Origin of the sequence: Paramesorhizobium deserti (genome assembly GCF_001558695.1) — a bacterium.
GTDB lineage: Bacteria > Pseudomonadota > Alphaproteobacteria > Rhizobiales > Rhizobiaceae > Paramesorhizobium > Paramesorhizobium deserti.
Genome location: NZ_LNTU01000039.1, coordinates 1 through 115,343, shown reverse-complemented (window position 1 = coordinate 115,343; position 115,343 = coordinate 1). Strand labels below are relative to the sequence as shown.

Genomic DNA, 115,343 nt, shown 5'->3' with positions numbered 1-115,343 from the left:
TGGAAAGCACACCGCCAACGAAATCGGCCGAACCGGTTTCCTCCCGCACCTGGTCGGCATCGAGTATGGTCAGGCTGTTGTCTGCGAACATCTTCCGCGCCGTCTCCGCTTCGGCGGCAAGCCGGGACTGGGCGAGGTCGTTGTGGGCGCAGCGCAGATTGCCGGTGCGGACAAAGCCGGCATCGGCCATGTTCAGTTCTTCCACATTCCGCTCGACCCGGTCCATCGCCTCATGGCCGATGCGGTGCATGCGGCGGGCGATTTCGAGATCATGGCGCCGGGCAATGTCGCTTAGAGAGACACGGAATTTCGTGGAGACGACTCCGCCATTGCGGCCGGAAGCGCCCCAGCCGATCCCGGCTGCTTCGAGCACGACGGGATGCAGGCCGCGCTCGATTGCGCGCAATGCTGCGGAGAGGCCGGTATACCCGCCGCCGATGATGGCAATGTCCGCCTTAAGCGCGCTCAAAAGCGCAACCGGGCGCGGCGCGAGCGAGGCAGTGTCCCGCCAGAGCGATTGGGGATGGGCCGAATCTGGCATGGGCCATACCTTTCCTTCCGGCCTATTCACGCTCGACGGCATCGGCAAGTTCGCCGAGCGTGGCGAAATGGAAATCCGGCTCCGTCACCTCACCGGGATGGGGCGATCCACCGAAGCCTTCCTGGTTCATGCGGCGCTGGATCCAGCAGACGGAATAGCCGAGCGACCGTGCCACGCCGATATCGTGATACTGGCTCTGCGCCACGTGCAGGATCTCGTCCTGCCTGAAGCCGAAGGCGGACTGGCGGCCGAGATTATAGGAGAAAAAGCGCGGATCGGGTTTCGGGAATTGCGCCTCGTCGACGGTGACGGAGTCGTGAAACGGCCAGCCGAGCGTATGCGCGTAAGCCGTGAAGGCCACCCGGTCGGCATTGGTCATGGCAACAAGCCGGAAGCGACGGCGGAGCCGGTCGAGCGCTTCGGCGGAATCGTCGAAGGCCGGCCATTGCAGGACGGACGCTTGGAACGCATCTGCCGCGCCGTCGGTGGCGGTAAGTCCAAGTTCGTGCGCGACATACAGATAGACGTCGCGCATGACCTGGCTGGAGCGTCCGGGGAACTTCTCCCTGCCGGCCAGGTAGGGTGCGAAGATATCGTCGTCCGTCAATTTTGCCGCCGCCGGCCCGCCGATCGACCGGAAGGCATCGAGAATGCCTGTCTCGAAATCGATGAGCGTTCCGACCACGTCGAATGTCAGAACCTTGAAACGCTTGAAGGACATCCGGCCTGCCTTTCTCTTTCAACGAAATCAGCTTCCGAACCGTGGAAGCACGCATTCAGTGAACAGGAGCGGGCAGAGTGCCGCAATTCCACAAATGGTAATCGGGGAGGTTACATTTTGTAATGGCAAGGCTTCGCCACCTGCTTCCCTCCTTGAATGCGCTCGTCACCTTCGAAGCAGCGGTGCGCTGCGGCACATTTGCCCGCGCCGCGAAGGAGCTTTGCGTGACCGGTCCCGCCGTCAGCCGGACGATCGGACGGCTCGAGGCGCATCTGGGCATCGCCCTGTTCCGCCGGACGAGTGCCGGCGCCGTTCTGACGGAGGAAGGAAGTGCGCTTTTTTCCGGAATTTCGGCGAGCTTCAATGAAATCGAGAAGACATTGTTGCGGGTGCGGCAGCCACAGCGCTCAGGCATTCAAACGGTCGTTCTGTCGGCCTCGTCGGCTTTCGCGACGCATTGGTTCATGCCCCGGCTGGCGGATTTCCAGGAAAAATTCCCGAAGGTCGATATCCGCTTCCAGCTTATCAGTGGGCCACTCAGCGGATCTGTCGATGGCGTCGATATCGCCATGCGCTTCGATCACGGCAGCGGGCCTCGCCATGTGGCTCGCGCCGTCATGCCTGAATTGTTGGTGCCGATCCGCGCTCCTCACTTCCGTGGTGCGGATGCTCCCGCCGGCGCCTTCCTGCCGGCTGTCGACCGCATCATCAATCTCAGCAATGCGGAACCGGACTGGTCGGGCCTGTTTTCCGATGACAGGGCTGAGAGAAAGCCTGGCGGCCTGCAGTTTTCCGACTATACGGTCGTCGTTCAGGCGGCATTACTCGGGCAGGGGGTCGCGCTCGGCTGGCTCAATGTCGTGTCCTACCTTCTGGCGCGCGGTGAACTCGTGCCGGTCGGCCCGGTCATGAAAACCGGCCGGACGTGCGAGTTGGTCACCGCGCGCAATCCGGAAATGCCGGTCGTTTTCGACATCTGCAGCTGGATGGAGACTGAATTTATTGCCGATATGAAGCGTATCGACGCGCAATATCCGGACCTCGCACTTGCTTCCGTCAAGGATGCTGTCGGTCGTCGCTAGGCTTGCCGCTTGGACCGGCCAGGATTGGCGCGAATAGCCGACACTCCGGTGCACCGGCAAGGCTTTATCCCGCAAGTGCCTGAAAGGGCCGGATCATCGCTCACACCATCTCGGACAAGACGAAAATAGTGAGAAACCCGGCCGCGACGGAGATTGCAGCGGATTCCTCATAGTGATGTTCCTCTGCTTCCGGGACAAGATCTGTCACGGTGAGATAGAACATACCTCCAGCGCCGGAGGCAAGCAGGAAGCCGAGTACGTTCTCGGGCAAACCGCGGAAAAGAAACCATCCGGCTAAAGCGGAACCAAATACTGAGATCCCGATCAGACCAGTCCATTTCATGACAGGCCAGGCGTAGTGCGCCCTCTCTTCCTCACGTAGCAATTCGCCGATGCTGAGCGCCTCTACGATATTGTCGATTGCGATCGCCAGACCGGTGATGAGTGCCACTGTCGGATCGATGACCGAGCTGACGCCAATGGTAAGGCCTTCAATTAGCTCCTCGGCGCTGGTGGCGCCGGCAAGCACCGTCACCTTGCCCCCGCGTGGTGTGCGACGCTTGTGATAACCCTTTACCCATTTTTTCTGCGAGGCTTCCGCACCGCCCATCGCGCCGCGATTGACATGGAGATCGAGCGCTTAGACCAGGGCGAAGCCGAGGCGGAAACCGGCTGTTGCGGTGAGGAGTGTCGATTGCTCCAGCGCTTTCGGCATCATCTCGAAGGCGAAGGTGCCCATCAGTACGCCGGCATAGCCCACGAAGATGGAGAGTAGCAGTGTCGTCGGCTGGAGCAGGATCGCGATGACGGCTCCCAGCAGGGAAGCTAATGCCGCGCCGGCGGCGGTCGCGAGAACAAGCACCAACTGGTTGTCCATGCCTGCAGATCCTTCATCGTGAGATGAAGTTAATGCGTCGCTCAGGGATTGATTGCCGAACCTGCCGCAAATGGCTTCGGGACCGGCGGCTCCCCGTCGGCACAATGATATGATCTTGATGGGGTATCGGCCGCGGACGGCGTTCTACCCCCGCAACTGCCCACGATGGTGGGCTAGCTCGGTCCTTCCGTTCCGACCGGGCGAGGATGAGATGTATTCCAGCGACATCCGGATGAGTTCCGGCAGGTTTCGCGCTCCGAGCTTCGCTTTGAGCTGCGAGCATGCGTTCACGACGGTCTTGTAGCTCACGCCCAGATTGTCGGCGATCTCGCTGTAGGACTTTCCCTCAGCTAGCAGGGCAAGCACCTGCAATTCGCGCGGTGTCACATCGGCAGGCACATTGCTGCGGTTGCGGCTCTCCAGTAGTACCACCTGAACCGCAAGGTCGTGGTTTAGGTATGGCTTGCCGCGGCGCACGGTCTCAAAGGCTTCGAGCATGTCTTCCGGCAGGCTATCCTTGAGCAGGTATCCTGTCGCGCCGGCCTCGAACGCACGACTGACGATTACGGGATCGCCGTGCATGCTGAACACCAGGATCGGAAGCCGGCTGTCCTGTTGGCGCATCCGCCTTATCAGGTCAAGGCCGCCGAGCCCCTGACCCTGCATGGCAAGATCGACGATGACTACGTCGGGCTGCTCACGGCGGTACAGCCGATATCCCGCGATGACGCTTCTGGCTTCGAATATCTTGCCGATGCCTATATCCTCCAGAAGATGCCGACAACCTTCCAGAACGATGGAGTGGTCATCGATGATCAGGACGCATGTCATATCCGACCTCGCGCCTGTTGATCCGGACCAGTGATGAACTGCCGCTGTTCTTCCAGGGGCAGGGAGATGTCGAGGAGAGTACCTCCGCCGGGTGGATTGGTGATGGCGAAACTGCCGCCAATGGCGCGCACCCGTTCCTCTATGCCGGTCAGGCCGAAGCCGGCCGGCGTCCCAGGCGCGATGCCGCGTCCGTTATCCCGGATCATGCAGCGTAACTCGTTAGCGGCAGCCGGAGCAGGGTCATTGGCGCCTGGACGCGTCTGCTCGATGAGCTTGATTTCCACATGCTTCGCCTGTGCGTGCTGAATGGCGTTGGTGATGCCTTCCTGCATGCATCTATAGACTGTGAGATCAATACAATCCCCATAGCTCCGGGCCAGGTGAGATGTTTCGATCGAGAAATTGCAGGAAGCGCCATGTCGTTCAAAATCAGCCAGAAGGCCGGCTATCACATCGGCTAGCGGGGCATTGCCCAGTGCCATCGGGCGAAGCCGCCTGAGAAGATCGCGGTTCATGGTGCGGATCTTATCGGTGATTTCGCTCAGTTCGTCTATGCGCTTCCGGATCTTGTCGGCGACCTCGCCGGGCAGGTCGGCCGAGAGTCTTTTCAGGGAGGCAACCTTGGAGCGGATGCCGAACACACAGGGTCCCAGTTCGTCGTGCAACTCCATGGCCACCTGACGGCGTTCGTCGTCCTGGATGGTCACCAATCGGCGATTGATTCTCGCATTATCGGCATTGGCGGCTGCAAGGTGGTCGGCCAGTGCGTTGAAGCGATCGACGATCTGTTGGAGTTCCTGCACTTTAGGGCGCGCCAGATGGCCACGAAGATGTCCTCTCTCCAGTTCGCGCAGTCCCCGCGAGACGTCGACCAGCGGATGAAGTATACGGCCGAGGGCGAAATAGAGTGTCGCGATTACCGCGAGATTGAGAATTATCGCTACGATCGCCAGATCCGTGACGTCCTGCCAGACCTCGGCCACTTCGTCCGACGCTTCGCCGACCAGGACAACCAGCCCGAGACGGTGGTTGCCGGACACGATCGGAACTTCGCGGCGTAGACCCTCAACCTTGATAAGAGCCGAGAACCAGTGCGGAACCTCACTCTCCTCTTCCGACTCATCAATGTTGGCGGCGGCCGGCAGTGAAGAAACCAGATTGCCCTCATTATCGAGGACCTGGATGCGAACGTGCCTGAGATTGCTGATCTGCAGGAGACCCTCAGCGGCAGGAAGACGATTGCCGGCCTGAACAAGGTGTTCGACGCTGCCACGGACGAAACGTTCCGCCACTTCCATCGATGCCGCGATCTCTATCTCGGTCGCTCGCTGCGCGTTGTAGATAACGGTGATCGCGGCGGCGATTCCGGCTGCGAGATTGATCAGGAGGAAGGTTGCGAGAAGCTGCCACCGAATGGAGCGATCATTCCAGAGCCAGCGCGTTAGGCGGCCGGATATCGTTTCGGTTGCTGCTGAAAATCCCCGCACGGCAGGGGCCAGTGTGCCGATTTCGTGTTTCATGGTGAGCTCTGCCATCCTCCTCCGGTTAGATCAGCGCAGCGTTTTTCCCTCTGGCCGCTGTATGAGACGCAGGCCTTCCTCTCGACTGGCGCCGTTTGCACGGGCATTGAAATAATGTTGGGCCGTTTCGCCGAAGCCGCGTCCCTTGTCATCGGCGCCCGCCTCGGTGAGGCCCTTGATCACCTGGCGCGCATTTTCGTCGATACCCCGGTCAGCGAGCATCTCCTCCAGCTGCACGGCCCGATTTGCTATCATGCGTGGCGTCTCGGTGTAGCGTCGCTCGGCGCGCGCGAGGAGATCACGAAAGGCTTCAACGTCGGGGGCCGAGGGCGCCAGATCGGTCCCAGCCTCGCGGCTCGCCAGCCAAAGCTCGGGCGTCGTCGGCTCGTTGAGGTCGAGCCAGCGCTTCTGCGAAATCGTCCTCCCTTCATTCGCCTGGACCGCCGGGCGCAGCGCCTCTTCGCTTTCCGGCTCTTCCTCGCATGCCGCGAGCGTCAGCGTGAGCGCTAGCGTGAACGCCAATTGAAGCCGGGCCGCCAATATCATGCACATCGTCCGATTTCCCGTCGTCACCCGTCCAGGCTTCGGCCACCAGGATCGACGTGACGCGACTTGACCTCACAAGAAAATCCATAGGTGGAACATTTATAATAGCCAGACCGCACGTGGTAATCTACGGCATCTTTGCTTGCCAGAAGTTCCCTTCCATTGGGATATTTTGCTGCCACTACAAAGGGTGAAGTTGCCAGAAAGTCCGCTGCCTTTTTGCAAGCATGTCTAATGACAGTCGTTTGAAGTGTAAGTAGGCTTTTCTTGTTTCTGGCTTCACAGGGCCTCATCGTTTTAAGGGAGCGATGATCGCCTTTCGGAGGCTAAGTGAGGTGGGCAGTAATATGGTGCCCGCTGCTCGCCTGGCTAGGTCGTGACACGCTGTCGGAAATGCTTCCCATAAAATGAATCTACTGCAGCCTCCCGCTGACAAGCGGGGTGTTTCAAAGGTCATGAGCCTCGGGAGGATTTCAATGCGTGCACCTCTGGCAGTTCCACCTTTCTAGGATTTGCGACCGCGGTGTTGCTATCGGCAGCAGCTCGGCGGACTGGAACGCAATGTTGAACTGCGGAAACCCTATCGGATTCAACGGCATAACTGCTCCGGTTATTCAGTAACCCAGCCGGAAAGCCAAAAATTGATGCACGGGCGGCAGCCCGGAAACGGGAGGAAAATTCATGAATTCGTTATTCACATCGGTATCGGCGGTGGCCTTGGCCTCTGTAGTGGTCGCCAGCGTCCAGTTCGGCGGAGCGCGGCCGTCGAACGCGAATGACAGGCTGGTCGAGCTGTCGCAGAATGAGCAAAACTGGGTGATGCCGGGCAAGAACTACAGCCAGGACCACTACAGCAAGCTCAATCAGGTCAACAAATCCAACGTGCGCGATCTGAAGGCTGCATGGTCCTTCTCGACCGGTGTGCTGCATGGCCATGAGGGTGCGCCTCTCGTCGTGGACGGCAAGATGTACGTCCACGGCGCGTTTCCAAACTCGACCTTTGCGTTGGACCTGAACAATCCCGGCAAAATCCTGTGGCACCATAAGCCGAAACAGGATCCGCTGGCGCGTGCGGTTGCTTGCTGCGATGTCGTGAACCGTGGTCTCGCCTATTGGCCGGGCGACGGGACGGTGCCGCCTCTCATCCTGAAGACGCAACTTGACGGGCATATTGTCGCTCTCAATGCGGAAACCGGTGCTGAATACTGGAAGCTGGAGAACTCCGACATCAAGGTCGGTTCCACGCTGACCATCGCGCCCTTCGTCGTGAAGGACATGGTGCTGGTCGGCTCCTCAGGCGCCGAGCTCGGCGTGCGCGGTTATCTCACCGCCTATGACGTCAAGACCGGCGAGCAGAAATGGCGCGCCTATGCCACCGGCTCCGATCGGGATGTGCTCATCGGCGACGATTTCAATGCGAGCAATCCTCATTACGGCCAGAAGGGTCTTGGGCTCGAGACCTGGGAAGGCGACGCCTGGAAGATCGGCGGCGGCACCAACTGGGGCTGGTATGCCTACGATCCGGAGACCGACATGGTCTATTACGGCACTGGCAACCCGGCGCCGTGGAACGAAACGATGCGGCCCGGCGACAACAAATGGACCATGACGATCATGGCGCGCGATGTCGATACCGGTGAGGCCAAGTTCGGCTACCAGAAGACCCCGCATGACGAATGGGATTATGCCGGCGTCAACGTCATCATGCTGAGCGAGCAGGAGGACAAGAGCGGCAAGATGCGCAAGCTGCTCACCCATCCCGACCGCAACGGCATCGTCTATACGCTTGATCGCGAAAATGGCGAGCTGATCTCCGCCGACAAGATCGACGATACGGTAAACGTCTTCACCCATGTCGATCTCAAGACCGGCTTGCCGGTTCGCGATCCCGAATATGCGACCCGCATGGATCACATGTCACGCGACATCTGCCCCTCCGCGATGGGCTACCACAATCAGGGCCACGATTCCTACGATCCCGAGCGCAAGCTCTTCTTCATGGGGATCAACCACATCTGCATGGACTGGGAGCCGTTCATGCTGCCCTATCGCGCGGGACAGTTCTTCGTGGGCGCGACGCTGAACATGTATCCCGGCCCGAAGGGCGACCGCCAGGGTTACGAGGGCCTTGGCCAGATCAAGGCCTACAACGCCATCACCGGGGAGTTCAAATGGGACAAGATGGAGCGCTTCGCGGTCTGGGGCGGAACCCTTGCCACCGCCGGAGATCTCGTCTTCTACGGGACGCTCGATGGCTTCATCAAGGCACGCGACAGCGATACCGGCGAATTGCTCTGGAAGTTCAAGCTTCCCTCGGGCGTGATCGGCAACCCGATGACGTATGAGCACAACGGCACCCAGTATGTCGCCGTCATGTACGGTGTCGGCGGATGGCCGGGCGTTGGGCTGGTGTTCGACCTGCAGGACCCTACAGCCGGACTTGGCGCGGTCGGGGCCTTCAAGAACCTGCAGCATTATACGCAGATGGGCGGTGGCGTGATGGTCTTCTCGCTCGATGGGAAAAGCCCCTACAACGACCTCACTGTCGGCGAATATGCGCCCTGAGTGAACACGGGTGGCGCTCGACCGGTCCCGGACGCCGCTCTCATTCTTCGCCGTTGTCGGCGTGATCCCTAGCGCCGACGTTCCCTCGGCGGAAGTCGGACACCCGCGCCACACGCACGCGGGTGTCCGCGCCACGATCCGCAAGAACCGTAAAAGCGCTCCGGGAACGGGGCTTTGGGAGGAAACAATCATGAACAGTATTGAAAGGGACCGCGTGTCGGTCTCTCCGGCGATATCCAGGCGATATCGATCGAAATCGTTGCGGGGCGCCGCAGGATTAGCGATCTGCGCTGTCTTGTCGACGGGACTTGCCTCGGCGGCAGGTACGGTCAAGGGTACCGTGGCGACGGATCTGAAGGCGCCTGACGGGGTTCTTCGCATTTGCGTCTCGACGAAAGGAGCGCCTTACACGATCAAGGACGGCAGCGGTTTCGAAAATCGCATCGCGGTGGCTATCGCCGGTGCGATGGGCCGCCAGCCGGAATTCGTCTGGACCGACAAGCCCTCGATCTTTCTCGTCCGCGACTTCCTCGACAAGGGTGCTTGCGACGTTGTGATGGGCGTCGATGACGGTGATCCGCGCGTACTTACGACCAGTCCTTATTACCGGACGGGTTATGTCTTCGTTACGCGAACCGACAGCGAATTGGAGATCGACAACTGGTCGGACGAGGATCTGCGCAAGGTCAAGACGATCGGCTACCAGTTCCATTCTCCTGCCGAGGTGATGCTGAAGCAGACCGGTCTCTACGAAGACAATCTGATCTACCAGTATTCCTTGGTGAACTTCACCGATCGCCGCAATCAGTACACGCAAGTCAGTGGCGAAAGGCTTGTTTCGGAAGTGGCGAACGGGACCGCCGATGCCGCGGTGGCATTCGCCCCCGATGTGGCGCGCTACGTCAAGAATTCCTCGACGCCGTTGACCATGAAGGTCGTCAACCAGAACGGCCTGACCAAAAGCGGAGAGCTTATACCGCAGCAATTCGACCAGTCGATCGCCGTGCGCAAGGGCGATACCGAACTGCGCGCCGAGATCGATGCGGCATTGCAGAAGGTGCGGCCGCAGATCGAAGCCATTCTCAAGGAAGAGGGAATCCCGCTCCTGCAGCCAAATACGTAGCTGCCCGCGCAAGCAGTGGGGGTCATTAAGCAGCAGGTTCTGGAAAAACGGACGGGTAGATAGAGCAGGATGAAACGGAAAACAGTCGCTTGGATTCTCCTTGGTGCGCTTGCCAGTGTGGGAGGTGCCTGGGGCGCCCATGCAGCGCTCACCTTCAACAATACGGTTACCGGCGAGGTATTGAACCTTGACGACGCGCTGGAGGAAGGACGCGACACGGAAGCGGTCAAGACGTTCCTCGAAACCGGGATCAATCCCTATAATGAAAACCCCGCCTGCTTGCCGAAGGGCGAGGAGATTTTCCTGACAGCCTGCTCCGGCTGTCACGGACATCTCGGGGAAGGCAAGCTCGGGCCGGGTCTCAACGACGATTACTGGACCTATCCGAAGAACGAAACGGACAAGGGTCTCTTCGAGACGATTTATGGCGGCGCGCAAGGCCAGATGGGACCTCAATACAGCGCGCTTACGCTGGACGAGATGCTGCTTGTCATGGCCTGGACGCGCCACCTCTACAAGGATGATCCAAAGAAGGCGAAGTGGCTCAACGAGGAACAGCGCAAGGTATTCAAGCCGTATTCCGCCGACCGGAAGAAACCGACGGACATCGCGGCTACGGGCGAATGTAGTCCGATGCCCAATTGAATCAGCGACATCACGCCGGCGACAGGCGTTGATGACAAGGTGATGGAAACGAGAGAGGAGAACAGAGATGTCTATTTCCAAGCGGGTCAATCGAGCGATTATCACCTCGGCGGGGGCGTCCGCGCTGGCGCTCATCGCGTCGTCGGCGGGAGCTTATGACGGCACCAACTGCAAGGCTCCGGGCAATTGCTGGGAACCGAAGCCCGGTTATCCGGCTGTTATCGCCGGTTCGAAATATGATCCGAAGCATGATCCGATGGAGCTGAACAAGCAGCAAGAATCCATCAAGGCCATGGAGGAGCGCAATCAGAAACGGGTAGAGCATTTCAAGAAGACGGGGCAGTTCGTCTACGACGTCAGCGAAATTCCTGCTCAGTGAAAACATGCCACTCCTCCTGGTTGCGCCAGAGACCGGCACCATGGTGCTTGACCAGGAGGCCAGCGGGGCATCGCCGCGTATCGAATGGGAAGGCGGGGAAATACCTCCGCACTGTCCATTCGGTCGTGTCGTCTTGAGCGTAACCATGAAGTGGTAAAACCAATATGCATTTGGCACGCGACGTGGATACGACGCTGAGCGATGCGCGGGGCTGCGCCCAAGCCCTCCAGCAGGAAATAGCAAAGGTCATTCTCGGGCAGGAGCGGGTTATCCGGTTACTGACCATTGCCACCTTCGCCCGCGGGCACGTCCTGCTGGAGGGTGATGTCGGCGTCGGCAAGACCACGCTTCTGCGTGCCCTGGCGAGAGCCATAGGCGGCCAGTTCCAGCGCGTCGAGGGCACAGTGGACCTGATGCCCGGCGATCTCATTTATCACGCGCATCTCACCGAGTCGGGAAAGCCGCGGATTGATCCCGGACCGCTCCTGGCGGGGGGCAATGATCTTTCCGTCTTCTTTTTCAACGAAATCAATCGCGCGCGGCCGCAGGTCCATTCATTGCTGCTGCGCCTCATGGCGGAGCGCAGCATTACGGCCTATGATCGGGAGTTCAAGTTCCCCTTTCTCCAGGTATTCGCCGACCGCAACAAAGTCGAGCGGGAAGAGACATTCGAGCTCCCCGCCGCCGCGCGCGACCGCTTTTTCATGGAAATCGAGGTGCCGATGCCCGTCGGAGAGGAAGACCGGCGGCGGTTGATTTTCGATCCACGTTTCCATGACATCGATGCGTTGGTCGCGGAGGTGCGTGAAGGGGTTGTTGACTTCAAGGAACTCCCCATCGTCGCCCGCGCGATCCAGGTTGGCATCAGGTCGAGCGAGGCGCTGGAGGCCTACACGGTGGCGCTGTGGGAGGCCGTTCGCAGGCCGAACCGACACGGCATCGAAATTGAAGGCGTCGATACGAATCGTCTCGTGCTTGGCGGTGCAAGTCCGCGCGGCGTCTCTTTCCTCGTGCGCGCAGCACGTGTGCGGGCGTGGCTCGAGGGCCGCGACATGGTGGTTCCCGAGGATCTGCGGGATGTTTTCAACGAAGTGATGGCCCACCGGATCTTTCTTGATCCGGTCTACGAGTTCCGGCGCGAGCCCATCGTGCGCGCGCTGTGCCGGGCGGTGTTCGACAAGGTGGCCGCACCATGAGCGGACGCGTCGTGACCTTGCCGCCCCTGTCGACGATCCCCTACAGGCTGGGCTGGCGACCGAGCAGCGTGCATCCGGGCGCGCACCGCGGTTCCGGAGAAGGAGGCAGTGGCGAGTTCCGGCGTCATGTGCCGCTGCTCCGGCATCCCGATCCCAGACGCATCGATTTCCGCAGGACTTTTCAGGATCCGATGGGCGAGGTGCAGGTGCGTCAGTTCGCCCCGCGCAGCGCGATCACGCTGGTCGCTCTTGTGGATCTTTCGGGCTCGATGGGGTTCGAGGGCCATGTCCGGCGCATGCCTGTTGTAGCGGAGCTTTGCGCCACACTGGCCCTGTCGGCTTACAAGACGGGCGACCGTTTCAGCCTGATCGGTTGCGATTCATCGGTTCGGGAAGATGTTCTAATCCCGCCGGCGCGTCGGCGTGGCCTTGAGGTCGAGGTCTTCGATCGGCTGGTCCACGCCAGACCAGGTGGTGCAAGCGTGCGGGGGCTGGCCGAGACCGCGGGCTGGCTCCCCACGCAGCGCAGCCTTGTCTTTCTGATCTCTGATTTCCTGTTTTCCATTGAGCAACTGAAAGGCGTGCTCGACGCATTGTGGCGGCATGACGTCGTGCCGGTTGTCATCCGCGATGCTGGCGAGGACGAGGATCTTCCTGCCTGGGGACTTGTCGAGCTGCAGGATCTCGAAACCGGCCGTCGCCGGCTCACGATCATGCGTCCGGCCGTGCGGGACCAATGGTGCAACGCCCGCAAGGACCGTCTTGTCCAACTCGACCGGCTGTTCAGCGCGCGTGGTCATCTTCCGGTTCATCTTGTCGACCGGTTCGATCCGGACAAATTGACCGAAAGTCTGGTCGGAGGATGAGCGCCATGCCGGTCCGCCTCTTCCTGGCCCTGCTTGCGATGTTCGTCACGGGGGAAGCCGCAGGGCAGGTGCGTGCGATCGAGGTTCTGGGCCCACGGCCCTTCGGTTATTTCATCGGCGACGTTATCCGTCTCCAGGTCGATGTGGTCTTGGATGAGCCGTTCACGCTGCAAGCAGGCTCCTTGCCGAGGCCGCGACCCGTCACCTATTGGCTCGACCTGAAAACGGTCGCGGTGGACGACAGGGGAATCAATGGCGGTCTGCACCGCTATCGCCTCGCGCTGGATTACCAGATCTTCTATGCGCCGCTCGAACCAAGGGAACTCGCGATACCCGGATTTTCCGTCACCGCGACGGATGGAGCACATCGGGTCGAGGCCAATGTGCCGGCTTGGAGCTTTCTGATGTCGCCGTTGCGCGAGATCATGCCTCGCGGGACCGGAGACCCCGTCTATCTTCGCAACGATACCGGCCCCATGATACTCCCGGTCCGAAGGTGGCTTTCGCTCGCAATCGCCTCCGGCATTGCCTCGGTGCTGCTGCTTGGCCTTCTCGCCTATAATCGTGCATGGTGGCCCTTTTCCACGCGCCGCAAGCGCCCGTTCGTGCAAGCCGTTCGCGCAGCCCGGCGGGCGTTCAGGAGCGGATCGGGAGCAGAGGCTTATCGCGCCGGTCTTCTTTGCCTGCACCGCGCCTTCGATGCGACCGCGGGGCGGGCGGTGCTCGCCGATGACCTGTCTTCCTTCCTGAAAACGGCACCAGCGTTCCGGCCGCTCGAGCCTGAGATCGGCCGCTTCTTCCAGGCGTCGAGGCGCGCCTTCTTCGGTGCTGACGCCAGGGGCGCCGAGGCTGATCTGCCGCGGACGGTGCTCATTGACCTCGGCGCCCGTCTTGCCGAAGCGGAAAGGGGATTGTCGTGAATTTTACCGTCGACACGCCGGCCGTGCTGTTGCTCCTGCCGCTCGCGCTCCTGCCATTCGCGGCGACGGTGCTCTCCATCTCCAGCTATCCTTCACTGGCTTCTATTCCCCACGATCGGCTTTCCCTTGTGATGGATATCGGATTGCGCATCGCCGGCGCTCTGGCAATCACCATGATCATTTTCGGTCTTGCCGGTCTCCACAGACGGGAGCAACTCGTCGAGCGGGTGGGCAAGGGAGCGAACATCGTGCTTCTTTTCGACCGATCGAGCAGCATGGACAATTCCTTCGCCAATCGTCTGCCGAGCGGCGGCGAGGTCTCGAAATCAGCGGCCGCAAGGCGGCTCATTTCGGATTTTGTCGCGCGCCGGCCACACGACCGCATCGGGGTGGCGGCTTTTTCGACCTCGCCCATGCCTGTCCTACCACTCACCCAGCATCATGATACGGTCAGAGCGGCAGTCGCCGCGATTGACCGGCCGGGTCTGGCCAAGACGGATGTCGGCCGCGGCCTCGTGCTCGCGATGACCATGTTCAATGAGAATACCGCTGATGCCTCGCGTGCGGTTGTTCTCGTTTCTGACGGCGCTGCGGTTATAGATCGGCAGGTGCAGGCCACATTACGCAGCATAGCCGCCCGCATGCCGCTCAATCTCTACTGGCTGTTCCTGCGGACCAAGGGCAGCCGCGGTATCTTCGATCCACCCGATCCGAGGCAGCCGGACATGCCGCAGACCAACCCTGAACGCCATCTCCACCTTTTCCTGTCCACTCTTGGTGTTCCCTATCGTGCCTTCGAAGCAGGTTCGCCGCGGGCCGTCGAGCAGGCGATCGCCGAAATCGACAGGCAGGAGATGCGGCCCCTCCTTTATTTCGAGCGTATGCCCCGCCGCGATCTCTCGCACCTTTGTTATTCAGCCGCTGCTGTGTCCGTCGCGCTGCTCGCGCTGGCCAAGCTTGCCGAGCGCGGCCTGACGGGCCGGTCTCGGGCGACGTACCGGCCGGCGCTCACATTGGCTTCGGGAGGCAAGCGTGGTTGATCTTTCCTCCCTTTTTCATCATTCCGGGAACAGATGGGCTGGCGTTCCCTTGCTGTCTGTGGAACGTCTGAAAAGTATCCTGCTGGTGAATACGCTGGTGGTCGCTTTTGCCGCCTTTACCGTTTCGGGCTGGCTAGCCTTTTCGGCATGGAACGACAATCGCGTGATTTCGGGTCTTGCCACCGGGCGGGATATCGCCGTCGGCGACAGGGCGCGACCGGAGATATTGCTCGCCCGCGGGCAATTCCTGATGCGGCGGGGGCGTCTCGATGAGGCGCAGGCGCTCGTGCCGGCGGTCAGGATAAGCGGCGACCGACGGGTTCTTGCAGCGATCCAGTACGACCTCGCCAATGCGCGGCTGCGAACAGCCTTGCGCCTCATCGAGGACATGAAGATCGACCAGGCAATCCCGCTCATCAATCTGGCCAAGGACGGCTATCGTGCAGCGCTTTCGGTTCGTCCGGATCTTTGGGATGCCCGTTACAATCTGGATGTCGCCATGCGTCTGGTGCGGGACTTTCCGGAAATCCAGCCAAGTTCCGAAGAGCCGCCGCAGGAAACGCCGGAGAAATTATGGACCGATCTTCCCGGCTTGCCGAAGGGGTTGCCATGATGCCCCGCGCCGTCAGGGACTTCCGCTTCATCCTGCTCATCGCCGCCTTTGTCGCGCTCTGTATCGCGCTGGCGAGACCGAGCTGGACGATGCAGCGCGCAGCATATGACCTTCTCCTTGTCGTCGATGTCACCGGCAGCATGAACGCGCGTGACTATGTGCTGGACGGCAGCCCGGCGCCTCGCCTCGACGCGGTCAAGAGAACATTGCGCGATTTGATCGCACAGCTGCCATGCCGCTCGCGCGTCGGGCTCGGCATCTTCACCGAACGCCGCAGCTTCCTCCTGTTTGAGCCGGTCGAACTTTGCGACAATTATCCTGTGGCTGAGGCGGCAATTGGCTCGCTCGAATGGCGCATGGCATGGGAAGGCGACAGTCGCATCGCCTCCGGTCTGAACAGCGCGTTGGAGATCGCGCGCAGCCTGGACGCTGATCTCGTTTTCTTGACCGACGGTCATGAAGCGCCACCGCTCTCCGCCTCGGGCCCACCGCCTTTCGAAGGAAAAGCCGGCGAGGTGAGGGGGCTTCTTATTGGTGTGGGGGGAAATGCCCTCGTGCCGATCCCGAAATTCGACGATATGGGCCGGGAGACCGGTTTCTTCGCCATGGCTGACGTACCACAGGAGAACAGGATGGGCCTGCCGCCGGCCGATGCATCGAGCCGTCCAGGCTGGCATCCCCGCAACGCCCCTTTTGGTGGAGAGGCTCCAACAGGCAACGAGCATCTCACCTCGGTGCGGGAGGAGTATCTTCAGACGCTGGCGCGCCGGGCAGGGCTTGATTATGTCCGCCTGGAAGATGCCTCCCGGCTCGACGCGGCGGTGGCGCAAAGCGCCTCTCCGCGCATGATCGGGACCACGGCCGACCTCAGCCCCATCCCGGCCGCCATTGCCCTGGCGGCACTTCTTGCCAGCTATGGCGCCCTGCCGATCTTCCGTCTTCGTCAGCCGCGCCCTGGTTCATCTCATTCCAGAAACGAAAGGATGGCTCAATGAGACAATTGCTCGCCGCGCTGTTTATCGCAATCGGAACATCATTTGCCTTCGCGCATGGTCCGACACCGCAGAAGGTGGAGGAGAAGGTCACCATTGCCGCGTCTCCGGAAGCCATCTGGGCCGTCATCGGCGACTTCGCGAATCTCGCGGCGTGGCACCCTCTCGTAGTGAACTGCACTGGAACGGGCGGCAATGGCGCCGGAGCGGAACGCTCGATCGAGCTGAAGGACGGCGGCCGGATCGCCGAGGGCCTTGATGAGTATGACGCTGCCGGACACGCCTATTCCTATCGCCTCGCCAAGGAGAATGTGGAGGCGCTTCCGGTAAGCTCCTACTCGGCGACACTTTCTGTCCGTTCAGAGGGGGGAAGCAGCGAAGTCGTCTGGAAAGCCAGCTTCTACCGCGCCGATACGGGCAATTACCCCGCCGAGGGTCGGGATGACGCCGCTGCAACCGAAGCAATGAAGGCGTTCTTCCGCGCCGGGCTCGACAACCTGGAACAACTGACGGAGGCGCGCCAATGACCGGTGCGCCTTAAAGAACGAGACGCCCGTTTGGCTCCTCCCGTTAATTTACGTATATCGAAATTAAATTTGACGCGTGGAAAGTTTTATGATTGGTATGCCGGCGTCGGCTGGCCAAGGGCCCGCCTGCCGGATCGTCGTAGCGTTGGGCTCCATCGAACATTCGGGAGGAATTCGTGACCTTTTCTCGTATCTTGAAGCCGCTGCTCGCATCCGCGGCGCTCTCTCTCATGACCATTGCCGCCCAGGCGGAGGGCATCGGCGCCTCGCTTCTGACCCAGCAGCATCCGTTCTATAACGAGCTGGCCAAGGCCATCACCGAAGAGGCTAAGGCCAAGGACGTTCCGCTCGAAATCTCGATCGCCAATCAGGATTTGAACAAGCAACTCGCTGACGTGGAGGATTTCATCGTCAAGGGCATCGATGTGCTGATCATCTCGCCGGTCGACAGCAAGGGCGCGGTCGCCGCAATCAAGCGGGCGGAAGCCGCCGGCATCAAGGTCATCACCGTCGACGTGCCGGTCGAGGGCGCGGAGGTGACCTCCTATATCGGCACCGACAATTATGCCGGCGGCGTCAAGGCTGGCGAGCTGATGGCCGCGGAACTTGGCAACAAGGGCAATGTCGCGATCATCGATTATCCGACTGTTCAGTCGGTCGTGAACCGCGTCAAGGGCTTCAAGGAGGCCATCGCCAAGCACCCGGAGATGAAGATCGTCGCGGTGCAGACCGGCATCACCCGCGCCGAGGCGCTTTCGGCGGCGCAGAACATGCTGCAGGCCAACCCTGACATCAACGGCATCTTCGGTTTCGGCGACGACGCCGCGCTTGCCGCCGCCGTTGCGGTGAAATCGGCCGGTCTCTCCGGCAAGGTCAAGGTCATCGGCTTCGACGGCATGCCGGAGGCGATCGCCGCCGTGGACAACGATCCCGACATGGTCGGCGTCATCCAGCAATTCCCGGATCAGATGGGCAAGCTCGCCGTCGATACGGCGGTGAAGGTGATGGCCGGTGATGAAGTTCCGGCTGACCAGCCGATCATTCCCGGCGTTTATACGAAGAAGAAGTAATCCTTCTTGAGGCGGATAGCAGGGGTGTGTGGCCTTTATACCCCCCTCTGCCCTGCCGGACATCTCCCCCTCAAGGGGGAGATTGGCTGATACATCCCGCTGCTGCCCATCCTTCAACGCCTGCGATTGATGCCGGGCATTAATGGAGGCGCCCCCCCTTGAGGGGGAGATGCCCGGCAGAGGGGGTGTTTCGGACGGACGTAAGGACACCACGATGGCTTCTTCCGATATCATCCTCGATATCCGCGATGTCACCAAATCCTTCGGGCCGGTGACGGCGCTGAAATCCATGCAATTGCAGGTCCGGCGGGGGAGGGTTCATACCATCCTCGGCGAGAACGGGGCCGGCAAGTCGACGCTGATGAAGATCCTCGCCGGGGTCTATCAGCCCACATCCGGCAGCATCGTACTCGACGGTACGCCCTATGCGCCAGCCGATCCGCAGGAGGCGGCACGGGCGGGGCTGACGATCGTCTTTCAGGAACTCAGTCTCTGCAACAATTTGACGGTGGCCGAAAATATCCTCGCGACGCGGGAACCGGCGACGGCGGGTTTCATCAACGACCGGGCGCTGGTGGCGAAGGCGGCGGCGCTCGTCGGTGAACTCCACCTGCCGGTGGATGTGACGCAACAGGTCGGCGATCTCTCCGTTGCCCAGCGCCAGCTCGTGGAAATCGCCAAGGGGCTCAGCATCGAGGCGAAGGTGGTGATCCTGGACGAGCCTACCTCCTCCTTAAGCGACAGCGAGGCGGAAATCCTTTTCGGTATCATCGAAAAGCTGAAACGTCGGGGCGTCGCTGTCATCTATATCTCGCATCGCATGGAGGAAATCATGCGCCTCAGCGACGACATCACGGTCGTACGCGATGGAAGCTATATCGCCACCCGCGAGAGCCAGGACACAACCATCGAGGAACTGATCGCGCTGATGGTCGGGCGCGACATGAACGAGATTTACCCCGCCCGCGACGTTGCCGTACCGGCGGGTACGCCGGTTCTCGAAGTGAAGGGCCTTTCGCGCGACAGTGAGTTCGAGAATATCTCCTTCGATGTGCGGGCAGGTGAAATCCTCGGCTTCTTCGGGCTTGTCGGCTCCGGCCGGTCGGAGGTTATGAACACGCTGTTCGGCATCAAGCGCGCGTCGGCAGGCCATGTCGCCATCGATGGTGCGGCTGTTGCGATTGCATCCCCCGCAGACGCTATCGTCAAGGGCATCGCCTTCGTCACAGAGAACCGTAAGGAGGAGGGGCTGGTGCTGAGCCACAGTGTTTCCTCTAACATCTCCATGGTGGGGTTGAAGAAATTCTCCAATCTGTTCGGCTTTCTGCGCCAGGGCAGGGAGCGCGAGGCGGCGAACGACGAAGTCGCGCGGCTGGCGATCAAGACGGCTTCGCTTGAGACCCAGGCGGGCGCTCTTTCCGGCGGCAACCAGCAGAAGATCGTGCTGGCGAAGTGGCTGCTCACGCGCCCGAAAATCCTCATCCTCGATGAGCCGACGCGCGGCGTCGATGTCGGCGCGAAATTCGAGATCTACAAGATCATCCGCAAGCTCGCCGCCGAAGGCACGGCCATCCTGCTCATCTCCTCGGAACTGCCTGAAGTGATCGGCATGAGCGACCGCATCGCCGTCATGCATGAGGGTCGGCTCAGCGCCACGCTTTCGGGCACGGACCGCACGCCGGAGAAAATCATGACATTCGCAACGGGTTCCACATCATGAGCAACACAAATGCTGCAAACGCCGCGATGATGAGAGCGATGAAGCAATATGGCGGCATTCTCCTGTCGCTCGCGATGCTCTGCGTCATCTTTTCCGTGGTCAATCCCCGCTTCATGTCGGTGGCGAATTTCCTGAACGTGCTACAGCAGGTGTCGGTTATCGCCATCGCCGCATTCGGCATGACCTGGGTGATCCTGCTCGGCGAGATCGACCTCTCCATCGGCTCGATCATCGCCGTTGCCGGAATGGTGGGCGCGCAGTGCTTCGTCTTCGGGCTCGGCTTTGCCCCGGCCATCGCGCTGACGCTTCTGACCGGCGCGGTTCTCGGCCTGATCAACGGCACGCTGACGGCCAAGCTGATGCTCCCGTCCTTCATCGTGACGGTGGCCACGATGGGCATCTATCGCGGGCTGGTCAGCCTGCCGACCAATGGCGCGCCTGAGATGATCACCGACCCGAACTGGACGGCCATCGGCACGGACAATTTTCTTGGCGTCCCGATCATCATCTGGATCGTCGCTGTGCTGTTCCTCTTCAATCACATCCTGCTCAGCAAGACGATCTTCGGGCGGAGGGCATATCTCACCGGCGGCAACCGCGAGGCGGCGCTCTACTCGGGCATCAAGGTGGACCGGCTGAAGATCACCATTTTCATGATCTCAGGCATCATGGCGGCCATCAGCGGCATTCTGCTTTCCTCGCGGTTGTTCTCGGCCCAGACCAATGCCGGGGTGAGCTATGAGCTTGACGCCATCGCCGCCGCCGTACTGGGCGGTACGAGCCTCGCCGGCGGCGTCGGCACCATGGTCGGCACGCTGATCGGCGCGCTCATCATCGGCGTCATGAACAACGGCATGAACATGCTCTCGGTGCCGTATTTCTATCAGCTCATCGTCAAGGGCCTCGTGATCCTTGTCGCCGTTTGGCTGGATGTGCGCTCCAAGCGGGCAAAGCAATAATCAGAACAGGCAATCCATATCCATGTCGAAAATTCTCGCTATCGGCGAAGTGCTCGTCGAGATCGTCGCCACGGAGCGCGGCAATGGCTTTCGCGAACCGGTGCCTCTGATCGGACCTTTTCCTTCCGGCGCACCGGCCATCTTCATCGACCAGGTCGGCAAGCTCGGACAGGATTGTGCGATCATCTCGCGTGTGGGCGACGACGATTTCGGTCATGTCAATCTTGACCGGTTGAAGCGCGACGGCGTCGATATCTCAGGCATCGAGATCGTACCGCAGGGTACGACGGGCAGCGCCTTCGTCCGCTATCGCGAGGATGGCAGCCGGGCTTTTGTCTTCAACATCCGTCACAGCGCCTGCGGCACGATTGAATTGTCACCGGACGCATTGGGGCTCATTGACACCTGCACGCATCTACATGTCATGGGATCGGCGCTCTACGCGCCGAGCATCGTCACCAGCATCCTGACGGCGGTGAAGCGCATCAAGGGACGTGGTGGGACCGTGTCGTTCGACCCGAATATCCGCCCGGAAATACTCGACAGCCCCGGCATGCGCGACGCGCTGAAAACAGTGCTCGCCCAGACCGATCTGTTCCTACCGAGCGGGGCGGAGCTGATGCTCTTTACTGAGGCAAGGACGGAAGAGGCGGCGGTGGCGGAGCTGCTTGCTACCGGCATCAGGGCGATCGTCGTCAAGCGCGGCGCCTCCGGCGCCAGCTATTTCGACCCCGAAACGAGCCTTACGCTCCCTGGTTTCAAGGTCGAGGAAGTGGACCCGACCGGTGCAGGCGACTGTTTCGGCGCGACATTCGTCACCTTCTGGCTCGCAGGCAGCGACCCGCGCGAGGCGCTCGCCTATGCCAATGCGTCCGGAGCGCGCGCGGTCACCATGGTCGGCCCCATGGAGGGCGCCTCGACCCGCGCGGAACTCGACGCGCTCATCGCATCCCAGAGGAGTTGAAGCATGGCAGCAAATCACCTTTCCGATATCGCCCAATGGCGCGTGGGTCCGGGGATGCGTGGCATTCCATCTGTCTGCTCGGCGCATCCGGTGGTGATCGAAGCATCCATGCTTGCCGCGCTGAAGCGAGACACGCATCTCCTCATCGAGGCGACCTGCAACCAGGTCAACCAGGATGGCGGCTATACCGGCATGACGCCGGCGGATTTTCGCCGTTTTGTAGAGCGCATCGCGGCCAAGACAGGGTTTCCAATGGAAAAGCTGATCCTCGGCGGCGATCATCTCGGTCCAAATCCATGGAAGCATATGCTGGCAGACGAAGCCATGGCAAAGGCTGGGGTGATGATCCGCGCCTATGCCGAAGCCGGTTTCACCAAGCTGCATCTCGACACCAGCATGGGCTGCGCGGGCGAACCCATAGCGCTTCCTGATGCGATTACGGCGGAGCGCGCCGCGAGCCTCGCGGCGGTGGCGGAAAAGGCCGTACCGGCCGGTACGGTGAAGCCCGTCTATATTATCGGCACCGAGGTTCCGATTCCCGGCGGCGCGATGGAGGAGCTCGACGTGCTCGAGGTCACCAGGCCGGAGGCGGCGCTTGCGACGGTTGAGGTGCATCGCAGGGCTTTCGAGGCAGCCGGCGTGGGTGATGCCTTCCCGCGCGTTGTCGGCGCTGTGGTTCAGCCGGGTGTGGAGTTCGGCAACCACAATGTGATTGCCTACGAGCCGGAAAAGGCGAAAGCTTTGAGTTCTACGCTCGACCGGCTTCCGGGCCTCGTCTTCGAGGCGCATTCCACTGACTATCAGACGCGCGAAGCCCTGCGCACCCTTGTCAGTGACGGCTTCGCTATTCTCAAGGTCGGGCCGGGGCTGACCTTCGCGCTGCGCGAGGCATTCTACGGGCTCGATGAAATCGCGGAGTTCCTGTTTCCGGGAAAACGCAAGGAGACCTTGCGGGCCACGATGGAGCGGGTGCTGACGGAGGAGCCGAAGAACTGGGAGAAATATTACCACGGTTCTCCGGGCGAGCAGCGCCTGCAGCGTCATTTCAGCTATAGCGACCGCATCCGGTACTATTGGCCCAACGCTCGGGTAACGACGGCGGTGGACGAGTTGTTCGGGCTGCTGAGCGGCGTGGCGATCCCCGAAACGCTCATCAGCCAGTATCTCGCGGGCCTGTACCTGGCGGTACGGGAGGGTAGGGCGAAACCGACTGCGGATGGAGTGGTGCTCGCCGCTGTCGACAAGGTGCTGGAGGATTATTTCGAGGCTTGTCGGGGGTAGGGTGCTTTATTTTCGGGGGGAATCGCTTTGAAATGCCCCTCTGCCCTGCCGGGCATCTCCCCCTCAAGGGGGGAGATTACGCCTTCCTAAACGATCGGCACCAATCTCAGACGTTGAAGGATAAGGCCAATGCGCCGCGTCAGCCAATCTCCCCCCTTGAGGGGGAGATGCCCGGCAGGGCAGAGGGGGTGCTGAAGTGCACCGACAGCCAAAAGGAACTGGAACTTGACCGACAAACCGATCAGGACGATGGAAGATTTTTCCGAGTATGTCGGGCTGTCGCGTCCCACCGTCTCGAAATATTTCAACGATCCGGGTTCGGTGCGTCGCAAGACGCGCGAGCGGATCGAGGCGGCGATCAAGGATTCGGGCTTCCGGCCGAATATCTTCGCGGTCAATCTCAACCGCCGCCGCACCAATATTCTCGGCATCATCGTGCCGAATTCCACCGATCCGTTCTATATGGCGCTGACGCGGCGGGTGGAGCTGATCGCCAACGAGGCGGGGTTTCTTGCCTTCGTGCTCTCCTCGGACGGTAACCCGCAGATCGAGGAGCGCGCCATCGAGACCTTCAAATCGATGAATGTTGCGGGCGCCATCATCGCGCCGCTCGGCGCCCAATCCCATCACGAAAAGCTCCTCTCGCTCGGCGCATCGATACCGCTCATCTATGTCGACTCGCCGCTCAACGAGACCTCTCCTTTCGTCGGAACCAACAATCGCCAGAGCTTCCATCTCATCGTCGACTATCTCTGCCGCTCCGGCGAGCCGCCTTGCTATCTCGGCATGCCGCCGGTCAATACCAATGCCACGACGCGTGAGCTCGCCTATGTCGAAGCGATGCAGCGGCTGAAGATGGAGCCAGTGGTCCTGCCGATCGAGAAAGTGGAAACCTGGGATTTCGAAAAATTCGGCTATGACGAAATGCTGAAATTCCTCAAAAATGGAAAGAAATTGCCGACCAATACGGTGCTTTGCGCCAATGATCGCGTGGCTTTCGGCGCGATTTCCGCCGCTTATCACGCCGGGCTGAAGATCGGCCGCGATGCCGATTGCGATCTAAGAATCGCCGGCCATGACGACCATCCGCTGTCGCGCTATGCCTGCCCGCCGATCACCACGGTGGCGCAGAACTATAACGAGATCGGCAGGCTTGCGATGGCGCTCCTCATGCATAAGCTGGGCGAGAGCTCGCATGCGACAGCGCCCCTGCCTGCCGGCGAACGCATCCTGCTCAATGCCGAGATCATGTTGCGCGAATCCGCGTGAGTTTGCAGACGGTTGTCCAGCGAATTCTCCCATAAGCTTGCGCATCTCGCCGGTCACATTTAAGCACCCCTTCCCATCTTTGCGTCATAGGGAGAAGACATGGCTTTTTCGCTTTTCAATCTTGAGGGCAGGCTTGCTCTCGTCACCGGGTCGAGCCAGGGTATAGGGCTCGCACTGGCGACCGGGCTGGCGGAATATGGCGCGGTGGTCGTCATCAACGGGCGGGATGCGGAAAAGGTCGATGCGGCGGTGGAAGCCTTGAAAAGGGCCGGCCATAAGGCCCATGCCTGTCCTTTCGACGTGACCGATCCGGAAGCGGTCAAGGCCGGGATCGACGGCATCGAAGCGGAGATCGGGCCGATTGATATCCTTGTCAACAATGCGGGCATGCAGTTCCGCGCGCCGCTGGAGGATTTCCCGGTCGATAAATGGCAGCAGCTTCTCCAAACCAATATCTCCAGTGTCTTCTATGCGGGGCAGGCGGCAGCGCGCCACATGATCGGCCGCGGCCGCGGCAAGATCATCAATATCGCCTCGGTGCAGAGCGAGCTGGCACGCCCCTCGATCGCACCCTATACGGCGACCAAGGGCGCGGTGCGTAATTTAACCCGCGGAATGGCGACAGACTGGGCGAAGCATGGCCTGCAGATCAACGCGATCGCGCCCGGCTATTTCAAAACGCCGCTCAATCAGGCGCTGGTCGACAATCCGGAATTTACCGCTTGGCTGGAAAAGCGCACGCCCGCCGGGCGCTGGGGCAATGTTGAGGAGCTGGTCGGGGCCGCCGTTTTTCTGGCGGGCGATGCCTCTTCCTTCGTCAATGGGCAGGTGCTGCATGTCGATGGCGGCATGACGGCGAGCGTGTGAGGGAATGATGCGCATCATTGTCATGGGCGTTTCCGGGTCCGGCAAATCAACGGTCGGCGCGGCATTGGCGGAGAAGCTCGGCCTGCCGTTTCTGGAGGGCGACAGCCTTCATCCCCAGAGCAATATCGAGAAGATGTCGGCGGGCATTCCGCTGATCGACGATGACCGCTGGCCGTGGCTCGACCAGATCGGCGCGCGGCTAGCGCAGGCACCTGATGGTATCGTCATTTCTTGCTCGGCACTGAAAAAGACCTATCGCGATCGCCTGCGGGAGGCCGCCGGATCGCCGCTCCACTTCGTCTTCCTGGACGGCAGTCTCGCCGTCCTGCGCGAGCATATGGGGCATAGGACGGGCCATTTCATGCCGCTTGCCATGCTGGACAGTCAGCTTGCGACGCTGGAGCCGCCCACCGGCGAGCCTCTCGTGCTGCGGCAGGATATCGCCGAGCCGATCGACCGCATCGTGGAAGCAAGCATGGCATGGCTGCGGGGTGGTGAGGGGTAGGCTCCGTTACGCCGCTTTGGTAGCCTTGATGGCGTAGCGGTGCTGTGCGCCGCGCGCCATGCCTTTCCAGAAACCCATATGTTTGGCCTGGGCGCGGTGGATCCGGCGCATGTCGGTATCGATTGTAATGTCCTGAAAACCCGCTTTCTTCAGGAGTTCCACCACCGCTTCCGCACGGGCGCCGCCGGCGAAATGCACACGCGAGAGGATGCTGCGATGGGTCTCCATCAGCTGCGGGGGCTGGTGCATCGCCAACGGACGGGTGAAGCCCATTCGTTGGGTGAGATTTGCGAGTTTCTGGACAAGCCGCTCAAATGGCGTGGTGTTGACGAAGTCGCCGTCGACAATGAGGACTGAGCCGCCCGGTTTCAGAATGCGCAGCCATTCGGCGAATGCTGCCTGGGGATCGACCAGGGTCCAGACCAGATGGCGGTTGGTAATGACATCGTAGCGATTGTCCGGCTCCATGGTGTTCTCCGCGTCACCGAGCCGAAACGTGATCACCCGCCCCCTGGCCTTTGCCTTGGCGCGGGCACGTTCGAGCATCGGTTCCGCCCAGTCCATGCCGGTGACATTGAAGCCGAGATCGTCAAGCAGAAGTGATACCACGCCCGTGCCGCTGGCGAGATCAAGCGCGGTCCGGCCCCTGCCTTCGCCGAGATGCCCGACGATGAGGCGATGCCACGCTTCCCGTTCCTCTTCGGAGAATATCTCATGGCCGGGAGACTGGTCGAACGTCGCCGCCCGCTCCGACCAATAGGCCTTGATTTCATCCCGAAGATTGAAATTCGATCCGTCTGCCAGTCCGTCCATCGCCTACCTGACCCAGTGCCTTGGAAGCGTTCTAAAAGATAAATATTGACCAAGAAAGTCATGAAATAATAGAAAGCAACGGTTTTCCACGGAGCTAAAAAGATGCGTTTGTTCGGCAGGGCAGTGATTGCCGCCATGGGTTGGCTGGTTCTGGCAAGCGGAGCGCTTGCCGAGAAGATTTCGATCAAGGATATAACCGGCCGCGAGGTCGAGGTAAACGTTCCGGTCCAGCACGTCATCCTCGGCGAAGGCCGCCAGGTCTATTTCACCGCGATCCTCGACCGGGACAATCCGTTCAAGCGCGTCGTCGGATGGCGCGACGATCTGCCGAAGGCCGATCCGGAAAGCTATGCCGCATATCTCGCCAAATATCCCTCGATCGCTAAGCTGCCGACCTTCGGCGGAATGAAGGACGGCACCTTCGACGTCGAGCAGGCGGTGGCGCTCAAGCCCGATGTCATCATCATGAACATTGACGCCAAGACCGCGACCGAGGAAGCCGGGTATATCCAGAAGCTGGAGAAGGTGGGAATTCCGCTCGTTTACATCGATTTCCGCGAAAAACCGATGGAAAATACCGAAGCCAGCATCCGCATCATCGGAAAACTCTTCGGCGAGGAGGATAAGGCCGAGGCATTCGTCAAGTTCCGCGCCGAGAACATCGCTAGGGTTACCGATGTTCTGGCCAAGGCCAATCCGCCGAAGCCCCTGGTCTTCGTCGAGCGCGCCGGGGGCTATTCGGAAGATTGCTGCATGTCCTTCGGCGACGAGAACTTCGGCAAGATGGTCGAGATATCAGGCGGCATCAACATGGCGAAGGGTATCATTCCGGGCACGTTCGGCACGGTTAACCCGGAACAGATCATCGCTTCCAATCCGGACCAGATCATCGTCACCGGCGGCAATTGGGAAGGCTATGTGCCGGGCGGCAACTGGGTTGGCGTGGGTTACGGCGCCGATCAGAAGGAAGCACGCCGCAAGCTCGAGGCGCTGACGAAACGTCCGGCCTTTACCGGCGTAAAAGCCGTTCAGGACGGCAATGTCCATGCCATCTGGCACCAGTTCTACAACAATCCCTATCAGTTCGTGGCCATTCAGGAGATGGCGAAATGGCTGCACCCGGATCTCTTCGCCGATCTCGATCCGGTGGCGAATTTCAAGGAATTGCACGAGCGGTTCCTGCCGCTCGACTATGAGCCGGGCTATTTCGTTTCCCTCAAGGACGGGCAGCAGGGATAATGACGGCCGTTTCCGAGGATAGCGGGTTGCGCACCACCCGCGATACCTATCGCGCGCTGGTTTTCCGGCGCGCGCTCATCATAGCGGCGCTCGTCGCCGGGCTGTTCGTGAGCGTCTCGGTCGACATGGCGCTCGGGCCGGCGAACTATGCGCTTGCCGATGTGCTAAGCGCGCTTTTCTACCCTGACGCCGTCAACGATCAGCTCCGGGTGGTGATCTGGGATATCCGCATGCCAATCGCGCTGATGGCGCTGACCGTCGGGGCATCCCTTTCGGTCGCCGGCGCGCAGATGCAGACGATCCTAGCCAACCCGCTCGCCAGCCCCTTTACCCTCGGGATTTCCGCTGCCGCGAGTTTCGGCGCCGCTCTTGCCCTTGTCGCCGGGGTTGCGGTCTTTCCGGTTGCCCTGCAGTTCATGGTGCCGATCAATGCGTTCCTGATGGCGATGCTAGCGGCATTGTTCATCCATTTTGCCTCGTCGATGCGAGGGGTGACCGTCGAGACGATCGTGCTCCTCGGTATCGCGCTGGTTTTCACCTTCAACGCGCTTTTGTCGCTGCTCGAATATCTCGCGTCCGAACAGGCGCTCGCCGCGGTGGTTTTCTGGACGATGGGCAGCCTCACCAAGGCGACCTGGCCGAAAGTGGCGATAACCGCCGCGACATTGTTCATCACCGTTCCCCTTTTCGCGCGCCGCGCTTGGGCGCTGACGGCGTTGCGGCTGGGCGAGGACAGGGCCGCGAGCTTCGGCATCAATGTGCGTTACCTGCGTCTGGAAACCATGCTGACCGTCAGCCTTCTGGCCGCGATCCCGGTGTCTTTCGTCGGCACGATCGGGTTTGTCGGCCTTGTCGGGCCGCACATCGCGCGCATGCTGGTGGGCGAGGATCAGCGTTTCTTCCTGCCCGCTTCCGTCCTCACCGGTGCGCTGCTCCTGTCGGCCACCTCCGTCGCAAGCAAGACGCTTATTCCCGGCGCTGTGCTGCCGATCGGTGTGATGACGGCGCTCGTCGGCGTGCCGTTCTTCTTCGTGCTCATTTTCACGCATCGGAAACGCTCATGGTGAGCATTGCTGTCGAACGGCTTGGCGCGAAGTATGGCAAGCACATCGTGCTTGCCGATGTGACAAGCGGCGTGCTGAAGGGCGGCAGCATGACGGCCGTCATCGGCCCAAACGCGGCCGGCAAGTCGACGCTGTTCAAGCGCATCGCCGGCCTCATCTCCGGCCCGGGGCTGGTCCATTTGTCGGATACGGCAAAGGGGGCGGAGACCATCTGTTATATGCCCCAGGACACGGGCGCGAATGCGGTTCTGACCGTCTATGAATCAGTGCTGCTGGCGGCCAAGCAAGGCTCCAGTCTGAAAGTGCATGACAGTGAGCTGCGCGAGATTGACCGTATTCTCGCAGCGCTGAAGATCGAGCCGCTTGCCTTCAAGAGCCTCGGCGAATTGTCGGGAGGGCAGCGACAGCTCGTCTCGATCGCGCAGGCGCTCGTCCGCAATCCGGAAGTGCTGCTGATGGATGAGCCGACATCCGCCCTCGATCTCTTCAGGCAAGTAGAGGTCCTCGGCTTCATGAAGGAATTGTCGTCGCAATCCGGCATGGCGGTTCTGATCGCGCTGCATGATCTCAATCATGCCCTGCGCTATTGCGAGCAGACGATCGTCATCGCGGATGGCTCGATGATTGCCAGCGGGCCGACCGAGGAGGTGATCTCGGAGCACCTCCTGCGTGACGTCTATCGCGTGAATGCGCGCATCGAGGCCTGCTCGAAGGGTCGCCCGATCGTCATCATCGACAGTTCGATCGTCTAAAAACCCGCTATTCCATCGCGATGCTGTGGTCGACCGAGGCCGGCGCTGCTGCGGGTTTGCGCAGCAGAAAGACCAGCGGCATGACCAGGAGCGACATCAGCATCAGCAATTTGAAATCGTCCATATAGGCGATGATCGTCGCCTGAGAGGTGATGAGACTGTCGAGGGCGGCGCGGCCTGCCGCCTTCATCGGATCGAGACTTTCCATGACCGCCGGTGCTTCGAAGGCGCGGTTGAACGGCGTGACATAGGAAACGAGCGAGGCGTGATTGGTCTGCACATTTTCCACGATCAGCGCGGCAACGACGGAGATGCCGACGCTCGAACCGATATTGCGTGAGAGGTTGTAGAGGCCTGTACCGTCGCCGCGCATATGGGCGGGCAGCGTGGCGAAGGCAACGGTTGTGAGCGGCACGAAGAGGAAGCCGAGGCCGGCGCCCTGGATGAAGCCTACCGATACGATCGTCCATTGCGAGACCTCGGGCGTCCATGCGGTCATGTCGTACATGGCCCATGCGGTGAGGCCAAGCCCGGTCAGGAGCAGCCAGCGCGTATCCACCTTGCCGATCAGGCGGCCGACGATGAACATGCACAGCATTGTGCCGAGACCGCGCGGCCCCATGACAATGCCGGCGGTCATAACGGGATAGCCCATCAGCGTCTGCAGATAGGGCGTCATCAATGCCAGCGATGCCAGATAGGTCACGCCGATGACGAAGATGAAGAGCATGCTGATGGCGAAGTTGCGGTCCAGGAACAGGCGCGGATCGATAAAGGAGCGTTCCGCCGTGAATGTGTGCACCAGCAGGAGATAGAAGGCGCTGGCGCAGACCAGGGCTTCGATGATGATTTCGCCGGAGGAGAACCAGTCGAGCTGTTCGCCTCGGTCGAGGAAGAGCTGGAGAGCGGCGATGGCTATGCTCAGCATGCCGAAGCCGAACCAGTCGAGGCGGGCGCGCAGGTCGATGGCCGTCTCCCGGACGAAGGCAATGATGCCTGCGAAAGCGAGAAGCCCGATGGGCAGGTTGATGTAGAAGACCCAGCGCCAGCTGATATTCTCCGTCAGCCAGCCGCCGATCACCGGCCCGAGCACGGGGCCGACCATCACCGACACGCCGAAAAGCGCCATCGCGGAGCCGCGCTCCTCGACCGAATAGAGATCGAGCAGGATGCCCTGCGACAGAGGGACGAGCGCCGCGCCGAAAAGCCCCTGCAGCAGACGGAAACCGACGATCTGCGTCAGCGATTGGGCGAGGCCGCACAGAATCGAGGCGATGACGAAGCCAGCGATCGCCGTCAGCAGCACGCGCTTTCGGCCGAACTTGGCTGCAAGGAAGCCCGAGGGTGGCGTCATGATAGCCGCCGCCACGATATAAGAGGTCAGCACCCAGTTGATTTGGTCGGCGCTCGCCGAGACGCTGCCCTGGATATAAGGCAGCGCCACATTGGCGATGGTGGTGTCCAGCGCCTGCATGATCACCGCCAGAATGACGCAGGCAGTGATCGCCCCCCGGTTGACAACCGGGACGGCGCTCGAAGCCCGAACGTTATCCATGATAACTGCTGTCCGAATGGCCGAAAATGTTTGACACGAAGTCCGGCAGGCCGTGCGCATGGCCTGTATCGACATCAACCGTTGCGCTCATGCCCACCCGCAGGGGCGGCTTTCCGACCGCATCCTCGATCGTGACCCTCATCGGGATGCGCTGAACAACCTTCACCCAGTTGCCGGTGGTATTCTGGGCCGGCAGAAGGGCAAAGCTCGAAGCAGATGCAGGGCTGATGCTGGCGACCTTGCCCTTCCATTCGATGCCGGGATAAGTATCCACCGTAATCGTTACGGCCTGGCCAGGCTTTACATAAGTGAGCTCCGTCTCCTTCGGCTTGGCGGAGACCCACATATGACTGGTGGAAACGAGGGAGAAGCCCTGCTGCGAAGCCTCGAGATAGGCGCCAACCTGCAGTGAATTGACATTCGTTACAACACCGTCGAAGGGCGCGCGCACCACCGTGTCATCGAGTTCGCGTTGCGCGTTGTCGACGGCCGCCTTTGCCTGGAGATAGAGCGGGTTCTGCTCGACCGGCTGATCGGCCTCGCCGCCGAGTTGGGCGAGCGTCGCCTGGGCCTGGGCCTTCGCCACATCGACTTTCTGCTCGGCACTTTCCAGATCGTGCCTGGCCTGATCATAGGATGCGCGGGACACCGCGGCGCTCGACACCAGATTCTGCTGGCGCTCGAAGTTCTTTTGATAGAAGGAAATGTCGGCCTCGGCCTGGGCGATCTGGGCAAGCGACTGCCGGTAGTTCGCCTTCAGCGTGAGGATCTGATTTCGGACCGCGCCGAGCTGCGCCTTGGCGCCGTCAAGTGTAATCCTGAAGGAATCGGGTTTCAGCCGGAACAGCACCTGTCCAGCCTTTACGGGCTCGTTCTCATGCACCTCGATGGATTGGACGGTGCCGGAAACGTCCGTCGAGACGCCCACGGCATCGGCTTCGATATAGGCATTGTCCGTCGACATGATTTCGCCGCCGGTAACATAGAAATACCCGCCGATGAAAAGAGCGACCGGCAGCAGCGCAAAGAGAACTGGGCGCAGCCGTCCGCGCCGCTTCGCCCGTTTCACAGCGGTTTGAGGTATCTCCCGCTGTTCTTTCGGCTCCGTCATCGGAGAGGGCGCTTCGGCATTCTTTTCCAGGAGAGCATTTTCAGCGGTGTTGTCCGGGTTTGCGGTTTCACGCAAGGGGGTGGATCCGTCAGCCATTGTCCGTCTTTCCATCGCCCACCGGCGTGCGGCAGGCCTGAATGAGGTTCTTTTTCATCTGTGTCAGGATTTCAACGAGGTGATCGCGGTCGGCGTCGGATATGTCTTCGAGCGCTTCGCTGCGTGTCGCGTCGCCTATCTCGCGCATGTCGCTCAAGAGCGGCCGTGCCTTGTCGCGCATGTAAAGCAGCCACATGCGGCGGTCGGTCGGATGCGGGCGCCGTTCGATCAGTTCGTATTCGGCCAGCTTGTCGAGAATGCGGGCCAGCGTGATTGGCTCGATTTCGAGAATTTCGGCCAGCCCTGCCTGATGAATTCCTTCGTTCTTCGAGAGAAAGGCCAGCGTCTGCCACTGCGAACGCGTCAAACCGAGATTGCAGGCGCGCTGCTCAAACCGCTTCCGCAGCAGCCGCGCGACTTCATGCAACAGGAAACCGAGGGTCGGTTGGGAATTCATCGGAAAAAAGCCGGAAACTCATAAGCATCCTTACGAGTTTGTCATATAGAGACTATGCCTCTTCCAGACAATGGTTATGAGGAAGGCTTCAGGAACTTTTTCGTTACCGGATGGAAACGTGCCTGTCCGATGGAAGGCTGCTCGCGGATATACGGCCTGAACGGCTTCCGTTCCCTGTCGGGAGGCGCTACGCATTTTTCATCTGGTGGTTTTTCGATTCCGACATTTACTCGGGAGATTGCTCAGCGGGATGCAAATGTCGGAATCGGGCTGGAGAGGGATTGATGCTGGATATTCGGTTGATGATGATGGCAGATCATGCGGGTGTAGCTGCCCTCTTCATGGAGATGCAGCAATATTACCGCGTATGGTGTCCGCCGCGCGAAACCATTCTCACCGATTTGGCCAAACTTCCTCCGGGTACCGAAATTTTCGTAGTGGATAATGGGCATCTGATCGGATTTGCCGCTTTTTCGGCAATTTATCCGGGGCCTGGGCTGGCTTCCGGATTGTTCCTGAAAGAGCTTTTCGTGTCGCAGGCCCATCGCGGAGGGGGGATCGGACGGCTGCTCATGAAGCGGTTGGCGGCTCTCGCCGTGGAGCGGGGATATCGGCGTATCGACTGGACGGCGGATAGGGAGAATACGGGGCTCTTGTCTTTCTACGACGATCTCGGGGCCGCGCGGAAAGAAGAAAAGCTCTTCTACCGGCTCGACAAGGACGCGTTGCGCGAACTTGCGGAAGATTGACAGCGATTTGCCGCTGAGCTCACTCACGCCTGATTTTCAGGAGGGTTGGGCGGCATTCTGGCCGCTTCCGCCAGAAGCCATTGCTGAAAGATCAGCATTGAGGGACCAAGGGGCTTGTCCTGCGGTGTCGCGAACCAGTAGCCGATCTCGCTGCGGTATCCCATTCCGGATGGATTGATCAGGCGACCGGATTCCAGCTCATCCATGATGAGGCAACGCGGGATGAGAGCCATGCCTTGACCGGCAAGCGCGGCGCGGATGACCATCGTATAATAGCCGAAGCGGATCGTATGTCGGGGCGCGATATCCGGGCGACGATGCGCGGCGGCGAAATCCTGCCAGAGCAGCATGGTCTGCGGATGTTCCAGCATTATCCCCCGCGCCAGATCCTCCAACGCGTGCGGCATGCCGATCTTCTTCCAGTATGACGGCGTGGCGACGATGAGGACATCTCTGCCGAAGAGATAGGTTGCATTTTCGCCAGGCGATGCGGCGCGCATGAAACGAAAGACGCCGTCCGGCTGCTCCGTCTGCGTTTCGGAAACAAAAGTCGTGAACTGGACGTCGATTTCGGGGTGTTTTTCCGTGAATTCGGCGAACCGGGGCAGAAGCCAACGGTCTCCAAAGATCGGCAATACCTGTAGCCGCAGGGTAAGAGGATTGGGCTTCAGCCGCGCTGACTGCAGCGCCGCGTCCTCCATCGCCTTGATGGCAGTTCGGGCATGCTCGATATAAATCTTGCCGACCGCCGTCGGGATCATCCCCTTTGCGGTCCGCGAGAAGACCGGACTGCCGATGAGGCTCTCCAGCGTCAGAAGCTGTTTGCTGACAGCGCTTTGCGACAGATGCGTGCTTTCCGCCGCGGCCGACGTGGACCCCCGCTCGGCAATCGCCAGAAGCACCTGAAGTGCCGTGGTAGAGGGCAGCCTCAGCCTGCCATGCGCCATTGCCTCCAATTCCCTTATTCCTGCCAGGACACGCCTAGTCGTTTTTGTCATATCGCTAGTCAAATATGTCGCTTGTTTGAAAAGCAGGCAAGTGAAAGCATTGCCTAAACAACAAACAAGCAGGGGATCAGATATGACGGAACCAACCAAGCTGTGGGGTGGGCGCTTCAAGGCGGGCCCCTCCGAAGCGCTGGTCAATCTGTCGCGCGCGCCGCGTTCCTATTTCCGGCTTTTCCCGGAGGACCTGACGGGATCGCGCGCTCATGCAAACGAACTTCATCGTGCCAATGTGCTTGATGCGGCCGAACTGGCCGAGATCCAGTTGGCTCTCGATGCCATCGAAACGGATGTGGTGCATGGAAAGGAAGTACCGGGGGATAGCGATGAAGACATTCATACCTTCCTCGAACGGCTTCTGATCGCCCGTCTCGGCGCACTCGGCGGCAAGCTCAGGGCCGGGCGTTCGCGCAACGACCAGACGGCCAACAACACCCGGCTCTATCTGCGCAGGATGGCTCGTGAGATCACAGCCGGTCTCGTCGCGATCGAGGACGCGCTTGTCGATCAGGCATCGCAGCATGTGAAGACCATCCTGCCCGGCTTCACGCATCTGCAGCCGGCGCAACCCGTGACGTTGGGGCACCATCTGATGGCGCACGCCCAGTCGTTGTTGCGCAGCATCGAACGTTTCAGGGACTGGGACCGTCGCTTCGACCGGTCGCCGCTCGGCGCCGCGGCGCTCGCCGGATCAGCCATCGCCCGCCGCCCGGACCTCTCGGCACTCGAACTCGGCTATGCCGGCGCCTGCGAGAACTCGATCGACGCCGTCGCGAGCCGCGACCATGTCGCGGAATTCCTCTTTATCTGCGCGATGATCGGCGTGGACCTCTCCCGGCTTGCGGAGGAAATTTGCATCTGGAGCTCCAAGCAGTTCGGCTGGATCAGGCTGCATGATTCCTATTCCACCGGCTCGTCCATAATGCCGCAGAAGAAAAACCCCGACATCGCGGAGCTCACGCGCGGAATGTCGGGCACGATGATCGGCAATGTGGCCGGCTTCCTGGCGACGATGAAGGCGATGCCGCTGGCCTATAATCGCGATCTTGCCGAGGATAAGCGAACGCTGTTCGAGACGATCGATATTCTCGACGTGGTCCTTCCGGCGTTTGCCGGAATGATCGCCACACTGGAGTTCGACGTGGCTCGCTTGCGCGAGGAAGCGCCGAAAGGCTTCACTTTGGCAACCGAGATTGCCGATTGGCTGGTCTCGCAGAATATCCCCTTCGCCGAAGCCCATGAAATCACCGGCGCCGTCGTGCGCTATTGCGAGGAACGGGGCCACGATTTGTCCGGGTTGACGGAGGCCGATCTGCCTGCGATCGACGGCAGGCTGAAGCCAGATATGCTTGCAGCGATAGAACTCGACCGCGCCGTGGCGAGCAGGACAGGCTATGGCGCGACGGCGCCCGAACGTGTCGGCGAGCAGATCGACCGCTTCAAAAAGGCGCTGGAAACCGGACGCGAATTCGCCAACAGTTCCTCCGCTGCGGTAGCCACTTCCGCTACCCCGGGCCAAAGAGCAGGAGGACAGGCATCATGGTGATGGAAGTCTCGCAGGTCGCTGACCAGCGCTATGAAATCGCTCATCTGAAACTCGTACCGAAGCGGCATGTCGGCCGCATGGTGGCCGCGGCGGTCGTGCTCGCCCTGCTGGCCGGGCTGGTCCGCGCCTTCGCCATGGGGCAGATCGAATGGAATTATGTGGCGGAATTCCTGTTCGCACCTGCCATTCTCCAGGGGCTCTACAACACGCTGATCATGACATTCGCCGCCATGGCGCTTGGCATCATTCTCGGCGTGCTGATCGCCATCATGAGAATATCAGGCAATCCGGTGCTGTCCTCGATTGCCGTCGGATATGTCTGGGTGTTCCGTGGCGCGCCGGCTCTTCTGCAATTGCTTCTCTGGTTCAATCTCGCCCTGATCTTTCCCACCATCGGGATTCCGGGTCTTTTCGAGTTCCGGACCGTCGATGTCATGACGCCGTTCGTGGCCGCGATGCTGGGGCTTGGGATTTCGCAGGGCGCCTACACCTCGGAAGTGGTGCGCAGCGGCCTGCTCTCGGTCGACAGCGGCCAGTATGAGGCGGCGCGCACCATCGGCATGACGCAGATGAAGATGCTGCGCCGGATCGTGCTGCCGCAGGCCATGCGTGTGATGGTGCCTCCCATCGGCAACGAAGTGATCGGCATGGTCAAGCTGACTTCGCTCGCCAGTGTCATCCAGTATTCCGAAATCCTGCACAACGCGCAGATCATCTACTTTGCCAACACCCGTGTGCTCGAACTGCTGCTGGTTGCCAGCTTCTGGTATCTGGTCGTCGTTTCGGTTCTCTCCATCGGCCAGCACTATATCGAACGCTATTTCGGACGCGGCGCGAAGTCGATCCGGGCGACGATCTGAGGGAGAGGGATATGAGCAACGACATTCTCGTAAAAGCCGTTGAGGTCACCAAGAATTTCGGCAGCTTTCGTGCTCTCGATGCCGCCAGCCTCGAGGTAAAAAAGGGTGAGGTCTGCTGCATCATCGGCCCGTCCGGCTCCGGGAAAAGCACCTTCCTGCGCTGCATCAATCTCCTTGAGCGCATGGATGGCGGCGCGATCTGGGTCAACGGCGAACTGATCGGCTACCGGCGCGACGGGGATCATCTGCACGAAATAAGCGACGCGGAGATATCCCGGCAGCGCCGCCGCATCGGCATGGTCTTCCAGAGGTTCAACCTGTTTCCGCACATGACGGCGCTCGAAAACATCATCGAAGGCCCGGTGCAGGTGCTGAACGAGCCGATGGCGGAAGCCAGGGACAGGGCGATGGCTCTGCTCGACCGTGTCGGGCTTGCCGACAAAGCCGGCCATTATCCATCGGAGCTTTCCGGCGGACAGCAGCAGCGCGTGGCGATTGCCCGCGCGCTCGGCATGCGTCCCGATCTCATCCTGTTCGACGAGCCGACCTCCGCACTCGACCCGGAGCTGGTGCAGGAGGTTCTCGACGTGATGAAGGATCTCGCTTCATCGGGGATGACCATGATCGTGGTCACCCACGAACTTGGCTTTGCCCGCAATGTGGCGAACACCGTCGCGTTTATGGAAGCCGGAAAAATGGAGGAGGTCGGCCCGGCATCTCAAGTTCTCAGCATGCCAAAGAGCACTCGTACGGCAGAGTTCATCAAAGCCGTTCACAACTGATAACCACCAGAGGGAAGATCATGAAAAAACAGTTTGCACTCATCGCCCTTGCATGCGCCGTCGGCTCGACTGCGACGGCCGAAGGACTGCCGGAGAAATACAAGGCTGCCGGCAAGATCGTCGTCGCCAACCAGCCGAATTATCCGCCGATGGAGTACCGGGATCCGGCAACCAACGAGCTTATGGGCCTTGATATCGATCTCGAAGAAGCGCTCGCCAAGAAGCTCGGGACGACCATCGAATGGTCCGACATCGGTTTCGAACAGATGGTGTCGTCGATCAATACCGGTCGCGTCGATCTCATTCACAGCGGCATGAGCGATCTGCCGAAGCGCCGCGATACGCTCGATTTCGTCGACTACATGAAATCGGGCGCGCAGTTCTATACCTCCGCGTCACGCAAGGACGAGTTCAAGACCCCGACGGATTTCTGCGGCAAGACCGTCGGCATGAGCCGCCGGACATCCTTCCCGGACGAGGCCGCCAAATGGAGCGCCAAGAACTGCGAAGGGGAGGGCAAGCCTGCCCTGAAGATCGTCGGTACGGAAGGTTCCGCCGATGCCCGTGCACAGTTGAAGCAGGGACGTCTCGACGGCGCGGTTCAAGGGTCGGAAACGCTTCCCTATCTCGTGGATCTGGAAAAGGACACTTACATCATTGTCGGCGAGCCTTTCACGGCGGTCTATCAGGGGATCGCTTTCTCCAAAAAGGATACGGAGCTGCGCGACGCCTATGCTGCAGCGCTTAAGGAGCTGATGGCGTCAGGCGAGTACAAGGCGGTCTTCGCCAAATACGGCCTCGAAAACGCGATGCTCGACGGCATCTACATCAATGGCGAGCCGGTGAAGTAACGCGCCGCTAACCGAGGCCCGGCGCATGTCGATGCGCCGGGACCGCGCTCCAGAGAGTTCTTGCGGTCGGAACCCTGAGATAGCTGCCTGCATTCGCCCGGCGCTCGGCTCGATACTGTTTCTCCGCGTAGACAAGAGAGATATCGTTCATGCTCACCCCAGTGCCTGGCGGAGGTCCGATCGACCGCCTCGCCGGCTTTGTCGCGACGCTGCGTTTCGAGGACCTACCCGACGATGTGATCGCCAAGACCAAGATTCATATTGCCGATACGCTGGGCGCGGCCCTGGCGGGCTCGCGCTCGCGGGAGTTCGCCACCGCGCGCAAGGTGATCAATCGGGGCGGCGAAGCGCGCATCTGGGGCACGCAGGATTTCACGTCGTCGCGTGACGCCGCTCTTGTCAACGGCATTTCCGCCCACGCCTTCGAGCTCGATGATTCCGGTGGATGCGACCATTCCGGCGCCGTCGTCCTGCCGGCCGTTCTGGCAGCCTTGCCGCGAAGCGGGCGGATCGTCACGGGACGCGAGCTTATCTCCGCCGTCGTCGCCGGCTATGATGTCGGCAGACGCGTATTGGAGGCGGCCGGCGGTTATGACAGACATAACGGTCTCGGCTGGCATTCGACGGGGACCTGCGGGACTCTGGCCGCGGCAGCGGCCGTCGCCAATCTCTGGAACCTGCCTGCCGCTGCCTGCCGCGATGCGATCACGCTGGCCACCAGCTTTTCTTCGGGGCTCTGGGGTTTCATCCACGACGGATCGCAGGCAAAGAAAATTCATGCCGGGCGTGCTGCGGAAGGCGGTCTTCTCGCTGCTCAACTTGCAGCGGAAGGCTTTGCAGGTCCTTCGAAGGTTTTCTCGGATGTCTGGGGAGGGTTCTTCAACGCGTTCAACAAGACATCCGGAGAGCCTGGAAAGCTTGCCGAGGCATTGGGAGAGGCCTGGAAGATCAGGCGCGCGGTGCTGAAGCCCTATGCCTCGTGCCGCGGAACCCATTCGGCTATCGACGCGCTGGAGGACCTGCTGTCGGAAACCGGACGGCGGCCGCAGGAGATCGTCTCCATGGAGTTGCGCATGAGCGAAATGCTCATGAATATGTGCGGCAAGAAGGAAAACGGACCGCTCTCCAGCACACAGATGAGCCTTCCATATGCACTTGCCGCGCGGTGCATTTTCGGAACGGCGGGGCTGGCGGCCTATTCCTCTGAATGCAGGTCCGACCCACGCATTCGCCCGATGATGGGGCGGATGAAACTCCAGATCGATGGAACGATGCAGCCTCTGGACGAGCCGGTCGTCATCCTCACTTTTTCGGACGGAAGTCGTGTCTCGCGCATGGTGCCGCGCGCAACGGGATCGGCGGAAAGGCCGATGCAGCCCTGGGCCATCGAGGAGAAGTTCCGTCAACTAGCTGGAATGGCATTGGAAGACAAAGAGGTCACCAGACTTTGGGATTTGGTGAACAGCCTTGAGAGGCTTGATGATTGCCGCCGTCTCAAAACGCTGTTGGCTGGAAACGCCGACGGCAGGCCGGTTTTTTGCTGAAGGAAACGCCGCGTGACATATGATCTTTCACCGCGCCCCTTGAACCCTGCGTTCCCGACACCGGCCATGACATGGCCGAATGGAGCCAGAAGCGCTGTCTTCATCGGGTTCGACGTTGATGCGGAGACTGCCTGGATCGGCAACAATCCCTCGAATGTCGACCGGATGGTGACAGTCTCGCATGGCGGCTACGATGCCCGCGTGGGCATCGCAAGAATCCTGGAACTGATGGATGAGCTGGAGGTGAAGGGCACCTTTTTCCTGCCGGGGTGGACGGCGCTTGCCCATCCTGCGGCCTGCGAACCTATTGTGAAAGCAGGTCACGAGATCGGCCATCACGGTTATCTCCACAAGATGCCGGACAGGGCGAAGCTCGAAGAAGCGATGGAGGAAATCGATCGGGGCTTCGAGGCGTTGGAAAAAGTTCTGGGCGTCAGGCCTATCGGGTATCGCGCGCCGTCCGGCGAGAATTTCCCGGAGCTTCTGGCTTACCTGCAAAAAAGCGGAATCCGCTATTCCAGCTCGTTTCGCGACGATATCCTGCCCTATCGGCATCGGCTGGCCGATGGTCGGTCGGGTCCGGTAGAGATCCCGGTCAATTTTGCCTTCGACGACTGGAACTTCGGCATGACGAGCCGGACGAGCTCGCGCCCGCTCTTCGGCCGCAGGGAGGTCCTGTCACTCTGGATCGACGAATTCGAAGCCACGCATGGCTGGGGCGGAGTAACCACGATGGTGCTGCATCCCCAGGTTTCAGGTCGGCCGATGCGCTGGCATCTCCTCAGGGATTTTTTGCAACACGTCAAAGCAAAGAGCGATGTCTGGATCGCCACCGGCGCCGAGATCACCCGGCACTTTGAAAGCGTAGCCGCGCCGCAGAATTGAAGGCACCGCCTCAAGCAGCTTCCAGTTCGCGGATCGCGGCGAGTTCCTTCGCAAGCTCAGCGGCTTCTATCTTGAGATCATGGCTCGCCTGCATGTTCATCCAGAACTCGGGCGTGGTGCGAAAAAATTTGGCGAGACGCAAAGCCGTATCGGGGGTAACCGCCGTCTGTTCGGAAACCAGCCGTTCGATGCGCGTGCGAGGCACATTGAGACGCTTGGCGAGAGCGCCGGCACTCATGCCCAACGGAATGAGATACTCCTCACGCAGAATTTCGCCGGGATGGACAGGCGGAAGAATACTGGCCATGGCGCTTCCTTTCAATGATAGTCGACGATCTCGACGTTTTCGGCGCCTGCATCCGCCCAAATGAAGCAGATACGCCATTGATTGTTGATACGAATGGAATGCTGGCCCTTGCGATCACCTTTTAGCGCTTCAAGGCGGTTGCCTGGAGGAGAGCGGAGATCATCGAGAAGAACAGCATTCTCAAGAATGGTGAGCTTGCGAATGGCTGGTCTTACCAAATCTGCAGGGAAGCCCTTTGGAGCCTTTCCGCTCGCCACGGCTTCAGTCCTTCCATCCCTGTAAGAACGGATCATCACTAGCCCCCTTTGGAAGGTATCATACCATGATACATTGAAGGGTCAAGGGGGAGTATCAAGGCGTGATACGGCCGCGGTGGGTCTGAACGGTCAAGTCTCTCTGACTGGGGAACCGATCCGCTTTGTGACATAAGGTGACGACGTCAAGACACAATCCACAGCGTCAACGAGTTGAGATGGTCATCACTTTGTTGCAATACCCTGAAATATAAAATCAACCCGTATCAATTTGAAATTATCCGAATGGAAGCTTTTCGGCGATGTTTTAGAGGAATTTTCTGATCTACCCCGATTTGTCGTCGGAAAAATAGAATAACGATCGTGCCGACCGCCTCCCGCGATAAGGGAAAGCCGCTCCGACCGCCGGATAATTCATCTGCCTGTCATCAAACCATTATGCTCGCTGAGCATAGTGGCCGGACCTCTTGTCGCTTCAGTCATGCCGATCCGGGAGCAGGAAAATCTGCCCCAGGGAAGATCACCGGAGATCGATCATGTCCTACCGCATCGATATCGATGGAAAATACCGTTACAACGCAGCCGGCAATCGCACCTCCGCCCTTTCGGATGAGCAGCAGCGCCTGTTCATGGCCGAGATCAATGAAGCGGTAAACGAACGCGCGCGGGCAGGCGGCGCCGACGAGATCGATCCGCTCAACGAAAAAGCCGTCGTCGTCGAGAATGGCGATAGTCTGTGGGAGATCGCCCGCGAGAACAATGTCAGTCTCGATGACCTGCTGGCGACCAACAGGATTGAGCTCGGCACATCAGATGCGGTGATCATGCCCAACGAGGTTCTGATCGTTCCGTTGAGCTCGCCGGAAATCGTGGCGAACGGTCCCACCGGCAGTAACGGGGTGCCGGAGGGCGAAGAGGCCTTCATCAGCGATCTTTATGAGCGGGGCAACGAGCTCGAATATGCCGATGATCCCTCGCAGATCGATTATGATGTGGAAACCCGCGCCATGCAGGAGGATGTCGGGACCTATCTCGACAATCTGCCGGAGCAGGAAAGGCAGGCGGCTGCCCTGCGCCTGGCCGAGAGCGACTGGCGCGATGCCGGTCCGGCTGGCGCCGCGGTTACCGCGGCGATCGAGGAACGTGGTCTTGAGACCGACCGGGAAGAGGTCTTCGCCGGCGAGATCTATGACCGCGGCAATGAAATCCAATATTCGGATGATCCCGATATCGATTATGACGCCGAAACGGCCGAAATCACCGGCGATGTGAAGAACTATATCGAGCAACTGCCGGAAGACGAGCGCAGCGATGCCCTGCAGCGCCTTTTTGATCGTGAATGGCAGGACGCCGCGCCCGCGCAGACAGCGATCGAGAATGCGGCAACCGAGCTCGGCATCACCTTGCGCCCCTCCACCCATGCCGGCGTCGATCTCGAAGACAGGGCCCGGCGAATCATCGATGCGGCCAATGCGACGGGAGAGCCGGACAAAGCTTTCCAGCAATTGAGTGAATCGTATGCCTCAGCGCCGCCCGATCTGCAGCAGGTGCTGCTGCGCTCCGCGGATGCCGATCAGCTGATCCGCGACGCCGCGGATTGGGCGACGCAGCCGCTTGCCGACTACGATCCGGAGACTGCGACCAGCGATCAGGGAGATGCAGCGACGGTGATGGCGAATCTGGAAAGGCTGACGGACGGAGCCGATCCGAAACTCGCCGTTGATCTCCTGTCCGCATCAATGCCGACGATCGAGGCTGCAAATACCCGGCGTCAGGAGATGATCGGCAGTGAGTTGATCGGTATGAATGGTCAGATAGACCTGATGAAGATCATCGACCGTATCGGCGGCACGCCGGGTGCCGATGCCGTCGTCGAACGCTTCGCCGCTTTGGGCGGCTATAACATCAACTCGATACCACCGGCGATCGCCAATGGTTCCCGCCTGGATTATCCGCTGGCCGTAGCTGCGCAATATGGGTCCAGCAGCTCGAATTTCGTCACTGAGAACATCATTCCGAATGTCGAGCAATATGCCACGACGGTGAACGGCAGCGTCGATGCCTATGCCGCCCATATGCAGGAGCTGCAGTGGCTGATCGCCAATCACGGTGCGACGATGACGCCGGAACAGCTCGAGCAGGCCGTCGAGGATTACAAGACGGAAAAAGGATCCGAATGGCAAGAGACGGAGCAGCGTCTTGAAGATGAAATTGCTGAAAACGGCGAGAAGCTTCTTGAGCAGCTGACGGCGCTCGGCGATCTGCCGCCGGAGCTGGCATCGCAGCAATCCGCGGTCGATGAGCAGATTAGCCAGATCCTGTCGGACGAGAAGACGGCGATGGCGATCGACATCGCGATGAAGAAGAACCCCGAACTGCTCGACAAGCCTGAGGTCGTCAGCTTCCTGAGCGGACAGGCCCGTCTGACCGACCGTGGTCGCAAGTTGGCCGAGGAGGCGACTACCCAGATCATCCGGCGAACGGTTCTGCCGTCCTTCAGCGATCTCGACGCTAATAACCCGGCCAGTCTCGAACGGGCTCGCGCAAGCCTTGACGACATGAAGAACAGCAGGTTGTCGTCGCTGTTGGGCATCCCGGAAAGCGACATGAACCGGGCTATCGATGCCGTCAAGCAGTCACTGCCCGAGCCCGGCGATACGGTCGAGCAGGCCAGGGCCAAGATGGCGCAGCTGGACAGTGACCTGAATGGGTTGCGGAGTTCGAGCGGTATCCGGTCCTTCGCCAACACCACGGTTCCCGGGCAGCTGTTGCGCATGGTCGGTGTTGCGGCGACGGGGGCAACGCTTGCGAATTCGGCAACGAATTTGCAGAACGACCCGACGTTAAAGAACGGCCTCAAGGTGGTCATCGACGCCGTTGGACTTGGCCAGCGCACCGTGGAAATCCTCGGCGGAATGGAGCGTATCGACGCGGATTCCGCCGCCGTGCGGCACTTCGGCAGTTCAAGCAGGCCGGCGGTGAAATTCCTTGGCGCGCTTAGCGGAGGGTTTGATGCCTGGAATGCCGTTGATTATTTCAGAAGCGGCGATCCCCTGATGGGCAGCCTGTCCGCGGTGGCGGCCGGCGGTACGGTAATGGCGGCGCTCGGCACCGGCACCATGTTCGGCCCCGCCGGGCTGGTGATCGTCGGAGCAGCGGTCATCGGCCAGATGATCGTTACCGACACGCGAGCCTCCAACGTCTACATGACCGAGACGTCAAAGAATTTCCTGGAACATGCGGGCCTTGACGAGGATGTTGCCGGTGCTCTGGTCGACCAGAGCGGCGACGGATTCAGCCCCGTGCCGATCCTTGCCCGTTATGCCGAGATGAAGGGGTTCAAGCTCGATGACCCAGCGGATCGCCAGCAGTTCATCGACTGGCTGAACAATATGCCCCATGAGAGCCTGGAGGCGCTTCGGGACAACCTGCATCATACGCTCGACGATTTTGACGGCGATATCTCAAAATTGACCGCCACTGCTGACAATGATTTTCAATATACCGATCCCGATGAGCTGAATTATCAGTATACCGGCACCCCGGTCTATGTGCCGAGCCTCGCAGCCAGCATCCAGTCCGGCGACGCCCATCCCTCATCGGTGGCGCAGATCGATGTCGTGCTGAGGGAGCTCGGGATCGATATCCCCGTGGCTTGAGCGGCGCAGCGAGTTCAGCGCCCTGGTGCGGTGTCCGGCGCCGGGGTGTCTGAGACGATTGTGCGCAGCGCATCGAACGTGCCGGACAGGCTTCCTATCTGCGAAAGCATGAGGGGGACGAGGAAGGTCGCGTAGAACAGGATCAGCACGCAGAAGAGCAGGTTTTTGATCGCGAGCGAAAGGTCGAAAATGTGCAGCTGTGGCGAAAGGCGCGAAAGATAGGCCAGCATCAGATCCGCGATCAGCATGGCGAGGACGACGGGGGCGACAAGGAGCAGGGCGATCTGCATGATCCGGTCGAGAGCGCTGAGCAGGGCGGAAGCGGCCTGTGATCCCATGACGGGCGTGAAGCTGACGATCGGCCACAGATCGTAGCTTCTATAGAAGCCGTCCAGGAGTAGGAGAAACCCGCCCGACATGAAGAAGAGCGCCACGAGCGATATGTTGAACAGTGTCGCCGAAATACTGGTTTCGCTTATGGCGAGGGGATCGACCAGCTGCGCGGATGTGGAACCGCGCTGAAGATCGACAAGGTCGCCGGCGACCTCGGCTGCCCAGAACGGGATGCCGAAGGCGATCCCGATGATGATCCCAATGACGAATTCCTTGATCATCAGGCCAGTCATGATGATGCTTGTGAGTTCACGGCTTTCGGCCATCGTGGCAAAAATGCCTGGAATGACGGGAATGCTGATAGCGATCGCCACGCCCGACCGGAGAAGACCGGTGAGGCCGAGACGCGTGAAAGCCGGCGTCAGCACCACCATGCCGAGCGCGCGGGACATCGCCATGGCGGTGGCGATCAGCAGGGGATAGGCGAACTCGATGATGGAATAGGTCGCGGCCGTTGGATCCATCACGGGCGCTCAGCGTGTCACCACGGGAAAGGCATCAAGCACCTGGCCCGCGAGATTGGTTACATGCAGGGCGAGCGCCGGTCCGAAAACGATGAGCACCAGCATCACCGCGACGAGCTTGAAGGCCTGCGGCAGCGTCTGGTCCTGAATCTGCGTCAATGCCTGTATCAGGCCGACGCTGATGCCAATCAGGATGGCGATACCGAGGGCAGGGGCCGAAACCAGCAGAACCGTCAGCAGCGCATTCTGCATCTGGGAGAGAAAGATGTCCTGCCCCATCCCGCTCACCCGTAGCTGAGGATGAGGCCGTGCATCAGGCGCGACCAGCCGTCGACGGCGACGAACAGGAATATCTTGAGCGGGATGGAGATCAGCGTCGGCGAAACCATCATCATGCCCATCGCCATCAGCACGTTCGAGACGATGAGGTCGATGACGAGAAACGGGATGTAAAGCAGGAAGCCGATCTCGAATGCCCTTGTGAGCTCCGAACTGACGAAGGAAGGGATCAGCACGACGAGATCATCCGGCCTGAGATCGGCACGCGCTTCCGGCGACCAGACATTTTCGGTGGCGTTCAGGAAAAATTCCTTCTCCTTGTCGTCGGTAAACCGGGACAGATGCTCCTGCAACGGCGGACGCAGTCGCTCGGCGGCTTCCCTTACGCCTTCGAGCGATTGCAGATCGATGGGGCGGCTTTCAAGCAGGCGGTACATGTTTCCGACCAGCGGCGTCGTGACATAGACCGTCAGGATCAGCGCAATTCCGTAAAGCACGAGATTGGGCGGCGACTGCTGGATGCCCAATGCATTGCGGATCAGGAAAAGCACGATCGATATCTTGAGAAAGCCCGTCATCGTCACGACCGCGAGCGGAATGAGCCCGATCGTCGAAACCAGCAGGATGATCGGTAACAGGTTCGAGGAGGCACTATCCATTTTCGGCGATACGCACCACTCGAACGCCCAAGCCCTCACCGATCTTCACGAGATCGCCCTTGCCGATGCGACGGCCATTGGCGAGGATATCGACAGCGCCGTCGACGCCGGGTGAAGTCAGGAGCAGGCTGCCTTCCCCCAACTGCCGGATTTCACCGAGGGAAAGCTCCCGGCGGCCGATCTCGAACACCAGTTCGACCGGCAGATCGTTGAGATCGACGTCTTCCGCTTGCGGCTTGCCCGAGGCCCGGCTTTTCGATTCCATGATTGTTCCCTGATTTTGATTGGATTTGCGCCACGGACCGGCGGCCCTGTAGCCATCCGGACCCTTGAGCGCGCGTGCAACATATCGGCTGGCGAGAAGCGCTTTCGCCTCATTTTCCCGCACTTCATCCATGAGGACGATATCGCCCGGCCGAAGGCTGACGAGCTCGGCAGAGGTGAGCGACTGACGGCCGGCGGATATTTGCAACAACGCTGGAATATCGTCGCCGATCGCGTTCTGCGCGGGCGGGGAGATGCGGGAGAGAAAGTTCGCCAGGACTTCCAGCGCGCCGGCCGGCAGATGCAGTTCGGCGGTTGCCGAGACATTGCCAAACGCCACTTTCCACGCCGTCATGATCAATGGTGCTTGCGGTTTCCCGGAACCGTCAAAATGGATCGGCTGTTCGACGGCGCTCTCTATGTTGTCGAGCGCATCCGCCAGAACATGCTCTGCAAGAAGCGCCAACAAGTCAGGGGAGAGGTCGGAAGCCATTTTCCCGCCCGTTACCGGCTCGAGGATCCGTTCCGCAATCACAAAGGGCAGGGCGAGGTTCCCTTGCCACGGGCCGATCGTCAGCGGCAATTCGACTGCCGGCCGGGTGATCGACGCCGAGGGATCGGCGATGCGGATTTCGACCGTCTGGCTTTCGTGCGTCAGGCGCAGCGGCGGGCGGGGGCAATGAATCGTATTCAGGCTTTCGACGCACTCCATGGGCACCTTTGGGAGCCATCTGGCTGCCTCTAGGGCTTCCGACGCAGCGGAAGCCGCATGAATCTGTTCCGCCCTCACTTGCTCGTGCGCCTTCCCAAACCGGGAGCAGCACGCAAGGCTGTCTGCTCCTCCTCTTCCAATTCGTTTTGCAATGCCGCTTGCCTCTGCCTTTGCTCAAGATCCTGCCGTGTCATCAAAAGGACCTTGTCATGCTCGCGCAGCCGCTGGCGGTGTTCCCCCAGCTTTTCCTGCTGCCGCTGTGTCTCGTCTGCCAGGACATGCTTTGCGGCTTGCTCCGCCTCTCTCAGCTCGTCCGCCTTTTGGGCGAGCGCCGCCATCTTCTCGCGTTCCTGCGCGAGCATTTGGCTGCTGACGGGCTGAAGCCCCATCTGATCGATCGTTGCCTGCTCCTGTTCACGCCAGACATCGTCATGGTGGGCAATGTTCTGGATTGCCTCGTCCACGCCGCTTTCCGCCTGCCGCCGAGCCCGGTTCTGCAGCAAAAGCGCATTCTCGCTGAGCCTCATGCGTATGCGGCGCAGTTTCAGAAGCCTTTCGAGGTTCCGCTCCTTGGTCATGAGGCGAGTTCACCCATTCGCGCGACCGTGGACAAGAATGCGGCGGGATCGCCGGTCTCCTGCTTCAGGAAATCCTCGATGCGTTGCCGCTTGTCGATCGCCTCGTCCGATTTCGGATCGTTGCCGCGTTGGTATTCGCCGACGCGGAGAAGAAGTTCGATATCGTCGTAGCGTGACAGAAGCTCGCGGATATAAGCGGCGCTCGCCCGATGCTCATTCGAGGTCACGCTGTCCATCAATCGGCTGCGGCTGCGCAAGATGTCGATCGCCGGGAAGTGATTGCGCTGGGCGAGCTCGCTGCTCAGCACGATATGGCCGTCGAGAATGGATTTCGTTTCCTCGGCGACTGGGTCGAGCGTGCCGTCGCCCTCCGTCAGCACCGTATAAAGCCCAGTGATCGACCCGCCGGCGCCGGGTCCCGCGCGCTCCAGCAGTTTCGGCAAGGCGGCAAAGAGCGACGGCGGAAAGCCGCGTCGGGTCGGCGGCTCGCCCGCCGCCAGGCCGATCTCGCGCTGCGCCCTTGCAAACCGGGTGATGCTGTCCATGAGCAGCAGGACGTGATGGCCCTGATCGCGGAAATATTCAGCGATCGTGGTCGCCCCATAGGCGGCCTTGACCCGCTCCATGGCCGGGCGGTCGGAGGTGGCCACCACGACGACGGACCGTTTTCTCCCCTCCGGGCCGAGCTGGCGTTCGATGAAGTCGCGCACTTCGCGTCCGCGCTCGCCGATGAGCGCGATGACGATAATGTCGGCCTGCGTGCCGCGCACGATGCTGGAGAGCAAGGCCGATTTGCCGACGCCGGGCTCACCGAATATGCCCACGCGCTGGCCGCGGGCAATGGTCATGAAACCGTCGATCGCCCGGATACCCAATTGCAGGGGCTGGTCTACGAGATCGCGGGAAAGCGGCTGTGGCGGTGCATTGTGGGTCGGGTAATAGGCGGCGATGCGCGTCTCCGTCTTGCTTTCCCGGTTCAGGATTTCTCCCATCGGGTTGAGAACGCAGCCGAGCAGGTCCGGGCCGACAGGCACCTGCAAAGCATAGCCCATGGGAATGACCTCGGCCTGTGTCGACATGCCGTCGAGATCGCCGATCGGCGTCAGCACCGCTTCCTCATCGTCGAAGCCGATCACTTCGGCAGGCACGGTGCGGCCCGAGATCGGATCGCGTAGATGGCAGAGTTCACCAATGCGTACCATGGGCACCGTGGCATGGACGATGATGCCCGTTATCCGGCGAACCCGGCCATTCAACGGGCGCGTCTCGGTCGCAAGGACAGTCTGGTGAAGCTGTCTCATACGCTGGTTGAAGCCTAGCGTCGCCATCTCACGCGCCATCGGATTCGGGCTCCTGATGCGCGGCGGTGAGCGCTGCCCTGATGACAGACAGCTGCGAATCGAGACCTGCACTCATAACCGCGACGGGAGTGGCGATGACACACTGATTGCCGGTCAGGCGGGCATCCGCCACCACGGCAAATCCGGTTTGCGCGATGTCCGGACGGCTCTCGCCAATCAGCTTCTCCACTTCATCGGCAATATGAGGCGCAACGCTGATCGTCACCTGCTGTTCGCGGCGAAAGGCAGTGAGCGCCTGCTGAGCCAGCTTGCCGACGACTTCGGCATCGCGATAGCGCCCCAGCAGCTTCTCGATAACGGCAAGGCTGAGATCGACCACCTCCTGGTCGAGCCCCGCCAGATAGCGATTGGCCTTCGCCGCAATGCCGGCAAGGAGAGCGGCGGCTTCGCGTTCGCCTTCCTGTCGCCCTGCCTCGAACCCCTGCCTGCGGCTTTCCTCATAGGCATCGCGCGCCGCGCTGAGCTGGCGCTCCGCCTCCTGTTTGGCCGCTTGCAGGAAGGCATAACCGTCGCTCCAGCAATCGGCATCCTCATGCCGGATGATCTTCACCGGCGGCTTTGAAGGAAGTGCATTCATTGGCGACCGTCGGCAATATCTGCAGCATCGCCCGATTGCGCGAGACGCCGCGCGATGGCCAGGCATTTCTCGCGCTTTTCCGCGCTGGCGGGCGGAGCCAAGGAGTAATCTTCCGGTAGTTTCAACCGCAGCCAGGCATGAAGAGCGGGCGGCATCGATGCGTACCAGCTTGCAAGGCAGGCATCGCCGTCACGCTGAACGTGTTCCCTCAGCGCCTCCGGATCGTCGGGCTTCGGTTCGCCGCCGGCGAGATCGCGATGGGCAAGCGCAAGCGTGAAGGTTGCCTCGCCGACGATCTCCTTCAATGCCGCGACAGCGTTGGCGCGGATTTCTCCTGAAAGAACATGGGCCCAATAGATCGCACCCGCGGACCAGGCGAATTCCTGGAACTCGTCAGACGACATCCGCATCAGCCGCAAATCGCCGTCATCGACGGCCATTTCGCCGGGAAATGCGGGCAGGCCATGGTGATCGGCGACCAGCCGCTCCAGACGCTTGGCAATACGGGGAGAAGCCGCAAGTTGCTCGGCTGCCTTCGGCGTGACGACGCCATTGAAGCAGGCGGCAATGTGTGAGGGATGCAAGAAGCGCAGCGGTGTCGCGGCAATGCCGGCCCATTGCTCCGCCGGCTCCCTGGCTTTTTCAGCTCCCACGAATTCCGCCGCTGTCATTTATTCGGGCTTATCGGTTCAAGTTGATAGGTCTTGCGGCCGCGATCTCGCCACAAAGTGTAGGCGAGTGCCCCCGCAAGGGCCAATATGGCGGCGAGGAGCCCGCCGAAAATCCAGATCACGCGGCTCATGCTGGCATCGAGAACCCAGATGCCGAGGAAAGGCGTGAGCTCGGTGGGAGCCGGCGCAAGCCGCGACACGGGAGCGGCAACGGGAACGACGGAAACCTTCTCATAGGTCAATCCCGCAATGCCATTGGCCACGAGCGTCTTGATCTGCGGTATCAGGGCGTTGATGTCGAGGCTCGGTTCGTGGCGGATAAAGACAGAAGCCGATGCCGGCGCGGCATTGCGCTGGAGCGGATCGTTGCCCGGCAGGACGACATGGACCCGCGCCGACAGAACGCCGTCAATTTCGGACACCGTTTTCGAGAGCTCTTCGCTCAGCGCATAGATCATCTGCGCGCGTTCCTGAACCGGAGAGGCGACAAGCCCTTCCTGCTTGAAGACGCTGCCGATGGACGCGAACTGCTCCTTCGGCAGGCCTGCCTCGCTCAGAATGTTGACGGCTTGCGCGAACTGGCTCTTCTCGACGGTGACGGACAGCTTGCCGTCCTTTTGCACCGCGCGGCTTGCCGAAATGCCGTTGGACAACAGCGTCGCCACCATCGTGTTGGCTTCGCGTTCATCGAGGTTCGAATAGAGCTCCGCCTTGCACGCCTGAAGCAGAATCGCGGTGGCGGCGATCATCACCCATCTTACTGCAATGTGCCGCACCCGCGGTCTCCCTCTGGCAACTGGATCATTGGCCCTTGAGAAGGGTGTTGGCGGCGCCCGAAACCTGCGTGGCGCCGCGCACCACCATCTGGGTTTCGATGGAATGGTCGAACATCATGCCGAGGGAGGCGACGACGCGCTGAATCTGCTTGTCTCCGACGCTCTCCGCCTGAGGCGCCGTCGAGGAGGCGCTGTTCCCCAATTCCTTCACATTGGCTGAAAAGCTGGCCGGGGTCGGGGTGTCCTGGCCGTCGATAAGGCGTTGCGCCCGGCTCGAAAAGCTGCCGCTGCGCTCGACAAACCCCTTGAGGTCATTGAGCATGGTGCGACCGAGATCGACGGGGCTTGCCTGCTGCGGCAGGATACGCACATTTTCAGCCATGAACTCGAAGAGGTTCTGCGCGTTTTGCGAAACGGGCGAAAGAGGTCCCGTATCGGCGGCAGCTCCCGGCAGGGCGGTGATCGTCTGGATTCCGGGCATGATCGGCTCCATTTTTCAAAGCGCGCCTGTTCCAGGCGAGCGGATTATTCGTCGGACATCGCTTCGTTCAGGATTTCATTGGATTGCTGCATCATAAGCTGTCCGATGAGTGTCGTGCCGGCCTGGCTCATGGCCTGCTCCAGGGCGGCATCGAAAGCTTCCTGGTTGGCCTGGTCCGGCGTCGGCTCGACATTCGCTGTGGCATTGACCGGCTGAACGGACATTCGCTTCTCCTATCGTTGCTGACTGGTGGTATCTGAAAGCTGCTCGCGCGACGCCGTTTCGGCAGTCAGGGTCGGGCGGCTGGTGACGAGCTCGTCGCGACGCCCGCCGCGGAACACCCGCACGCGGGGATCATCAGCCTGCGTTTGTGGCGGCGGTTGGACTGTCGACACGACCTGGCGGACCATCGCGATATAGGATGGCGGGCCGGATACGCGCAGCGCGGAAGAATGCGGCGTGAAATAGATGGAAAAGCGGGGATCGGTCAGCCGCAGGCGCTGCATCTCGTCAAGGACCGTCGCGCCGCTGGCGCGGCCCGCGTCGATGATTTGCGTGGTGAACTCCTCGCTGGAATTCACATGCAGGACAGAACCGTCGAAATACCAGACGAGGCCATTGGCGGCGGCAAGCTCGCGCAGGAATTCGCCGGCGGTTCTTGCCCTGATCTCGCCCCGCACCTGGCCGCGGACCCTATCCGATATATCGATGGGGATACCGAGATTGCGGCCGAACTCCCTTAGCGCGCTGGGCGCATCCTGATCAATGAGCACATAGGCATAAGGCCTGTCCAGGAGATCGAGCTCAGCACTATGTGCGAAGGACGTGGCGGCCAGCCACGCAATCCCGCTCGCAGCCAGGGCGATGCTCCATCGTCTGCCAGCAATCTTGTCCATCATGAACATCGCTGTCTGCACGAGGCCTCCGAATCGAGCGGGAAGGGGCTTACAGAGTGTAACGGCTGGAGCTTGCCGCCCCATGCCTCTACTTGGAGGTCAGACTATAGGCAAAGATTTCGAAATCAAGTGACAATTATTCGTCAATTCAAAAATGTATAAATAAATACAACAGGTTGATACAATATGTGATTTCGCTAATTTTCGTTCAAAACGTGCCGGAGAAAACGAACTGATACAATAAAATTTTTGTTTATGAATTCGTTATCCCGAATTTTTGCGCGTTTATGACACGGATCGGTCAAAATTGAACCCCTATTTATTGGGTTGCCACTTCATTAAAACCACTTAGATTGCGGCTGCCCGTGATGGTTCCGTTGCGTCTCGCAGCGAAAGCTCCGGACCTGCGGGGGCACGCAGGCATGCAATTCACCGTCTTCAAATGTCCACTATCTGAAGGAACATTCATATGAGCGGCGTATCAGGAATCCCCTCGTCGACCGGTTCGGACGCTTCGATCTCCAGGATGGAAGCGGCTTTCGACAAGGCTATCGAAAAGTCGGCCAAGGTGACCGAGATCACGACGGAAAAGAAGGCGGCTCTCGACGCTGCCAAGCAGCGTCCGCAATAATCCAAATTTTGAGATCCGCGGGTGGCAATGCGCCATCCGCGGATTTTCCAGCGTAAATTCGAGTTATTCCCTTGTTATCCGAGCCGGAGCGGTAATGCCCGCCGCGGTGTCGTGAACGGTCAGGTCGTTATAGCTGGAGCGTTAAGATCATGGGATCTGTTGCTGGACTTCCGGTTCTTCATTCCGATGTGCGGTTTCATGTGACGGCAGGCGTGCATCAGGGCGTTTCCATCCCGCTGGAGGGCATGGCCTGGCGCATCGGTTCGACATCTGAATGTGATCTGATGCTCAGCGATGCCGGGGTGGCGGCGAATCACGCGACCCTACGCCTGGAGCGCTCGGCGGTTCTCATCGAGGCGACCGGCGGCCCGGTCACGGTGGTGCGCGGCCCCCACATACCGGTAGGCCATGGTGCGCGGGTTTCATTGCCCGCCGAGCTTCAGCTTGGCGACGCGCGAGTGAAACTGTCTGGCCGCCAAGCCCGGCGTTCCACTCGCATTAATATTCCCGGTGGACGCTGGATCGCGGGGAGCGCGGTTTTGTCCTTGATCTTCATCGCGGCGGTCAATGCCGGCGCCGGGGGAATGTTCCAGCCGCGGCAGGAGCTGGCGGCGCTTGGTGCCGTGCGCACGGCCCAAGCCACAGACCCGATCGAAACATCGACTGCGTTAGCGACGAATTCGCCGGAGACCGCGTTGGCCGAAAAGCTCCAGTCAAAGGGGCTGGATCATCTCACCGTCGACACGGACGGCGCGCGCCTGATCGTAACAGGCAGCTTGCCACCGCAGCGGCACAATGACTGGGTCGATATCCAAAAGTGGTTCGATCAGACCTATGGCCGTACCCATGTCCTGGCGAGCGAGGTCGGTCCTGAGGCGCCGAAGATGAAGCCCAGGTTCAATCTGCAGGCCATATGGTTCGGAGAAACACCTTATGCCGTCGCGGCCAACGGCGCGCGGCTCTATCCGGGCGCGGTGCTGCAGGACGGATGGGTGATCAAGGATATCAGCAGCGGACGCATGGTGGTTCGCAAGAACGACGAGGAATTTACATTAACTTTCTGAACGGCCGGAAAGGCCGCGGGGAACAGGTATGACGCTTGAATTACGCCGGAACGGCGATTGGCAGCGTAGGGAAGCGGGGCTGTCTGCCGCAAGCAGCGTAACGGAAACTGTCGTCTCCAAACATGTGGACGCCTTCGAAGCGCTTCTGGGGAGTGCGCAGCGACCGGGAGGAAGGGCCAGGAACCCGATCCGGGAGGATATCTCCCGACTGGCGAAACCGAAGGTCAGCGATCCCAGCATGTTCAGCGCCGTCCGGTCGCAGGAAATCCTCGAGCACGTCATGCAGGATCTGTTGCCCGGTCTGGGCATCGAGGCGGAAATCGCCTCGATCACCGCTTCCGTTCTCGCCGAGGAAATCGAGAGCCGCCGTGATCTACACGACCGCATGGGCCGCGAGGCGGACAATCCGGAGATTGGCGGGTGGGAGATGGCGGAGTGACGGTCGATACGCGCCAGAGCGCCGAGTTCCTGCATGGTCTCGGCTATCTCTATTGCCGCGGGGGAAACCGTGATCGCGGGCTTGTTTTCCTGCTTCTGGCGACGCGGATCGCGCCCGAGGACACCGGTATCCTGCGTACCCTCGCCACGGTGTTTCTTGAGACAGGGGCCGCCGACCGCGCGCTTTCGGCAATAGAGAGGATCAGCGAGATCGAGGGGGAGGACACCGCCGATCTCCAGCTTTTGAAAAGCCGGGCGCTATGGCTTAACGGCGAGAATGCGCGGGCTCATCTCACATTTCTCGACTGTCTCAAGAACAGGGCCGCCGCATGAGCACGGTCGCCGCCCTGAACGGGTTCGCCAGGCGGGCCGCCAAGCGCTCCGACGTCGTCATCGCCGCGTTCATGATGCTGGCCATCGTGATGATGATCATCCCGATGCCGACATTCCTCGTCGATATGCTCATCGGGCTGAACATCGCCTTCAGTCTGCTCATCCTGGTCGTGGCGTTCTACATCTTCAAGCCGGTGCAGTTTTCCGCGCTGCCCTCGGTCATCCTGCTCGCCACGCTCTTTCGTCTTTCGCTCTCCATCACCACGACGCGCCTGATTCTTCTGCAGGCCGATGCCGGACAGATCGTCTCGGCCTTCGGTGAGTTCGTTATCGCCGGTCAGGTGATCATCGGGCTGGTCGTCTTTCTGGTCATCACCATCGCCCAGTTTGTTGTCATCACCAAGGGTGCGGAACGCGTCGCCGAAGTGGCCGCGCGCTTCACCCTCGATGCGCTGCCCGGCAAGCAGATGAGCATCGACAACGAGGCGCGGAACGGCGACATCGACCAGGACGAGGCACGGTTGCGCCGCCGCAATCTGGAGCGAGAGAGCCAGTTCTATGGCGCCATGGACGGCGCCATGAAGTTCGTCAAGGGCGATGCGATCGCCGGGCTGATCATCATCGTCGTCAATCTCATCGGTGGCCTTTTCGTCGGTATGATGCAGCATGACATGCGCTTTTCCGACGCCGCGCAGACCTATTCTCTCCTGTCGGTCGGCGACGGCCTGATCACGCAAATTCCGGCGCTTCTGATCGCGGTTGCCTCGGGCGTGGTCGTCACTCGCGTCGCCTCCGAACGTGAGCAGGACCTCGGCTCGGAAATCGTCGGTCAGCTGGTCGCCGATTCCCGAGCGCTGGCGCTTGCCGCAGCCCTTTTGTTCGCCATGGGCTTCGTCCCGGGTTTTCCGACTTTCGTATTTCTCGGGCTTGGCGCGGGCGCCGGTGGGCTTGCTTATCTCATCCACCGGCGGAGTTCGCCGGGAACGGCCGAGGAGCAGCAGGAACCCGAAATCCTGACCAATGCGCGGGAGGCCGATCATGCAGAAGAAGCGGCTGTCCTGGGTAGCAAGCTGTCTTCGCGCCTCGTTGCCTGGATTGGCCGCGATCTGGCGGCGCAGGTGCATCCGCAGGTTTTCCGGCAACTGGCTGACCGGACGCGCCACGATCTTCTCAACGATCTCGGCGTCAGCGTGCCCGCCATCGATCTGATGGCCGATCCCCGATCGGACGGAGAGGATTTCCGCGTCGATCTCGAAGGCGTGCCGGTGGTCAGCGGGGCGATTCCGGTGGGTTATCTGCTTCTGACCGGCGATCCGGTGGACCTCGATCTGATGAAGATACCCTATCGGCGCGGTCCGGCACCGACGGGGGATCGTGAGGCCGTCTGGATCGAGGACGTCCATGCCGGGGCCTTGCGCAACGCCGGGATCAGCTTCGAGGAGCCGTCGTCGGTATTGGCCCACGTTCTTGCCGATGTGCTGCGCCGATATGCGTCGCATTTCATCGGACTTCAGGAAACGCGGCTGCTTCTGACGCAGATCGAGGAAGACTATGGGGATCTGGTCAAGGAGGCGGTGAGTGTCGCTTCTCTCCAGAAGATATCGGAAGTCCTCCGCCGCCTGGTTGAAGAGGATATTCCCATCGGCAATCTCCGGGCCATCCTGGAAGCGATCGTGGAATGGGGACCGCGCGTCCCGACGGCTTATGGGCTGGTCGAGCATGCGCGGGTGGCGCTCGCCAGGCAAATCAGCCATCGCAATGCCGAAATGAACCGCGTCATCTCGGCCTACGTCCTGACGCGGCATGCCGAGGAAGCCTTGCGCGCCGCGCTCGAGCGCGGAGAGGCAGGGGGCTTTGCCGGCGTTCCTGAGCAGATTTCCAAGCCGATTATCGACCAGCTTAGGCGATATGGTGAAAAGGCCAGCCCGGATGCTGTGCGGGCGGTACTCACATCAATGGATATCCGCAGGCATTTGCGCAATCTGCTCGTTCGCAATGAAATCAGGCTTCCCGTCCTCTCCTACCAGGAAATCGCGTCCGAATTCAGTGTCCAGTCCCTGGGCGCCATTTCCCTCCCGCCCCCGTCGCTACGCCAGATTCGCAATAGCGAGCCCGCCGCGTCGTCCCAGGCTTGAACTGATGGTCGAAAGTGCGCCGCCTTGCTCCTGGAAATCGCGCCCATGAATGAACGTGCAATCAGGTTTCAAGCATTGATGACAAGACTGATCCCCGTACAAATCCTCCTCCTGGCGGCAATCTGCCTGGCGTTTTCCGTTCCGGGCATGGCGCAGTCGGTCAAGGTCGATGCCAATGCTGGGCAGGCGATCGAGCTGGCCAAGGGCCAGGGCCAGATCCTGCGGTTCGATCAGCCGGTGGAATCGGTCTTTCTCGCCGATACCGAGATCGCCGACGTGCGTGTCGTCTCTCCAGGCGTGGTCTATGTCTATGCCGCGAAGATCGGCACCACCAATTTGATTGCGCTCAGCCCCGATCAGAGCATGCGCGGCACCGTGCGCATCCAGGTGGTTGGGGATGATACCGCGCAGCAGCAATCGATGCAGGCGCTGCAGCCCAACACGACGATCGACATCAGCCTGTTCGGCGGTCAGGTGGTGGGAACGGGCCAGGCCAGGAATGTCGGCGAAGCGCTCGATGCCAACAGCGTGCTGCAGAGCTATTCCCCGCCTGATACCCCGCCGTTGAATAACACGACGATGGTCGGTCCCAACCAGGTGAATATTCGTGTCCGCTTCGCCGAGGTTTCGCGCAACGAACTGCTCAGATACGGGCTGAACTGGAGCGTCTTCGTCAATACCGGCTCGTTTTCCTTCGGTTATGTCTCGGGAGGAGCCGAGGGTATCAATAACGGGAAGAGCGTCAATGTCGACGTCCTGCTGGATGCCTTGCAGGATAACGGCATCCTGACGATCCTCGCCGAACCCAACATTACGGCGGTCACCGGCCAGACCGCGAGCTTTCTCGCAGGCGGTGAAATTCCGATACCCGTCCCTGTAGGCGATCGGCAGATCGGCATCGAATACAAGCAGTTTGGTGTCTCGCTCTTGTTCACGCCGACATTGCTGCCCAACGACCGCATCGCGCTCCGGGTGCGTCCTGAGGTCAGCAGCGTCTCCAGTGCCGGCAGCGTGTCGATCGGCGGCCTCAACGTACCGTCCCTGCAAGTGCGCCGTGCCGACACGATGGTGGAGGTCGGCAGCGGTCAGACATTTGCGATCGCGGGACTGTTTCAGCGACAGGAGAGCCATGAGATCGAAAAAACGCCAGTCGTCGGCGATGTCCCGATCCTCGGCGAACTGTTCAAGTCAAAGCGCTTTCAGCGCAACGAGACGGAACTCGTGATCCTGATCACGCCCTATCTCGTAACGCCTTCTTCCGAGCGCCGTCTGAAGACACCGCTGGACAGCCCGTCCGGAGCGCTCTCGGCTCCCCGCGAAACCGCGAAATCGCAGGCTGCAAAGCCCACCGTCAACAAGGGGTATGGGTTTTATGTCGAGTGATCGCTATCGCAGCCGTGGGTCCATGATGAAGACGGCATTCTGCCTTTGTGCCATCTCCGTGCTTGCCGGTTGCGCGAGCAAGGCGCAGCCTTATTCGCCGGATTACCACTATATCTCGGTGGAGGATGGCGTTGCGGACAAAGGACCGGTGCGCAAAGGCCCCGTTCGCAAGGGCTATGACGAACCCCGGACGCAGGCGGTACTGGTGCCCGATGCCTGCACCACGCCCGACACGGCGGCTCAGCCGCTCTATCTGCCATCGGGTTGTGCCAACAATCTCAATCTTCAGTTCATGGTCGCACGCGAACAGGATCTCTTGCGGGGGCGCGACATGGGGCCGGCAATGGCTGCTCCCGTCGCCCGCGCCGCGCAATCCTATATTTCGGGAACGCCCGAGGAGAGACGGCGACAGCAAAATCTGGGAAATGAGGAACAGCTTTCGAATTGACGCCGGGATTGGGATTTAACCGTTCAGGCCGATGCCAGCAGCCCTATCGCGCGGGCGCGTTCGGCCGGGTTGCTGATCGAGCGCAGTTTCGCGGCTTGTTTCAATACCCGCTCCTTGCTGGCCTTCGACATATCGGGAACATTGACGGCGCGTGCCTCGTTGGTCCTGCCGGCAAGGTTCAGCACGATGATGTAGTTGATGAAATGCCGGCGTTGGGCAAGCGGCGACTGGGTGACGCCGCGCATCGTTGTCGCACCGGCATCCGCCTCGTTCGACAATGCCTCGGCCAGCGCCAAATTGGTCTGGGCATCAAGATTACCGGGTTCGAGCGTGACCGCCTTCCTAAAAGCGGCTTTCGCTTCGTCGCTGCGACCCGCCAGAACCAGGGCGGTGCCGAGCTTGTTATAGGCGGCAACAGTGCCGACGGCCTCTGCGGCAGGGGCGAGGGTGCGCACCGCGGCTTCGGCTTCACCATTGCGCAACTGCGCCGTGCCCAGCCCGAGCATGGCCTGCGGTTGGTTCGGACTCTTTTGCAGGGCTGCGCGGAAGGCTTCCTCTGCCCCCTTCAGATCATCGGCTTTCAGCCGCGCTTCGCCAAGCCTGATGCTGACCGAAGGATCGCTGGACATTTCGGCGGCACGTTCATAGAGAGCCATTGCCGTCGTGCTGTCGCCACGGGTCTCGACATCCCTGGCGATCTTCATGAGGCGAGAGGGATCGTTGCCGGGTTTTTCGGCGGTTTCGGTCGTTGTGCCTGTGGTCGTACAAGCCGAAAGACTGGCGGCCGCCACAGCGACGGCAAGATGACCGAATCGACGAATTTTCATCCCGCATCCTCTCTTTGCAAGGATACTAATCAATCGGCGTGTTTAGGCAATTGCCAAGAGCCGCATCGTCGCTGCTCCGCAATGATTTACGGGATGTGTGACCTTGAACGAGACCAGTGAGGAAAAAACACTTCCTGCGTCCGAAAAAAAGATCAGGGACGCACGCAAGAAGGGGCAGGTCCTGCACAGTCCTGATCTGGTCTCCGGCATCAACATCCTGTGCTGCACGGTTTTTCTGGCGTTTTTCATTCCAAGGCTCGAGATCAGCGCCAGATCGATGCTCGATGAAGCGTCGCATATCTATGACAGGCCGTTCGCCGAAGTTTGGCATCGCCTTAGCACGATTTCCGCGGAGGGAGTGCTGAACACCATTATCCCCATGCTCGCGATCACTGTCGCTGCCAGCATCCTCACCAATATCGCTATAACGAAGGGATTCGTCTTCTCGTTCAAGCCGGTCGAGCCGGACTTCGACCGGATCAATCCAGCCTCCGGCCTGAAAAGGCTCTTTTCGGTAAAGAGCATCGTGGAATTCGGCAAGTCGCTGTTCAAGATCCTGATGCTTGCCACCGCCTTCGTGGTTGTCTTCCGCGCCGGTATACAGGCGCTCTTTGAATCGCCTGCCTGCGCCGGGACATGCACGCGGCCGACATTCATGGCGATGCTGCGCCCGCTGATCATCGCCGCGGTGATCGTCTTCCTCGTCGTGGGGTTATGTGACGTGTTCCTGCAGCGGTGGCTGTTCCGGCGCGACATGCGGATGACGAGAACCGAGAGCAAGCGGGAGCAGAAGGATATGGAGGGCGATCCGCTCCTGCGCCGTGAGCGCTTGCGTCAGCGCCGCGAGCTGACTGGCGCCAGGATCGGATTGCAGCATGCATCGCTTTTGATCGGCGAGCCGGACGAGCTGCTCGTCGGCGTCCGCTATCTAAGAGGTGAAACGCCCGTGCCGATCATCGTGTGCCGGGCTGCTGGCGATGCGGCGCGGACGATGCTTCGTCAGGCTAGCGAACAGGGCACCCCCTTTTCGCGGGATGGCGATCTGGCGCGGAAGATCGCAGCCGGCGCTTCCGTCGGCGAACCGATACCCGAAAGCTGTTTCCAGCGTACGGCGAACAGTCTCGTCGCCGCCAATCTGATCTGATGCCGATTGCCAGGAGTTATTCGAGCCATGACCAGGTATTTAGGGATAATGCTGCTTTGCCTCTTCGGCTTTACCGGATTGTATGGCCCAACGGTCGCCGCGCAGCCATTGGGCGACGCGCCACCAGCGTTGGACAAGAAGACCGGCTCGGTGAGAATGGGGGACGGATATCTCGGCTTTCTGCTGCAGCCGTCCGATGGTTTTTCACGGCCGGCGGGGCGCGGCAACGCCGATAGGGCGGCCCCCGCCGTTTCCGATCCGACGGTCGTGCGCTACGCCAGCAATGAAGCGCCGGGAACGATCGTCATAGATACCGGCCGTCGCACGCTCTTTCTCGTGCAGGGCAACGGAACGGCGATCCGCTACGCGGTTGGGGTAGGCCGCGAGGGATTTGGCTGGACGGGAACGGAATACATCTCGGCAAAGCGGGAATGGCCGGACTGGCGTCCGCCTGCGGATATGTTGGCCCGGCGACCGGATCTGCCTGTCCACATGCCCGGCGGGCCGGATAATCCACTCGGCGCGCGCGCCCTTTATCTCGGCGACACGCTTTACAGGATCCATGGTTCCAACGAGCCAGAGACGGTGGGCCGACAGGCCTCGTCGGGCTGTTTCCGGATGCGCAATGAGGATGTCATCGACCTTTACCGGCGGGTGAAGATTGGAAACAAGGTCATTGTGCTATAGCCGAGATTACAGGCTCTTCCTTCCCGCGGCTTGCCATTTGGCATTATTCCCCATATTTTATGCCATATAGGAGATAGTACCATGATTGCCCTTGTGCCGATCGATACCAGACAGCGGGACTTTTCCTCCGCACCCATAACGGACGAGGAGGCAGGGGCGATGTTTCGCGCCACCCTCAATCTCTTCCGTCTATGGGAGATCACGGATGATCAGGCGGCGGTGCTGCTCGATCTGCCGGTGCGCACCTATCGGCGATGGAAGGCTGGCGAACTCGGCCGTATGGATCGCGATACCAAGGCGCGGCTTTCAAACCTGGTGGGCATTCACAAGGCGCTTCGATTGATCTTCCGTGAGCCGCAGCGTGGCTATGCCTGGGTGAAGGCGTCCAACACGGCCTTCGGGGAGCGCTCGGCGCTCGATATCATGTTGGGAGGCGAGCTGACCGACCTCATGCGGGTGCGGCGCTATCTCGATGCGGAACGCGGCGCCTGGTGATCGATATCGCAACCATTTCCGTCACGCCCGTTCGGTGGGACAGGGCTGTCCGCATCATCCGCAGCTCGTTTCCGCCGATCGATCTTTTCGAGGATATCGCCGATCCCGCCGACTGGCCGCTCATTCTTGCCGCGGAACAGAAGACCAATCCCCGCTTGATGGAGTCGATCGGCAATCTGGACCTGGTCCCCCCTGAACGCCGTGTCGCCGGACAGGGGGCGAGCTATCTCATGGCGCCTTTCACCCATATCAGTGTCGATCGGCCCAGCCGCTTCAGCGACGGTGCATACGGTGTGCTTTATGTCGGCGATACCTTTGAGACGGCGCTTTTCGAGACGATCCATCACCACGCCCGTTTCATGGCGCGCACGCGTGAGCCGGCGGGCTGGACATCGCAGTTCCGCGAAATCGTGCTCGGAATTGATGCCCGACTGCATGATATCCGTGGCGGCAATCCGGTCTATCTGGCCGCGCTCGATCCGGATGATTATTCGGAAAGCCAGGTGCTCGGCCGGCAATTGCGTGCGGCCGGCTCAGACGGGCTGGTCTATCCGAGCCAGCGCCGGCAAGGCGGAGAATGCGTGGGATTGTTCTATCCCGACTGCGCGAGGCATCCCGTCCAGGGCCGCCATCTCGATTACCATTGGGACGGCAGCCGCGTGGATATGTGCCGCGATGCCGCGACCGGACAGGTTTACCGTATCGTCTGAACTTGACGAATTAGTTCAGATTCCGCCGATGACTTGCGATGGCGTAGAAAAATTACCGCTCGCGCGACACAGCGTGTGTGTTCAGTTTTAGAATGACCAGTCCCGATCTGTAGTTTGCATCAAGGCGTCTCTCAACAAGGCTATATAATCCACCGGTCGCAGTCTCGATTTCTTCCTTGGTGAAGCCAAGCGTCGTCAGACCCATGAAGAATTGTAGATATGTGTTTTCTACGATAGCTCTGCGTTTTTTTTTGAAATCGACGGGGAAAGGTAAGGTGTCGCTCCACTGATCGACGATATTGGAGATTTGCTTATATTTTTCTTTCATTGGGCACCCCCTGTAGCGAAACTACAAATGGAGTTCGGATTTGGCTAGAGGATATTATGTATCTTAACTACACTTTAAAGCGTTAATTCTGATCGATTGTACGCTTAGGTTGAAGGCGATATAGTATTATGCCCTTAAAACCGTGAGGTTATGGGGGTGACTGGCCCCATGCCCGTCCCGCGAAGCCGTGCGTGGGGTCAGTTCATTTACTTGTGTTACCCAAGTGCAACATAGAATTAGGCCAAGCGGAGCGCGAGCGGTTCGGGACAATTCTCCGCAGCTCGGGTCTGCCGTCGTGGTCGGGGTGCCGTCGTCGCCGGCACCCAGCATGTAGACACCGCAATAATTAGTGTACAAAATATATGTCGATGCAGCCATAGACATTTACCGGTGTGCGGCGCGCCAAGCGCTCGCCCAAGCACGCGGACATGCCTAAGCTGCTGAGGCCGGGGGGCGCCGCGTTGATCATGCTGCGTGATTTTCGCCCTGGAGGGAAATCCAATGTCTGAACAACAGATACTTCTGAATGAAGATCCGATGAATGAAGATCCGACGCCGACGTCGCCGGGTCAGGCTAAGCGTTCGTTACATCAGGTCGCCATTGTTGCATTTCTGGCCATTTTCCTCGGGTTTTTTATGCAAGGACTGATCCTGGCGTCCAAACTCATCACGGGTAACGCTTTTCCGGGAATTTCATTTCTGGCCGATCTTGCACAAGGGGTTACCTGGTCCTTCTTCGTATGCACGGGTGTTGCCGTCGGGCTTTTCCTGAGCAAGGCGAGAGCTGCGCTATCCGGTATCATCGCGTTCATCTTCGCGCCGGCGGCGGTCTCCCTTGCCAAAGCCAGCCAGAAAGTGATGCTGAACCTGCTGCAGATCGCCGACAAACCGGGGTTCCTCTCCCTTGGGACGATCAGCATTCTGCGAGCGGTGGAATACGGCCTCCTTGCATGGCTGCTCGCGAAACTCATAGAAAAGAACGCCCATCAGCCATCGCTCTATGTGGGCGCCGGCCTTATCGTCGGACTTGTCTTCGGTGGAGCGATCATTGCCCTGACGATCCAGGCCGCGGCGGCGGCCGGGACGCCACAGCAACTTTCGCAGATGATGGGAAGCCTGGTCAATGAGATCGGCTCTCCGATCGGCTGCGCTGTCCTGATTTATATTGGCCAGTGGATCACCGGCCGCCATCAGCTTGTCGTCGGAAGATAGAACGGTCCGGAACAAATGCCGCCTCGCGTCAGTTTCCCGACGAGGAGGAAAGGTCATGGCAAATAGTGAGGCTGACACCGAACGCAAAGCGAATATCGACTGGCTGAATTCCGACAGCGCCGTCGACAATGAGATCCGCTATCTCACCGAACATACGGATCTCTCGCCGAACCAGGCGCGTGATCTCATCAACAAGCACGGCACCAATCGCGAAACTTTGCTGAAGATGGCAAAGACGATGAAGGCCGAGGGATAAAGCCGCCAATACCACCTTGGATATTTCACGGACGTGGCCGTGCGTGCGGCCACGTCCGTGGGATAGGCAGGCAGCGGATCGCGCCTACTTCACCTGCGTGACGGTCAGCTTTCCGTTGACCCGCTCGGCGACGAATTCGATCTTGGCGCCCTCCTTGAGCTTATCCAGCAGCGCCTTGTCCTCGACGCGGAACACCATCGTCATCGCGGGCATGTCCAGGGTCTTCAGTTCCTCGTGAATGAGGGTGACCTTCTTCGCCTTGGCATCGACTTTCTTTACGGTGCCTTTGGTGAACTCTTCCGCCATCACGCCATAGGCGCTTCCGATCGAGAGGACTGCGGCAATCAGGATCCTTGTCGGATTTTTCATCGTCATGCTTCCTTGTTGGTGGGATCTACTTCTTGGCGACGTTGATATCGCCGTGCATGCCCGCGTCGTAATGGCCGGGAATGAGGCATGCGATCTTGAACATGCCGTCATTGCTGAATTTCCAGACGATTTCACCGGATTGTCCTGATGCCAGACGAATGGCGTTCGGGTCGTCGTGCTCCATCTCCGGGAACTTCTCCATCGTCGCCTTGTGCTCCATGATCTGGCTTTCCTCATCGAGAACGAACTCATGGTCGAGTTCGCCCGCGTTCCTGATCACGAAACGCACCGTCTGGCCCTTGCGGACCTTGAACGATGACGGCGTGAAAAGCATCTTGCCGTCGTCCGTCTCCTTCATGGTGACGCGGATGGTAGCGGTCACCTTGGCCTTCTTGCCGGGTTCGCCAACGGCCATGGCTTCGCCATGCCCGCCGGCGTGCGAGCCCGAGGCGAAAGCCGGAGAGGCGAAGGTGACGGCAAGAAATCCGAGAATGAGGGCTTTCATAGTTGATCCTTTGGTTGTTTCGAACAGAAGAAGTTGAATTCAGCCGTGCTTCATCGGCTTTGGCGTGATCTGGGTTTTCGCGCCTTTGGCCTTGGTCGCGTCAGGAACGTCTCCCGTCCACTCCCAGGCCTGTGTACCGGGTGGGTTTTCGTACCAGCCGGGATCGGAATAATCGTCAGCGGAGATGCCTTCGCGCACCTTGACGACGGAGAACATGCCACCCATTTCGATCGGGCCGTGCGGCCCCCAACCCGTCATCATGGGGATGGTGTTCTCCGGGATTTCCATCTCCATCTCGCCCATATCGGCCATGCCATTGGTGCCCATCGGCATATATTCCGGCTGAAGCTTTCTGATCTTCTGGGTGAGAGCCTTTTTATCGACGCCTATGAAGGTGGGAATGTCGTGCCCCATGGCATTCATGGTGTGGTGCGACTTGTGGCAGTGGATCGCCCAGTCCCCCTCATATTTGGCGTCGAACTCATAGGCCCGCATCGCACCGACGGGGATATCGATGCTCACCTCCGGCCACCGGGCTTCCGGGCGCACCCAGCCGCCATCCGTGCAGGTAACCTCGAAATCATAGCCGTGCATGTGGATCGGATGGTTGGTCATGGTGAGATTGCCGACACGCACGCGCACCCGGTCGTTCTTGGAAACGACAAGCGGGCTGATGCCTGGAAATATCCTGCTGTTCCAGCACCACATGTTGAAGTCGGTCATTTCCATGACCTTGGGGACGTAAGAGCCCGGATCGATGTCAAAGGCATTGAGGAGGAAGGCGAAATCCCGATCGACCGGCATGAAGGCCGGATCCTTGGGATGGACGATGAAGAGACCCATCATGCCCATGGCCATCTGCACCATCTCGTCCGAGTGCGGGTGGTACATGAAGGTTCCCGATTTCACGAGATCGAATTCGTAGACATAGGTTTTGCCGGCAGGGATATGCGGCTGCGACACGCCCCCGACCCCATCCATCCCGGACGGCAGGATCATGCCGTGCCAGTGGACGGTCGTGTGCTCGGGCAGCTTGTTGGTAACGAAAATCCGAACCCGGTCGCCTTCGACGGCCTCGATCGTCGGCCCTGGCGACTGGCCATTATAACCCCAGAGATAGGCCATCATGCCTTCCGCCACCTCGCGCTCGACCGGTTCGGCGACAAGGTGAAATTCCTTGATGCCGTTGTTGATGCGATGAGGCAGGGTCCAGCCGTTCAGCGTCACCACGGGCGTGTAGTCAGGGCCCGAGGTTGGACGGATAGGTGTCTGGGTTTCCGCCGTCGCCATGACCGCGGCCTCCGGCAAGCCCATATTGGAGGTCTTTGCCCAGGCGGTTGTCGATACCAACGCGGCGCTTGCGCCGAGGATCTGTCTTCTGTTGAGCATTTTGTCTTCCTCTCTTCAGTGTCCGCCACCGCCGTTACCGGCGGACGCCGCGTTCTCGGTTTCGCCTGCGCTCGTTCCCGCGCCACCGCCATAGATGGCGGGTGCGAGATTGGCTGCGGCCAACCAGAAATCGCGCTTCGCATTGACCGCCAGGAGGTTGGCATTGATCTTCTCCCGGCTGTCGGCGAGCAGTTCGAACGTGTTGGAAATCATCGCATTATAGGTGAGAAGCGATTGCTCCTCGATCGCGGTGCGAAGCGGGACAACGCTGTTGCGGTAGTGACGGGCGATGTCATAGCTCGCACGATAGGCCTGATAGGCCGAGCGGGCCTCCGAACGTATGTTCACGGCCTTTTCCGCGAGCAGATTGGCTGCCTGCATATAGGCCAGCTCCGCTTTGCGCATGCGGGCTTTGCCGGAATCGAAAATCGGAATGACGAATTCCAGCTCGGCCTGACCCGTCGTTTCGGTCTTTGTCCTGCCGTCCTCCTTTTCGCGCTCGGTCTCGAACCCGGAGAGGATTTCGAGATCAGTCACGTAACGGGTCGCCTCGGTCAGCTTGTAGGACTTGGCCGTCGCTTCCAGATTGAGTTTGGCGACCTGCAGATCGGCACGGCGTTGCAGCGCCTCCGCCTCGATCAGATCCCGGTTCTCCAGTTTTTTGGGCAGGGCCGGCAGCCGGTTGGGAACCTCATAGTCGATGCCGGAACCCCAGAGGCCCATCAGCCGTGTCAGTTCCTCCTTGGCGAGCCGGGCGTTAAGCCGCACCCGTGCAGCCTGTCCGGTCAGTTCAGCATAAAAGGCGTGTTCGCGGGCTTGTGCTGCCTTGGTCATGGCGCCCGTCTCGCCCAGTTTCTGGGCAAGTTCAGAGGCCGCGTCCGCTGCCGCCGTTGCCTGATTGAGCTGGGCAACATTTTCCCAGGCCGCGACGGCATTGATCCAGGCGCGGCGCGTATCCGCGGCAAGCTGCAAGGTGCGCAAGGCCGCATTGAGTTGCGCCTGCCGGAAGCGGGTGTCGGCGATCGCGATATTTCCTTCGCGGGTGGCGAACGCCAGGACATTGGAGACGACGGCCCCTTCGACTGAACGGAACGCCTCAAGTCCAGGTGCGCCGATCCCGGTCAGGCCGATGGAGACCGTCGGATTGATCAGCATGACCGCCTGCCAGGCGTCGGCCGCCGAATTCCCGAGTTCGACATAGGCCGCTTGCAGACCTTTGTTATTCAAAACCGCGACCTGGACGGCGGTCTCCATATCGATCGTTTTCTTCGACATGAGCGTCTTGACGCGATCGGAGACCATTTGTGCCTGCTGGCGGTTCTGGACCCAGACGGTCTGTTTTCCGATGGCCTCGGCCGTCTTGTTCTCCACGGACATAAATCCGGATTCACGGGCTGAATATTCAGCGGCTGAAACGCAACCGCCGAGAACGAGCGGGAGCGTCAGGGTTGCCATAAGTTTGAACGTTGCAGCAGTCATGATGCGCCTCCTTCGGGAGACTGAGCATCGTTCTGTCTGCGCCACGGCTTCGGGTCGATCGGAGCGCGATGCGTATAGCCCGCCACCGGGCTCAAATAACGAACCGGGCGTACTTCGGCCGGTGTGTCGGCAAGGTCATCCGAAGCGATGACCTCGGGAGGTAATGTGGCAGCACATCCGCTCGCGAAGAGCGGCACGGCAACCACCAAAAACATGGGTTTCATGGTGTGATCCGAATAGGAGATTGCAACGGCGCTGTGCGTTATTCACGCCTCATGCGCACGATCAGACCCGCAGAACGGGTTGTCCTGTTCAGATATTGGGCGGTCGATGAAAAGGAGAACGCTCTAAATATGCCTGATCATCGTCGGCGAATTGCCGGATCGCGGAGATGACCGGTTCGCTGACGGTATCGGCGGGCATCATGATCGCAAAGCCTACACAGAAATCACTGCAGCATTTCTGTTGAGCGGCCTCTGGCATTTCGTTGGAGGATAATTTTTTATCCTCATGCGCATGCTCGCCGCTTGTCATGTCATGATCGTGGGTGTCGGAATGGACGTGTTCCGGACCAACCGACAAGCCATGCATCGCAGCCGATGCAGCGGGCAATGTGTATCCCGCCAGTGACATGATGATCACCAGACGAAGCAGAACCAGCATTTTTCGCAATGCGATCCGATACATGGTGCCCACATTCTCAAGGCCACACCAGCCTCTGCGATTACCTATAAAAGATTCGAGTCCATTATGAGGCGAGGCAAGCATTAACGGTTACAACGATGGGAAGGTCAAGCCTCTCCTTCGGATAATTGTGGTCGGGCGGCCTATCTGACCCTGGTGCCCGTCGTATCAAAGATACGATGGTGGGTCGCGGCGCAGGAGAGGCCGATCCTGCTTCCGGTCTCGATAGGCGGGCCGGACCTATATTCGGCAACGAGCGGCTGGCCGTCATCGAGCTGACAATAGAGATATTGGGTGCCGCCCAGATATTCGGCGAAGTCCACTGTCGCCGGGATCGTCTCGTTCCCTTCCTGGGTAACGGCCAGGTTTTCGGGGCGGATGCCGAAGGTAATTTTCTCGCCTTCCTGTGGCGACTGTGCGGCAAGCGGCGATCTGATCTTCCGTCCGGCCAAATCGATATGGTCCTGGCCGGTCCATGTCGCGTCGAGGAGGTTCATCCGCGGCGAACCGATGAAACCGGCGACGAATGTATTATTGGGGTCTTCATAGACCTCGCGTGGGCTTCCCTGCTGCTCGACCCGGCCATTGCGCAAGACGACGATATTGTCGGCAAGCGTCATCGCCTCGGTCTGATCGTGCGTGACGTAGATCATCGTATTGCCGAGTTCGCGGTGCAGGCGGGCGATTTCGATGCGCATCGAGACGCGCAGCTCCGCATCCAGATTGGAGAGCGGCTCGTCGAAGAGGAAAACGTCGGGCTGGCGCACAATCGCCCGCCCGATTGCGACGCGCTGTCGCTGGCCGCCCGAGAGTTGTCCCGGGCGGCGGTCGAGCAGATGATCGATTTTCAGGATGGACGCGGCGGAATTGACGCGCGTCTCGATCTCGTTTGCTTTTGTCCGGGCCATTTTGAGCCCGAAGGCGAGATTATCCCGCACGCTCATATGCGGATAAAGCGCGTAGGACTGGAAGACCATGGCGATGCCGCGCTCCGAAGGATCGAGATCGGTGACATCGCGTCCGTTGATCGCAATCTCGCCGTCGGTTACGTCTTCAAGTCCTGCGATCATGCGCAGCAGCGTCGATTTTCCGCAGCCGGAAGGGCCGACGAAAACCACGAAGGAGCCTTCCGCGATGGTGAGGTTGATACCGTGGATGACGTCCACATTGCCGAAGCTCTTGCGGATATCCGTTAGCACAACGCCGGTTTGAGCTGTCTTATTCACCGTTCAACTCACCCGCTCGCATCCAGACCAGCATTTCTCCGGGGGCCCGGTTGTCCCAAAAGGCATAGGGCACAAAACGCGCCGTCACCTCCTGCTTTTCGGGCGGTGAAGTTCGATAGAGTTCATCGCCCCAATCGGCCTTGTCACGCCTGACGGGCAGGTCAAGGGCGACCGCGCCACGGAGTTCAGCAATTTCGGTGGTTTTTTCTGCCTTGGCCAGATCGCCTGCCAGTTCGATGGCGTTAAGGCCTTCGCCATTATCGACCGCTTCCACGCAATAGACGAGAGGACCGCGCATCAGCGCCGCGCGGCCCGCGTCCTGGCGTACCAGCGGGTTCGCCCAAAGTGCGCGGGTTTCAAGCGGAATATCGAGATCGACATGGTCGCCGGCCTTCCACTCCCGCTCGATGCGGGCATAGCCGTCCACCGTCGCCGATGAAAGATCGAGCATTTCGTCATTGACCTTGATGGATGCGCCCTTCGCCCAGCCTGGAATGCGCAGCGACAAGGCAAAGCGGGCGGGCGCATCCGTAGTGATCTCGAACCTGACGGTACCGTTCCAGGGATAACGCGTTTTTTGCGCAAGTTCGATCTTCGCACCGCCGACCTCGAAACGGGCTTTGCTCTCACCATAGAGATGAACGGCGATCTCATCGTCGGCGACGGCATACATATAGGAACCGATCGAGGCGAGAAGCCGCGCGATATTCGGCGGACAACAGGGGCAATGGTGCCAGACCCAGCGGTGATGCTTGCCGGCGCTTTCCAGCGGGTTCTCGTAGAAGAAGGTCTTTCCGTCGAGCGAGAGGCCGGCCATCGCGCCGTTATAGAGCGCCTGCTCCATGATATCGGCATAGCGACGGTTGGGGCCGCGACCGAGCATGCGGCTCGCCCAGAAGACGAGGCCGACGGAAGCGCAGGTTTCGGCATAGGCGCTTTCGTTCGGCAGGTCGTAATAGTCGGTGAAGCCTTCATTCGACGCCTCAGGGCCGATGCCGCCGGTAATGTACATCTGCTTGGTCGTCAGATCGTCCCATAGCGTTTCGAGAGCGGATGTCAGCGTGTCGTCCTTGTATTCGGTCGCGAGATCCGCCATGCCGGAATAGAGATACATGGCGCGCACGGCATGGCCGACGACCTTTTTCTGCTCGCGCACCGGCAGATGCGCCTGATTGTATTCATAGGTTTTCTGGATGAATTTTGCCGGATCGCGTCCATCGCGAATGGCTTCGTCGGTGAAGAAATGCGGCTCGGTTCCTCGCTCGTCGATGAAGAACTTGGCGAGGTCGAGATATTTCTTTTCGCCCGTCACGCGGGCGAGCTTCACCAGCGCCAGCTCGATCTCCTCATGGCCGCAATAGCCGCGAAGCTGCCCCTCGCCACGGCCGAAGACGCTGATCATATAGTCCGCATAACGACACATGATGTCGAGGAGCTTTCGCTTGCCGGTTGCCTGGTAATAGGCCACCGCGCCCTCGATCAGATGGCCGGCGCAGTAAAGTTCGTGATGGTCGCGCAAATTGGTCCAGCGGCGGCCGGGCTGCACCCGCTGGAACCAGGCGTTCAGATAGCCGTCTTCATCCTGCATCTTTTCATACATGTCGATAATAGCATCCACGCGAGCCTCCAGCCGTGGATTGGACTTGCGGTAGAGGGAATAGGCTATGGTCTCGATCGATTTGCCGAGATCGCTGTCCCAGAACATCTGCGTAGAGCCGTCCCAAGGCTGGATGGGGATGACGATGCCGGGGCTGGGCTGGCTCATGTCGATCGCCCGCACCATGCCCGCCTCGACGCAGCGGTCGAGCAGCGTTTCGGCTGTCGAGTTGCAAATGGCATCCTGCCGGTCGCCGAACAGGCCGGCGATCTCGACACTCGGAACGGGGAGGGGGCGGAACTGGCGGTCTCTTTTGTGCTTGGTCATGACTTGTCCAATTTCTTGAGAGTTATTTGACGGCGCCGGCCATGAGCCCGCGCATGTAATAGCGTTGCAAAGCCAAGAAGACGATGAGGCAGGGGATGGTCATCACGGCGACGCCTGCCTGCACCGCGCCCCAGTTGATCGCGCCAAGTCGCCCGGCACGCACCGCCATCATCAGCACCGGCAATGTGTATTTCTCGTTGCTCGACAGGAGCACGAGGGCGGCCAGGAATTCGTTCCAGGCGTTCAGGAAGGCGAAGATCGCGACAGTTGCGACACCCGGCAGGACCAAAGGCAGGAGGACACGGATGAGCAGGCGAAGATCGCGCGCACCGTCGATGCGCGCCGCTTCCTCGATCTCCTTCGGGACGGCATCAAAGGCATTGCGCATCATGAAGACGGAGAAGGGGAGTTGCAGCGTGACGTAGACCAGCGTCAAACCGATCAGCGAATTGCTGAGACCGAGTTTCGCGAGGATGATGAAGAGCGGCGTCAGGATCGACTGGAACGGGATCATCAGCGTCGCGATTACAAGTACGAAGAGCACGTTCTTCAGCGGAAAGCGGTAGCGCGAGAAGCCATAGCCCGCGAGCAGGCTGACGGCGACCGTCAGCACGACGGTTGCGAGCGATACGGCGAGTGAATTGAGCGTATGTTGCCAGATGCCTGCACCGAACGTATCGAGCGAGCGATAGGAATCGAGGCTGAAGCCGTTTGTCGGCCAGGGCGGCAGCGCCGGCTGGCGGGCTTCCGTGCCGTGCCGGAAGGAGGCAAGGAACGTGATGGCCAGTGGTGCCAGGAAGAATAGCGCGATGATAATCCCCGCGCCGTGGTAGGCGGCGAGCCCGCGCAATGCCCCATTCGCCCGGCGCTTCCTTGCGGTGCTCATGGGCGTTCCTCCCCGACCTTCAGGAGTCGAAGCTGGGCGATGCTGATCAGCACCAGGATGATGAGCAGCGCGATCGAGAGCGCCGCCCCATAGCCGAGATTGAACGACACGAAAGACTGATTGAAGATGTAGTAGACCACCGAGATCATCCGGTTTTGCGGTCCGCCCGACGTCATGATGTAGAACTGGTCGAAGGCGAGGATCGAGCCCGTGACGGAAATGATCAGCGCCAGCGCAATCGTCCGGCGCATCAGTGGCAAGGTGAGATAGCGGAAGCGCTGCCAGCGGCTCGCGCCATCGATACGCGCCGCTTCGGTCAGTTCGGCGGGTATCGCCTGCAGGCCGGTCAGCAGGATGATCATGGTGAAGCCCGCGATCTTCCAGACGACCATGACGATGATCGTCAGAAAGGCGCTGTCGAAGCTCGCAAGCAGGTTCGGGCTTCGTTCGACCAGACCGAGCGCCTTGAGAGCGGGACCGATGAAACCGCTGTCGACATTGGCAAGCCACACCCATAGCAGCGATGCCGTTGCCAGGCCGATGACGACGGGAAGGAAGATGATGGTGCGATAGGTGCTGACGAAACGCCGTTGCCGTTCCACGAATGTGGCGAGTGGAAAGGCGATAGCGAAGATCGCGATGGTAACGATTACAGTATAATAGGCGGTAAAGTTCAGCGCCGACATGAAGCGGCTATCGTTGAACATGCGAAAATAGTTGTTGAAGCCGATCCAGCGCTGCGTTCCCATCAGCGGCCAGTTGTGGAGGCTCATCCATCCCGTGAAGATGACAGGCACGACGAAGAAGACGATGACGAGGGCCATCGCCGGGACGATGTAGAGGAGGCCGCGCCATTGCGATCTGCGCCGTCGTTTTCGCGAAAACGATTGCTGTTTTCGACCAGCACCGGTCATTGAATGCTCCGCATCATGTCTGAAAAGCGGCCGGAAGGTTGGAGCCTTCCGACCAGATTGCCCCGGGGAGGCTATTGCCCGCTATCGATAATCGACTGCATTTCGCTCTGAGCGTTCGCGAATGCGCCGTCCACATCATCGCCAAAGATGGCTGCATTGGTGAAGGTCGCCCACGGCCCGTTCGCGCTGTTGATCAGATCGTTGAACTGCAGCGTATAAGGCGTCTTGGCGACACTGATGGCTTCGAGCCCGACATGCATGCGCGGGTCGAGGCCTTCCAGCACCTTGTCGGCGATATCGCCGCGGGTCGGGAGGCTGCCATATTTCGCCATGACCTTCTGGCCCTTCATCGAGTAGACATACTCGATGAATTCCTTCACCGCATCGAGCTTGCCTGTACCCTTGGTGACGACGAAATTGTCGCCGCCGGCGAAGGAGGACGTGCCGCCATCGACGCCGGGAATGAGCGTGACGCCGAAATTGATGTCGGGATGCTCCGTCACCAGCGTGCCGATGGCGAAGGCGCCGAGGCTCTGCTGGCCGATCTTGCCGTTGGTGAAGCTCAGGAAGTTCACGCCATTGTCGCTCGCCGCGCTCGCCGGCACCAGATCCTTCTTGACCATGCCGCGGTAGATGTCGACGGCCTTGCGCATCTGTGGCGTATCGAGCGTCGCCGTCTTGCCGTCCGCGGAAAGGATATCGGCGCCCGAGCCCCAGACGAGTGGCGTGAAGGTGAAGATCATGCAGCCGCCGCAGCCACCGCCCGAGAAATAGAACCCATAGGTATCGTCGCCCAGTTTACGGATCTTTTCCGCATTGGCCTCGATTTCCTGCCAGCTTGTGGGCGCTTTTTCCGGGTCCAGCCCGGCTTGTCTGTAGAGATCCTTGTTCCAGGCGAAGACCGACGTCTCCACCGAAAGCGGCAGGCCATAGATGCGGTCCTGATAGGTCCCGAGACGGACATGCGATGGCGAGAGCGAACTGAAATAGGGGAGCTGCTTCGCCCAATCCGTCAGGTCCTCGAGCTGGCCGGCCGCGGCAAAGGCCGGCGTATAGATCAGATCCATTGAAAGTGCGTCGGGGGCCTGTCCGCCGGCAATCGCCGTTGCATATTTCTGCACCAATTCGGAAAACGGCACCTCGGTCGCGGCGACCTGGTTTTCGTGGGTGGAATTATAGGCTTCCACCACTTTCTTGAAGGAGTCGCCGATGCCGGAGCGCACCCACATATCTATCTTTTCGGCGGCTGATGCGCCTGTGATCAGGCACAGCGTCGCGATGCCGGTTGCTGCCAATAAACGTTTGATCATGATTTCCCTCCCAAAATGGCGCACCTCCTGCGCCGACTGCATGCACTTTATGCCGACTGCCTCACTACGAGATGGCAAGGCAGCTTCCGCACACCGGCCTCCACCGGACGTCCTTCCGCAAGAGCCAAAACCGTCAGGCCCGCTTCGCGGCCCAATGCCTTCAATCCCATGTCCACCGAGGTTAGAGGTGGTCGCGTTTGCTCGGCCATGATCTCCCAATTATCGAAGCCGACCACTGACACGTCCTCCGGCACCCGGATGCCACACTCGCGAAGGGCATCGATTGCGCCGCGGGCGATCTGGTCATTGCCGCAGAAAACCGCATCCGGCTTTTCGCCATTCCTGCCCCATATCTTCGCAACGGCTTCATGGCCCCAACTCTCGGACCAGACGCCGTACATCACCGGCTCCGTATCGCCCGCGATTTCCCGATAGGCGCCGGCGCGCTCGCGCACCGAGAAGAAACTTTCAGGCCCTGTTATATGGGCGATGCGGCGGCGGCCGAGCTTCATCAGCCATTCGACTGCAAGCCCTGCTCCCTGCGCATCATCGGAGCGGAACGTCACACTATCGGGGGTTCCCTCCGTGAAGGCATAGACGACCGGCACCGGCAGGTTCGAAAGATCGACCGGCAGGGACCGGTCGAGCCGCTTGCCCGATGCGATGATGCCGTCGACCTGCTTGTCGAGCATGGCATCGACATGGATCTGCCCCAGGGCCGGATCGTCCTCGATCGCACAGAGGAAAACCGAAACGCCGTGATCGACGAGGGCCTCCGAAATGCCGGCCATGACCGGCAGGGTGAACCGTCCATAGGTGTCGTTGGTCAGCAAGCCGATGGTGAAACTGCGCTTGCTTAAGAGCCCTCGCGCCAGCGCATTGGGTCGGAAGCCGATCTCCCTTGCGATGCGCTTTACCCGCTCCCGCGTTTCCTCTCCCATGCGGCCGGTATCGTTGAGAGCCTTCGATGCCGTGGAGATGCTCACCCCCGCGACGGCGGCAACATCATGGATGGTTATCCGCCCCTTTTTTCCAACCTCCTGATCCAGTCCAGCCTCCATCGATTTATCTTGAGAAAACCTTTTCTCATTACTGATGTCAATAGAGAAAAGGTTTTCTCTTGGAGAGCCAATATGGATGACGGGATGTGCGGTAGCCCTACCGTCACACAAAGTAACAGTCGGCAGGGCGGAAAAGGCGAAGATCCGTCTTTATCAGCTATCGCGCCGCCCAGTTAGCGCCGCGGCGGAAGATGGTGCGCATTTGCGGCACGTCGAATTCGCTCGCCACATGGCCGAGCGAAGAGTAGAAAACGCGGCCCTTGCCGTGCTTGCGCTTCCAGACCACCGGCATCACTACGCCGTCGATCCACGCGGCGTGATCGCCATTGAAGGTCGTGGTCGCCAGCACTTCGTTCGACGGGTCGACATGCATGTAATATTGCTCTGATTTATAAGGGAAATCGCTGATCTCCTCCATCAGCGGATCGTCCGGCCGGGTGATATTGACGGTATAATCGATGATATTGCCGGGGTGGGCCACCCATTGCCCGCCGATAATGAACTGATATTCCACACTTTCGCGGAATGCGTCGCCCGCGCCGCCGTGATAGCCGGCGATGCCGACGCCATTCTGCACGGCCTCCGAGAGGTTCTTCACCTCTTCTTTCTCGATCTTCGACATGGTCATGATCGGCACGATCAGCGAGAGATCATGGATCGAGGGGTCGGCGAAAGCCTCGGTCGAGTGCTCCAGATAGACCTTGAAGCCGTCCTCCTGCAGCATGTCGCGGATGATGTGGGCGCATTCCTGTGGTTCGTGCCCGCTCCAGCCGCCCCAGACGATGAGTGCTTCACGCATAGTGTTTTTCTCCTCCTGAGTCTCCATTTTCGTCATCCTCGGGCTTGCCCCGAGGATCCACGGCTGAGAGGCGCTGAACTCGCCACCGCACCGACGCATTCCAATAGGCGCATAGGGTTGATATCCGGGTCGACAATTGATGATCCCGTCGCTGTTGATAGTACCGCTTCCGCCCCTTTGCCGTGGATCCTCGGGTCAAGCCCGAGGATGACGACTGTAGGGGAGGGAGATTCCCTGCAGGGCAGAAAGAGGCGCAGTCCCACTGAGTTTTCCATTCTGCTTTAACTCTAACGACCGATATAGCCATCAACGAGGGACTCGGAGAGCGGCGCGGGCCGCTCCGTTTCGGTCGTGATGCTGATTGTCGTGCCGGTTTCCGCGGCTTTCCCGAAAGCCTCCATCACCTCCAGCACATGCAAAGCGAGGCTGCCGTTGGCTCGGTGCGGGCGGTTCGAGCGGATGGCGTGTGCCATATCGGCGGCGCCGAGCGAACGGTAATTGCCGTCGGCATAGGGCTCTATCGTCTCCCGAGGCTCGAACGCGCCGCCTTTCTTGAGAAACTCGATCTGTCCGCCGAAATGGTTCGGATCCGGCACGATCAGCGTGCCCTCCGTGCCATAGATCTCGAGCGGCACATGTTTGTGGCCGGCGACATCGAAACTCATGCCGATCTGCACCACCGCGCCGTTTTTAAACGCCATGACCCCCGTGACATGGGTGGGAACGTGAACGGGAATGCGCTCGCCATTGCGCGGCTGGCTGGTAATCACGCGCTCCTTGCGCGGTGCGACGGCAAAGCCTGCGACCTGGGCGACCGGCCCGAGGAGATTGACGAGATCGGTGATATAGTAAGGCCCCATGTCGAGCATCGGGCCGCCGCCGATCTCGTAATAGAAATCCGGGTTCGGATGCCATCGCTCATGGCCGGGACACATGAAGGTCGCGGTGCCGCCGACCGGCTGGCCAAGCGCGCCGGAATCGACGATGGCGCGCGCCGTCTGGTGCGAGCCGCCGAGGAAAGTGTCGGGCGCGGCGCCGATGCGCAAATCGCGGGCAGCGGCGAAGTCCGCGAGCTTCTTGCCTTCCGCGAAATTGATGCCGAGCGGCTTCTCCGAATAGGCGTGCTTGCCGGCTTCAAGCGCCTGCATCGCCACCGCCACATGGGCCTTTGGAACGGTGAGATTGACAACAAGCTCGATCGTTGGGTCGGCAAGGAGCTCGTTCGCTTCGCGGGCGGGCACGTTGAATTCCGCCGCGCGCTGGGCGGCTAGATCGCGGTTCAAATCGGCGATGCCGCGAATGTCGAGAATGGGAAAGGAAGCCATCGCCTTCAGATAGGCAGACGAAATATTGCCGCAGCCGATGATGCCTATGCCTAATTTTTCCATCAGTCTCCTCCAAACTGAAAGCAGTGAGAATTGGCGATGATCGCCCGTCAGAGAGCCGGGGCGGGGCCGGTCGTCCCCCAGGGGGACTCGTAGAGTTCGCATAGCGCCACGACGGCCGCTCCCTGCGCCCAGGTTTCGTCGGCGGATTCATCGAAGACGAGTTCCGCGACGGTCTGGATCGAGGAGGGAATGGCGCGCCGGTAAGCCTCGCGCAGGCTATCGAGAAAGACGGCGCCGAGCGACAGGCTCGAACCGACGATGATGACGCGCGGCGGGCCGAAAAGCGTGACGATATTGGCCACGGCCAGCCCCACCGCCTCCCCCGCGCTGGTGGCGGCGGCGATCAGCGTGTTGTCCTCCGCGGCGATCAGCGTCTGTGCCAGCGCCATGCCGCGTCCGAGCCGCATCGCCTCGGCAAGGCGTCCGCCGCCATCCGGCCGGTCGCCAAGGATGGCGCTTTCGCCGGCCAGGGCGGAAAGCCGTACGATATCCTTCGGTCCAATGCCGAGCACCAGATCGCCCAGATTGTGGCTGAGGCCACCCGCGCCGCGAAAGAGCTGACCGTGGTGCAGCACGCCGAGACCGAGCGTCTGCTCCAGCGAGACCAGCACCATATCGTCGAGATCGCGCGCCTTGCCGAACCAGTGATGGGCAAGCGCGATGGCATGCGCGTCGCTCTCTAGGATGGTCGGCACATTGAGCCTGCTCGTCATCTCGCTGGCGAAATCCACGTCCGTTTCCCGGAAGATCGGGCTTGACCGAACAATGCCGGTGCGATGCTCGACAACGCCGGGCAGGCCGATGCAGATGGAATCGACGTCGCCGAGCGAAAGCCCGGCATCGACCACGCAGCGCCGCACGCCGTCTTCGATCAGATCGGCGATGACAGCGATCGATTGGCGGTTGACGCGGATCGGCAATATGAGCTGCGACAGCACCTCACCGCAAAAATTGGTGACGACGAAGACCATGCTGTGAGCGGCGATCTTGGCGCCGACCACGCGCGCGGCATCGGGATTGAGCTCCAGCATCACACGCGGCCGACCGCGCGCGGCAGCATTACGCAGATCGCCTTCATGCCGCGTCAGGATCAGCCCGTCATCGAGCAGCGCGCCGGTGATCGCCGAAACGGTGGTCGTGGAAAGCTCCGAGCGTTCACTGATTTCCACACGCGAAATCGGCCCATGCCGGCGGATCGTATCCAGCACGTTGAAGCGATTGATCGCTCGCATGAGTTCGGGGTCGGCTGTCTTCATGATGTGGCAGGGGTACTCGCGTGATGGTCCAATACAGCCGACTCGGAATTTACGCCGGAATGCGAATTAAATAACCGGCAAGAGAGGGCATGTGTCAAGCCAACTGGCAGAAAATATGGAATTGGCGTTGACTTTCGCGAAGCTGTCAGTTGAATTAATCCGCATTGGGGAAAAATTGGTGAGGATGTTCCCCCGGGAGGAAACAGCAATGATCCATGGAAATGGGAAGGCGCCCCTTCGCGCCAGAAATTTGTCCGCCCTTGTCGCCGTGACCGGCATGACATTTCTCCTCGGCACTGGTGCGGCCGCGGCCCAGACGGTGGTAAAATGGCTTCATCTGGAAACCGTGCCGTCCTATGTGAAGGTCTGGGAGGAGATTGCCGCCAAATACGAGGCCGAGCATCCGGATGTCGATATTCAGCTGCAATTTCTGGAAAACGAGGCCTTCAAGGCCAAGTTGCCGACATTGCTCCAATCCGATGACGCGCCGGATTTCTTCTATTCGTGGGGCGGGGGCGTCTTGAAACAGCAGTCCGAAACCGGTGCGCTGATGGATCTGACCGAGGCGATGAGCGCCGATGACGGCGCCTGGGTGAAGAGCTACAACCCAGCGGCCGTGAAGGGTTTCACCTTCGATGACAAGATTTATGCGGTTCCCTACAAAATGGGAACCGTCAGCTTCTTCTATAACAAGGCGCTTTTCGACCAAGCCGGCGTGAAGGCCGAGGACATCAAGAGCTGGAACGATTTCCTCGATGCGGTGAAGAAGCTGAAGGCGGCGGGCATCACGCCGATCGCGGGCGGAGGCGGCGACAAGTGGCCGCTCCATTTCTACTGGAGCTATCTCGTCATGCGCAATGGCGGGCAGGAAGTGTTCGAGGCGGCCAAGAACAAGGAAGGAGAGGGGTTCCTTGACCCCACCATCATCAAGGCCGGCGAGCAGCTTGCTGAACTTGGCAAACTAGAGCCTTTCCAGGGCGGCTATCTCGGCGCGAACTGGCAGCAGACGCTTGGCGTCTTCGGCGATGGCAAGGCGGCCATGATTCTAAGTTTCGAAAACACCGAGGCGAACCAGCGCACCCATGCCGCCGACGGCAACGGCCTTGCACCGGAAATTCTGGGGCGCTTCGCCTTTCCAGTGGTCGAGGGCGGCAAAGGCAAGGCGACCGATACGCTGGGCGGCCTCAATGGTTGGGCCGTTACCAAGAAAGCGCCGCCGCAAGCGGTGGATTTCCTGCGCTACCTGACCAATCAGGAAAACGAGCGCATTCAAGCAGCTGCCGGAATGATTGTCCCTGCAGCCAAAGGCGCCGAAGACGGGATAAAGGATCCGCTGATGCGCGCTTCGGCTGACCAGCTTGCAGTCTCTACATGGCATCAGAACTATTTCGACCAGGATCTTGGCCCGGCGGTCGGCCGCGTGGTCAATGATGTCACCATCGAAATCCTCACCGGACAGATGTCGCCGGAGGAGGGCTCGCAGATGATCCAGGACGCGCTGGAGCTGGAATAGTACCGCAAACGCTGGCGGGACAGTAATCCCCCTCTGCCCTGCCGGGTATTTCCCCCACAAGGGGGAGATTAGCCTTCATCAACGCGTGGCGCCAATTGCAAACCTTGCTGAATGAAGGCGGAGAGTAATGTCAGCCAATCTCCCTCCCTTCTGGGGGGAGATAGCCGGCAGGCCAGAGGAGGGTGCCTCCAGTTCACGCAACGGAGACCACTAGCATGACCGACGCAACCGCCACGATGACGGCATCATCGGCCTCGGCACCCATGGCAAAAACCCGCTACAAAAGCCCGACGGTGAGAGGACGCCTGCCGGTCCTCCTCCTCTTCCTGCCGCCGGCGCTGCTTCTTTTCACCCTGTTCGTCATCCTGCCGATGGGAGAAGCCGCCTGGTATAGCCTCTATCGATGGAATGGCTACGGACCGCCCGAGAATTTTGTCGGTTTGCGCAATTTCGAGGTGCTGTTCAACAACGCGGCCTTTTCCACAGCGCTGATCAACAACGGTCTCATCATATTGGTATCGCTTTTTCTACAGATCCCGCTGGCGATCTGGCTTGCCATGATGCTGGCGCACCGGATCACCGGCGTTATCGCCTTCCGGCTGATCTTTTTCCTGCCCTATGTGCTTGCCGATGTCGCCGCCGGCCTCATCTGGCGCTTCGTCTATGACGGTGACTATGGGCTCTTTGCCGCGATCGCTGGTTTCTTCGGCGTCGCCACGCCTTACGTGCTGGCGGACAAGAGCCTCGCCATTTACGCCGTCCTCGCGGTGGTGATCTGGAAATATTTCGGCTTCCACATGATGCTCTTCATCGCCGGCCTGCAGGCGGTGGATAAAAACGTGCTGGAAGCGGCCGAGATCGACGGGGCGACGGGCTGGCAGAAGTTCCGCTATGTGACGTTGCCGCTGCTCGGCTCCACCGTACGCATTTCCGTCTTCTTCGCCATTATCGGCTCGCTGCAGCTCTTCGACCTGATCATGCCGCTCACCGGCGGCGGACCGCTGAACTCGACGCAGACCCTGGTTACCTTTCTCTACACCTATGGCGTGATGCGCATGCAGGTGGGCCTGGGCAGCGCGGTCGGCGTCGTCCTCTTCGTCATCTGCGTCACGCTCGCCTTCGGCTACAAACGGATTTTCATGCGCCATGACTGATCAAAGCACATCCATCCGCATGGGTGCGGGAACCCGCCTTTATCTCTATGTCTCGCTCACGCTCGTCGCGGCTCTGGTGCTCGTTCCGCTCCTTGCCACCGCGCTCGGCGGGTTCAAGTCTCTGGGCGAACTGCGCGTCAATCCCTTCGGCCTGCCGTCGAAATGGCTCTGGTCGAACTATCTCGATATTCTGTTCGGCGACCGCTACTGGCGGCAGATGGTCAATTCGCTGTTCATCGCCGTGATGACGGTGTTCCTGACCGTGGTCGTCTCGGCGATGGCGGCCTTCACGCTCGCGCACGTGAAATTCTTCGGCGCCAATCATCTCCTCAACTATTTCCTGATCGGGCTGATGTTTCCGGTGGCGACGGCCATCCTGCCGCTCTTCATCCGCATCCGCGATCTCGGTCTGCTCGATACCTATTGGGGGGTGATCCTGCCGCAGGTCGCCTTCGGTCTTGGCATGAGCATCCTGCTCTTCCGGAACTATTTCCGGAACCTGCCGGAGGAGCTGTTCCAGGCCGCATTCGTCGACGGTTGCGGCTATATCCGCTTCTTCTGGCATATCTCTTTGCCGCTCTCGCGGCCGATCATCGCCACGGTCAGCATCATCTCCTTCGTCAATAGCTGGAACAGCTATATCGTGCCGCTGATCATGCTGAACACGGAGACGAAATATCCCTGGCCGCTCGGCATCATGGTCTATCGCGGCGAGTTCGGCACGCAGTGGCAGCTCGTGCTCGCTTTCATCACGCTGACGATCCTTCCGACCGTCATCGTCTTCTTTCTGGCGCAGAAGCACATCATCGCGGGCCTGACGGCCGGTGCGGTGAAAGGTTGAGGAGCAGCACCATGGCATCCGTCGAACTCAAAGACATCCGCAAATCCTATGGAACGCTGGAGGTCGTCCACGGCGTCTCTCTATCGATCGAGGATGGCGAATTCATCGCGCTCGTTGGCCCTTCCGGCTGTGGAAAATCCACGCTCCTGCGCATGATCGCCGGGCTTGAGGAGATCACGGACGGCGAGGTGATGATCGGGGGCAGGGTGGTCAACCCGCTCACGCCGCGCGAGCGCAACATAGCCATGGTCTTCCAGTCCTATGCGCTCTATCCGCATATGAGCGTCGCCGAGAATATGGGCTTCAACCTGAAACTCTCCGGCGTCGCCAAGCCCGAGATCGAAAAGCGGGTAGGGGAGGCGGCGCGCATGCTGGCGCTGACGGATCTGCTGGACCGCAAGCCGAGCCAGCTCTCAGGCGGCCAGCGCCAGCGCGTCGCCATGGGGCGGGCCATTGTCCGCGACCCGGCGGTGTTCCTTTTCGACGAGCCGCTTTCCAATCTCGATGCCAAACTGCGCGTGCAGATGCGCACCGAGATCAAATCGCTGCACCAGAAGGTGGGCACCACTTCGATCTATGTCACTCATGACCAAATCGAGGCGATGACGCTCGCCGACCGCATCGTGGTTCTCAATCAGGGAAATATCGAGCAAGTGGGCACGCCGCTCGAACTCTACCGCCAGCCGGCCAATCTGTTCGTGGCGGGCTTCATCGGCTCCCCGGCGATGAATATTCTGGACGGCGTCGTGGATGCGGATAATGGCGAACCGGCTGTCCGGCTCGGCGACGGTTCGGCGATCCGGATCGCGCCTCAGAGAAAGGTCCGGCGCGGCCAGCCGGTGAAGATCGGCCTCAGGCCCGAGCATTTCGCGACGACCGGCACAGGCAGCATTGTCGCGGGCCGGACGCTGCTGGTGGAGCCGACCGGCGCCCAGACGCACGTGCTCTTTGAATTCGCCGGCACCCAGGTGACGGCGGTGGTCGATGGCGATCACCCGGCCCACTACGGCGCGCATTTCGAAGCCGTCGCCGATGGCGCGAAGGTCTATGTCTTCGACGGCGCGAGCGGAGTGGCGCTGTAGCCCGGTAAGCCCATCATCGCCTTATCGCCGACCATTGCGGGAAAACGCGAGGACCCTGCTATTCACGGCTGTGACGCCCCTGCAGTTTTCACAAAACCGCAATAGAGGGTTCATCCCGCTGACATAACCTGCCGCCAGATTGCCCGCCCAGAGCGAGGCTTCGAGGCGTAGGAACGTGCTGCCGATCGTGTCGTCCATTCGGAGGCGATTTGCAGCACGAGCAACGCGTAAGTCATGCTCATTCGTAATCATGCGCGAAGGGGCGCTTTTCAAACGTCTTGTCTGTGCCGGCTGGAGATCACTCCACATCGCGCCCATTCGCGGGCGTGCGGTCGTCAGGCAATGAACCAATGGAGAAACTCATGGCAATCTTCACCCGCCGCGGCGCATTGGGTCTCGCCGCAGGAAGTGCTGCTTCACTGATCCTGCCGCGCTTTGCGATTGCTCAGGGCGATTCACGCCCGTCGGTGACCATCGCGGTTCAGAAGATTTCCAACACCAACACGCTGGACGTGCTGCGCGAGCAGTCGAATGTCGGCGAACGCACATTCTTCACCCATCTGTGGGAAGGGCTGCTCAATCGGGACTGGCTCGGCAACCTTGGTTCCGTGCCGGGGCTTGCCACCGAGTGGAAGCGCATCGATGACAAGACCGTCGAACTGAAGTTGCGCCCAGGCGTCAAATTCCACAATGGCGACGAGATGACCGCCGAAGATGTGGCTTTCTCTTTTGGCCGCGAGAGGATGTTCGGAGATACCGAGCCGAGCGAGGGCAAGACGATCTTCGTCCGCGAGACCAATCCGGTCAATGGCCAGACCAAGGAACTGCCCGCGGAGGTTCCAGCCGTCGCCCGTCGTTCGTGGCCGTCGCTGCTTGGTGTCGAGATCGTCGACAAATATACGATCCGCTTCGTCAACGGCACGCCTGACGTGACAATGGAAGGCCGTATTGCCCGCTATGGCAGCCAGATCATGAGCCGCCGAGGCTGGGAAGAGGCGAAGAGCTATCTCGACTGGTCGCGCAAGCCGATCACCACCGGCCCCTACAAGGTCGTTGAATTCAAACCGGACAACTCGCTCGTGCTCGAGGCGCATGACGAATATTGGGACGGCCGGCCGCCTCTGAAATCCATCCGTTTCGTCGAAGTGCCGGAGGTCGCATCGCGCATCAACGGCCTATTGTCGGGCGAATATCAGTTCGCCTGCGATATCCCACCGGACCAGATCGAAAGCATCGAACAGAACAGCGCGTTCGAGGTGCAGGGCAGCACCATTCTCAATCACCGCCTTACGGTTTTCGACAAGAACCATGAGCAGCTCGCCAACCCGCTCGTTCGCCGTGCGATGACACATGCCATCGATCGTCAGGCCATTGTCGATTCCCTTTGGGCCGGGCGTACCCGCGTGCCTGCCGGTCTCCAGTGGGAATATTATGATGACATGTTCATCAAGGATTGGACGGTGCCGGAATATGATCCAGCGCTGGCCCGGCAGATGCTGAAGGACGCCGGCTATAAGGGCGATCCGATCCCCTATCGCCTGCTCAACAACTACTACATCAACCAGACGGCGACCGGTCAGATCCTTGTCGAGATGTGGAAGCAGGTCGGTCTCAACGTGCAGATCGAGATGAAGGAGAATTGGCAGCAGATTCTCGAAAAGACGCCGACCCGCGCGGTACGCGACTGGTCGAATTCGGCGCCTTTTAATGATCCAGTTTCCTCCATCGTCAATCAGCATGGTCCCAATGGACAGCAGCAGCAGGTCGGTGAATGGACGAATGAGGAAGCTAACCAGCTTGCCGTCGTGCTGGAAACGAGTACGGACCGGCAGAAGCGTCGCCAGGCTTTCAAACGCATGCTGGAAATCTGCGAGCGTGAGGATCCCGCCTATACTGTGCTGCACCAGAACGCCGTCTTCACTGCAAAGCCCAAGGCGATCAAGTGGAAGGCTGCGTCTGCTTTCGCCATGGATTTCCGCAAAGGGAACTGGAGCTGAAAACCGCGCGGAGAGATGCAATGGAAGATCACATGCCTCTGGTCGACATCAGGGATCTGAAAGTCGCCTTCGATGGTGTGCAGGTCCTTCATGGCGTTGATCTGACGATCGAAAAGGGCGAGGCCGTCGGCCTCGTCGGGGAATCCGGTTGTGGCAAATCCGTCACCTGGCTTGCCGCCCTCGGGCTTTTGCCGAAGAAAGCTACGATTTCGGGCCAGGTGATGCTGGGAAGGGACGATCTGGTTATCGCATCGCAGCGGCAGCTCGAAAGCGTTCGTGGCCGCCGCATCGCGATGATCTTCCAGGACCCGTCGAGTTCGCTCAATCCGGTGATCCGCGTGGGCCGGCAGATCGAAGAAGCGATTGGACTGCACCGTGGACTTACGGGGAAAGCGGCGCGTGCGGAAGCAAAAAGGCTTCTGGAACTCGTCGAAATTCCCGATGCGGGACGCAGGCTCGACAATTACCCGCATGAATTCTCGGGCGGCCAGAACCAGCGCGCCATGATCGCCATGGCGCTCGCCGGAAACCCGGATATTCTGATCGCCGATGAACCGACTACCGCGCTCGATGCCACCATCCAGGCGCAGATCCTCGATCTTCTGGCGAGGCTACGGGCCGAGGCGGGTATGGCTGTTGTGTTCATAAGCCATGATCTCGGCGCCGTATCCGAAATCTGCGAGCGGGTCTGCGTCATGTATGCCGGGCGCATCGTGGAGCGCTGTCCGACGGCCGCATTGTTTCGCTCGCCGCGTCACCCCTATACGCGCGGCCTGTTCGGGGCGATCCCCCGCCTCGATGCCGGCCGCGAACGCCTGAAACCGGTGGAGGGCACGGTACCGGAACCCGGCAAGATGCCGAGGGGCTGTGCTTTCTCGCCAAGGTGCGGCCGCGCCACGGAAAAATGCCGGACGTCGCTTCCGATCCTTTCCAGGCTTGAGGAGGACTGCGACGTTGCCTGCTTCCATCCCGTTCTGGAAGATGCGCCCCGACATTCATCCAGAAAATCCGCCGAGGCGCTTAGCATGCTGGAATTAATATGAATTCTACCCTTCTTGCTGCGGAAAACCTGGTCAAGACATATACATCGCGCCGGGGGCCGTTTTCGCCGGCCAGCACCGTGCGAGCAGTCGATGGTATTTCGCTCTCGCTGGCCAGGGCGAAGACACTCGGTATTGTCGGGGAATCCGGATCGGGTAAGTCGACAACCGGTCGTCTCGTCCTGGGCCTGGAGCAGCCGACCGCGGGGAAAGTGTCCTTTGACGGAACAAGGATGCCTCGGGAAAAGACGGCGGAGTGGCGCGGTTTGCGTGCTCGGATGCAACTCGTCTATCAGGATCCGCTCGCCGCGCTCGACCGGCGTCTGACCATCGGCGTCCAGATTGGCGAGCCGCTTGAGATTCACGCCATCGGGACCGGCGAGGAACGAAAAGAGCGCGTGATTGCACTCCTGAAAGCGGTAGGGCTGCGTGCGGACCAGGCGGATCGCTATCCGCATGAACTCTCCGGTGGTCAGCGCCAGCGTGTTGTCATCGCTCGCGCCATTGCCTGTGAACCGGAATTGCTGGTGTGCGACGAGCCAGTATCGGCCCTCGATGTCTCTATCCAGGCACAGGTGGTCAACCTCTTGCGTGACCTGCAGGAGGAGCGCGGCATCGCCATGATCTTCATCAGCCATGATCTGAAGGTAGTGCGCAACATCAGCGACCGGGTTGCCGTGATGTATCTCGGGCGGATCGTCGAGGAAGCCTCCTCCGATGAAATTTTCCGCGAGCCGCTGCATCCCTATACGCAGGCGCTGGTTTCCAGCGTACCCGTTCCGGGAACGCCTCTGAAACAACGGATCATCCTGCAGGGAGAGCCGCCAAACCCCGCGGCGCGCCCGACCGGCTGTGCCTTTCACCCGCGCTGCCGCCATGGCAACGCCCGCTGCCGCGGTGAAACGCCCGAACTGCTGCCGATCGATCGAGACCACAGCGTTGCTTGCCATCTCGTGGCTTCTGACGCACCCGCCGGCCGGATGATGTGATGTTTGCGTTCCTGCTGACCCGGATATTCCGCGCCCTTCTCACCATCGTTCTGGTGGTGACATTCGCCTTCGTCGTCCTACGCATGTCGGGTGATCCCGCGCAGATCATCATGGGACCCGACGCGCCACCGGAAGCGATCGCCGCCTTCCGCAAGAACTGGGGCCTCGATGATCCGATCTGGCTGCAGTATCTGCATTATTTCGGCGCGATCCTGCAAGGCGATCTTGGCATATCCATGCGTGACGGCCAATCGGCCGTCGAACTGGTGGCGGAGCGCATTCCCGCAACCCTGCAACTGACCATACCGGCCCTCATCCTGAAACTCGCACTCGGCATTCCCGCTGGTATCTATGCGGCGTTGCACCGCAACAGCCTGATCGATCGCATGGTCATGGCGGGCGCGATCGCCGGCTTCACCATGCCGAGTTTCGTACTGGGGCTGATCCTCGTGCTGATCTTTTCCGTGACGCTGGGCTGGCTGCCCTCTGGCGGGCAGGACAGCTGGACGCATGCCGTTCTGCCGATCCTGACGATGAGCATCGGCGGCGCCGGTATTCTGGCGCGTTTTTCGCGCAGCGCCATGATCGAGGTTCTCGGTCAGCCCTATATCCGCACCGCCAGCGCCAAGGGTGTTGCCTGGGCGCGGGTGGTGCGCGGCCACGCCCTGCCGAATGCGGCCATCCCCGTCGTCACGATCGTCGGCTTCATGGTGGGCTCGCTTGTCGCTGGCGCCGTCGTGGTTGAATCGGTCTTTTCCTGGCCGGGCGTTGGCCGGCTGCTTGTCGTTTCCGTCGCCAATCGCGACCTGGCGATCGTCCAATGCATCATCCTCCTGATCGCGGCAACGATGGTGGTTTCCAATTTCGTGGTCGACATCCTCTACGGATTTCTCGATCCACGCCTGCGCAGCAATCAGGCGAAAGCCTGAGGAGGGATGGGAATGACAGACGCGCCGCTCGCATCCATCACGGCCACGGCAGAGAGAAAACGTGGTGCAAGGCTGCCCGTTATGGTCGGTATCGCGATCTTCTGGATCGCAGTAATGATTGTCATTGCTCTTACCGCGGATTTCATCCGGCCCTATGGCATCACCGCCTTCGACCTGAAGAACAGGCTTGCGCTACCGGGCAACGCCGCGCACTGGCTTGGCACGGATGAACTCGGCCGCGACGTGCTTTCCCGGCTCATCGAATCCATCCGGATTTCTCTGCTGATCGCCTTCGGATCAACATTGATTTCGGCTTTTCTCGGCACGTCTCTCGGCTTCCTGGCCTCCCACTTCCGCGGCATCGTCGAACAGGGCGTGCTGATGCTGGCCGATTTTCAGGCAGCGCTGCCTTTCCTGATCCTGTCGCTCGCCGTGCTTGCGTTCTTCGGCAACTCGCTCTTGCTTCTCACCTGCCTGATGGGCTTTTACGGATGGGAACGCTACGCCCGCATCGCCCGAGGGCTGGCGATCTCGGCAAGCGCCCAGGGCTATGCCGCCGCCGTCAGCCAACTCGGCGCCAAACCATCGCGCATCTATATCAGGCATATCCTGCCCAATATCGCCTCGACGCTGATCGTCTCCATGACGCTGACCTTTCCCGAGATCATCCTGCTTGAGAGCAGCCTTTCCTTCCTCGGCCTCGGCGTCCAGCCCCCGATGACCAGCCTTGGGAACATGGTGGGCTATGGCCGCGAATATCTGACAACCGCGCCGTGGATCATGCTCGCTCCGGCGCTTGTCATCATGTTCACGACACTGTCGATCAGCATTCTCGGCGACTGGTTGCGCGACCAGCTCGACCCGACGATCCGCTGACGGCGCTTGCCAATACCAACCCAATGAGGACCGACGCATGACGCTGATCACCGGGCATCGCGGCGCCCGCAATCTCTGGCCGGAAAACTCACTTTCAGGCTTTCGCAAGACCGCCGAGCTCGGCATAGACGCGGTCGAGTTCGACATTCACCTGACCAACCATGGAGAGATCGCCGTCCTGCATGATGCGACGCTTGACCGTACGACATTCGGCAGCGGCGATGTGGCGGCACTTACACCTGAAGCCCGCCGCAACACCATTCTTCGCGAAAGCTGCGACGAGCACGTGCCGGTGCTCGAGGAAGTGCTTGATATCTTCAAGCCCACCGGCATGGAATTGCATGTAGAGCTGAAAAACACGCTCACGGGCGATCTCTATGGCGGGTTGGCCGAGAGGGCGATCGCCGCGATACGCGATGCTGGAATGGAGGAGCGCTGCATCCTCACAGGCTTCACGCCGGAAGCGCTCGAGGAGGTCCGCGACATCGCGCCCGGCATGCGCCGCCTGGCCTCGATGAATACGGGATCGGCCGTTATCATGGGAGGGCTTGAGCCGGCGCTTCGCCGGCTTTCGGCTGTAGCCGATATCATCGCCATCGAAAAATCCCTGCTTCACACCGCATGGGACCGGATCACCGCGATGCTGCCGCCAGATCTGCTTTGCGTTTGGGTGCCGAACACCGAACCCGACATCGCCTTTTGGATGAACAAGGGATTGCGACAACTGACCTCGGATCGGCCGGATCTGGCCCTGGAATTGCGCGGCAAAAGCTCGGCGCATCCTTGATGCGCGGAATAAGGAGTTGGTTTGCGCAACAGGCGAAGGCCGTCAAGAGAGGTTACACTCGAGTAACAGCAAAACGCGGTTAGAGCTTTGGGCTTGTCCACCGGTGCCAGAGACCAAGCTTGCCGGCTCCCAACCAATATGATGAAGAACTCGTCATCCGGTACTGGCAATCGCTATCGATATGCAACCTTATTCGATTTGTGATAGTCGGAAAATCGTGTGGTAGGTTTACAGAAGTGAACAACATTAGGCGTCAGATGAATGTGCGTACGTGCGATCGAAACGATAATGAACAGGACCTTGCTGTGACGGACTTCAACGCTGTGACCGTTCACCTTCATTCGGAGAAAGTTACCGTGTTCCGACGGGAGGTGAATGGACAGAATTTCGACCTGGCGGTCACAAACGGTCGAACAAAGGTTTGGGCGGAGCGGTTTTTTGAGATAGAGCCAGAACTACTGAATTGGTTCACAAATCTCAACTCGGATGACGTGCTGTGGGACCTCGGGGCATCAATCGGTCACTTTGCAATTTATGCTTGTCTACTAACGCATTGCAAAGTCATTGCATTTGATCCAGATCCGCAAAACTTCAGCATTTTAAACCTCAATCAATTTCTCAACCGCGAACAGCTCAATGGGCGATTTACCGCCTTGAATTTCGGAATCGCGCCTGAAACGCGCATTGCCGATATGTCCATGAGGCTTTTCGGTGCGGGAGAGCATACAAAAAGGGTTCATGCTGTTGAAGGTGAGATTTTCAGGCAAAAGATAGCTCTGCTTAACGTGACCGATGTTACAGCATCACGGATCCCGCCTCCCACCGCTGTTAAGATCGACGTCGATGGTTCCGAGGAAATTGTTTTAGCCGCGCTAACAGGAATGTTTGCGGGGATCAATCGCGTGTTTATTGAGGTTCCTGCTAGCCGAATAGAGTATTTTTGTGAGTTCTTTCGTCATCATGGGCTAACTTTACTCGAGAACCACGATGTGGTTAGACTTTCCGGAGGCTACTATCCACAGATAAGGAATTTGGTTTTTGAGCGTGGTCGATGAACCAGACGCCCTCCGCGGGATTTCGATGAGGGAGTTCGTTGCGAAATTCCAAACAGATGGTTTTGTAATCGTTAAATTGCAAAGCCTGATCCAACAGACGACCGTTCTCCGGGAGCAGTTTGAGGCTAGCTTCCAGCGCAGGTTTACTGATGACGTCAACCGTAACAGGAATCTTTTAAAGCGTTTTGCTGAGCTGCCGGGAACGGCACGCCTATTTTTACATCCCGATATTGAAATTATGGTGCGCGAACTCGGTGTCGTGGAGCCGGTTTTTTGTGGTCCTATCGTGACACACTATACCAGCCATGATGTCACTGGAAACTCGTTTGGCTTGCCATTCCACCAGGACTGGCCAAGCATGGGATCGAGTCGGAACAGCATGGTAGTCTGGTTTAGCCTGACCGATGCAGGTGCAGATAGCCATTCATTGGTAGTCTTGCCTGGACGGCACATGGAAGGATTATTACCAGGCAGGCATACCGAGCGGGGATACGTCCTTGATCCTATAGATAAGGTTGGTGAAATATTGCAAATACGAGCGGGTGAAATGTTGATAATGTCCGCGTTTTTACCACACAAAACATTTGTCAATCCTCATTATGAAGGATGGAAGATGTCACTATCTCGACGGTTTGATGATCTTTCAAACCGCGAATGGGCCGACCGTGGATTTGCTAACGCGTATGGAACGAGTGTCGACAGAGAGCTCTACCGCTCATGGTAGCTTGAAAGCTGCATCGAATAGCATGTATCCGAGATAATATATTTGTCACGCCCCTTGCCAATCGCTTGCCCAGCAACTGCTGCCGCAGTTTCTTTGCGTTATCCCGGCAATTTGTTGGAGCCACGGCGTAATATTTGATTTCGTTATTGCGGGATTTGGCTATTGTCAGTGAAATTTACTTAATCGAGACAAAATCAAGTAACCTATCGCAGCTTGAAATTTCTTAATTGGAAGGCGTAGTCAGCAGGATCTGTCCAGGCGATCAAGTCCAGGATCGAAAGGCCAGGCTCAAATTCGCGTACACCATGCTGGGGGTATGGCGCTAGGATGCCTTCCAGAAAATTGAGTTGCAGGCCTTTGGCCGCGAATACATCGTGATTATAGAGCGAAACCCCGCCTATGGGATTCACATAGCGGTTGGCGCCGACGCGGCGGCATACTTCAATAATCCGATTAGCACCATGAATATTGTCTGGGATAAGAAGCTTGGATGTCCGCTGAATTGCGGTTTCGATGCCTAGCTGGCGGAATATCTCTCCAAGTGTCATCTCTGAGAAATCAAGAAAATAATGCCATTGCTTCGCGGCCAAGGCATCGAAGATGGCTTGTATGATTTCAAGATAAGGTGCGCGGGCGTAGGCGTTCGACAGGTTTTTCTTTAGGCCCTCGATACTGCTGGCGAAGTTCTCGGGCAGTTTTTTATCCAGAATGAGATCACCCTGGTGACCCTTGCTGATTGGAAGTGTAAAAAGCTGTCGCTGCCCATTGTTCAGAATATAGTTCCGATTCATCCAGCCGCGACGGATGTATTGCACATCATCAAAAACCCAGAACTCGTCAACCGCACCTGCCAACTGGAAATAAGGAAGGTAAGGAAAGACATATGGCTGAATAATGCAAATTGTCTTCATGCCTTACCCACAAAGGCTCGCCAAGGCAGCGACCAGAACACGATCTGGCACATCAACCATCTGGCCGTGACTGGGCACATTCACCACATGATCATAGAGGCGCCGGGCTATAACATTCGAGGTCGGACCCGGCCGATAATATTTCAGCACCGGGATTGGCAAGGCTTGCACTTCTGCAAGGGGGACAGGTCGTTGCGAACGGAAAGCAATCTGGCCTGGCACAGCACGGCGCGGCAGACTGTCGATGAGCGGAACAAGCCCGGCGTCACGACCAAGTTCGAAGATGCGCTCCGCCTGCTCACGATAGGCGGGAGACCACGTTTCGTGATCCTGCACTCTTAGCGTGATCTGAGCCGCGGCCATCTCGCTCATCTTGCCATTGGTGCAGGTGTCGAGCTGGTCCAGATACTGGCCATCACCAACACCGAAATTGATGGCCGCCCGGCAGGTTGTCAGCAGGGAAGCCGGCAGGAATACCGCACCTCCTTCGCCCATGCCCCATGGCTTGGTATGATGTAGGCTGATGGTTTCTGCCCAGAGAAGTCTTTCGTACGCCGCCACGTTTTCGTGATATGGCGCGAGCGCACGGAAACCGGCCGCGTTGTCGATCATCAGGGCTTTGCCATTTATTTGGCAGAAATCGAATACCGCATCGAAGTTCTCATGTAGGCCAAAGACATTTGTCGCCAGTACCGCGTCATAGGATGATGGGTCGAGTCGTCTCAAATTGTCGATGGAAATGAACCCATCTTCACGGCATTCAACCAATGTATGCCCTGTCAGCGGACCGATAAAGTTGGTCATAAAGCCAAAATCACTGACCGCCCAGCGCAGCCGTTTTCCTATCTGGTTCACGAAGCAGGTCATGACCGCATGCAAGGCCACCGTACCATTGGACGTACAGCAGGTAGCGCGCGTCTGGCCGATCCCGTTCAGACTGGAAAGCCTATTTTCGAGCGCCAGCGAGACAGGGCCAAAATTGGTATGGTGGTTGGCGGCGATAGCCGGTTCCAAAGCAGCAGCCAGCGCCATCATCGAAAATGTCTTGTCCTCGACAAAAGCGAGCCTTGGCTTCGGGTCCATCGGTCCTGAAACAATCGTCAAGCCACGGTGCCTTCCATGAGGGTTGCATAGCCAATGCCGGTTTGGCCAAAATCCGAGCCATTGTAAAATATGTACGTATTACCCGCATTTTCATAGACCGCCGGATAGCACTCCATGGATTCGTCGAAATCGTCGGTTTGCGGCGGCGCGGCGAAGGCGGGCTCTTCGGTGAGACGTTTCCACGATCGCCCGTCCAGCGATACCGCACGGCCAATCCGGTATGCATTGGCACCATGACCGCGATAATTGGCAATGCCGCGATGACAAAACCACATGTGGTAGCCATCGGCACGCTTCAGCACTGTAGCGCGGGCCACGCCGCCTTCGTCATCGGAGGCATAGTCCACAGCGATACTGCCATCCTGCTTCCAAATAATGCCGTCTTCCGACCAAGCCTGTTTCAAGTGATACCGTGGCTCTGGCTTGCCGTTAACCACCCGCCAGCCAGTGGCGCTCATGTACCACATGACCCATTGGCCATCGATTCGGCCGAGTTCACCAGTTCCGCAGAAATAGGGTTCAAATGGACCGGCCCCGAGAATCGGCCCAGGCAGGAAGCGCTCGAAGGTCTCACCGCCATCTTGACTACGGGCGACACCGATCGCGTTGTGATAGGGCACGTCGGCGCGCACGGTCCAACCGATATAATACATCCACAATTCACCGTCCCGGTCGACAGTAGCCGTCGGCATCACTCCGCTTGCATCAAACGCACCAAGCACTCCAGGTGTCAGGCATGGGCGGGTTGCTACACGCTTGACCGTGAAAGGTGGCTCCGGTTCGACATCCACCCAGAAGACATTGCTTTGATTACGCATGTCGCGGCTGCAGAAAAAAATGCGGAGCGTGGCCCGATTCAACCGGTATGGCGTCGGCATCTGGCAGTGGCTGGACCAACCGTCCCCCAGCAGACCAGGTCTGACGATCAAGCCCCGGCGCTCCAATAGAGGGGTGTTCCGCATTACGGTCTCATATCCTTCGTAATTTGTCGCTGGTCAGGCGAGATACCTCGGATTTCTCACCGGGCACGACCGCGCGGTCGGGCAAATCGGACAGCACGATGGCACCCGCGCCGATGACGCATGCATGCCCGATTTTCACGTTGTCGCGGATTGTGGCGTTTACGCCGATGAAGCAGCGCATGCCAATCTCGACGCCTCCCGACACCACGACATGGGAGGCGATGAAAGTATGATCGAGGATATGTGTATGGTGACCAATGTGGTTGCCGCTCCACAGAATACAGTTGTCGCCGATGGTGACATGTGGCTGTATTACATTAGCCTCCATGATGAAGGTATTCCGGCCGACGGGTGTGTCGTAGTAATGGGCCTTGGGATGGATAAAGCTGATGAAGTCATAGCCTCGATCAAGCCCCTCATTGAATTTATTCACGCGATGCTGGTTCACGCCTTTGTAACTTATGGGCGCGAAAAGCGAGACTTGGCTTGGGGAAAAGGAACTTTCCAACCCCTCCCAGGCAACGACAGGAAGTCCGTCCTTAAGGGGCTCCCTCAGATATTCCTGATTGACCGCGAAGGCGACAACCTTGTGGCTTCCCTCCCAGTCCAGGTAGAATTTAGCCACTTCGGCCATCTGGCCCGTTCCAAAGATTACAACATTAGCCATCTGCTCATCAATTAATCCATGAAATCAAAATTATAGCCCATTTCAATATAGGCCGCGCGCAGACCAAAGTGATCAAGAAAACGGCTGAAGGCTTCCTGCTGCCAGTCTTCCAAATCCCGCCATCGTTCGACGCTGCTGGGGCGAGCCGAATGATGATGTGTGTTGATCCGGCCCATTGAGGAGACCTTTCGCAGATAGGCCGGTGTCGCCAGTCCGGTTTCGCCGGTCAGTCGTTCGATCAATTCGGCCAAAGTCTCTGGTGAGCGTGTCACCTCCTCCATTTTTACTGCACCCCGGTAATCCCAGGACGTATTCGCAGGGGGCTGCTGAATTCTATCCCGCGCTTTCAGATCGAGCTGCAGACTGCCGAGGACAACACAGGCACCGAAAAAGCAAACCTGGTCGAAGTCGCCGGGTCGCTTGTCATGGCGTGCACAGACGTCCTCGATGATGTCCAAACCGTGATCGGCAATCTTGCGAAGGGTCCAAGCAAATTCGTTTAGATCGATTGGAAACAAGTCCTTGAATTGGCCGTAGCCGGAGACCACCAGATCAAGCGGGTGGCGGACCAGATTGACCACTGGGAAGGCGGTATCCGGAGGACCGAAGCATTCGCTTTGCACCGGAAGATCACGAAGCCGATACGTATGGACCGAGCCTATGAAGGGGGCGGGATGGCTTGCCGCGATTTCGGCATAAACATCCGAAATTGGCTTGGTTTGACGTTGAATATACCCCTTCCGCAGCACTGGGATATTTTCCCTCAGGCCGTCGCCGTCAAAAATGGCGGGATCGTCGGCGACGATGGCCGCGCTGCTATGCGCACAGGAAATATCGTCATGGGCATTCAGCGCATAAGCAAGCCAGTTGCTTGCGCTCCAACCGTGGCAGGTTACGATGAATTTCTTGGCCTCGGTCCCATTTTTCACGGTGGTTGCCGTCATTCGTCTTCCATTATCAGCGCATCTTGAATAGCGGGTTTGCGGCTGCGTCAAAAGGGGTATTCTCCCCCAGTGATGCGTTGCAGAGCGCTCTGCACGATCCGGTCAGCGGCATCCAGTTCCAGTTTCATGAACCGGTAGAATGCGGTGTCGCTGCTGCTTAATTCATTACGCTTGTAGCTGCGTTCGCGCAGATAATGAAGCACCCGGATATCACCAGCTTCATATTTGTGCAAATCAAGCGCCCGCGCGTCATTTGGGAAGTTGTAGCGCATGGGAAGGGCGGCTGGCTTCCATCCGAGTTCATGCTGCGTCAACGTTAACGACACCTGGCCCACAAATTGCGGATATTTTGTCATATGTCCGGCCACGCGAGCCCGCATATCTATATATCGTCTTGAGAACTCCTTGAGCGCATCCGCCCGGAACGCAAGAAAACCGTGATTGAGATAGAATGGCGCCAGAGGCCGATCCTGCCCCTGCACTAGGTTGGGATCAACTAGCGTATAGGGATGAAGCAAGGTAACCGATGAGCCTATGATCCGCTTCGACAGGTCGCGCCAATCCTGGTTGGGATCCTGGAAATCCGGAGGCGGAAAATGGGCGATCACACCCGCGACAGGCGTTCCAAGAGCCAGTTGCCGTAGGACATCATCAATACCGCCAAGTAGAAGCGTATCGGCGTCACAGAGGATCACGACATCGAGATCCGGTTCATTGATGCGGAACCGGTCCATCGCCTGGGTGGCATAAGCCGGCTTTTGATCGGGAGCGGGTTTGATGAAGCGTAGTTCGACATTTTTCAGATGCGGCCGCCAGCGGAGCGGAACCACAGTCGCCTCGCCGCCGCGTAAGTGGGCGATGACGCGCGCGTCGCGAAGCGGCTGGGACATCTGGCGAAGCGCGAGGTCGAACAGAGCAATCTGCGAGAGAAAGCCGTCTTCGGGTTCGCCGGGAATCGAGAAAGCGATCCGCGTTCCGACAGCCGGCGCGCTTTCCTTATGTTTTGTTGCGTCCTTTACTCGTGCTGGAATGATGCCTTTCAGCTTAGAGAACATTCATCATCCTTACTGGTAGGTCAGCCGGCCCGCTCGGTAGTCGCCGTAAGTCTCACATCTCATTCTGTTCCAGGGTCTATCCTGAATGACAATCCATCTTCCAGATATCGAAAGGATAGAAGCGATTCTCTTTGTTTTGTCACCCGAGAAAAGCAAGGAAATGGCCGAGATGAATGTCAGCGGCGTGGCCCATCGGCCCTGGGTCTTCATCAGACGGTGCGTATAGGAGCAGGTTTATTTTGCTCTCCGCATGCAAGCGGTCATTCATTCTCCGCTTCAAAGAGTAGCAACCTTAGCTCAGCACCCACGAAACCGGCGGTAGGCAAGCGCAAGTGCTCTGACCGCCACCGGTCTCTGATGGGGTATCGCGCGCGGTAATGCGATTACACGTGATCTCCGCTGGCGGAGTGCCAGATCATGATAGCGCTACATGCCTGACCCGCATTCCTGTAACCGATATCCGACATCTAATATACTTCATTGTATTAAAATAAAAATTTCCTTATTAATGGGAAAAACTTGCCGCATGAAGCTTGATATGACACGTTTACTTAAAGATAAACAAAACTATATTTCACAAAGTGCTGTGATCTGTAGGTATATAGTGAATAACGTTGTGTAGGAGGAGGAGTCTGTAGGCAACAAAATAATTCTATATATGGGGAATATTGCGGTCGGAAAATATAATAAAAAATATAACGATGTATTCCAGACCTGTGGGCTCTTTATCCTGATTCCCTGAAGATGTTCGGGCCGCGGATCTTCCGCGACCACGACGATCCGTCAACTTTATGCCGGTCAGAGCAGATTACGATTCTGGCTGTTGGATGATCTTGTGCTGCCTTACCCGCCAGCCTCGCCGTGACGTTTGTTTGCTACGCGATTGGGTTCGAGGGCAGCCATACCGGGTGATTGAGAACAATAAATAGGAGATCAAGATTATGGCAGACCTATACGATGCAAAATGGGAGACCATAGCAACGGTTGCTCCCGTCGGCGTGGAATATCCAGTTGTGGTTAGTGTCGCGACCCTTCCGCCGGATCCCAACGATCGATATGTCATCTTTACCCCTACAAAAGGAACCATGGAACCAAAGGTACCCATTGATGCATCCACCTTGCAGGCGACTGGAAAGATCACTGTCGCGGATGCGGAGAAGGGCTCCGTCAGCATTAAAGCGCAAGTGGCATCAGACACGCCAATCACGAAGCCGATAACCTTTCAGGAGTGGGACGATCCCAACGACCCTACCAAAACGTCGACGCTTACGCCTATTTCCGCTGCTGTCGTGGGGCCCATAGTTGATCAAAATAACGTGCCTCCCGATCATTTTGATGATGCACACACCATCCTATTGACGATTCAGCTGACCGATTATCAGGGAAATGGCATTGTCGGCGCCGAAGTTCAATGGGACTATACGCCCGCTGTACCAGGACCCAGCTTCCGCAGCACGACCATGGTGGGGCAGGATTATCCCGCCGCCCCGGGCGTCCGACAAGCCCTATGGTATCCCATTAGAACCACAACGGACGGTAAGGCAACCCTAAGGCTCGCTTCAACGCAAACCTGGAAGGTCACCGCAAGCGCCACCGTCCCTGGCGCGGAGAAGCAAACCTACGCGGTTCGCAGCCAACCCGTCGTTATTGCCAGTATAACCGACACTACTCCGGAAGAGATGCGGCAAGCAGTTACAACCGACGCTGTGAATGGGGTGCTGGATGTGACCGGCGGCAATACGTTTGCGCTGCACTTGCCTGATCCCAGTACGGCGATTGCGCAGTCGACCTGGGGAACACCGGATTATACGACCTTCCTTGTCCTCCAAGGTCAGGGTGAACATCTGCTATTTTCGGATATAAACGCACCGGATCTGCCCGAAAACGATTGGGAACCAACCGGTATTCTCTATAATGGGACCGACAACGAACAGCTTCATAACACGCCGGTACTTTACGCCCAGACAGATAGGCCTAAACCCTATATTTATAGATCAAGTCGTCAATCGTTCGGCACAAGCGGCGAAATTGCTAATATGCCGCCTGCCAACGATCCTCCGAAAATCAATCGTCGGTCGGATATTTCCAGTGCTTTGGTGGGGGTGACCGACTGGACCGTACGCCCAGGCTCATGGATTTCAGGAGACGACTTGTTGAATTGGAAGCTGGGCGGGCTCCCGGTTGTGGTGAAGAGCGAGATGCCGAGCGACGTCCTCGATAGCAAATGGTATTTGTTCTTTGCTCTCTATCCCAATGGCGTTGACAAATCTGGCTATCAGGCCTGGCCGGATCCGCAGGGGGATGTGAATAAGTTTTTAAAGGTCGGAACTGGCAATTCGCCCTATTCCGCGGTGATCCCCTCTGGATTTCTTAGCGGATATGGGGCGGATATGAACGGCAGGGGATCCGAGTCCTATCTCGACCTTTATATTACGCCTCTCAATAAGTATCAGGACACTCCGACAAACCGGGCCTCGTGGTTCTTCGCCGGCAGTTATCTCACCTACAAATTGAACACGTAAGGGCCATTCAGCGGCAGCGCTTCCGGAGCAGGATACGCTGTCGCTGAGCATTCCATTTTCAATACAGGGAGTTAGAAAAATGGCGAACAATGACGATATCAAATACATAATTAGCGCAGTCACATCGCCCACGCAAAACGCGGAAACATTTGGTGATGGTGATGAGACACAACCGCCGCCGGCCGAAACCGTCATCCAGCTGACTGCGTCAGTCGTTGATAGCCAAGGTAATGCTGCGCCTGAAGGGATCGATGTATATTGGCAGGCCGACATTATAGGTAACAGGGTCCTGTACTGGGTACCCGATAGCAAAGGCAATGGAATTCCTCCGGCAGCGCGTGATTTGGGCCATTCGACCACGGATGCCAATGGCTTTGCGTCCATTCTCGCGGCCGGACGATATACGACGATAACGACGATAACCGCCTATCCGCAGACACCTCCACCGCCCCCGAGCGAGGTCGTCGAACGGGAGAATAATGTTGGGCTTGGTGTCTTCAATTATCAGCCAGTTGCATTCGTAACCTTCAACGATAACGGAACCCTAAATCAGCCCAAAATACCGAAAGACAACAACAAACTCGATGTACCGGATCTCGACGGCAGTGAGGAACAGCCAGCTAAGCAATACAGCCAGATGTCGGCTAGCGTACCTATGGCTTTTTCGGGAAAGCAACCGCCAACTACAAATAGTTATTATATTATATGGACGCTTTCAGGGAGTGATACAAACAAACGAGGACGGCTGATTCAGCCAATAAAGTCCTGGGACGGTAATTCGCTGGAGGTTGACTTCCCATTTGGATATCTTTCGCCAAAGAATAATAGCATAGCGTATATGATTTTTGGCGAGTCGAAAGGCTATTATTCGCAGGTGAATTCATTTGATTTCGATGGCGTGCCGTTGGCCAGACCGGATGATCTGCCTGATACGCTACCTTCGGATTCTTCCTTATTGCCCGTTATGCTCGATACAGGGGTTGATAACGCGGATTCAGACAAGAGACATTACATCGTCCCAATCCCGAACCGCGCACTTACCTATGATGATTTGGATTCAGCAGCCCTCGTGCTGCGGCTCGCCATCCCGGCACCCCAGTTGAATGGCAAGGATAACTACAGAGATAATGATATCATACGAGTAACGGCCTGGTTAAATGGCTGGTTGCCGGATGGTGACACGGAAACCATGCAAACAAGAATATTGAATTTTAATGCAAAGACGGGAGAACAGTTCGTAAAGAATTACGGAACCGATGGTAAAACCTATTTGCCTATTACAATTCCGTACTCAAAAGTATTAGAAAATTTTTGTGGAAGTAATGCGGGTTACCCGGGATATATGTGGATTATGTACACATATAATGGAACGAACTCCCTGCAGCCGCGGATGAATGGACTATACCCGGTGCGGATTGATTTCACGCCTGACTCATGAGGCAGTAAGCCGAACTGCGCATCCGTGATCAGGCGCATGCGAACAATACGCGGAGTATAACGCGGAAAATAACCAATAGTGGCGCTAATGCCGCGCCACTACATCCGCTGATCGTGCGAATGACGTTTCCTGGGAGCACCGGGCGGATGTCTGACGCCCTTACTCCGGAGGGAGAATGCATATGTTCAAATCACCTACCAAGATCCCGCATGGACATGGCGAAGAGCAGTCGAGGCGATGCACTGCAACTGACGATCATTGATTAATCCAACCGGGCGAGACGGCTGAAGCGCCGGCGCTCGTATACCCAGGAGGAGAACAGGCATGGCAAAAGATCCAAAGAAACCGCGGTCGGATGGCCAGACCGACAAGCATTCCAGCAAGCCCACACAGCCGGATACCGGCGCTCCCGTTGGGCAGGATGCTCCAGACAGATCACCCAGGAAGACGCAGGTGAGCGGCAGCCATGGGGCAGCAGCCGGCGAGAAGGCTGGCACAACGATTCAATTCGTCTCTCCGTCAAATAATTCCCAATTCAATATGTATTCCCAGGTGAAGATCCAGGCGAAATGCGACGACCCCAACGTAGAGGCTATCGTCTGGTCGTTCGTTAATAACTATTTTGGTGGGTATAATACGCCAAATCTGATGTATGTGATAGAACCGCTGCGGTCCACCCGGTCCCCGAACGGTTTATTCGAAACGACCCTTACATATTTCGGCCCGAATCCGAGTAGTGGGTACTATGGATATTATACCAATTCCTTTCATGCTCTGGCGGATGATCCATCCCTCGGCATCCCACCAGCCAAACTGGATCTTAGATTTAATAGCGCTTCACCGCCGGCGGGAAACATTTTCGCTCTCGATTTGCGTGCAGCCTATACGATTCTGACAGACGGAAGCGTCCACCCGCTCTTGGCGAGCTTTACGGATTACGCAGGCAACCTCGCTCAGGATTCGAACTGGAACGGGACAATCACATGGTCCGTTGATTTTGATGGATCCCCCCCATCGGGCGCCACGGTACAGCTGCTGACCACGGACCCGACAAAGGTCGATGATGGCGGTTTCGCCGCGAACGGCATAAGGGTGGTCAGTTCGCAGCCGGTTTATATCAAGATAACCGCAACGGCAACGGGCACGAACCCGGTGTTTTCCCGTCAGGCTACGGTCTTCTGCACTTCGGCGACCCTGCCGGGCCAGGGCAGCATGGCTGTCACGTCCGATGAAACCCAGCCACTAACCCTCGATCAGCTACACGGGATAACGTCCACTTACACCGCTGGGTATGGTGGATTGAACTCCCGCACGATGGAGTGGAGACCGTTTCCATCGGACCGGCTGAGCTTCTCCAAGGGGCCTTGGTCGCTGATTGCGGGTAACGGGCCTGGTATTGCGACCAATTCGGTCGAGGCCAATGGAACGACCCCCATTCCAAAAGCGATGATTTTCACTTCGGGGTTCAACGACCAGACCCGTGTCTATGATTGGGGTGTTCTTTATCCTCTCCAATTTGGTGAAGAGCCCTCGCATGGGATCGAGATTTCGGGACCGGATCCGATCCCGATGTATACGCCGGTGCAATTGACGGCGACTAATCAGAACACCAGCGACCAGATGAGTTCCATGTACTGGTGGGGATTTGCCTCCGATCCCGGCTATCAATTCGTCTTTTCTCCCAAGAACCCAACAGACGTAACGGGCAATCTGAGCTCTACCGTGACCGTGACTATATATGGCCCTCAGCCGGAGCCGGACATGACGATCACCATCTACGCCCAATCCGACAATCCGGATGTGCCTATCGGACAGAAGGACTTCGGCCTGAAGGAGGAGGCAGCGCCTTCTGGAAATGTGCTGGCCATCCAGTCACTCGACGGCAATCCGCTGTCGGAGAACACGCCGCATTTGTTGCAGGCAACCTACCAGACAGCAGATGGCAGCCAGAAGCACGGTAATCAGCCGGTCGATTGGACGCTTTTGAGCGGCACGACCTCCGGCGTCAAGCTCAACCCAACTCAGACCACCACGCTTTCCGACGGCACCACTGTCACCAGTGTCGAGTATGACGGGTCCGGTTCCGCCGTGGCCTACATCCAGGCAAAAGCCGGGACAAAACCCGACATCGGTACACTCACAATCCAGTTCTCGGCCAAGACAGATCCGGTGCCGGGGCTGGGCTCCATGCAGCTTCAATCCACTGATGGCAACGATCTTACGGCGGGCGTACCGCACCAGCTAACCTGCACCTATAAGGACAGCAAGGGCCAGTATATGCCGGCCTTCACACCAGTGATTTGGAACGGCATACCGGATGACCGGCTGACTTTCTCCGGTGGCAGCAATCCGTTGCAGGGCGACGCCTCCAACGTGTCTCGGGTGCAAGGCGACAAAGGTGAGGCCTCTATCTATGTGACGGCCGCGGCGGGCGTCGATTTCACGGCGCTGATCTCGACGATCGGGGTTCTCAATCCCGAAGTGGGCACCAACGACCATGCCGACACCCCCCTGACACCGAACTTCAAGGGCGGTCTCATCATCACCTCACCGGACGGCGCTTCGCTGCCGCTTTATCTGCCGTCCCATCCCTCTCTATGATCATTCCGATCCAAACCTTGTGTTGAGCTTTGGGCAAGGTCAGGGTAGCGGTCTCATCATCACCTCACCGGACGGCGCTTCGCTGCCGCTTTATCTGCCGTCCCATCCGCTCAATGCGATCTATACCGGACCGGACGACGTCACCATCAAGGAGGTTGTGTGGTCGACAGACCGTGACGACGATCCGGATTACATGTTCACGTTCGAGCCCAATATCACCAACCTCGGCGAGACCACGCAGATCACGGCCTATGGGCCGAACAAGCAGATCACGGTCAATGTCTACGCCCGTTCGTCGGACGCGGACAATTGGGCGGTATCGTCTCCCTATCAGCTGACGTTCACGCCTGTTACCAAGCCGCAGTTCGGGGAAGTCATCGATCTCGTCTCCTGGGATGACAATCCGCTGGCGGAAGGCGAATGGCATCTCTTGCAGGCGACGTTCAGGGAGTACAACGGCGATCCCGTCGCTCATTACCATCCGGTGAACTGGGAGGCTGTCGCCGACAATGCCTCCGTGACGGTGGAGCTGGCGGAGCCGAATGGCGCGACGGATGCCGACGGCGTCATGACCAACGCCCTGCGCATCACCGGGGATGTCGAGACCACCGTCACTGTGACGGTGACCGCGGACTCAACCACCTCCGATCCCCTGAAGCTCCTCTTTCAGCCGCCTCCACTGGACAAGCCGGCGAAGGAAGGGAGGATGGTTCTCGGCCCTCAGGGCGACGGCACGATCGGCGATCCGTATCCGCTGACGGTGACTTATACCGACAGCGCTGGCGAGCCAATGCCGGATGGCACGGTGGTGACCTGGCACGGCTACCCGTCTGACCGGCTCGCCTTCACCAGCCCGACCTCCAAGGTCACCGGCGGGCAGGGTGTCGCCACGAACACGGTCACCGCCTTGGATGGAGAGGATATCGCCAATGCGGTGATCGCGACGACATGCTTCAACCCGCGGATCGGCGCCAACGACCATTCCGATCCCGATCTCGTCATCAGCTTTACGCAATCGCAGCCGACACAAGGGGTGAGCGGGATTGAGATCGACAAGGCATCGTGCCTCAGCGAATGGGATGTGGATATCACCGATACGACGCAGGTCATCAAGTGCCAGGCCCGGATCCTGAACCAGGTGACCACCCCGCAGTCGGTGAAACTGCCAACCACCCCGCCTGTTGCCGGGGTGGAGATGTGGGATGCCACGACCGGCAAGCCGCTGTCAGCGCCGGACGGCAAGACCTACGTGATGCAGACCGATGCCAGTGGTGTCGCGACATTCCTGATCGGATCGGCGAACGATACGTACTTCGGTGTCAATGTGCAGTGGAATGACTTTACCTCCCCTGCGGCACAGCTTGCGATCGCAAGCGGCAGCGGGCGGCTGCCGGCGCCTATCGTCGTCAGTGGGCTGCAGAACGGTGTTCTCACCATTCCGCCTGGCGTTCCCACCTTCAATGTGACCATTCCCACAAGCAGCAACGTGAACAAAGACGATCCTGTGGCGCTGGTGCTCAACAATCGCGTGGTCTGGGAAGGGAAGGTGGATCCGGACTTCAAGATCCCGGTGGCGTATGCGGCCCTGGACCTGACCAACTCCAATACGCTGATCTATGTGACGACGGGGCAGCAGGAATCGCAACCGGCCGGCGGGTCTGCCTTCACGACGAGCGGCGGTCCTGTGATGACGGGCCCCTATCAGACCGTTAATCGTGGGCCGCAAATGCCGAAGGTGATCACGAAGACCAAGAATGTGGTCGGGCCGGGCGATATCACGGGCCAGGGGCTGAAGGTCTCCATCCCGCCCTATGGCGCGAAACAGGGCGATGTCGTTACAGTCTTCGGCTATGTATCCGGTGTGTACGGACTGCCTTTGTCCGATCCGGCACGCAACATCATTGCCGTGACCTATAATGTCGATGCCCGCAGTCCGTTGCTGTCGGGACAATCGGTTGCGGTATACCTGCCGCAATGGGCCATGGCCGGATATACGAATGGCCAGCAGGCAGACGATAAAGGCCAACTGCAGGTCGACTACAACATCCTGAGCACGAACGGCACGACCTGGTCCAACATCGCTCCAGGCGCAACCACATACTTCGACCTCCACACGACACTCTAGGGCGGCGCCCGCTGCGAGGCAGACCACAACACCACGACCATGGCCCCAAAGGCCATGGTCGGCTGAAGCCTCCAACATCGCTCCAGGCGCAACCACATACTTCGACCTCCACACGACACTCTAGGGCGGCGCCCGCTGCGAGGCAGACCACAACACCACGACCATGGCCCCAAAGGCCATGGTCGGCTGAAGCCTGTCAAATCGGCTCCACAAAGTGGGAAACCGTTTACATAAGCATGATCGGACGATTCTTAGAGCCTGATCCGAAATTAAGTTGAGTGGTATCAGTTAGTTAGCTTGACGCTAGCGCCAGTCGTTGATTCAGGGGTTTTGCAACAAACTTCCGGAGATCGACGATGTGGACCGATACCACTCGGGCGCAATATGCCCGTGCAGACCTGGCTTTGCCAAGCGATTTGACCGATGCCGAATGGGCGGTGCTCGAGCCCTTCTTTCCGCCGCCCTCGTCTGTGGGGCGTCCGCGCAAGTGGCCGCTCAGGCGCATTATCGAGGCGATTTTGTATCTACTACGCGGCGGGCTGCCGTGGCGGATGCTGCCGCCCTGCTTTCCGCCCGTCTCGACGGTGCGGCGCTGGTTTTATCTGTGGCGCGACAACGGCCTGTGGCTCTCGCTCAACCATAGCCTGCTGTTGATCGGTCGGGAAGCTGCAGGCCGGAGGCTTCGCCCAGCGCCGGCGTGATCGACAGCCAGAGTGTGAAGACCTCGGAAAGCGGCGGGCCTTCCGGCTATGACGCGGGCAAGAAGATCAAGGGACGCAAGCGCCACATCCTGACCGACACCGATGGCAATCTGGTCCATGCCGTGATCCACACTGCCGATATCCAGGATCGTGATGGCGCGCCATTGGTGCTGGCCGAGATCGTCCGTCGCTTCCCGTGGCTGCGCCATGTCTTTGCTGATGGTGGCTATGCGGGCGAAAAGCTCAGGGACGCCCTGCGTCGCATCGGCAAATGGACCGTCGAGATCGTCAAGCGATCGGATACCGCGAAAGGCTTCGTCGTGCTGCCCGGGCGCTGGGTCGTCGAGCGAACGCTGGCTTGGCTCAATCGGAACCGGCGCCTCGCCAAGGACTTCGAACAGACCATCGCGTCCGCAACCGCATGGCTCTTCATCGCCTCCATCCAGCTCTTCACTCGCAGAATCGCAAAAATATGAAATTACACCGGATAATTTTGAATCAGGCTCTTAGATGATGCACGAATTTGGGCGGCATATATTTCATCCCTGATTGGCACCAGCTTTGACGCAAGCCACCGATGGTAATGAATTGACCCGGCATCTGGGTTTTCATGTCGAATGCTCCTGACAAAGCACTTTGCTATGTCCGATTATTTCCTCTTCGTTGATCTGATTTTTCTCAGTTGTATTGCTCTGCCTGAATGCATCCAAGGAGCAGAAATTAAGCTGTGCTTTTTGGGGGCAAGAGCCTGATTACCCAACAAATGGCCAAGCTAAAACCGCACTCCAAGCGAAGGTAATTTTGATTTTTGCGGAAATGTATTCAATATTTAACCGAATGTTGTCAAATTTCACTTTCTAATATTTATTACAAAATATAGCAATTTTTTACATATGTGATAGGAGATTCTATATTCTGAATCATATTCGTAAGCATGATGTGTAGTCCGCATCTGGAAAGTGTTGTCTGCTTGAGTTTTGCGCGGCATTCAGAAATACGCTGGAATTGGGGGTTGTCAGAATGAATAGCATGGCAAAACTTACTAGATTTTCTTGCGTCCGAGCCTCTTATGCATCCTCTTTGATAGATCGAGACCTCTTTCGTAAGAGAGGAAATACACGCTCGGATACGTCCTTGATGAAGCCGGCTCTTCAAAGATGTCTTGCAAGACTGCTTTGTTCGGCTTCTGCCATCGCACTGATACAAATGGCGCTGCTTTCATCAGCACAATCCCAAAACTACGGCTACGGCGGAGACGGATCTGCGACGAGCGCTCGCTCGGGCATCGGCGGCGGCGGCGGGGCGCCTGGTATGCCAGGCTCTCCAGGTAAGGGCCCCGGGGGAGGATGGGACGGCGAGGGCGGCGGCGGCGGCGGGGGTGGTGGTTCTGGTGCCGGTAGTGGTAGTGGCGGTGCTGGTGGGGCTGGTCTCAATGGCGGTGGCGATGGCGGTGCGGGTGGGGATGGTGGGGCCAATCGGCCTTCCATTACTACTTCGTACACCAATTCCGCACCGATCGTCGGTTTCGCGGGTGGCGCCGGCTCAGCGGGTAAGGATAGTGTCGGCAATGCCTTCGCCGGAGGTAGTGGTGGTGGCGGTGGTGGTGGTGGCTACGGAATGGTGGTGAACGGAGGAGTGCTGATCCAGAACACATCATCCATTGAAGGTGGTGAAGGCGGGTTAGGCGGCGCTGGAAGTGACAACGGCCCGCTTTTTAACGCAGGATGGGCAGGCGCCGGAGGTGGCGGCGGTATTGGTGTGCAATTCATGCTGCCAGGCGGAACCCTGGAAAACAAGGGCGTTGTCAGCGAAATTCGGGGTGGGAATGGCGGAGATGGTGGCGCTGCAACGGGTACCGCAGGTGTGTCCGGTTATAGAAGTGGTAACGGAGGCCTAGGTGGCGCGGGCATTCTTGGCAGTTCGATAACAATCATCAACGCTGGCACTATCCAGGGGGGGAACGGTGGCAACCCAGGCGGGGCCATCGGCAATATCGTCACTCCATTCCTTGGAACCGCGGGAGCCGGCGGGGACGGCATCTTCGGTGATGGGTTGACGATAACCAACACCGGCACCATTCAGGGCGGTAATGGTGGTGGGGGCATCAATGATTCGTCAACGGCCGGAGCCGGCGGGAACGGCATCGTCGGTTCCAATCTTCATATTATCAATAGCGGCAAGATTTTGAAAGGTTTAGCCGGAGTCGCCTCCGGCACCAACAGCACCCCGGCATCGGATGGAAAAGCCATCATCTTTACAGGTGGCGACAACATTCTCGAACTACGGGCGGGCTATGACTTCGGCAACGGTTCGGTAGATGCGAGTGCCGCACAGGCGACGCTTGTGCTCGGTGGCACGGCGGATTCCAGTTTTGACGTAACCAAGCTCACCACTCAATTTGCCGCTTTCACTGGGTTTCAGGTGACGGGCACAGCGCTTTGGACGTTGCAGAACACAACAAACTATATGTCGCGATGGCAGTTGCTGGGTGGCGTGCTGTCCGTTTCAGATAATGCCCAGCTCGGGGCGCTCGGCCTTAACCCCGCTGCAAATGCATCGCTCACATTCAACGGCGGAACGCTGCAGGTGACGGGGACGACGTTCTCGGACTTTGGCACCCGTCCCGTCGTCTGGGGCGCCGGGGGCGGCGGTTTTGACATCGCCGATCAAAATAACACGTTCACTGTTTCCCAGTCGCTTAGTGCAGGCGGCCCGCTCCACAAATATGGTGCGGGATCCTTGGTGCTCTTGGGCGCCAATCAGTATACCGGCGGTACCTTCATCCATGGTGGCGTGCTCTCCATATCGTCTGAGAACAATATTGGTGCCTCATCGAGTGGGATCACCTTTAATGGCGGTACGCTGGAGAACACGAATTCGGGCGGGCTGACATTCGGCTCGCAGCGCGCGATAACGATGGCTGGCGCGGGGACGCTTAAATCAAACAGCGTTCTGCACGTGGAGGGCGATATTGCTGGCGCCGGCGCTCTCACCAAGACCGGCAACGGCAATCTGATCCTTACCGGCAACAATGGCGGTTATTCGGGCGCCATGACAATCAGCGGGGGAGACCTGCATGTGGGTAACGGCGGTGCGACAGGCACGCTCGGCGGCGCAAATAGCAGCGTCGCGCTCACGAACACAACAACCAAGCTTATTTTCGATCGTTCGGGCAGCTTATCCTATGACGGCAAGATTAGCGGCGCCGGCTTGGTTATGGTACAGGACGGTCTTGAACTGACCCTGGGCGGCGACAACAGTTACAAGGGCAGTACGGATATTGCTGCCAACAGCAAGCTCGTCATTAACGGTGATCAAACCCAAGCGACGGGTCTGGTCACGGTGAACAATGGTGCAACACTGGCTGGCGGTGAGGGCAGCAACCCAGGCACCGGTACGATCGGCGGCAGCGTGATGCTGGACGGCGGTACATTGCTTACACAGGACAGCAACGCCAATGGCATCAACAGGGTGACCATCAATGGCGATCTCACCGTACAGAACGGTGCGAAGCTGGATTACAAATACGGAATCGATCCCAATGGCAACCATGACGCGTTGATGGTCCAGGTCAACGGTACCGTGAATCTGAATGGCGGTGTCGTGACCATCGAGAACAATTCGGGGCAGGATTTCGGTCCAGGCATATACGGCCTTGTTCATGGAACGATCAACGGAAGCAACTTAACGCTCGGCAGCGTCACCCCAAGCCAATCCAATTTGAGTCTGCAAATTACCAGCGATCGCGTGAACCTCTATAACAATACAAATCCCGTCACTAATACCTATAATTTCTGGGACGGCAGCCATACCGCGCCCGACTGCTCCGGCGGTGTATGTAAGGTCGACGGTGGATCGGGCACCTGGCAGGCCGCTGGCGGCTTGACCAACTGGACGATCGCCGACGGCTCCGCCAATGGCGGTTTCAGCGACAGCAGCTTCGCGATTTTCATGGGCCAAGGCGGTACGGTGCAGGTGGACAGCAGCACCGCGGGTCCGATCCGCGTCTCCGGTATGCAGTTTTCGGTTGATGGTTATACGGTGCAGGGAGAACCCATTACGCTGGTACCTGATGCGACAACGGGAGAGACTCTCATTCGCGTCGGCGATCACACGGATGTCAGCGCAGCGTATATCGCCACGATCAACTCCAAACTTATCGGTACTGGGCCACTGGTGAAGGGGGACCGTGGTATCTTGGTGCTGAGCGGTGCCAATGAATATTCCGGCGGCACCTTGATCAAAGGCGGCGTTCTGTCGGTGTCCGCCGATGGTAATCTCGGTGCATCAACCGGCGGGCTGACACTCACCGGCGGCACGTTGCAGGTTACGGGCGGATATGCAGCGACATCGCGCAATTTAACGGTCGGCACGGGCGGCGGGGGTGTCGATGTCGCCAATTCATCCTTCACGATCTCGAAAGCGATCAGCGGCACAGGCGCGCTCACCAAACTTGGCGCCGGCACATTGGTGCTAGCGAACGTGGGCAACAGCGCGAGCTATACAGGCACCATCACGATCGCGGATGGCACACTGTCGATTGCCACAGGAGACAATCTCGGCTCGGGCGGGCTCGTCTTCGATACGACCGTTGCAGGCGGCGGATCTACCGCCACACTGCTCGTCACCTCCACCACCAACTACGCTGATCCCGTTAAATTCAACACGGACGGTGTGATCGAAACCGCTTCATCGACCAGCGTGACGCTGGGCGGCCAGCTTTCCGGAGCAGGCCGCCTCATCAAGGACGGTGCCGGCAAGCTGATACTCTCCGATCACACGAACACCTATACCGGCGGTACGGTGCTCAATGACGGCACGCTGGCCGTAGCCTTCGACTGCAGTCTCGGCTGTGCCAACGAAACGCCGGCAGGCGCTCTCACCTTCAATGGCGGTACGCTGCAGAGCACCAAACAGATCACCACCTCGCGCAACGTGACAGTCAATGCCGGCGGTGGCACCTTCCTGACCGATCCAAACGGCGATCTGACGCTGTCGGGCAATGTGACCGGGACCGGCCAGTTCGTCAAGGATGGCGGTGGCACCCTGACGCTGACGGGCAGCAGCGGCGGCTTTTCCGGCAAGACCACCGTGTCGGACGGGATACTGTATGTGGATGGCCCGCTCGGCGGCACCATGAACGTCGCCTCGGGGGGGACGCTCGGCGGCACGGGCACAGTCGGCTCGACGACCGTCGCAGATGGCGGCACGCTTCTCGGGCGCCAGGGTGAGCGGCTCACCATCGACGGCGATCTGACGCTTTCGAGCGCGTCCAATGTTGATGTTTCGCTCGGCGCGCCGCAGGCGGCAGCGGATCCCGGCCTCTTCAATGTGATGGGCGATCTGGTCCTGGATGGCGTGCTTAATATCACCGATCACGGCGGCTTTACCCCGGGGCTCTACCGGCTGTTCGATTATGGCGGCGCGCTCACCGACAATGGGCTTGATCTGGGTAAAGTGCCCGGGAATATCGATCCAAACGATCTGGCGGTAGATACGAGCATCGAGCACGAGGTCAATCTGATCAGCACAAATGGTGTCGTCTTAAACTACTGGAAAGGTGGCAATGGGACATGGGACCTCGCCAACAACAGCTGGACTAATGGGGTGCCAGGGACGACCGACGGTAAATGGATGGATGACAATTTCGCCATCTTCCGGAACCTCCCCGCTGGTAAAGTGACGGTTGATGGCAGCGGTGGCCCGATCCTGGTCTCCGGCATGCAGTTCGCTGTCGATGGCTACCGCATCGAGGGTGACGCGATCAGGCTGGGTGCGGCCGAGACCATCATCCGCACCGGGCTTGGGGGGCGTGCAGCCGGGACGACGGCGACCATCGCCTCGGAGCTGGCAGGATCAGGCAAGCTCGTCAAGACCGAAGCCGGCACGCTGATCCTCGCGGGGAAAAACAGCTACACCGGTGGCACGGCAATCAGCGAGGGTACATTACAACTTGGCGAAGGCGGCACTTCGGGTAGCGTCGAAGGCGCGATCACCAATGACGGGACGCTCGCTTTCAACCGCTCGGACGATGTCATCTTCAAGAATGCCGTCACCGGCACGGGCGGTTTTGACCAGATGGGCCCGGGCAAGACAGTTCTCGATGGTGATTATTCCGGTCTGACCGGCGTCCATAAAGTCAACAAGGGTATCCTGGAGGTCAATGAAAGGCTCGGGGGCATGATCGACGTGCTCGGTGGACAATTGCAGGGCGCCGGCATCGTTGGCACGACGCTGAACGCTGCCGGCGGCACGATTGCGCCAGGCAATTCGATCGGCACGCTGACCGTCGATGGTGACTATATCGGGCAGGGCGGCACGCTTTCCATCGAGGCCGTGCTTGGCGGTGACGACTCGCCGACGGATCTGCTCGTCGTCACAGGCAGCACTTCGGGCAAGACCAATGTTCAGGTGACGAACCTGGACGGCGGCGGCGCGCAGACCGATAAAGGCATCAAGATCATTGATGTCGGCGGCGCTTCGAATGGCACGTTTACGCTTGCCGGCGATTATATCTTCGCCGGCGATCAGATAAAGGTCGGTGGCGCCTATGCCTATAGGCTCTATAAGGGTGGAGTTACCGATCCAAGCGATGGCGATTGGTATCTGCGCTCGCATTTGGAACCAGGACCTACGCCCCACTTCCAGCCTGGTGTGCCGATCTACGAGGCCTATGCGCATGTGCTGCAGGAGCTGAACAGGGTGGGCACGCTGCGCGGGCGCGTCGGCAACCGCTACTGGAGCGGCGCGGCCAATCCGGTCCTCGCCGAGGGTGACGGGCCGGGCG

General features: G+C 59.4%; 109 protein-coding genes and 1 pseudogene (1 of these 110 running past the window's edge). 62 read left to right on the top strand and 48 right to left on the bottom strand.

The window, feature by feature from the left end; translation table 11 throughout:
- A protein-coding gene (locus tag ATN84_RS23130; RefSeq protein WP_068884870.1) for an NAD(P)/FAD-dependent oxidoreductase crosses the window boundary here: on the bottom strand, window positions 1-541 show its 5' end (the start). It extends 755 nt beyond the left edge of the window; 541 of the gene's 1,296 nt are visible here — the first part of the coding sequence; its start codon is at window positions 539-541; the stop codon falls past the left edge of the window.
- A 22-nt stretch (window positions 542-563) separates the two neighbouring features.
- Window positions 564-1,262 (bottom strand): HAD-IA family hydrolase, encoded by a 699-nt coding sequence (locus ATN84_RS23125; protein WP_068884869.1) that lies wholly within the window; start codon window positions 1,260-1,262, stop codon window positions 564-566.
- Window positions 1,263-1,384: 122 nt separating this feature from the next.
- On the opposite strand from ATN84_RS23125, the gene ATN84_RS23120 reads away from it, so the two are divergent.
- Window positions 1,385-2,344 (top strand): LysR family transcriptional regulator, encoded by a 960-nt coding sequence (locus tag ATN84_RS23120; protein WP_068884868.1) that lies wholly within the window; start codon window positions 1,385-1,387, stop codon window positions 2,342-2,344.
- A 100-nt stretch (window positions 2,345-2,444) separates the two neighbouring features.
- On the opposite strand, the pseudogene ATN84_RS23115 reads toward ATN84_RS23120, so the two are convergent.
- The 4 genes and pseudogenes from ATN84_RS23115 to ATN84_RS23100 all read right to left on the bottom strand — a co-directional run bounded on the left by ATN84_RS23115 (window position 2,445) and on the right by ATN84_RS23100 (window position 6,124).
- Window positions 2,445-3,221: pseudogene (locus tag ATN84_RS23115) on the bottom strand (ZIP family metal transporter).
- A gap of 144 nt (window positions 3,222-3,365) precedes the next feature.
- Complete coding sequence (locus ATN84_RS23110; protein ID WP_068884867.1) at window positions 3,366-4,052, bottom strand: response regulator transcription factor; 687 nt, start codon at window positions 4,050-4,052, stop codon at window positions 3,366-3,368.
- A complete protein-coding gene (locus ATN84_RS23105) occupies window positions 4,049-5,587 on the bottom strand; it encodes an ATP-binding protein (RefSeq protein WP_068884866.1) in 1,539 nt (512 codons plus the stop codon). The genes ATN84_RS23110 and ATN84_RS23105 overlap by 4 nt, the downstream gene beginning before the upstream one ends.
- 15 nt (window positions 5,588-5,602) lie before the next feature.
- The gene (locus ATN84_RS23100) at window positions 5,603-6,124 is read right to left on the bottom strand and encodes a hypothetical protein (protein WP_068884865.1); all 522 of its coding nucleotides are present in this window, start codon (window positions 6,122-6,124) and stop codon (window positions 5,603-5,605) included.
- 675 nt (window positions 6,125-6,799) lie between these two features.
- Between ATN84_RS23100 and ATN84_RS23095 the strand changes: the two genes are divergently transcribed.
- The 19 genes from ATN84_RS23095 (at window position 6,800) to ATN84_RS23005 (ending at window position 25,619) form a co-directional block, all read left to right on the top strand.
- Window positions 6,800-8,683: a methanol/ethanol family PQQ-dependent dehydrogenase gene (locus ATN84_RS23095; RefSeq protein ID WP_068884864.1), complete on the top strand. Its 1,884-nt coding sequence runs from the start codon at window positions 6,800-6,802 to the stop codon at window positions 8,681-8,683.
- Window positions 8,684-8,873: 190 nt separating this feature from the next.
- Window positions 8,874-9,806, top strand: coding sequence for a methanol oxidation system protein MoxJ (gene moxJ, locus ATN84_RS23090; protein WP_082766467.1), 933 nt, complete (start codon window positions 8,874-8,876; stop codon window positions 9,804-9,806).
- Between the two features lie 69 nt (window positions 9,807-9,875).
- On the top strand, window positions 9,876-10,451 hold the full coding sequence (moxG, locus tag ATN84_RS23085; RefSeq protein ID WP_068884863.1) for a cytochrome c(L), periplasmic: 576 nt from the start codon (window positions 9,876-9,878) through the stop codon (window positions 10,449-10,451).
- Window positions 10,452-10,518: 67 nt separating this feature from the next.
- Window positions 10,519-10,830 carry a methanol dehydrogenase [cytochrome c] subunit gene (locus ATN84_RS23080; protein WP_068884862.1) on the top strand — a complete coding sequence of 104 codons (312 nt, stop codon included), beginning with the start codon at window positions 10,519-10,521 and terminating at the stop codon, window positions 10,828-10,830.
- A gap of 164 nt (window positions 10,831-10,994) precedes the next feature.
- Complete coding sequence (locus tag ATN84_RS23075; protein ID WP_068884861.1) at window positions 10,995-12,026, top strand: AAA family ATPase; 1,032 nt, start codon at window positions 10,995-10,997, stop codon at window positions 12,024-12,026.
- A complete protein-coding gene (locus ATN84_RS23070) occupies window positions 12,023-12,892 on the top strand; it encodes a DUF58 domain-containing protein (protein WP_068884860.1) in 870 nt (289 codons plus the stop codon). The genes ATN84_RS23075 and ATN84_RS23070 overlap by 4 nt, the downstream gene beginning before the upstream one ends.
- Before the next feature lie 5 nt (window positions 12,893-12,897).
- Window positions 12,898-13,812, top strand: coding sequence for a hypothetical protein (locus tag ATN84_RS23065; protein ID WP_068884859.1), 915 nt, complete (start codon window positions 12,898-12,900; stop codon window positions 13,810-13,812).
- Window positions 13,809-14,852 (top strand): vWA domain-containing protein, encoded by a 1,044-nt coding sequence (locus ATN84_RS23060; RefSeq protein WP_068884858.1) that lies wholly within the window; start codon window positions 13,809-13,811, stop codon window positions 14,850-14,852. Before ATN84_RS23065 ends, ATN84_RS23060 begins: the two co-directional genes overlap by 4 nt.
- 58 nt (window positions 14,853-14,910) lie before the next feature.
- Window positions 14,911-15,465 (top strand): hypothetical protein, encoded by a 555-nt coding sequence (locus ATN84_RS23055; RefSeq protein ID WP_153020369.1) that lies wholly within the window; start codon window positions 14,911-14,913, stop codon window positions 15,463-15,465.
- A complete protein-coding gene (locus tag ATN84_RS23050) occupies window positions 15,426-16,460 on the top strand; it encodes a vWA domain-containing protein (protein WP_068884857.1) in 1,035 nt (344 codons plus the stop codon). The genes ATN84_RS23055 and ATN84_RS23050 overlap by 40 nt, the downstream gene beginning before the upstream one ends.
- On the top strand, window positions 16,457-16,984 hold the full coding sequence (locus ATN84_RS23045; RefSeq protein ID WP_068884856.1) for an SRPBCC family protein: 528 nt from the start codon (window positions 16,457-16,459) through the stop codon (window positions 16,982-16,984). The genes ATN84_RS23050 and ATN84_RS23045 overlap by 4 nt, the downstream gene beginning before the upstream one ends.
- Window positions 16,985-17,160: 176 nt before the next feature.
- Window positions 17,161-18,054 (top strand): substrate-binding domain-containing protein, encoded by an 894-nt coding sequence (locus tag ATN84_RS23040; protein WP_153020359.1) that lies wholly within the window; start codon window positions 17,161-17,163, stop codon window positions 18,052-18,054.
- A 214-nt stretch (window positions 18,055-18,268) separates the two neighbouring features.
- Window positions 18,269-19,774 (top strand): sugar ABC transporter ATP-binding protein, encoded by a 1,506-nt coding sequence (locus ATN84_RS23035; RefSeq protein ID WP_068884855.1) that lies wholly within the window; start codon window positions 18,269-18,271, stop codon window positions 19,772-19,774.
- Window positions 19,771-20,733: an ABC transporter permease gene (locus tag ATN84_RS23030; protein WP_068884854.1), complete on the top strand. Its 963-nt coding sequence runs from the start codon at window positions 19,771-19,773 to the stop codon at window positions 20,731-20,733. The genes ATN84_RS23035 and ATN84_RS23030 overlap by 4 nt, the downstream gene beginning before the upstream one ends.
- A gap of 22 nt (window positions 20,734-20,755) precedes the next feature.
- The gene (locus ATN84_RS23025) at window positions 20,756-21,697 is read left to right on the top strand and encodes a tagatose kinase (RefSeq protein ID WP_068884853.1); all 942 of its coding nucleotides are present in this window, start codon (window positions 20,756-20,758) and stop codon (window positions 21,695-21,697) included.
- Window positions 21,698-21,700: 3 nt separating this feature from the next.
- Window positions 21,701-22,978, top strand: a complete 1,278-nt coding sequence (locus ATN84_RS23020) for a D-tagatose-bisphosphate aldolase, class II, non-catalytic subunit (protein ID WP_068884852.1) — start codon at window positions 21,701-21,703, stop codon at window positions 22,976-22,978.
- A 249-nt stretch (window positions 22,979-23,227) separates the two neighbouring features.
- Window positions 23,228-24,247, top strand: coding sequence for a LacI family DNA-binding transcriptional regulator (locus tag ATN84_RS23015; RefSeq protein WP_068885020.1), 1,020 nt, complete (start codon window positions 23,228-23,230; stop codon window positions 24,245-24,247).
- Window positions 24,248-24,346: 99 nt separating this feature from the next.
- The gene (locus ATN84_RS23010; protein ID WP_068884851.1) at window positions 24,347-25,114 is read left to right on the top strand and encodes an SDR family oxidoreductase; all 768 of its coding nucleotides are present in this window, start codon (window positions 24,347-24,349) and stop codon (window positions 25,112-25,114) included.
- 4 nt (window positions 25,115-25,118) lie between these two features.
- Window positions 25,119-25,619, top strand: coding sequence for a gluconokinase (locus ATN84_RS23005; protein ID WP_068884850.1), 501 nt, complete (start codon window positions 25,119-25,121; stop codon window positions 25,617-25,619).
- Window positions 25,620-25,625: 6 nt separating this feature from the next.
- On the opposite strand, the gene ATN84_RS23000 is transcribed toward ATN84_RS23005, so the two are convergent.
- Entirely contained in the window at window positions 25,626-26,432 is an 807-nt protein-coding gene (locus ATN84_RS23000) for a class I SAM-dependent methyltransferase (RefSeq protein WP_068884849.1), read from the bottom strand.
- A gap of 102 nt (window positions 26,433-26,534) precedes the next feature.
- Between ATN84_RS23000 and ATN84_RS22995 the strand changes: the two genes are divergently transcribed.
- From ATN84_RS22995 to ATN84_RS22985, 3 genes are read left to right on the top strand one after another with little or no spacing between them, the layout of a single operon-like run.
- On the top strand, window positions 26,535-27,671 hold the full coding sequence (locus tag ATN84_RS22995; RefSeq protein ID WP_068884848.1) for an ABC transporter substrate-binding protein: 1,137 nt from the start codon (window positions 26,535-26,537) through the stop codon (window positions 27,669-27,671).
- A complete protein-coding gene (locus ATN84_RS22990; RefSeq protein WP_068884847.1) occupies window positions 27,671-28,738 on the top strand; it encodes a FecCD family ABC transporter permease in 1,068 nt (355 codons plus the stop codon). Before ATN84_RS22995 ends, ATN84_RS22990 begins: the two co-directional genes overlap by 1 nt.
- Window positions 28,732-29,487 carry an ABC transporter ATP-binding protein gene (locus ATN84_RS22985; protein WP_068884846.1) on the top strand — a complete coding sequence of 252 codons (756 nt, stop codon included), beginning with the start codon at window positions 28,732-28,734 and terminating at the stop codon, window positions 29,485-29,487. The genes ATN84_RS22990 and ATN84_RS22985 overlap by 7 nt, the downstream gene beginning before the upstream one ends.
- Before the next feature lie 7 nt (window positions 29,488-29,494).
- On the opposite strand, the gene ATN84_RS22980 is transcribed toward ATN84_RS22985, so the two are convergent.
- From ATN84_RS22980 to ATN84_RS22970, 3 genes are read right to left on the bottom strand one after another with little or no spacing between them, the layout of a single operon-like run.
- The gene (locus ATN84_RS22980) at window positions 29,495-31,042 is read right to left on the bottom strand and encodes a DHA2 family efflux MFS transporter permease subunit (RefSeq protein ID WP_068884845.1); all 1,548 of its coding nucleotides are present in this window, start codon (window positions 31,040-31,042) and stop codon (window positions 29,495-29,497) included.
- Window positions 31,035-32,249: an HlyD family secretion protein gene (locus ATN84_RS22975; RefSeq protein WP_068884844.1), complete on the bottom strand. Its 1,215-nt coding sequence runs from the start codon at window positions 32,247-32,249 to the stop codon at window positions 31,035-31,037. Before ATN84_RS22975 ends, ATN84_RS22980 begins: the two co-directional genes overlap by 8 nt.
- Window positions 32,242-32,706 (bottom strand): MarR family winged helix-turn-helix transcriptional regulator, encoded by a 465-nt coding sequence (locus tag ATN84_RS22970; protein ID WP_068884843.1) that lies wholly within the window; start codon window positions 32,704-32,706, stop codon window positions 32,242-32,244. Before ATN84_RS22970 ends, ATN84_RS22975 begins: the two co-directional genes overlap by 8 nt.
- Window positions 32,707-32,990: 284 nt before the next feature.
- On the opposite strand from ATN84_RS22970, the gene ATN84_RS22965 reads away from it, so the two are divergent.
- Window positions 32,991-33,455, top strand: coding sequence for a GNAT family N-acetyltransferase (locus ATN84_RS22965; protein ID WP_068884842.1), 465 nt, complete (start codon window positions 32,991-32,993; stop codon window positions 33,453-33,455).
- Window positions 33,456-33,478: 23 nt separating this feature from the next.
- Here the strand turns inward: ATN84_RS22965 and ATN84_RS22960 are convergent, their stop codons facing one another.
- Window positions 33,479-34,402, bottom strand: a complete 924-nt coding sequence (locus ATN84_RS22960; protein WP_068884841.1) for a LysR substrate-binding domain-containing protein — start codon at window positions 34,400-34,402, stop codon at window positions 33,479-33,481.
- 133 nt (window positions 34,403-34,535) lie between these two features.
- On the opposite strand from ATN84_RS22960, the gene argH reads away from it, so the two are divergent.
- The 6 genes from argH to ATN84_RS22930 all read left to right on the top strand — a co-directional run bounded on the left by argH (window position 34,536) and on the right by ATN84_RS22930 (window position 40,927).
- Window positions 34,536-36,005, top strand: coding sequence for an argininosuccinate lyase (argH, locus tag ATN84_RS22955; protein ID WP_082766449.1), 1,470 nt, complete (start codon window positions 34,536-34,538; stop codon window positions 36,003-36,005).
- Window positions 35,999-36,865 (top strand): amino acid ABC transporter permease, encoded by an 867-nt coding sequence (locus ATN84_RS22950; RefSeq protein WP_068884840.1) that lies wholly within the window; start codon window positions 35,999-36,001, stop codon window positions 36,863-36,865. The genes argH and ATN84_RS22950 overlap by 7 nt, the downstream gene beginning before the upstream one ends.
- 11 nt (window positions 36,866-36,876) lie before the next feature.
- Complete coding sequence (locus ATN84_RS22945) at window positions 36,877-37,647, top strand: amino acid ABC transporter ATP-binding protein (RefSeq protein WP_068884839.1); 771 nt, start codon at window positions 36,877-36,879, stop codon at window positions 37,645-37,647.
- Between the two features lie 20 nt (window positions 37,648-37,667).
- Window positions 37,668-38,498: an ABC transporter substrate-binding protein gene (locus ATN84_RS22940; RefSeq protein ID WP_068884838.1), complete on the top strand. Its 831-nt coding sequence runs from the start codon at window positions 37,668-37,670 to the stop codon at window positions 38,496-38,498.
- Between the two features lie 149 nt (window positions 38,499-38,647).
- On the top strand, window positions 38,648-40,042 hold the full coding sequence (locus ATN84_RS22935; protein ID WP_068884837.1) for an MmgE/PrpD family protein: 1,395 nt from the start codon (window positions 38,648-38,650) through the stop codon (window positions 40,040-40,042).
- A gap of 12 nt (window positions 40,043-40,054) precedes the next feature.
- Window positions 40,055-40,927: a polysaccharide deacetylase family protein gene (locus tag ATN84_RS22930; protein ID WP_068884836.1), complete on the top strand. Its 873-nt coding sequence runs from the start codon at window positions 40,055-40,057 to the stop codon at window positions 40,925-40,927.
- Between the two features lie 10 nt (window positions 40,928-40,937).
- On the opposite strand, the gene ATN84_RS22925 is transcribed toward ATN84_RS22930, so the two are convergent.
- Both ATN84_RS22925 and ATN84_RS22920 read right to left on the bottom strand, forming a co-directional pair.
- Window positions 40,938-41,234: a HigA family addiction module antitoxin gene (locus tag ATN84_RS22925; protein WP_068884835.1), complete on the bottom strand. Its 297-nt coding sequence runs from the start codon at window positions 41,232-41,234 to the stop codon at window positions 40,938-40,940.
- A gap of 11 nt (window positions 41,235-41,245) precedes the next feature.
- Entirely contained in the window at window positions 41,246-41,527 is a 282-nt protein-coding gene (locus ATN84_RS22920) for a type II toxin-antitoxin system RelE/ParE family toxin (RefSeq protein ID WP_068884834.1), read from the bottom strand.
- Window positions 41,528-42,024: 497 nt separating this feature from the next.
- Here ATN84_RS22920 and ATN84_RS22915 point away from each other — a divergent pair, with 497 nt between their 5' ends.
- Entirely contained in the window at window positions 42,025-45,147 is a 3,123-nt protein-coding gene (locus tag ATN84_RS22915; RefSeq protein WP_068884833.1) for a LysM peptidoglycan-binding domain-containing protein, read from the top strand.
- Between the two features lie 14 nt (window positions 45,148-45,161).
- Here the strand turns inward: ATN84_RS22915 and sctT are convergent, their stop codons facing one another.
- The 12 genes from sctT to ATN84_RS22855 all read right to left on the bottom strand — a co-directional run bounded on the left by sctT (window position 45,162) and on the right by ATN84_RS22855 (window position 53,279).
- Window positions 45,162-46,004 (bottom strand): type III secretion system export apparatus subunit SctT, encoded by an 843-nt coding sequence (sctT, locus tag ATN84_RS22910; protein ID WP_068884832.1) that lies wholly within the window; start codon window positions 46,002-46,004, stop codon window positions 45,162-45,164.
- Between the two features lie 9 nt (window positions 46,005-46,013).
- On the bottom strand, window positions 46,014-46,283 hold the full coding sequence (locus ATN84_RS22905) for an EscS/YscS/HrcS family type III secretion system export apparatus protein (protein WP_068884831.1): 270 nt from the start codon (window positions 46,281-46,283) through the stop codon (window positions 46,014-46,016).
- A 5-nt stretch (window positions 46,284-46,288) separates the two neighbouring features.
- Entirely contained in the window at window positions 46,289-46,942 is a 654-nt protein-coding gene (sctR, locus tag ATN84_RS22900; RefSeq protein WP_068884830.1) for a type III secretion system export apparatus subunit SctR, read from the bottom strand.
- The gene (gene sctQ / locus ATN84_RS22895) at window positions 46,935-47,918 is read right to left on the bottom strand and encodes a type III secretion system cytoplasmic ring protein SctQ (RefSeq protein WP_068884829.1); all 984 of its coding nucleotides are present in this window, start codon (window positions 47,916-47,918) and stop codon (window positions 46,935-46,937) included. The genes sctR and sctQ overlap by 8 nt, the downstream gene beginning before the upstream one ends.
- Window positions 47,919-47,992: 74 nt before the next feature.
- A complete protein-coding gene (locus tag ATN84_RS22890; RefSeq protein WP_068884828.1) occupies window positions 47,993-48,496 on the bottom strand; it encodes a hypothetical protein in 504 nt (167 codons plus the stop codon).
- Window positions 48,493-49,797 (bottom strand): FliI/YscN family ATPase, encoded by a 1,305-nt coding sequence (locus tag ATN84_RS22885; RefSeq protein ID WP_425287445.1) that lies wholly within the window; start codon window positions 49,795-49,797, stop codon window positions 48,493-48,495. The genes ATN84_RS22890 and ATN84_RS22885 overlap by 4 nt, the downstream gene beginning before the upstream one ends.
- A gap of 28 nt (window positions 49,798-49,825) precedes the next feature.
- Window positions 49,826-50,434 carry a type III secretion system stator protein SctL gene (gene sctL, locus ATN84_RS22880; protein WP_068884826.1) on the bottom strand — a complete coding sequence of 203 codons (609 nt, stop codon included), beginning with the start codon at window positions 50,432-50,434 and terminating at the stop codon, window positions 49,826-49,828.
- Window positions 50,431-51,087 (bottom strand): hypothetical protein, encoded by a 657-nt coding sequence (locus tag ATN84_RS22875; protein ID WP_153020358.1) that lies wholly within the window; start codon window positions 51,085-51,087, stop codon window positions 50,431-50,433. Before ATN84_RS22875 ends, sctL begins: the two co-directional genes overlap by 4 nt.
- A 14-nt stretch (window positions 51,088-51,101) precedes the next feature.
- Window positions 51,102-51,881, bottom strand: coding sequence for a type III secretion system inner membrane ring lipoprotein SctJ (sctJ, locus tag ATN84_RS22870; RefSeq protein WP_244491178.1), 780 nt, complete (start codon window positions 51,879-51,881; stop codon window positions 51,102-51,104).
- A gap of 25 nt (window positions 51,882-51,906) precedes the next feature.
- Window positions 51,907-52,362 carry a hypothetical protein gene (locus tag ATN84_RS22865; protein ID WP_201026432.1) on the bottom strand — a complete coding sequence of 152 codons (456 nt, stop codon included), beginning with the start codon at window positions 52,360-52,362 and terminating at the stop codon, window positions 51,907-51,909.
- A gap of 44 nt (window positions 52,363-52,406) precedes the next feature.
- Entirely contained in the window at window positions 52,407-52,586 is a 180-nt protein-coding gene (locus ATN84_RS22860; RefSeq protein WP_068884823.1) for a hypothetical protein, read from the bottom strand.
- A 9-nt stretch (window positions 52,587-52,595) separates the two neighbouring features.
- Window positions 52,596-53,279: a type III secretion protein gene (locus ATN84_RS22855; RefSeq protein ID WP_153020357.1), complete on the bottom strand. Its 684-nt coding sequence runs from the start codon at window positions 53,277-53,279 to the stop codon at window positions 52,596-52,598.
- 448 nt (window positions 53,280-53,727) lie between these two features.
- On the opposite strand from ATN84_RS22855, the gene ATN84_RS27605 reads away from it, so the two are divergent.
- The 7 genes from ATN84_RS27605 to ATN84_RS22825 all read left to right on the top strand — a co-directional run bounded on the left by ATN84_RS27605 (window position 53,728) and on the right by ATN84_RS22825 (window position 59,690).
- Entirely contained in the window at window positions 53,728-53,889 is a 162-nt protein-coding gene (locus tag ATN84_RS27605; RefSeq protein WP_201026431.1) for a hypothetical protein, read from the top strand.
- A gap of 149 nt (window positions 53,890-54,038) precedes the next feature.
- Window positions 54,039-54,953 (top strand): SctD/MshK family protein, encoded by a 915-nt coding sequence (locus ATN84_RS22850; RefSeq protein ID WP_068884821.1) that lies wholly within the window; start codon window positions 54,039-54,041, stop codon window positions 54,951-54,953.
- A 28-nt stretch (window positions 54,954-54,981) separates the two neighbouring features.
- Window positions 54,982-55,392 carry a hypothetical protein gene (locus ATN84_RS22845; RefSeq protein WP_068884820.1) on the top strand — a complete coding sequence of 137 codons (411 nt, stop codon included), beginning with the start codon at window positions 54,982-54,984 and terminating at the stop codon, window positions 55,390-55,392.
- Complete coding sequence (locus ATN84_RS22840; protein ID WP_068884819.1) at window positions 55,389-55,724, top strand: tetratricopeptide repeat protein; 336 nt, start codon at window positions 55,389-55,391, stop codon at window positions 55,722-55,724. The genes ATN84_RS22845 and ATN84_RS22840 overlap by 4 nt, the downstream gene beginning before the upstream one ends.
- Window positions 55,721-57,859 (top strand): type III secretion system export apparatus subunit SctV, encoded by a 2,139-nt coding sequence (gene sctV / locus ATN84_RS22835; RefSeq protein ID WP_068884818.1) that lies wholly within the window; start codon window positions 55,721-55,723, stop codon window positions 57,857-57,859. Before ATN84_RS22840 ends, sctV begins: the two co-directional genes overlap by 4 nt.
- Before the next feature lie 45 nt (window positions 57,860-57,904).
- The gene (locus tag ATN84_RS22830) at window positions 57,905-59,242 is read left to right on the top strand and encodes a type II and III secretion system protein family protein (RefSeq protein ID WP_068884817.1); all 1,338 of its coding nucleotides are present in this window, start codon (window positions 57,905-57,907) and stop codon (window positions 59,240-59,242) included.
- A gap of 22 nt (window positions 59,243-59,264) precedes the next feature.
- Window positions 59,265-59,690 carry a hypothetical protein gene (locus ATN84_RS22825; protein ID WP_068884816.1) on the top strand — a complete coding sequence of 142 codons (426 nt, stop codon included), beginning with the start codon at window positions 59,265-59,267 and terminating at the stop codon, window positions 59,688-59,690.
- A 23-nt stretch (window positions 59,691-59,713) separates the two neighbouring features.
- Here ATN84_RS22825 and ATN84_RS22820 read toward each other — a convergent pair whose 3' ends face one another.
- A complete protein-coding gene (locus ATN84_RS22820) occupies window positions 59,714-60,517 on the bottom strand; it encodes a tetratricopeptide repeat protein (protein ID WP_068884815.1) in 804 nt (267 codons plus the stop codon).
- Between the two features lie 103 nt (window positions 60,518-60,620).
- Here ATN84_RS22820 and ATN84_RS22815 point away from each other — a divergent pair, with 103 nt between their 5' ends.
- The 4 genes from ATN84_RS22815 to ATN84_RS22800 all read left to right on the top strand — a co-directional run bounded on the left by ATN84_RS22815 (window position 60,621) and on the right by ATN84_RS22800 (window position 63,553).
- A complete protein-coding gene (locus ATN84_RS22815) occupies window positions 60,621-61,661 on the top strand; it encodes an EscU/YscU/HrcU family type III secretion system export apparatus switch protein (protein WP_068884814.1) in 1,041 nt (346 codons plus the stop codon).
- Window positions 61,662-61,688: 27 nt separating this feature from the next.
- Window positions 61,689-62,348, top strand: a complete 660-nt coding sequence (locus tag ATN84_RS22810) for a L,D-transpeptidase (protein ID WP_068884813.1) — start codon at window positions 61,689-61,691, stop codon at window positions 62,346-62,348.
- Between the two features lie 81 nt (window positions 62,349-62,429).
- Entirely contained in the window at window positions 62,430-62,843 is a 414-nt protein-coding gene (locus ATN84_RS22805) for an MbcA/ParS/Xre antitoxin family protein (protein ID WP_068884812.1), read from the top strand.
- Complete coding sequence (locus tag ATN84_RS22800) at window positions 62,840-63,553, top strand: RES family NAD+ phosphorylase (protein WP_068884811.1); 714 nt, start codon at window positions 62,840-62,842, stop codon at window positions 63,551-63,553. Before ATN84_RS22805 ends, ATN84_RS22800 begins: the two co-directional genes overlap by 4 nt.
- Before the next feature lie 52 nt (window positions 63,554-63,605).
- On the opposite strand, the gene ATN84_RS22795 is transcribed toward ATN84_RS22800, so the two are convergent.
- On the bottom strand, window positions 63,606-63,881 hold the full coding sequence (locus ATN84_RS22795; protein ID WP_068884810.1) for a hypothetical protein: 276 nt from the start codon (window positions 63,879-63,881) through the stop codon (window positions 63,606-63,608).
- Between the two features lie 501 nt (window positions 63,882-64,382).
- On the opposite strand from ATN84_RS22795, the gene ATN84_RS22790 reads away from it, so the two are divergent.
- Window positions 64,383-65,093, top strand: a complete 711-nt coding sequence (locus tag ATN84_RS22790; protein ID WP_068884809.1) for a hypothetical protein — start codon at window positions 64,383-64,385, stop codon at window positions 65,091-65,093.
- A gap of 55 nt (window positions 65,094-65,148) precedes the next feature.
- Window positions 65,149-65,349 carry a hypothetical protein gene (locus ATN84_RS27600; protein ID WP_068884808.1) on the top strand — a complete coding sequence of 67 codons (201 nt, stop codon included), beginning with the start codon at window positions 65,149-65,151 and terminating at the stop codon, window positions 65,347-65,349.
- Window positions 65,350-65,433: 84 nt separating this feature from the next.
- On the opposite strand, the gene ATN84_RS22780 is transcribed toward ATN84_RS27600, so the two are convergent.
- The 15 genes from ATN84_RS22780 to ATN84_RS22715 form a co-directional block, all read right to left on the bottom strand.
- Window positions 65,434-65,718, bottom strand: coding sequence for a copper-binding protein (locus ATN84_RS22780; RefSeq protein WP_068884807.1), 285 nt, complete (start codon window positions 65,716-65,718; stop codon window positions 65,434-65,436).
- Window positions 65,719-65,743: 25 nt separating this feature from the next.
- Window positions 65,744-66,223, bottom strand: a complete 480-nt coding sequence (locus ATN84_RS22775) for a cupredoxin domain-containing protein (protein WP_068884806.1) — start codon at window positions 66,221-66,223, stop codon at window positions 65,744-65,746.
- A 39-nt stretch (window positions 66,224-66,262) separates the two neighbouring features.
- Window positions 66,263-67,612: a multicopper oxidase family protein gene (locus ATN84_RS22770; RefSeq protein WP_068884805.1), complete on the bottom strand. Its 1,350-nt coding sequence runs from the start codon at window positions 67,610-67,612 to the stop codon at window positions 66,263-66,265.
- A gap of 15 nt (window positions 67,613-67,627) precedes the next feature.
- Entirely contained in the window at window positions 67,628-69,091 is a 1,464-nt protein-coding gene (locus ATN84_RS22765; protein ID WP_068884804.1) for a TolC family protein, read from the bottom strand.
- Window positions 69,088-69,315 carry a hypothetical protein gene (locus tag ATN84_RS26445; RefSeq protein WP_082766448.1) on the bottom strand — a complete coding sequence of 76 codons (228 nt, stop codon included), beginning with the start codon at window positions 69,313-69,315 and terminating at the stop codon, window positions 69,088-69,090. Before ATN84_RS26445 ends, ATN84_RS22765 begins: the two co-directional genes overlap by 4 nt.
- 88 nt (window positions 69,316-69,403) lie before the next feature.
- Window positions 69,404-69,778, bottom strand: a complete 375-nt coding sequence (locus ATN84_RS22760) for a hypothetical protein (protein ID WP_244491177.1) — start codon at window positions 69,776-69,778, stop codon at window positions 69,404-69,406.
- Between the two features lie 140 nt (window positions 69,779-69,918).
- On the bottom strand, window positions 69,919-71,001 hold the full coding sequence (locus tag ATN84_RS22755) for an ABC transporter ATP-binding protein (RefSeq protein WP_068884803.1): 1,083 nt from the start codon (window positions 70,999-71,001) through the stop codon (window positions 69,919-69,921).
- Entirely contained in the window at window positions 70,994-72,925 is a 1,932-nt protein-coding gene (locus ATN84_RS22750) for a glycoside hydrolase family 127 protein (RefSeq protein WP_068884802.1), read from the bottom strand. The genes ATN84_RS22755 and ATN84_RS22750 overlap by 8 nt, the downstream gene beginning before the upstream one ends.
- 22 nt (window positions 72,926-72,947) lie before the next feature.
- Window positions 72,948-73,811, bottom strand: a complete 864-nt coding sequence (locus tag ATN84_RS22745) for a carbohydrate ABC transporter permease (protein WP_068884801.1) — start codon at window positions 73,809-73,811, stop codon at window positions 72,948-72,950.
- Window positions 73,808-74,725, bottom strand: a complete 918-nt coding sequence (locus ATN84_RS22740) for a carbohydrate ABC transporter permease (RefSeq protein ID WP_068884800.1) — start codon at window positions 74,723-74,725, stop codon at window positions 73,808-73,810. The genes ATN84_RS22745 and ATN84_RS22740 overlap by 4 nt, the downstream gene beginning before the upstream one ends.
- A 71-nt stretch (window positions 74,726-74,796) precedes the next feature.
- Window positions 74,797-76,035 carry an ABC transporter substrate-binding protein gene (locus ATN84_RS22735; RefSeq protein ID WP_068885017.1) on the bottom strand — a complete coding sequence of 413 codons (1,239 nt, stop codon included), beginning with the start codon at window positions 76,033-76,035 and terminating at the stop codon, window positions 74,797-74,799.
- 47 nt (window positions 76,036-76,082) lie between these two features.
- Window positions 76,083-77,096 (bottom strand): LacI family DNA-binding transcriptional regulator, encoded by a 1,014-nt coding sequence (locus ATN84_RS22730; protein WP_068884799.1) that lies wholly within the window; start codon window positions 77,094-77,096, stop codon window positions 76,083-76,085.
- A 157-nt stretch (window positions 77,097-77,253) separates the two neighbouring features.
- Window positions 77,254-77,895: a ThuA domain-containing protein gene (locus tag ATN84_RS22725; RefSeq protein ID WP_068884798.1), complete on the bottom strand. Its 642-nt coding sequence runs from the start codon at window positions 77,893-77,895 to the stop codon at window positions 77,254-77,256.
- A gap of 287 nt (window positions 77,896-78,182) precedes the next feature.
- Window positions 78,183-79,283, bottom strand: coding sequence for a Gfo/Idh/MocA family protein (locus ATN84_RS22720; protein WP_068884797.1), 1,101 nt, complete (start codon window positions 79,281-79,283; stop codon window positions 78,183-78,185).
- 47 nt (window positions 79,284-79,330) lie between these two features.
- Window positions 79,331-80,539: an ROK family transcriptional regulator gene (locus ATN84_RS22715; protein WP_068884796.1), complete on the bottom strand. Its 1,209-nt coding sequence runs from the start codon at window positions 80,537-80,539 to the stop codon at window positions 79,331-79,333.
- Window positions 80,540-80,747: 208 nt separating this feature from the next.
- Here ATN84_RS22715 and ATN84_RS22710 point away from each other — a divergent pair, with 208 nt between their 5' ends.
- The 12 genes from ATN84_RS22710 (at window position 80,748) to ATN84_RS22655 (ending at window position 93,526) form a co-directional block, all read left to right on the top strand.
- Window positions 80,748-82,052 carry an ABC transporter substrate-binding protein gene (locus ATN84_RS22710; protein WP_068884795.1) on the top strand — a complete coding sequence of 435 codons (1,305 nt, stop codon included), beginning with the start codon at window positions 80,748-80,750 and terminating at the stop codon, window positions 82,050-82,052.
- Window positions 82,053-82,267: 215 nt separating this feature from the next.
- Window positions 82,268-83,206, top strand: a complete 939-nt coding sequence (locus ATN84_RS22705; RefSeq protein WP_082766447.1) for a carbohydrate ABC transporter permease — start codon at window positions 82,268-82,270, stop codon at window positions 83,204-83,206.
- Window positions 83,199-84,047, top strand: a complete 849-nt coding sequence (locus ATN84_RS22700; protein ID WP_068884794.1) for a carbohydrate ABC transporter permease — start codon at window positions 83,199-83,201, stop codon at window positions 84,045-84,047. The genes ATN84_RS22705 and ATN84_RS22700 overlap by 8 nt, the downstream gene beginning before the upstream one ends.
- Window positions 84,048-84,058: 11 nt before the next feature.
- On the top strand, window positions 84,059-85,129 hold the full coding sequence (locus ATN84_RS22695) for an ABC transporter ATP-binding protein (protein ID WP_068884793.1): 1,071 nt from the start codon (window positions 84,059-84,061) through the stop codon (window positions 85,127-85,129).
- A 362-nt stretch (window positions 85,130-85,491) separates the two neighbouring features.
- On the top strand, window positions 85,492-87,126 hold the full coding sequence (locus ATN84_RS22690; protein ID WP_068884792.1) for an ABC transporter substrate-binding protein: 1,635 nt from the start codon (window positions 85,492-85,494) through the stop codon (window positions 87,124-87,126).
- 32 nt (window positions 87,127-87,158) lie between these two features.
- Window positions 87,159-88,169 (top strand): ABC transporter ATP-binding protein, encoded by a 1,011-nt coding sequence (locus ATN84_RS22685; RefSeq protein WP_153020365.1) that lies wholly within the window; start codon window positions 87,159-87,161, stop codon window positions 88,167-88,169.
- Window positions 88,166-89,155 (top strand): ABC transporter ATP-binding protein, encoded by a 990-nt coding sequence (locus ATN84_RS22680; RefSeq protein WP_068884790.1) that lies wholly within the window; start codon window positions 88,166-88,168, stop codon window positions 89,153-89,155. The genes ATN84_RS22685 and ATN84_RS22680 overlap by 4 nt, the downstream gene beginning before the upstream one ends.
- Window positions 89,155-90,084: an ABC transporter permease gene (locus ATN84_RS22675; RefSeq protein ID WP_068884789.1), complete on the top strand. Its 930-nt coding sequence runs from the start codon at window positions 89,155-89,157 to the stop codon at window positions 90,082-90,084. Before ATN84_RS22680 ends, ATN84_RS22675 begins: the two co-directional genes overlap by 1 nt.
- 12 nt (window positions 90,085-90,096) lie before the next feature.
- Window positions 90,097-90,960 carry an ABC transporter permease gene (locus ATN84_RS22670; RefSeq protein WP_068884788.1) on the top strand — a complete coding sequence of 288 codons (864 nt, stop codon included), beginning with the start codon at window positions 90,097-90,099 and terminating at the stop codon, window positions 90,958-90,960.
- A gap of 37 nt (window positions 90,961-90,997) precedes the next feature.
- A complete protein-coding gene (locus ATN84_RS22665; RefSeq protein WP_068884787.1) occupies window positions 90,998-91,747 on the top strand; it encodes a glycerophosphodiester phosphodiesterase family protein in 750 nt (249 codons plus the stop codon).
- Window positions 91,748-92,052: 305 nt separating this feature from the next.
- On the top strand, window positions 92,053-92,802 hold the full coding sequence (locus ATN84_RS22660) for an FkbM family methyltransferase (RefSeq protein ID WP_161939615.1): 750 nt from the start codon (window positions 92,053-92,055) through the stop codon (window positions 92,800-92,802).
- Window positions 92,792-93,526 (top strand): phytanoyl-CoA dioxygenase family protein, encoded by a 735-nt coding sequence (locus ATN84_RS22655; protein ID WP_244491193.1) that lies wholly within the window; start codon window positions 92,792-92,794, stop codon window positions 93,524-93,526. Before ATN84_RS22660 ends, ATN84_RS22655 begins: the two co-directional genes overlap by 11 nt.
- A gap of 203 nt (window positions 93,527-93,729) precedes the next feature.
- Here the strand turns inward: ATN84_RS22655 and ATN84_RS22650 are convergent, their stop codons facing one another.
- From ATN84_RS22650 to ATN84_RS22625, 6 genes are read right to left on the bottom strand one after another with little or no spacing between them, the layout of a single operon-like run.
- Window positions 93,730-94,437: a WbqC family protein gene (locus ATN84_RS22650; RefSeq protein WP_068884784.1), complete on the bottom strand. Its 708-nt coding sequence runs from the start codon at window positions 94,435-94,437 to the stop codon at window positions 93,730-93,732.
- 3 nt (window positions 94,438-94,440) lie between these two features.
- Complete coding sequence (locus ATN84_RS22645; RefSeq protein ID WP_153020354.1) at window positions 94,441-95,541, bottom strand: DegT/DnrJ/EryC1/StrS family aminotransferase; 1,101 nt, start codon at window positions 95,539-95,541, stop codon at window positions 94,441-94,443.
- Window positions 95,538-96,470 carry a glycoside hydrolase family protein gene (locus tag ATN84_RS22640; protein ID WP_153020353.1) on the bottom strand — a complete coding sequence of 311 codons (933 nt, stop codon included), beginning with the start codon at window positions 96,468-96,470 and terminating at the stop codon, window positions 95,538-95,540. The genes ATN84_RS22645 and ATN84_RS22640 overlap by 4 nt, the downstream gene beginning before the upstream one ends.
- Window positions 96,471-96,510: 40 nt before the next feature.
- Window positions 96,511-97,170, bottom strand: coding sequence for an acetyltransferase (locus tag ATN84_RS22635; protein ID WP_068884781.1), 660 nt, complete (start codon window positions 97,168-97,170; stop codon window positions 96,511-96,513).
- A gap of 11 nt (window positions 97,171-97,181) precedes the next feature.
- Window positions 97,182-98,114, bottom strand: coding sequence for a hypothetical protein (locus ATN84_RS22630; RefSeq protein ID WP_068884780.1), 933 nt, complete (start codon window positions 98,112-98,114; stop codon window positions 97,182-97,184).
- A 47-nt stretch (window positions 98,115-98,161) separates the two neighbouring features.
- Window positions 98,162-99,169, bottom strand: a complete 1,008-nt coding sequence (locus tag ATN84_RS22625; protein ID WP_068884779.1) for a hypothetical protein — start codon at window positions 99,167-99,169, stop codon at window positions 98,162-98,164.
- Window positions 99,170-100,110: 941 nt separating this feature from the next.
- Between ATN84_RS22625 and ATN84_RS22615 the strand changes: the two genes are divergently transcribed.
- The 6 genes from ATN84_RS22615 to ATN84_RS22590 all read left to right on the top strand — a co-directional run.
- Window positions 100,111-101,691: a hypothetical protein gene (locus ATN84_RS22615; RefSeq protein WP_068884777.1), complete on the top strand. Its 1,581-nt coding sequence runs from the start codon at window positions 100,111-100,113 to the stop codon at window positions 101,689-101,691.
- A gap of 79 nt (window positions 101,692-101,770) precedes the next feature.
- Window positions 101,771-103,129 (top strand): Ig-like domain-containing protein, encoded by a 1,359-nt coding sequence (locus tag ATN84_RS22610; protein WP_068884776.1) that lies wholly within the window; start codon window positions 101,771-101,773, stop codon window positions 103,127-103,129.
- A 324-nt stretch (window positions 103,130-103,453) separates the two neighbouring features.
- Window positions 103,454-105,730, top strand: coding sequence for a hypothetical protein (locus ATN84_RS22605; protein WP_068884775.1), 2,277 nt, complete (start codon window positions 103,454-103,456; stop codon window positions 105,728-105,730).
- A gap of 22 nt (window positions 105,731-105,752) precedes the next feature.
- Complete coding sequence (locus tag ATN84_RS22600; protein ID WP_068884774.1) at window positions 105,753-107,855, top strand: hypothetical protein; 2,103 nt, start codon at window positions 105,753-105,755, stop codon at window positions 107,853-107,855.
- Window positions 107,856-108,211: 356 nt separating this feature from the next.
- A protein-coding gene (locus ATN84_RS22595; RefSeq protein WP_153020352.1) for an IS5 family transposase occupies window positions 108,212-109,032 on the top strand; the annotation gives its coding sequence in 2 pieces (ribosomal slippage) (window positions 108,212-108,530 and window positions 108,530-109,032; 822 coding nt in all).
- Window positions 109,033-109,693: 661 nt separating this feature from the next.
- Window positions 109,694-115,343 (top strand): autotransporter-associated beta strand repeat-containing protein (locus ATN84_RS22590; RefSeq protein WP_161939614.1); only part of this gene is annotated, 5,650 nt, incomplete at its 3' end.

Excerpts from the sequence above, each read along its gene's own strand:
- ATN84_RS22705 (WP_082766447.1), top strand. The coding sequence starts at position 82,268 with ATGACCGACGCAACCGCCACGATGACGGCATCATCGGCCTCGGCACCC.
- ATN84_RS22610 (WP_068884776.1), top strand. The coding sequence starts at position 101,771 with ATGGCGAACAATGACGATATCAAATACATAATTAGCGCAGTCACATCG.
- sctL (WP_068884826.1), bottom strand. The coding sequence starts at position 50,434 with ATGAATGCACTTCCTTCAAAGCCGCCGGTGAAGATCATCCGGCATGAG.
- ATN84_RS22615 (WP_068884777.1), top strand. The coding sequence starts at position 100,111 with ATGGCAGACCTATACGATGCAAAATGGGAGACCATAGCAACGGTTGCT.
- moxG (WP_068884863.1), top strand. The coding sequence starts at position 9,876 with ATGAAACGGAAAACAGTCGCTTGGATTCTCCTTGGTGCGCTTGCCAGT.
- sctQ (WP_068884829.1), bottom strand. The coding sequence starts at position 47,918 with ATGGAGTGCGTCGAAAGCCTGAATACGATTCATTGCCCCCGCCCGCCG.
- ATN84_RS22890 (WP_068884828.1), bottom strand. The coding sequence starts at position 48,496 with ATGACCAAGGAGCGGAACCTCGAAAGGCTTCTGAAACTGCGCCGCATA.
- ATN84_RS23035 (WP_068884855.1), top strand. The coding sequence starts at position 18,269 with ATGGCTTCTTCCGATATCATCCTCGATATCCGCGATGTCACCAAATCC.
- ATN84_RS22630 (WP_068884780.1), bottom strand. The coding sequence starts at position 98,114 with ATGACGGCAACCACCGTGAAAAATGGGACCGAGGCCAAGAAATTCATC.
- ATN84_RS22605 (WP_068884775.1), top strand. The coding sequence starts at position 103,454 with ATGGCAAAAGATCCAAAGAAACCGCGGTCGGATGGCCAGACCGACAAG.
- ATN84_RS22720 (WP_068884797.1), bottom strand. The coding sequence starts at position 79,283 with ATGGAAAAATTAGGCATAGGCATCATCGGCTGCGGCAATATTTCGTCT.
- ATN84_RS22830 (WP_068884817.1), top strand. The coding sequence starts at position 57,905 with ATGAATGAACGTGCAATCAGGTTTCAAGCATTGATGACAAGACTGATC.
- ATN84_RS23025 (WP_068884853.1), top strand. The coding sequence starts at position 20,756 with ATGTCGAAAATTCTCGCTATCGGCGAAGTGCTCGTCGAGATCGTCGCC.
- ATN84_RS23080 (WP_068884862.1), top strand. The coding sequence starts at position 10,519 with ATGTCTATTTCCAAGCGGGTCAATCGAGCGATTATCACCTCGGCGGGG.
- ATN84_RS22770 (WP_068884805.1), bottom strand. The coding sequence starts at position 67,612 with ATGCTCAACAGAAGACAGATCCTCGGCGCAAGCGCCGCGTTGGTATCG.
- argH (WP_082766449.1), top strand. The coding sequence starts at position 34,536 with ATGACGGAACCAACCAAGCTGTGGGGTGGGCGCTTCAAGGCGGGCCCC.
- ATN84_RS22685 (WP_153020365.1), top strand. The coding sequence starts at position 87,159 with ATGCCTCTGGTCGACATCAGGGATCTGAAAGTCGCCTTCGATGGTGTG.
- ATN84_RS22980 (WP_068884845.1), bottom strand. The coding sequence starts at position 31,042 with ATGGATAACGTTCGGGCTTCGAGCGCCGTCCCGGTTGTCAACCGGGGG.
- ATN84_RS23020 (WP_068884852.1), top strand. The coding sequence starts at position 21,701 with ATGGCAGCAAATCACCTTTCCGATATCGCCCAATGGCGCGTGGGTCCG.
- ATN84_RS23075 (WP_068884861.1), top strand. The coding sequence starts at position 10,995 with ATGCATTTGGCACGCGACGTGGATACGACGCTGAGCGATGCGCGGGGC.
- ATN84_RS22825 (WP_068884816.1), top strand. The coding sequence starts at position 59,265 with ATGATGAAGACGGCATTCTGCCTTTGTGCCATCTCCGTGCTTGCCGGT.
- ATN84_RS23065 (WP_068884859.1), top strand. The coding sequence starts at position 12,898 with ATGCCGGTCCGCCTCTTCCTGGCCCTGCTTGCGATGTTCGTCACGGGG.
- ATN84_RS22915 (WP_068884833.1), top strand. The coding sequence starts at position 42,025 with ATGTCCTACCGCATCGATATCGATGGAAAATACCGTTACAACGCAGCC.
- ATN84_RS23070 (WP_068884860.1), top strand. The coding sequence starts at position 12,023 with ATGAGCGGACGCGTCGTGACCTTGCCGCCCCTGTCGACGATCCCCTAC.
- ATN84_RS22995 (WP_068884848.1), top strand. The coding sequence starts at position 26,535 with ATGCGTTTGTTCGGCAGGGCAGTGATTGCCGCCATGGGTTGGCTGGTT.
- ATN84_RS22790 (WP_068884809.1), top strand. The coding sequence starts at position 64,383 with ATGTCTGAACAACAGATACTTCTGAATGAAGATCCGATGAATGAAGAT.
- sctV (WP_068884818.1), top strand. The coding sequence starts at position 55,721 with ATGAGCACGGTCGCCGCCCTGAACGGGTTCGCCAGGCGGGCCGCCAAG.
- sctR (WP_068884830.1), bottom strand. The coding sequence starts at position 46,942 with ATGGATAGTGCCTCCTCGAACCTGTTACCGATCATCCTGCTGGTTTCG.
- ATN84_RS22750 (WP_068884802.1), bottom strand. The coding sequence starts at position 72,925 with ATGACCAAGCACAAAAGAGACCGCCAGTTCCGCCCCCTCCCCGTTCCG.
- ATN84_RS23110 (WP_068884867.1), bottom strand. The coding sequence starts at position 4,052 with ATGACATGCGTCCTGATCATCGATGACCACTCCATCGTTCTGGAAGGT.
- ATN84_RS22965 (WP_068884842.1), top strand. The coding sequence starts at position 32,991 with ATGCTGGATATTCGGTTGATGATGATGGCAGATCATGCGGGTGTAGCT.
- ATN84_RS27605 (WP_201026431.1), top strand. The coding sequence starts at position 53,728 with ATGAGCGGCGTATCAGGAATCCCCTCGTCGACCGGTTCGGACGCTTCG.
- ATN84_RS22710 (WP_068884795.1), top strand. The coding sequence starts at position 80,748 with ATGATCCATGGAAATGGGAAGGCGCCCCTTCGCGCCAGAAATTTGTCC.
- ATN84_RS23095 (WP_068884864.1), top strand. The coding sequence starts at position 6,800 with ATGAATTCGTTATTCACATCGGTATCGGCGGTGGCCTTGGCCTCTGTA.
- ATN84_RS22730 (WP_068884799.1), bottom strand. The coding sequence starts at position 77,096 with ATGGAGGCTGGACTGGATCAGGAGGTTGGAAAAAAGGGGCGGATAACC.
- ATN84_RS23015 (WP_068885020.1), top strand. The coding sequence starts at position 23,228 with ATGGAAGATTTTTCCGAGTATGTCGGGCTGTCGCGTCCCACCGTCTCG.
- ATN84_RS23100 (WP_068884865.1), bottom strand. The coding sequence starts at position 6,124 with ATGTGCATGATATTGGCGGCCCGGCTTCAATTGGCGTTCACGCTAGCG.
- ATN84_RS23005 (WP_068884850.1), top strand. The coding sequence starts at position 25,119 with ATGATGCGCATCATTGTCATGGGCGTTTCCGGGTCCGGCAAATCAACG.
- ATN84_RS22740 (WP_068884800.1), bottom strand. The coding sequence starts at position 74,725 with ATGACCGGTGCTGGTCGAAAACAGCAATCGTTTTCGCGAAAACGACGG.
- ATN84_RS22860 (WP_068884823.1), bottom strand. The coding sequence starts at position 52,586 with ATGTCCGTTCAGCCGGTCAATGCCACAGCGAATGTCGAGCCGACGCCG.
- ATN84_RS22745 (WP_068884801.1), bottom strand. The coding sequence starts at position 73,811 with ATGAGCACCGCAAGGAAGCGCCGGGCGAATGGGGCATTGCGCGGGCTC.
- ATN84_RS22970 (WP_068884843.1), bottom strand. The coding sequence starts at position 32,706 with ATGAATTCCCAACCGACCCTCGGTTTCCTGTTGCATGAAGTCGCGCGG.
- ATN84_RS22950 (WP_068884840.1), top strand. The coding sequence starts at position 35,999 with ATGGTGATGGAAGTCTCGCAGGTCGCTGACCAGCGCTATGAAATCGCT.
- ATN84_RS22765 (WP_068884804.1), bottom strand. The coding sequence starts at position 69,091 with ATGACTGCTGCAACGTTCAAACTTATGGCAACCCTGACGCTCCCGCTC.
- ATN84_RS26445 (WP_082766448.1), bottom strand. The coding sequence starts at position 69,315 with ATGAAACCCATGTTTTTGGTGGTTGCCGTGCCGCTCTTCGCGAGCGGA.
- ATN84_RS27600 (WP_068884808.1), top strand. The coding sequence starts at position 65,149 with ATGGCAAATAGTGAGGCTGACACCGAACGCAAAGCGAATATCGACTGG.
- ATN84_RS22670 (WP_068884788.1), top strand. The coding sequence starts at position 90,097 with ATGACAGACGCGCCGCTCGCATCCATCACGGCCACGGCAGAGAGAAAA.
- moxJ (WP_082766467.1), top strand. The coding sequence starts at position 8,874 with ATGAACAGTATTGAAAGGGACCGCGTGTCGGTCTCTCCGGCGATATCC.
- ATN84_RS22940 (WP_068884838.1), top strand. The coding sequence starts at position 37,668 with ATGAAAAAACAGTTTGCACTCATCGCCCTTGCATGCGCCGTCGGCTCG.
- ATN84_RS22850 (WP_068884821.1), top strand. The coding sequence starts at position 54,039 with ATGGGATCTGTTGCTGGACTTCCGGTTCTTCATTCCGATGTGCGGTTT.
- ATN84_RS22810 (WP_068884813.1), top strand. The coding sequence starts at position 61,689 with ATGACCAGGTATTTAGGGATAATGCTGCTTTGCCTCTTCGGCTTTACC.
- ATN84_RS22985 (WP_068884846.1), top strand. The coding sequence starts at position 28,732 with ATGGTGAGCATTGCTGTCGAACGGCTTGGCGCGAAGTATGGCAAGCAC.
- ATN84_RS23105 (WP_068884866.1), bottom strand. The coding sequence starts at position 5,587 with ATGGCAGAGCTCACCATGAAACACGAAATCGGCACACTGGCCCCTGCC.
- ATN84_RS22775 (WP_068884806.1), bottom strand. The coding sequence starts at position 66,223 with ATGAAAGCCCTCATTCTCGGATTTCTTGCCGTCACCTTCGCCTCTCCG.
- ATN84_RS22935 (WP_068884837.1), top strand. The coding sequence starts at position 38,648 with ATGCTCACCCCAGTGCCTGGCGGAGGTCCGATCGACCGCCTCGCCGGC.
- ATN84_RS22975 (WP_068884844.1), bottom strand. The coding sequence starts at position 32,249 with ATGGCTGACGGATCCACCCCCTTGCGTGAAACCGCAAACCCGGACAAC.
- ATN84_RS22845 (WP_068884820.1), top strand. The coding sequence starts at position 54,982 with ATGACGCTTGAATTACGCCGGAACGGCGATTGGCAGCGTAGGGAAGCG.
- ATN84_RS22625 (WP_068884779.1), bottom strand. The coding sequence starts at position 99,169 with ATGTTCTCTAAGCTGAAAGGCATCATTCCAGCACGAGTAAAGGACGCA.
- ATN84_RS23030 (WP_068884854.1), top strand. The coding sequence starts at position 19,771 with ATGAGCAACACAAATGCTGCAAACGCCGCGATGATGAGAGCGATGAAG.
- ATN84_RS22925 (WP_068884835.1), bottom strand. The coding sequence starts at position 41,234 with ATGGCCAGTATTCTTCCGCCTGTCCATCCCGGCGAAATTCTGCGTGAG.
- ATN84_RS22635 (WP_068884781.1), bottom strand. The coding sequence starts at position 97,170 with ATGGCTAATGTTGTAATCTTTGGAACGGGCCAGATGGCCGAAGTGGCT.
- ATN84_RS22805 (WP_068884812.1), top strand. The coding sequence starts at position 62,430 with ATGATTGCCCTTGTGCCGATCGATACCAGACAGCGGGACTTTTCCTCC.
- ATN84_RS22735 (WP_068885017.1), bottom strand. The coding sequence starts at position 76,035 with ATGATCAAACGTTTATTGGCAGCAACCGGCATCGCGACGCTGTGCCTG.
- ATN84_RS22650 (WP_068884784.1), bottom strand. The coding sequence starts at position 94,437 with ATGAAGACAATTTGCATTATTCAGCCATATGTCTTTCCTTACCTTCCT.
- ATN84_RS22760 (WP_244491177.1), bottom strand. The coding sequence starts at position 69,778 with ATGTATCGGATCGCATTGCGAAAAATGCTGGTTCTGCTTCGTCTGGTG.
- ATN84_RS22715 (WP_068884796.1), bottom strand. The coding sequence starts at position 80,539 with ATGAAGACAGCCGACCCCGAACTCATGCGAGCGATCAATCGCTTCAAC.
- ATN84_RS23045 (WP_068884856.1), top strand. The coding sequence starts at position 16,457 with ATGAGACAATTGCTCGCCGCGCTGTTTATCGCAATCGGAACATCATTT.
- ATN84_RS22885 (WP_425287445.1), bottom strand. The coding sequence starts at position 49,797 with ATGAGACAGCTTCACCAGACTGTCCTTGCGACCGAGACGCGCCCGTTG.
- ATN84_RS22665 (WP_068884787.1), top strand. The coding sequence starts at position 90,998 with ATGACGCTGATCACCGGGCATCGCGGCGCCCGCAATCTCTGGCCGGAA.
- ATN84_RS22795 (WP_068884810.1), bottom strand. The coding sequence starts at position 63,881 with ATGAAAGAAAAATATAAGCAAATCTCCAATATCGTCGATCAGTGGAGC.
- ATN84_RS22905 (WP_068884831.1), bottom strand. The coding sequence starts at position 46,283 with ATGGGGCAGGACATCTTTCTCTCCCAGATGCAGAATGCGCTGCTGACG.
- ATN84_RS22865 (WP_201026432.1), bottom strand. The coding sequence starts at position 52,362 with ATGCCCGGAATCCAGACGATCACCGCCCTGCCGGGAGCTGCCGCCGAT.
- ATN84_RS23120 (WP_068884868.1), top strand. The coding sequence starts at position 1,385 with ATGGCAAGGCTTCGCCACCTGCTTCCCTCCTTGAATGCGCTCGTCACC.
- ATN84_RS22920 (WP_068884834.1), bottom strand. The coding sequence starts at position 41,527 with ATGATCCGTTCTTACAGGGATGGAAGGACTGAAGCCGTGGCGAGCGGA.
- ATN84_RS22990 (WP_068884847.1), top strand. The coding sequence starts at position 27,671 with ATGACGGCCGTTTCCGAGGATAGCGGGTTGCGCACCACCCGCGATACC.
- ATN84_RS23000 (WP_068884849.1), bottom strand. The coding sequence starts at position 26,432 with ATGGACGGACTGGCAGACGGATCGAATTTCAATCTTCGGGATGAAATC.
- ATN84_RS23010 (WP_068884851.1), top strand. The coding sequence starts at position 24,347 with ATGGCTTTTTCGCTTTTCAATCTTGAGGGCAGGCTTGCTCTCGTCACC.
- ATN84_RS22960 (WP_068884841.1), bottom strand. The coding sequence starts at position 34,402 with ATGGCGCATGGCAGGCTGAGGCTGCCCTCTACCACGGCACTTCAGGTG.
- ATN84_RS22680 (WP_068884790.1), top strand. The coding sequence starts at position 88,166 with ATGAATTCTACCCTTCTTGCTGCGGAAAACCTGGTCAAGACATATACA.
- ATN84_RS22690 (WP_068884792.1), top strand. The coding sequence starts at position 85,492 with ATGGCAATCTTCACCCGCCGCGGCGCATTGGGTCTCGCCGCAGGAAGT.
- ATN84_RS22675 (WP_068884789.1), top strand. The coding sequence starts at position 89,155 with ATGTTTGCGTTCCTGCTGACCCGGATATTCCGCGCCCTTCTCACCATC.
- ATN84_RS23125 (WP_068884869.1), bottom strand. The coding sequence starts at position 1,262 with ATGTCCTTCAAGCGTTTCAAGGTTCTGACATTCGACGTGGTCGGAACG.
- sctT (WP_068884832.1), bottom strand. The coding sequence starts at position 46,004 with ATGGATCCAACGGCCGCGACCTATTCCATCATCGAGTTCGCCTATCCC.
- ATN84_RS22780 (WP_068884807.1), bottom strand. The coding sequence starts at position 65,718 with ATGAAAAATCCGACAAGGATCCTGATTGCCGCAGTCCTCTCGATCGGA.
- ATN84_RS22700 (WP_068884794.1), top strand. The coding sequence starts at position 83,199 with ATGACTGATCAAAGCACATCCATCCGCATGGGTGCGGGAACCCGCCTT.
- ATN84_RS22945 (WP_068884839.1), top strand. The coding sequence starts at position 36,877 with ATGAGCAACGACATTCTCGTAAAAGCCGTTGAGGTCACCAAGAATTTC.
- ATN84_RS23050 (WP_068884857.1), top strand. The coding sequence starts at position 15,426 with ATGGACCGATCTTCCCGGCTTGCCGAAGGGGTTGCCATGATGCCCCGC.
- ATN84_RS22725 (WP_068884798.1), bottom strand. The coding sequence starts at position 77,895 with ATGCGTGAAGCACTCATCGTCTGGGGCGGCTGGAGCGGGCACGAACCA.
- ATN84_RS22820 (WP_068884815.1), bottom strand. The coding sequence starts at position 60,517 with ATGAAAATTCGTCGATTCGGTCATCTTGCCGTCGCTGTGGCGGCCGCC.
- ATN84_RS22695 (WP_068884793.1), top strand. The coding sequence starts at position 84,059 with ATGGCATCCGTCGAACTCAAAGACATCCGCAAATCCTATGGAACGCTG.